101 protein-coding genes and 3 pseudogenes (1 of these 104 running past the window's edge) are annotated in these 112,625 nt (G+C 71.7%); 45 read left to right on the forward strand and 59 right to left on the reverse strand.

Annotated elements, in window-relative coordinates; genetic code table 11:
• Nucleotides 1-90: 90 nt before the first annotated feature.
• The 3 genes from LQ326_RS19345 to LQ326_RS19355 all read right to left on the reverse strand — a co-directional run bounded on the left by LQ326_RS19345 (nt 91) and on the right by LQ326_RS19355 (nt 2,940).
• Nucleotides 91-1,290, reverse strand: a complete 1,200-nt coding sequence (locus LQ326_RS19345; RefSeq protein WP_234538404.1) for a glycoside hydrolase family 64 protein — start codon at nt 1,288-1,290, stop codon at nt 91-93.
• Nucleotides 1,291-1,450: 160 nt separating this feature from the next.
• The gene (locus LQ326_RS19350) at nt 1,451-2,206 is read right to left on the reverse strand and encodes a dienelactone hydrolase family protein (protein ID WP_234538405.1); all 756 of its coding nucleotides are present in this window, start codon (nt 2,204-2,206) and stop codon (nt 1,451-1,453) included.
• Between the two features lie 113 nt (nt 2,207-2,319).
• Nucleotides 2,320-2,940, reverse strand: coding sequence for an L-threonylcarbamoyladenylate synthase (locus tag LQ326_RS19355; protein WP_234538406.1), 621 nt, complete (start codon nt 2,938-2,940; stop codon nt 2,320-2,322).
• A 597-nt stretch (nt 2,941-3,537) separates the two neighbouring features.
• Here LQ326_RS19355 and LQ326_RS19360 point away from each other — a divergent pair.
• The gene (locus LQ326_RS19360) at nt 3,538-5,067 is read left to right on the forward strand and encodes a helix-turn-helix domain-containing protein (protein ID WP_234538407.1); all 1,530 of its coding nucleotides are present in this window, start codon (nt 3,538-3,540) and stop codon (nt 5,065-5,067) included.
• A gap of 122 nt (nt 5,068-5,189) precedes the next feature.
• Here the strand turns inward: LQ326_RS19360 and LQ326_RS19365 are convergent, their stop codons facing one another.
• The 9 genes and pseudogenes from LQ326_RS19365 to LQ326_RS19400 form a co-directional block, all read right to left on the reverse strand.
• The gene (locus tag LQ326_RS19365) at nt 5,190-6,422 is read right to left on the reverse strand and encodes a cytochrome P450 family protein (protein WP_234538408.1); all 1,233 of its coding nucleotides are present in this window, start codon (nt 6,420-6,422) and stop codon (nt 5,190-5,192) included.
• On the reverse strand, nt 6,419-7,645 hold the full coding sequence (locus LQ326_RS19370) for a cytochrome P450 (RefSeq protein ID WP_234538409.1): 1,227 nt from the start codon (nt 7,643-7,645) through the stop codon (nt 6,419-6,421). Before LQ326_RS19370 ends, LQ326_RS19365 begins: the two co-directional genes overlap by 4 nt.
• Nucleotides 7,642-8,265 carry a GTP-binding protein gene (locus LQ326_RS19375; protein ID WP_234538410.1) on the reverse strand — a complete coding sequence of 208 codons (624 nt, stop codon included), beginning with the start codon at nt 8,263-8,265 and terminating at the stop codon, nt 7,642-7,644. Before LQ326_RS19375 ends, LQ326_RS19370 begins: the two co-directional genes overlap by 4 nt.
• Entirely contained in the window at nt 8,237-8,599 is a 363-nt protein-coding gene (locus LQ326_RS19380; RefSeq protein WP_234538411.1) for a DUF742 domain-containing protein, read from the reverse strand. Before LQ326_RS19380 ends, LQ326_RS19375 begins: the two co-directional genes overlap by 29 nt.
• Nucleotides 8,596-9,018, reverse strand: a complete 423-nt coding sequence (locus tag LQ326_RS19385) for a roadblock/LC7 domain-containing protein (protein WP_234538412.1) — start codon at nt 9,016-9,018, stop codon at nt 8,596-8,598. The genes LQ326_RS19380 and LQ326_RS19385 overlap by 4 nt, the downstream gene beginning before the upstream one ends.
• On the reverse strand, nt 9,015-10,595 hold the full coding sequence (locus tag LQ326_RS19390; RefSeq protein WP_234538413.1) for an ATP-binding protein: 1,581 nt from the start codon (nt 10,593-10,595) through the stop codon (nt 9,015-9,017). The genes LQ326_RS19385 and LQ326_RS19390 overlap by 4 nt, the downstream gene beginning before the upstream one ends.
• A 216-nt stretch (nt 10,596-10,811) precedes the next feature.
• Nucleotides 10,812-11,093 carry a hypothetical protein gene (locus LQ326_RS19395; protein ID WP_234538415.1) on the reverse strand — a complete coding sequence of 94 codons (282 nt, stop codon included), beginning with the start codon at nt 11,091-11,093 and terminating at the stop codon, nt 10,812-10,814.
• A gap of 225 nt (nt 11,094-11,318) precedes the next feature.
• Nucleotides 11,319-11,651, reverse strand: a pseudogene (locus LQ326_RS48720) (serine hydrolase); the annotation flags it as partial.
• Between the two features lie 400 nt (nt 11,652-12,051).
• Nucleotides 12,052-12,522, reverse strand: coding sequence for a hypothetical protein (locus tag LQ326_RS19400; protein ID WP_234538416.1), 471 nt, complete (start codon nt 12,520-12,522; stop codon nt 12,052-12,054).
• A gap of 463 nt (nt 12,523-12,985) precedes the next feature.
• Between LQ326_RS19400 and LQ326_RS19405 the strand changes: the two genes are divergently transcribed.
• A complete protein-coding gene (locus LQ326_RS19405; RefSeq protein ID WP_308401970.1) occupies nt 12,986-13,444 on the forward strand; it encodes an Lrp/AsnC family transcriptional regulator in 459 nt (152 codons plus the stop codon).
• A gap of 28 nt (nt 13,445-13,472) precedes the next feature.
• Here the strand turns inward: LQ326_RS19405 and LQ326_RS19410 are convergent, their stop codons facing one another.
• Nucleotides 13,473-14,570, reverse strand: coding sequence for a PP2C family protein-serine/threonine phosphatase (locus tag LQ326_RS19410; protein WP_234538419.1), 1,098 nt, complete (start codon nt 14,568-14,570; stop codon nt 13,473-13,475).
• A 242-nt stretch (nt 14,571-14,812) separates the two neighbouring features.
• On the opposite strand from LQ326_RS19410, the gene LQ326_RS19415 reads away from it, so the two are divergent.
• On the forward strand, nt 14,813-15,721 hold the full coding sequence (locus LQ326_RS19415) for a GNAT family N-acetyltransferase (RefSeq protein WP_234538420.1): 909 nt from the start codon (nt 14,813-14,815) through the stop codon (nt 15,719-15,721).
• 44 nt (nt 15,722-15,765) lie between these two features.
• A complete protein-coding gene (locus tag LQ326_RS19420) occupies nt 15,766-16,086 on the forward strand; it encodes a hypothetical protein (RefSeq protein ID WP_234538421.1) in 321 nt (106 codons plus the stop codon).
• On the opposite strand, the gene LQ326_RS19425 is transcribed toward LQ326_RS19420, so the two are convergent.
• The 4 genes from LQ326_RS19425 to LQ326_RS19440 all read right to left on the reverse strand — a co-directional run bounded on the left by LQ326_RS19425 (nt 16,083) and on the right by LQ326_RS19440 (nt 19,265).
• A complete protein-coding gene (locus tag LQ326_RS19425; RefSeq protein ID WP_234538422.1) occupies nt 16,083-16,994 on the reverse strand; it encodes a Gfo/Idh/MocA family protein in 912 nt (303 codons plus the stop codon). The two genes, LQ326_RS19420 and LQ326_RS19425, sit on opposite strands and share 4 nt — an antisense overlap.
• 47 nt (nt 16,995-17,041) lie before the next feature.
• Nucleotides 17,042-18,025, reverse strand: a complete 984-nt coding sequence (tgmB, locus tag LQ326_RS19430; RefSeq protein WP_234538423.1) for an ATP-grasp ribosomal peptide maturase — start codon at nt 18,023-18,025, stop codon at nt 17,042-17,044.
• Nucleotides 18,026-18,040: 15 nt separating this feature from the next.
• Nucleotides 18,041-18,232 (reverse strand): putative ATP-grasp-modified RiPP, encoded by a 192-nt coding sequence (gene tgmA, locus LQ326_RS19435; RefSeq protein ID WP_089102565.1) that lies wholly within the window; start codon nt 18,230-18,232, stop codon nt 18,041-18,043.
• 166 nt (nt 18,233-18,398) lie between these two features.
• Nucleotides 18,399-19,265 carry a fructosamine kinase family protein gene (locus LQ326_RS19440; protein WP_234538424.1) on the reverse strand — a complete coding sequence of 289 codons (867 nt, stop codon included), beginning with the start codon at nt 19,263-19,265 and terminating at the stop codon, nt 18,399-18,401.
• 385 nt (nt 19,266-19,650) lie between these two features.
• Between LQ326_RS19440 and LQ326_RS19445 the strand changes: the two genes are divergently transcribed.
• The 3 genes from LQ326_RS19445 (at nt 19,651) to LQ326_RS19455 (ending at nt 22,479) form a co-directional block, all read left to right on the forward strand.
• Nucleotides 19,651-21,039 (forward strand): glycoside hydrolase family 43 protein, encoded by a 1,389-nt coding sequence (locus LQ326_RS19445; protein ID WP_234538425.1) that lies wholly within the window; start codon nt 19,651-19,653, stop codon nt 21,037-21,039.
• A 235-nt stretch (nt 21,040-21,274) separates the two neighbouring features.
• Nucleotides 21,275-21,694, forward strand: a complete 420-nt coding sequence (locus tag LQ326_RS19450; protein ID WP_234538426.1) for a hypothetical protein — start codon at nt 21,275-21,277, stop codon at nt 21,692-21,694.
• A 110-nt stretch (nt 21,695-21,804) separates the two neighbouring features.
• On the forward strand, nt 21,805-22,479 hold the full coding sequence (locus LQ326_RS19455) for a class F sortase (protein WP_234538428.1): 675 nt from the start codon (nt 21,805-21,807) through the stop codon (nt 22,477-22,479).
• Nucleotides 22,480-22,500: 21 nt separating this feature from the next.
• Here the strand turns inward: LQ326_RS19455 and LQ326_RS19460 are convergent, their stop codons facing one another.
• From LQ326_RS19460 to LQ326_RS19485, 6 genes are all read right to left on the reverse strand, one after another.
• Nucleotides 22,501-23,508, reverse strand: coding sequence for a LacI family DNA-binding transcriptional regulator (locus tag LQ326_RS19460; protein WP_234538430.1), 1,008 nt, complete (start codon nt 23,506-23,508; stop codon nt 22,501-22,503).
• Nucleotides 23,509-23,510: 2 nt separating this feature from the next.
• Nucleotides 23,511-24,809: an alpha-galactosidase gene (locus LQ326_RS19465; RefSeq protein ID WP_234538431.1), complete on the reverse strand. Its 1,299-nt coding sequence runs from the start codon at nt 24,807-24,809 to the stop codon at nt 23,511-23,513.
• A gap of 17 nt (nt 24,810-24,826) precedes the next feature.
• On the reverse strand, nt 24,827-26,350 hold the full coding sequence (locus LQ326_RS19470) for an alpha-N-arabinofuranosidase (protein WP_234538433.1): 1,524 nt from the start codon (nt 26,348-26,350) through the stop codon (nt 24,827-24,829).
• 188 nt (nt 26,351-26,538) lie between these two features.
• Nucleotides 26,539-27,984 carry a glyceraldehyde-3-phosphate dehydrogenase gene (locus tag LQ326_RS19475; RefSeq protein WP_234538435.1) on the reverse strand — a complete coding sequence of 482 codons (1,446 nt, stop codon included), beginning with the start codon at nt 27,982-27,984 and terminating at the stop codon, nt 26,539-26,541.
• 616 nt (nt 27,985-28,600) lie between these two features.
• Nucleotides 28,601-28,789, reverse strand: coding sequence for a hypothetical protein (locus LQ326_RS19480; RefSeq protein WP_234538437.1), 189 nt, complete (start codon nt 28,787-28,789; stop codon nt 28,601-28,603).
• 50 nt (nt 28,790-28,839) lie between these two features.
• Complete coding sequence (locus LQ326_RS19485) at nt 28,840-29,349, reverse strand: hypothetical protein (RefSeq protein WP_234538439.1); 510 nt, start codon at nt 29,347-29,349, stop codon at nt 28,840-28,842.
• Nucleotides 29,350-29,565: 216 nt separating this feature from the next.
• Here LQ326_RS19485 and LQ326_RS19490 point away from each other — a divergent pair, with 216 nt between their 5' ends.
• The 5 genes from LQ326_RS19490 to LQ326_RS19510 all read left to right on the forward strand — a co-directional run bounded on the left by LQ326_RS19490 (nt 29,566) and on the right by LQ326_RS19510 (nt 33,928).
• Nucleotides 29,566-29,739, forward strand: a complete 174-nt coding sequence (locus tag LQ326_RS19490; RefSeq protein WP_234538441.1) for a hypothetical protein — start codon at nt 29,566-29,568, stop codon at nt 29,737-29,739.
• A gap of 79 nt (nt 29,740-29,818) precedes the next feature.
• Nucleotides 29,819-30,808, forward strand: a complete 990-nt coding sequence (locus tag LQ326_RS19495) for a GNAT family N-acetyltransferase (protein WP_234538442.1) — start codon at nt 29,819-29,821, stop codon at nt 30,806-30,808.
• Nucleotides 30,805-32,106, forward strand: coding sequence for an ABC transporter substrate-binding protein (locus LQ326_RS19500; protein WP_234538444.1), 1,302 nt, complete (start codon nt 30,805-30,807; stop codon nt 32,104-32,106). The genes LQ326_RS19495 and LQ326_RS19500 overlap by 4 nt, the downstream gene beginning before the upstream one ends.
• A complete protein-coding gene (locus LQ326_RS19505) occupies nt 32,100-33,062 on the forward strand; it encodes a carbohydrate ABC transporter permease (RefSeq protein WP_234538446.1) in 963 nt (320 codons plus the stop codon). The genes LQ326_RS19500 and LQ326_RS19505 overlap by 7 nt, the downstream gene beginning before the upstream one ends.
• Complete coding sequence (locus LQ326_RS19510; protein ID WP_234538448.1) at nt 33,059-33,928, forward strand: carbohydrate ABC transporter permease; 870 nt, start codon at nt 33,059-33,061, stop codon at nt 33,926-33,928. Before LQ326_RS19505 ends, LQ326_RS19510 begins: the two co-directional genes overlap by 4 nt.
• Nucleotides 33,929-34,123: 195 nt before the next feature.
• Here the strand turns inward: LQ326_RS19510 and LQ326_RS19515 are convergent, their stop codons facing one another.
• Nucleotides 34,124-34,729 carry a GOLPH3/VPS74 family protein gene (locus LQ326_RS19515; RefSeq protein ID WP_234538449.1) on the reverse strand — a complete coding sequence of 202 codons (606 nt, stop codon included), beginning with the start codon at nt 34,727-34,729 and terminating at the stop codon, nt 34,124-34,126.
• 263 nt (nt 34,730-34,992) lie between these two features.
• Here LQ326_RS19515 and LQ326_RS19520 point away from each other — a divergent pair, with 263 nt between their 5' ends.
• Nucleotides 34,993-35,847 carry a PaaX family transcriptional regulator gene (locus LQ326_RS19520; protein WP_234538450.1) on the forward strand — a complete coding sequence of 285 codons (855 nt, stop codon included), beginning with the start codon at nt 34,993-34,995 and terminating at the stop codon, nt 35,845-35,847.
• 6 nt (nt 35,848-35,853) lie between these two features.
• Here LQ326_RS19520 and LQ326_RS19525 read toward each other — a convergent pair whose 3' ends face one another.
• A complete protein-coding gene (locus tag LQ326_RS19525) occupies nt 35,854-36,267 on the reverse strand; it encodes a RidA family protein (RefSeq protein ID WP_234538451.1) in 414 nt (137 codons plus the stop codon).
• A 139-nt stretch (nt 36,268-36,406) separates the two neighbouring features.
• Here LQ326_RS19525 and LQ326_RS19530 point away from each other — a divergent pair, with 139 nt between their 5' ends.
• The 5 genes from LQ326_RS19530 to LQ326_RS19550 all read left to right on the forward strand — a co-directional run bounded on the left by LQ326_RS19530 (nt 36,407) and on the right by LQ326_RS19550 (nt 42,930).
• Nucleotides 36,407-36,889 carry a cupin domain-containing protein gene (locus LQ326_RS19530; RefSeq protein WP_234538459.1) on the forward strand — a complete coding sequence of 161 codons (483 nt, stop codon included), beginning with the start codon at nt 36,407-36,409 and terminating at the stop codon, nt 36,887-36,889.
• A complete protein-coding gene (locus LQ326_RS19535; protein WP_234538460.1) occupies nt 36,886-37,803 on the forward strand; it encodes an acyl-CoA thioesterase in 918 nt (305 codons plus the stop codon). The genes LQ326_RS19530 and LQ326_RS19535 overlap by 4 nt, the downstream gene beginning before the upstream one ends.
• 45 nt (nt 37,804-37,848) lie before the next feature.
• On the forward strand, nt 37,849-39,501 hold the full coding sequence (locus LQ326_RS19540; RefSeq protein WP_234538461.1) for an AMP-binding protein: 1,653 nt from the start codon (nt 37,849-37,851) through the stop codon (nt 39,499-39,501).
• 11 nt (nt 39,502-39,512) lie between these two features.
• The gene (locus LQ326_RS19545; protein WP_234538462.1) at nt 39,513-41,897 is read left to right on the forward strand and encodes a bifunctional salicylyl-CoA 5-hydroxylase/oxidoreductase; all 2,385 of its coding nucleotides are present in this window, start codon (nt 39,513-39,515) and stop codon (nt 41,895-41,897) included.
• 508 nt (nt 41,898-42,405) lie between these two features.
• The gene (locus tag LQ326_RS19550) at nt 42,406-42,930 is read left to right on the forward strand and encodes a transglycosylase SLT domain-containing protein (protein WP_234538463.1); all 525 of its coding nucleotides are present in this window, start codon (nt 42,406-42,408) and stop codon (nt 42,928-42,930) included.
• A gap of 34 nt (nt 42,931-42,964) precedes the next feature.
• Here LQ326_RS19550 and LQ326_RS19555 read toward each other — a convergent pair whose 3' ends face one another.
• Nucleotides 42,965-44,416, reverse strand: a complete 1,452-nt coding sequence (locus LQ326_RS19555) for a purine-cytosine permease family protein (protein ID WP_234538464.1) — start codon at nt 44,414-44,416, stop codon at nt 42,965-42,967.
• A 262-nt stretch (nt 44,417-44,678) separates the two neighbouring features.
• Between LQ326_RS19555 and LQ326_RS19560 the strand changes: the two genes are divergently transcribed.
• Both LQ326_RS19560 and LQ326_RS19565 read left to right on the forward strand, forming a co-directional pair.
• Nucleotides 44,679-45,482 (forward strand): serine hydrolase, encoded by an 804-nt coding sequence (locus tag LQ326_RS19560; RefSeq protein WP_234538465.1) that lies wholly within the window; start codon nt 44,679-44,681, stop codon nt 45,480-45,482.
• A gap of 51 nt (nt 45,483-45,533) precedes the next feature.
• A complete protein-coding gene (locus tag LQ326_RS19565) occupies nt 45,534-46,748 on the forward strand; it encodes an AI-2E family transporter (protein ID WP_372496895.1) in 1,215 nt (404 codons plus the stop codon).
• Between the two features lie 14 nt (nt 46,749-46,762).
• Here LQ326_RS19565 and LQ326_RS19570 read toward each other — a convergent pair whose 3' ends face one another.
• The 3 genes from LQ326_RS19570 to LQ326_RS19580 all read right to left on the reverse strand — a co-directional run bounded on the left by LQ326_RS19570 (nt 46,763) and on the right by LQ326_RS19580 (nt 52,728).
• Nucleotides 46,763-49,051, reverse strand: coding sequence for a nitrate- and nitrite sensing domain-containing protein (locus LQ326_RS19570; protein ID WP_234538467.1), 2,289 nt, complete (start codon nt 49,049-49,051; stop codon nt 46,763-46,765).
• Nucleotides 49,052-49,592: 541 nt separating this feature from the next.
• Complete coding sequence (locus LQ326_RS19575; protein ID WP_234538468.1) at nt 49,593-50,930, reverse strand: jacalin-like lectin; 1,338 nt, start codon at nt 50,928-50,930, stop codon at nt 49,593-49,595.
• A gap of 841 nt (nt 50,931-51,771) precedes the next feature.
• Complete coding sequence (locus LQ326_RS19580) at nt 51,772-52,728, reverse strand: ScbA/BarX family gamma-butyrolactone biosynthesis protein (RefSeq protein WP_234538469.1); 957 nt, start codon at nt 52,726-52,728, stop codon at nt 51,772-51,774.
• Nucleotides 52,729-53,123: 395 nt separating this feature from the next.
• Between LQ326_RS19580 and LQ326_RS19585 the strand changes: the two genes are divergently transcribed.
• The 5 genes from LQ326_RS19585 to LQ326_RS19605 all read left to right on the forward strand — a co-directional run bounded on the left by LQ326_RS19585 (nt 53,124) and on the right by LQ326_RS19605 (nt 57,235).
• On the forward strand, nt 53,124-53,855 hold the full coding sequence (locus LQ326_RS19585) for an HAD family hydrolase (RefSeq protein WP_234538470.1): 732 nt from the start codon (nt 53,124-53,126) through the stop codon (nt 53,853-53,855).
• Nucleotides 53,852-54,625 (forward strand): SDR family NAD(P)-dependent oxidoreductase, encoded by a 774-nt coding sequence (locus LQ326_RS19590; RefSeq protein WP_234538471.1) that lies wholly within the window; start codon nt 53,852-53,854, stop codon nt 54,623-54,625. Before LQ326_RS19585 ends, LQ326_RS19590 begins: the two co-directional genes overlap by 4 nt.
• A 162-nt stretch (nt 54,626-54,787) precedes the next feature.
• Complete coding sequence (locus tag LQ326_RS19595; protein WP_234538472.1) at nt 54,788-55,453, forward strand: ScbR family autoregulator-binding transcription factor; 666 nt, start codon at nt 54,788-54,790, stop codon at nt 55,451-55,453.
• A gap of 223 nt (nt 55,454-55,676) precedes the next feature.
• The gene (locus LQ326_RS19600; RefSeq protein WP_234538473.1) at nt 55,677-56,330 is read left to right on the forward strand and encodes a ScbR family autoregulator-binding transcription factor; all 654 of its coding nucleotides are present in this window, start codon (nt 55,677-55,679) and stop codon (nt 56,328-56,330) included.
• Nucleotides 56,331-56,410: 80 nt separating this feature from the next.
• Nucleotides 56,411-57,235: an AfsR/SARP family transcriptional regulator gene (locus LQ326_RS19605; protein WP_234538474.1), complete on the forward strand. Its 825-nt coding sequence runs from the start codon at nt 56,411-56,413 to the stop codon at nt 57,233-57,235.
• Nucleotides 57,236-57,582: 347 nt separating this feature from the next.
• On the opposite strand, the gene LQ326_RS19615 is transcribed toward LQ326_RS19605, so the two are convergent.
• Nucleotides 57,583-57,876: a hypothetical protein gene (locus tag LQ326_RS19615; protein WP_234538475.1), complete on the reverse strand. Its 294-nt coding sequence runs from the start codon at nt 57,874-57,876 to the stop codon at nt 57,583-57,585.
• A gap of 389 nt (nt 57,877-58,265) precedes the next feature.
• Here LQ326_RS19615 and LQ326_RS19620 point away from each other — a divergent pair, with 389 nt between their 5' ends.
• Nucleotides 58,266-59,117, forward strand: a complete 852-nt coding sequence (locus tag LQ326_RS19620) for an AfsR/SARP family transcriptional regulator (protein ID WP_234538476.1) — start codon at nt 58,266-58,268, stop codon at nt 59,115-59,117.
• A gap of 13 nt (nt 59,118-59,130) precedes the next feature.
• Here the strand turns inward: LQ326_RS19620 and LQ326_RS19625 are convergent, their stop codons facing one another.
• Nucleotides 59,131-61,056 carry a glycoside hydrolase family 5 protein gene (locus tag LQ326_RS19625; protein WP_234538477.1) on the reverse strand — a complete coding sequence of 642 codons (1,926 nt, stop codon included), beginning with the start codon at nt 61,054-61,056 and terminating at the stop codon, nt 59,131-59,133.
• A gap of 56 nt (nt 61,057-61,112) precedes the next feature.
• Nucleotides 61,113-61,817: an alpha/beta fold hydrolase gene (locus LQ326_RS19630; RefSeq protein ID WP_234538478.1), complete on the reverse strand. Its 705-nt coding sequence runs from the start codon at nt 61,815-61,817 to the stop codon at nt 61,113-61,115.
• Between the two features lie 158 nt (nt 61,818-61,975).
• On the opposite strand from LQ326_RS19630, the gene LQ326_RS19635 reads away from it, so the two are divergent.
• On the forward strand, nt 61,976-62,665 hold the full coding sequence (locus LQ326_RS19635; RefSeq protein ID WP_234538479.1) for a DUF6215 domain-containing protein: 690 nt from the start codon (nt 61,976-61,978) through the stop codon (nt 62,663-62,665).
• 92 nt (nt 62,666-62,757) lie between these two features.
• Here the strand turns inward: LQ326_RS19635 and LQ326_RS19640 are convergent, their stop codons facing one another.
• Nucleotides 62,758-63,360 (reverse strand): hypothetical protein, encoded by a 603-nt coding sequence (locus tag LQ326_RS19640; RefSeq protein ID WP_234538480.1) that lies wholly within the window; start codon nt 63,358-63,360, stop codon nt 62,758-62,760.
• Nucleotides 63,361-63,804: 444 nt separating this feature from the next.
• Here LQ326_RS19640 and LQ326_RS19645 point away from each other — a divergent pair, with 444 nt between their 5' ends.
• The gene (locus LQ326_RS19645) at nt 63,805-64,311 is read left to right on the forward strand and encodes a hypothetical protein (protein ID WP_234538481.1); all 507 of its coding nucleotides are present in this window, start codon (nt 63,805-63,807) and stop codon (nt 64,309-64,311) included.
• A 126-nt stretch (nt 64,312-64,437) separates the two neighbouring features.
• On the opposite strand, the gene LQ326_RS19650 is transcribed toward LQ326_RS19645, so the two are convergent.
• Both LQ326_RS19650 and LQ326_RS19655 read right to left on the reverse strand, forming a co-directional pair.
• Nucleotides 64,438-66,468 (reverse strand): NAD(+) synthase, encoded by a 2,031-nt coding sequence (locus tag LQ326_RS19650; protein WP_234538482.1) that lies wholly within the window; start codon nt 66,466-66,468, stop codon nt 64,438-64,440.
• A 452-nt stretch (nt 66,469-66,920) separates the two neighbouring features.
• The gene (locus tag LQ326_RS19655; protein ID WP_234538483.1) at nt 66,921-67,913 is read right to left on the reverse strand and encodes a phospholipase D-like domain-containing protein; all 993 of its coding nucleotides are present in this window, start codon (nt 67,911-67,913) and stop codon (nt 66,921-66,923) included.
• Nucleotides 67,914-68,235: 322 nt separating this feature from the next.
• Between LQ326_RS19655 and LQ326_RS19660 the strand changes: the two genes are divergently transcribed.
• Nucleotides 68,236-70,620 carry an ATP-binding cassette domain-containing protein gene (locus LQ326_RS19660; RefSeq protein WP_234538622.1) on the forward strand — a complete coding sequence of 795 codons (2,385 nt, stop codon included), beginning with the start codon at nt 68,236-68,238 and terminating at the stop codon, nt 70,618-70,620.
• 137 nt (nt 70,621-70,757) lie between these two features.
• Nucleotides 70,758-71,171: a DUF6069 family protein gene (locus LQ326_RS19665; protein WP_234538484.1), complete on the forward strand. Its 414-nt coding sequence runs from the start codon at nt 70,758-70,760 to the stop codon at nt 71,169-71,171.
• Between the two features lie 130 nt (nt 71,172-71,301).
• On the opposite strand, the gene LQ326_RS19670 is transcribed toward LQ326_RS19665, so the two are convergent.
• Both LQ326_RS19670 and LQ326_RS19675 read right to left on the reverse strand, forming a co-directional pair.
• Nucleotides 71,302-71,733 (reverse strand): universal stress protein, encoded by a 432-nt coding sequence (locus LQ326_RS19670; RefSeq protein ID WP_234538623.1) that lies wholly within the window; start codon nt 71,731-71,733, stop codon nt 71,302-71,304.
• A 364-nt stretch (nt 71,734-72,097) separates the two neighbouring features.
• Entirely contained in the window at nt 72,098-73,105 is a 1,008-nt protein-coding gene (locus tag LQ326_RS19675; protein WP_234538485.1) for a sigma-70 family RNA polymerase sigma factor, read from the reverse strand.
• 154 nt (nt 73,106-73,259) lie between these two features.
• On the opposite strand from LQ326_RS19675, the gene LQ326_RS19680 reads away from it, so the two are divergent.
• Nucleotides 73,260-73,829 carry a dihydrofolate reductase family protein gene (locus LQ326_RS19680; RefSeq protein ID WP_234538486.1) on the forward strand — a complete coding sequence of 190 codons (570 nt, stop codon included), beginning with the start codon at nt 73,260-73,262 and terminating at the stop codon, nt 73,827-73,829.
• Between the two features lie 27 nt (nt 73,830-73,856).
• Here the strand turns inward: LQ326_RS19680 and LQ326_RS19685 are convergent, their stop codons facing one another.
• The 4 genes from LQ326_RS19685 to LQ326_RS19700 all read right to left on the reverse strand — a co-directional run bounded on the left by LQ326_RS19685 (nt 73,857) and on the right by LQ326_RS19700 (nt 76,985).
• On the reverse strand, nt 73,857-74,009 hold the full coding sequence (locus LQ326_RS19685; RefSeq protein WP_308401963.1) for a hypothetical protein: 153 nt from the start codon (nt 74,007-74,009) through the stop codon (nt 73,857-73,859).
• A gap of 78 nt (nt 74,010-74,087) precedes the next feature.
• On the reverse strand, nt 74,088-74,945 hold the full coding sequence (locus LQ326_RS19690) for a DMT family transporter (RefSeq protein ID WP_234538487.1): 858 nt from the start codon (nt 74,943-74,945) through the stop codon (nt 74,088-74,090).
• A gap of 101 nt (nt 74,946-75,046) precedes the next feature.
• Complete coding sequence (locus LQ326_RS19695) at nt 75,047-75,964, reverse strand: NADP-dependent oxidoreductase (protein ID WP_234538488.1); 918 nt, start codon at nt 75,962-75,964, stop codon at nt 75,047-75,049.
• Between the two features lie 451 nt (nt 75,965-76,415).
• On the reverse strand, nt 76,416-76,985 hold the full coding sequence (locus tag LQ326_RS19700; protein WP_234538489.1) for a TIGR03086 family metal-binding protein: 570 nt from the start codon (nt 76,983-76,985) through the stop codon (nt 76,416-76,418).
• 575 nt (nt 76,986-77,560) lie between these two features.
• On the opposite strand from LQ326_RS19700, the gene LQ326_RS19705 reads away from it, so the two are divergent.
• Complete coding sequence (locus LQ326_RS19705) at nt 77,561-78,724, forward strand: pentapeptide repeat-containing protein (RefSeq protein ID WP_234538490.1); 1,164 nt, start codon at nt 77,561-77,563, stop codon at nt 78,722-78,724.
• A 50-nt stretch (nt 78,725-78,774) separates the two neighbouring features.
• Here LQ326_RS19705 and LQ326_RS48725 read toward each other — a convergent pair whose 3' ends face one another.
• From LQ326_RS48725 to LQ326_RS19715, 3 genes and pseudogenes are all read right to left on the reverse strand, one after another.
• Complete coding sequence (locus tag LQ326_RS48725; protein ID WP_372496896.1) at nt 78,775-79,167, reverse strand: DUF6082 family protein; 393 nt, start codon at nt 79,165-79,167, stop codon at nt 78,775-78,777.
• Nucleotides 79,168-79,178: 11 nt separating this feature from the next.
• A pseudogene (locus LQ326_RS19710) lies at nt 79,179-79,262 on the reverse strand (IS5/IS1182 family transposase); the annotation flags it as partial.
• A 54-nt stretch (nt 79,263-79,316) separates the two neighbouring features.
• Nucleotides 79,317-79,778 carry a MarR family winged helix-turn-helix transcriptional regulator gene (locus LQ326_RS19715; RefSeq protein WP_234538491.1) on the reverse strand — a complete coding sequence of 154 codons (462 nt, stop codon included), beginning with the start codon at nt 79,776-79,778 and terminating at the stop codon, nt 79,317-79,319.
• A gap of 56 nt (nt 79,779-79,834) precedes the next feature.
• Here LQ326_RS19715 and LQ326_RS19720 point away from each other — a divergent pair, with 56 nt between their 5' ends.
• Entirely contained in the window at nt 79,835-80,851 is a 1,017-nt protein-coding gene (locus LQ326_RS19720) for an NAD-dependent epimerase/dehydratase family protein (RefSeq protein ID WP_234538493.1), read from the forward strand.
• 80 nt (nt 80,852-80,931) lie between these two features.
• Here LQ326_RS19720 and LQ326_RS19725 read toward each other — a convergent pair whose 3' ends face one another.
• Nucleotides 80,932-82,272 (reverse strand): MFS transporter, encoded by a 1,341-nt coding sequence (locus tag LQ326_RS19725; protein WP_234538494.1) that lies wholly within the window; start codon nt 82,270-82,272, stop codon nt 80,932-80,934.
• Between the two features lie 3 nt (nt 82,273-82,275).
• Nucleotides 82,276-83,043, reverse strand: a complete 768-nt coding sequence (locus LQ326_RS19730) for an SDR family NAD(P)-dependent oxidoreductase (protein WP_234538624.1) — start codon at nt 83,041-83,043, stop codon at nt 82,276-82,278.
• 56 nt (nt 83,044-83,099) lie between these two features.
• Here LQ326_RS19730 and LQ326_RS19735 point away from each other — a divergent pair, with 56 nt between their 5' ends.
• Both LQ326_RS19735 and LQ326_RS48730 read left to right on the forward strand, forming a co-directional pair.
• Nucleotides 83,100-84,107 (forward strand): ArsR/SmtB family transcription factor, encoded by a 1,008-nt coding sequence (locus LQ326_RS19735; protein WP_234538495.1) that lies wholly within the window; start codon nt 83,100-83,102, stop codon nt 84,105-84,107.
• Between the two features lie 201 nt (nt 84,108-84,308).
• A complete protein-coding gene (locus LQ326_RS48730) occupies nt 84,309-84,497 on the forward strand; it encodes a RapZ C-terminal domain-containing protein (RefSeq protein WP_372496897.1) in 189 nt (62 codons plus the stop codon).
• Between the two features lie 218 nt (nt 84,498-84,715).
• Here the strand turns inward: LQ326_RS48730 and LQ326_RS19740 are convergent, their stop codons facing one another.
• From LQ326_RS19740 to LQ326_RS19770, 7 genes are all read right to left on the reverse strand, one after another.
• A complete protein-coding gene (locus LQ326_RS19740; protein ID WP_234538496.1) occupies nt 84,716-85,531 on the reverse strand; it encodes a nucleotidyltransferase domain-containing protein in 816 nt (271 codons plus the stop codon).
• A gap of 92 nt (nt 85,532-85,623) precedes the next feature.
• A complete protein-coding gene (locus LQ326_RS19745; protein WP_234538497.1) occupies nt 85,624-87,165 on the reverse strand; it encodes a site-specific integrase in 1,542 nt (513 codons plus the stop codon).
• Nucleotides 87,162-87,497, reverse strand: coding sequence for a helix-turn-helix domain-containing protein (locus LQ326_RS19750; protein ID WP_234538498.1), 336 nt, complete (start codon nt 87,495-87,497; stop codon nt 87,162-87,164). Before LQ326_RS19750 ends, LQ326_RS19745 begins: the two co-directional genes overlap by 4 nt.
• On the reverse strand, nt 87,494-88,621 hold the full coding sequence (locus LQ326_RS19755) for a tyrosine-type recombinase/integrase (RefSeq protein ID WP_234538499.1): 1,128 nt from the start codon (nt 88,619-88,621) through the stop codon (nt 87,494-87,496). Before LQ326_RS19755 ends, LQ326_RS19750 begins: the two co-directional genes overlap by 4 nt.
• Before the next feature lie 459 nt (nt 88,622-89,080).
• Entirely contained in the window at nt 89,081-89,287 is a 207-nt protein-coding gene (locus LQ326_RS19760) for a hypothetical protein (protein WP_234538500.1), read from the reverse strand.
• 138 nt (nt 89,288-89,425) lie between these two features.
• Entirely contained in the window at nt 89,426-89,887 is a 462-nt protein-coding gene (locus LQ326_RS19765) for a hypothetical protein (RefSeq protein WP_234538629.1), read from the reverse strand.
• Nucleotides 89,888-90,074: 187 nt separating this feature from the next.
• On the reverse strand, nt 90,075-90,344 hold the full coding sequence (locus tag LQ326_RS19770) for a hypothetical protein (protein WP_234538501.1): 270 nt from the start codon (nt 90,342-90,344) through the stop codon (nt 90,075-90,077).
• Between the two features lie 757 nt (nt 90,345-91,101).
• Here LQ326_RS19770 and LQ326_RS19775 point away from each other — a divergent pair.
• The 3 genes from LQ326_RS19775 to LQ326_RS19785 all read left to right on the forward strand — a co-directional run bounded on the left by LQ326_RS19775 (nt 91,102) and on the right by LQ326_RS19785 (nt 94,459).
• Nucleotides 91,102-91,815: an alpha/beta hydrolase gene (locus LQ326_RS19775; protein ID WP_234538503.1), complete on the forward strand. Its 714-nt coding sequence runs from the start codon at nt 91,102-91,104 to the stop codon at nt 91,813-91,815.
• Between the two features lie 121 nt (nt 91,816-91,936).
• On the forward strand, nt 91,937-92,767 hold the full coding sequence (locus LQ326_RS19780; RefSeq protein WP_181803710.1) for an alpha/beta fold hydrolase: 831 nt from the start codon (nt 91,937-91,939) through the stop codon (nt 92,765-92,767).
• 462 nt (nt 92,768-93,229) lie between these two features.
• A complete protein-coding gene (locus LQ326_RS19785) occupies nt 93,230-94,459 on the forward strand; it encodes an MFS transporter (protein ID WP_234538504.1) in 1,230 nt (409 codons plus the stop codon).
• 178 nt (nt 94,460-94,637) lie between these two features.
• Here LQ326_RS19785 and LQ326_RS19790 read toward each other — a convergent pair whose 3' ends face one another.
• On the reverse strand, nt 94,638-95,552 hold the full coding sequence (locus LQ326_RS19790; RefSeq protein ID WP_234538505.1) for an SDR family oxidoreductase: 915 nt from the start codon (nt 95,550-95,552) through the stop codon (nt 94,638-94,640).
• A gap of 84 nt (nt 95,553-95,636) precedes the next feature.
• Between LQ326_RS19790 and LQ326_RS19795 the strand changes: the two genes are divergently transcribed.
• A complete protein-coding gene (locus tag LQ326_RS19795) occupies nt 95,637-96,200 on the forward strand; it encodes a TetR/AcrR family transcriptional regulator (RefSeq protein WP_234538506.1) in 564 nt (187 codons plus the stop codon).
• A 325-nt stretch (nt 96,201-96,525) separates the two neighbouring features.
• Here the strand turns inward: LQ326_RS19795 and LQ326_RS19800 are convergent.
• The 3 genes and pseudogenes from LQ326_RS19800 to LQ326_RS19810 form a co-directional block, all read right to left on the reverse strand.
• Nucleotides 96,526-96,766 (reverse strand): annotated as a pseudogene (locus tag LQ326_RS19800) (IS630 family transposase); the annotation flags it as partial.
• 57 nt (nt 96,767-96,823) lie between these two features.
• Nucleotides 96,824-97,780 (reverse strand): ornithine cyclodeaminase family protein, encoded by a 957-nt coding sequence (locus LQ326_RS19805; protein ID WP_234538507.1) that lies wholly within the window; start codon nt 97,778-97,780, stop codon nt 96,824-96,826.
• Nucleotides 97,777-98,538, reverse strand: a complete 762-nt coding sequence (locus LQ326_RS19810) for an IclR family transcriptional regulator (RefSeq protein ID WP_234538508.1) — start codon at nt 98,536-98,538, stop codon at nt 97,777-97,779. Before LQ326_RS19810 ends, LQ326_RS19805 begins: the two co-directional genes overlap by 4 nt.
• A gap of 173 nt (nt 98,539-98,711) precedes the next feature.
• Between LQ326_RS19810 and LQ326_RS19815 the strand changes: the two genes are divergently transcribed.
• The 3 genes from LQ326_RS19815 to LQ326_RS19825 all read left to right on the forward strand — a co-directional run bounded on the left by LQ326_RS19815 (nt 98,712) and on the right by LQ326_RS19825 (nt 102,162).
• Nucleotides 98,712-100,025 carry an amidohydrolase family protein gene (locus tag LQ326_RS19815; RefSeq protein ID WP_234538509.1) on the forward strand — a complete coding sequence of 438 codons (1,314 nt, stop codon included), beginning with the start codon at nt 98,712-98,714 and terminating at the stop codon, nt 100,023-100,025.
• Nucleotides 100,022-101,113, forward strand: a complete 1,092-nt coding sequence (locus LQ326_RS19820; RefSeq protein ID WP_308401965.1) for a dipeptidase — start codon at nt 100,022-100,024, stop codon at nt 101,111-101,113. Before LQ326_RS19815 ends, LQ326_RS19820 begins: the two co-directional genes overlap by 4 nt.
• Before the next feature lie 380 nt (nt 101,114-101,493).
• Nucleotides 101,494-102,162, forward strand: a complete 669-nt coding sequence (locus LQ326_RS19825; protein WP_234538510.1) for a Type 1 glutamine amidotransferase-like domain-containing protein — start codon at nt 101,494-101,496, stop codon at nt 102,160-102,162.
• A gap of 120 nt (nt 102,163-102,282) precedes the next feature.
• On the opposite strand, the gene LQ326_RS19830 is transcribed toward LQ326_RS19825, so the two are convergent.
• Nucleotides 102,283-103,479 (reverse strand): MFS transporter, encoded by a 1,197-nt coding sequence (locus tag LQ326_RS19830; protein ID WP_234538511.1) that lies wholly within the window; start codon nt 103,477-103,479, stop codon nt 102,283-102,285.
• A gap of 106 nt (nt 103,480-103,585) precedes the next feature.
• On the opposite strand from LQ326_RS19830, the gene LQ326_RS19835 reads away from it, so the two are divergent.
• The 3 genes from LQ326_RS19835 to LQ326_RS19845 all read left to right on the forward strand — a co-directional run bounded on the left by LQ326_RS19835 (nt 103,586) and on the right by LQ326_RS19845 (nt 110,378).
• The gene (locus tag LQ326_RS19835) at nt 103,586-104,167 is read left to right on the forward strand and encodes a TetR/AcrR family transcriptional regulator (protein WP_234538512.1); all 582 of its coding nucleotides are present in this window, start codon (nt 103,586-103,588) and stop codon (nt 104,165-104,167) included.
• 478 nt (nt 104,168-104,645) lie between these two features.
• On the forward strand, nt 104,646-108,062 hold the full coding sequence (locus LQ326_RS19840) for a glycosyl hydrolase (protein WP_234538513.1): 3,417 nt from the start codon (nt 104,646-104,648) through the stop codon (nt 108,060-108,062).
• A 315-nt stretch (nt 108,063-108,377) separates the two neighbouring features.
• Nucleotides 108,378-110,378, forward strand: coding sequence for a CASTOR/POLLUX-related putative ion channel (locus LQ326_RS19845; RefSeq protein WP_234538515.1), 2,001 nt, complete (start codon nt 108,378-108,380; stop codon nt 110,376-110,378).
• 365 nt (nt 110,379-110,743) lie between these two features.
• Here LQ326_RS19845 and LQ326_RS19850 read toward each other — a convergent pair whose 3' ends face one another.
• On the reverse strand, nt 110,744-112,625 hold the 3' portion of the coding sequence (locus tag LQ326_RS19850; RefSeq protein WP_234538517.1) for a glycosyl hydrolase. 1,139 nt of this gene lie beyond the right edge of the window; 1,882 of the gene's 3,021 nt are visible here — the last part of the coding sequence; its start codon lies off the right edge, out of view — the gene reads right to left on this strand; its stop codon occupies nt 110,744-110,746.

A 112,625-nucleotide genomic window follows, 5' to 3' on the forward strand; every position in this document is an offset into this window, starting at 1 on the left:
TGTCGTCGACGACACCGCCGTCACGACCGGCTGACGCAGGACAGCCGGGCGTCCCGCACCCGGATTCCGGGTGCGGGACGCCCGCGTGGGTCAGCTCAGCGGGTCCAGCGTCAGGTACGCCTGCCGCGGATTGCCGTCGTTGACCAGCGACTCCTGGTTGCCGACGTCGTCGAAGGCGAAGGCGTACGCCTTGCCGTCGGCCATCTGGGCGTGGATGGCGCGCGCGTACTGGTTGGTGACCGGGTCCTGGTAGAAGTCCGCCGGGTCGGTGTCCGGCTGGTTGGAACTGGTCAGCAGCGTCGACCGGTTGAAGCCCGCGCAGAGGGTGCGCGAAATCGGTCCGCGCACCTGGTCGTTGGGCGCGTCGAGCAGGTTGTGGCAGCCGAAGACGCTGTTCGCGTCGGGCTTCTGGAAGCTCGTCACCACCGCTCCGGCGGAGTCGGTGAAGTTCATGACGTTCCCCGACACCCGGCCGTAGTACTTCGTGTTCGGCTGGCCGGCGAACGGCGTGACGGTGAGGGTCGACGCCGAGTACTTCGACCAGACCCGGTTGACGTAGTCGTCCATGACGGTCGACGGCAGCGCCCCGGTCTCCACCCCGTACAGCGGGGAGAGCGCGCGCAGCACGGTGCCGTCGGAGCGGGTCTGGACCAGGTTCGGCCAGCCGCCGCCCTGTCCGCGCAGGGCGCTGAAGAACCCGTTGTAGCCACCCGGCTTGAGGTGCCCGGTGTCGGCCGTGCTGCCGTCGGAGCGCTGCACCCCGACCGCGTACGGCACCGAGAACATGTCCACCTGGGTGCTGTTGATCCACAGCCCCGAGTCGTTGAGCGTGTACTCGGACCAGTTGAAGAGGATGTCGCGGTTCGGGTCGCTCGGGTTCTGCACCGCGGGCTGCACCAGGCCACCGGTGGTCAGCCTGAAGTCGAGCTTCCGGCCGTAGGAGAAGTAGATCCGGCCGGAGAACTTCGGGATCTGGATCGTCGTCGACTGGCCTGCCGCCGGGCCGGTGATCGAGGCGTCCGGTGCCGGGGTCGGCGGGGTGCCGCCGGCCGGCCAGGCGTGGAAGGTGCCGCCGGCGTCGGCCCAGCCCTGCTGTCCCGAGGAGAGCTGGGTGCCGAGGTCGTAGATGTACACCTGGTCGCCGCGGCCGGAGTTGTTGGTGATCTTCAGCGGGATCGTGGCCGGTACCGCCGCGTCGGCCGGGTGCGGGGTGCCCAGGGTGAGCACCCCGCCGATCAGTGCCGCCGCGGCCGTCAGGGGCAGTGCCCGGCGTGCGAGTCCTGTGCGCACTCTCCACCTCCGTGTGGGGTCGGGGTTGGACGGAAAGTGGTCCGTACCAATTCTGAGAGCGCTCTCAGACTGGGCCGTGGGTCGGGTGCATGTCAACAAGGAGGACGGAATCGGGGCCCGTCGGATCGACGGGCCCCGGGAATCCGCTGGAGCGGCCGGCTCAGAAGGCGCGCTTCAACAGGTCGAGCAGGGCGGCCCAGTGGCGCTCGTCGGCCGCGGCGGAGTAGGACGTCGTGTCGGCCTGCGTGTAGCCGTGCGCGGCGCCCCGGTAGATCTCGCACGTGTTGCGGACTCCGGCGGCGTCGAGCGCCTCCTGGAAGATGCGGATCTGGTCCTCGGTCATCGACTGGTCCTGGTCCGCGAAGCCGAAGTACAGCTCAGCGGTGACCCGGCCGGCGAGCAGGTGCGGGCTGTCGGCGTCGTCGGTGACCATCCGGCCGCCGTGGAAGCCGCCCGCGGCCGCGACCCGGTCCGGGAACGCGGCGGCGGTCCGCATCGCCAGCCGGGCGCCCATGCAGTAGCCGGTGATCCCGACCGGCCCGTCGGCCACCAGCGGGCTCTCGGCCAGCCAGTCCAGGTAGGCGCCCGAGTCGCGGTCGCTGAGCTCGGGCGTCAGCGACATCATGATCGGCATGAGCCGCTGCCAGATCGTCGGGTCCGCCGACGGATCGATGAACTCCGGGAGTTCGACGACCGGCGTGCGGCCGCTGCGGTAGAAGACGTTGGGGAGCAGGACCGTGTAACCGGCGCCGGCGAGCCGGTCCGCCATCGACTTCAGGTGCGGACGGATCCCGAAGGCGTCCTGGTACAGCAGCACGCCCGGGTGCGGGAGTCCGTCGGCGGGGTGGGCCAGATAGGCGTCGGCGGTACCGTCCTCGGTGGTGATGTCGACGGCGGTTCCCTGTACGGCGGTCATGGCTCAAGTGCCTCTCTGCGGAGTCGGCGTCGGGGTGGGGGACACCCGGCGCGGCGTGTCCCGGTCATCGTGGCACGCCGGGGCGGAGAGCCGTGGACGGGGGAGCGCCGAGTTCACTCGAAGCGCGAGGTGTCGCCGGCGCCCCGGCGGACGATCTCCGCCTCGCCGCCCGAGAAGTCGATGACCGTGGTCGGTTCGGTGCCGCACTCCCCGGAGTCCACCACCGCGTCCACCTGGTGGTCCAGCCGGTCCTTGATCTCCCAGCCCTGGGTCAGCGGCTCCTCCTCGTCCGGCAGCAGCAGGGTGCTGGAGAGCAGGGGCTCGCCCAGCTCGGCCAGCAGCGCCTGGGTGACCACGTGGTCGGGGATACGGACGCCGACGGTCTTCTTCTTCGGGTGCAGCAGCTTGCGCGGCACCTCGCGGGTCGCGGGCAGGATGAAGGTGTAGCTGCCGGGCGTCGACGCCTTCACGGCCCGGAACACGTCGTTGTCCACGCGCACGAACTGGCCGAGTTGCGCGAAGTCGCGGCACATCAGGGTGAAATGGTGCCGGTCGTCCAGATGCCGGATGGTGCGGATCCGTTCCATGCCGTCGCGGCTGCCGAGCTGACAGCCCAGCGCGTAGCAGGAGTCGGTCGGGTATGCGATGAGCGCCCCCGAGCGGACCGCGTCGGCGATCTGCGAGATGCTGCGCGGCTGCGGGTTGTCGGGGTGCACGTCGAAGTACTTCGCCATCCGCCGAGCTTATGCCGTACGGCGGGCATCGGCCGAGCGGGCCGGGCACGCGCCGGACGGGCGAGGGGGCTGTGCCGTCCCTGTCCGGCACGGCTGTGGCCGCACGCCGCTGTCCGGGGCGTGACCGGATCCGGCACTCCCCGGCGGCGAGGCGGCGCCCGCGATGCCGCCGGCCCCACCCGCCTGCGCGGGCCACCACGTCCGTCTCGTCGTTCTCGGTGACGATCCGGGCGAACCGCTCCGCACGGTCGTGCGTCCGGTTCGCCACGACGATCTCCGTGACGCCCGCCCGTGCCGGCGTCGCGGCGCCGTGGCCGCCCCTGCCGGACCGGCGGGCCGCTCCGCCCCTCCGCATCCGAGCGGCGCCCGCTCTGCCCGCCGTCCGGCTGCGTGGTCGGTCCGGATATCCGGACCGATTCCTGGGCACCAGAGGAGTGAGCCACCCCAGGGCCCGTCCCCCCGGCCCGGGTGAGGCTTCTCCGTCGGCGGTCCTTCCCCCGGGGCCGTCGGCGGAGCCGGGCCCGGTGGTGGGACCAGGCCTCGTCCCATCGGGTAACGTCCGTTGACCGAGGCTGACGCGAGGGACGAGGGACACAGATGGCAGGCCGAGCGGACCAGGGCCCGCAGCACCCGGCACGCAGCGGCGACGAATGGGCCGCGCGACTCCTCGACCATCTGCGTCCCGGTGCCCGCGACCCGCGCCGGGTCGTCGCCTGGCTCGCCGGCGCCGTGCAGGCGACCGCCTGCCTTCAGGCCGCCGACGGCACCCTGCTCGCCGGGACCGGGATCCCCCTCGACGACCGCCTCGTGGCCGACGTGGTCGCCGGGCGGATCTCCGCGGCCGCCGTCCAGGACGGCGACCGCCACCTGCGGCTGGTCGCGGTCCGTGCCCCCGACCCCCGTCAGGCCGCCGCCGGCCTGCTCGCCGTGGCCCGCGCGACCCCCTTCGACCGGCGCGCCGCCGAGATGGTCAGCCACACCGCGGGAGTCGTCGAGCTCCTGCTGCGTGAGCGGGAACTGACGGCGGCCGGGCACCGGCTCCGGCGGGCCACCGCCGACCTGCGCCTCGCCATCCTGCAACTTCTCATGGTCGAGGACACCGTCTCCGCGCGCCGCGTCGCCGCGGGCCTGTGGCCCGGCCTGCTCGACACCGACAGCGCCTGCGTGTACATCGTCGAGGGACATCCGGCGGAGCGCGACGGCCTCGCCGAGGACTGCCTCGACATGACCCGCGGCCAGGCCCTCGTCGTGCGCTGCCCCGCCATGGACGGCCACGTCATCATCCTCAGCCCGGCCCCCACGACGGCCGAGCGGCTGCGCTCCCTCGTCGACGGCCGCCCCGGCACCTTCCTCGGCGGCAGCGGCCGGCAGAGCCTGGCCCAGACGGCCGTCGCCTACGGCCAGGCCGTCAGCGCCCTCGCCGTCGCCCGCTTCCGCCCCGACCAGGCCGCCGTCTACGCCGAACGCACCCACCCGGAACGGCTGATGGACCCCGCCGCGCTGTACGCCTGGTCCACCGACGTGCTGCGGCCGCTGGACACCCTGCCCCACCACACCCGCGCGGAACTCCTCGCCACCACCCGCCTCGGCCTGGAGTTCACCGCCGTCAGCGCCGCCAAGGTGCTCGGGGTCAGCCGCAACACCGTGCGCGCCCGCATGGACCGGGTCGAGGCGCTGCTGGGCGCCGACTTCTCCGATCTCACCGTGCGCGCCACCGCCCACCTGGCCCTCAACACCCAGGCGGCCCTCGCGGATGACCTCGCCGGTACGGCGCCGCGGCCCTCCGGTGTCCGCCTGGGCGACCTCCTGGCGAGTCCGGCGCTGCGGGCCTGGGCGCACGACCTCCTCGACCGTCTGGTCCGGGACGGCCGCGACCTGCGCGGCACCCTGCGCGCCTGGATCGCCGCCGGAGGCAACGCCGAACGCGCCGCGCAGGATCTGGGGGTGCACGCCCAGACCGTCCGCGAACACGTGCGGGGCGCCGAGCCCGTCCTGGAACGCCAGCTGCTGGCCGCCGGCACCGACCTGTACGAGGTCGTCCTCGCCCACCTCGCCCTAGGAGACCTCGCCGCCCCCGTCCTGATCCGGGCGTACCAGGGCCAACCGGACTCACCTGTGCACGGGTGAGCCCTCGGTGTACGCGAATGGGCATCGGCGCGATACCCAACGACGTGGTACGGACGTATGTTCACGTTGCGCGGGGGCACGACCGGAACGGGGGACTGGTCGCGGCCCCCGCGACCCCCGGTTCACGCCTCCAGGCGCACCGGGATCTCCTGCCAGCCACAGGCGATGAACGACGGCACCTGGCGCAGTTCGTCCTCCCCGACCGCGAGCCGCAGGTCCGGGAACCGGTCGAACAGGGCGGGCAGCGCGGCCAGCGCCTCCGCCCGGGCGAGCGGGGCGCCGATGCAGCGGTGCACCCCGATCCCGAACGCCAGGTGGTCGTCGGCGCCCCGAGCGGCGTCGAACGCGGCCGCGTCCGGCCCGTAGTGCGCCGGGTCCAGACCCGCCGCCGCGTACGTCGTGATGATCGCGTCCCCGGCCGGAACGGTCACGTCCCCGACCTTCAGGTCGCTCACCGCGAACCGCAGCGGCAGCGAGGCGATCGACGGATGCGCCCGCAGCGTCTCGTCGATCACCGCGTCCCAGCCGACCGTCCCGGCGCGCACCGCCGCCAGTTGCGCCGGATCCGTCAGCAGCGCCACGACCGCGTTGCCGATCAGGTTGACCGTGGTCTCGAAACCTGCGCCGATCACCAGCAGCAGCGTGTACAGCAGCTCCTCGTCGCTGAGCCGGTCGCCGTCCTCGTCACGGACCCGGATCAGCTCCGTCGTCATGTCGTCGCCCGGATGCTCCACCTTGTACGCGACAAGACCGCCGAGGACCGTACCGATCCGCTCCTGCACGAACGCCGCGTGCTCGGGTGTCGGGTCGGAGGTGTCCATGATGGCCGCGATCAGCGCACCGGTGTCCTCGCGCATCTCGTCGGGCACCCCGAACAGCTCGCAGATCATCCGCATGGGCAGCGGCTGTGCCAGCCCGGCCCGCAGCTCCACCACCGCCCCGCCGGCACCCGCGGCCGCCACCTCGTCCAGCAGCTCCGCGGCGATCGCCGTGACGCGCGGCCGCATCACCTCGGTGCGCCGGTGCGTGAAGCTCGGCGCCACCAGCTTGCGCAGCCGGGTGTGGTCGGGACCGTACGCGGAGAGCATGTTGACCACGCCGATCCAGCCCAGCACCCAGCCCCAGGAGGGATGTTCGCCGATCTCCGGCCAGAGCCGCCAGTGCTTGCGCGGGTCCTTGCTGACCTGGGGATCGAGGATGAGCTCCTTGAGGACGTCGTACCCGGTGGGCGCCCAGGCGGGTATGCCGCCGGGCAGTTCGACGGGCACCACGGGGCCGAGGGCGCGCAACCGCGCGCTCTCCGCCGCGATGTCGGAGCCGAACGGGTCGAGAGCGATGCGGTCGGTGACGGTCACGACGACTCTCCAGGCTGGTCGGGGGAGCGGGGACTGAACCGGACGGGCAGCGAGGTCAGCGAGCGGTGGAACGGGCCGGGCCGCCAGTCGAGCTTCTCGCGGGGCAGGACCGGGTCGAGGTCGGGCAGCCACTGGGTCAGCTGCTCGATCGCCTCGGTCGCGATGAGCAGCGCGTGGTGCCGGACCGGGCACGCGTGCGGGCCCGCGCCCCACGACAGGTGCGAGGCGTCCCCGGCGCGCCGGCCGCCGGTGGCCTCCCGCTCCGCGAAGAGCCCCACGGCGCCGAAGGAGACCACCACCGGGACCGCCGGCCTGACCCACGCCCCGTGGAACGAGACCGGCCGACGGGCGTAGTAGATGCCGTAGTTGGCCAGCGGGGTCTCGTGATGCAGCACCTCGACCACCGCGTCCATGACCGGGCGGGCGCCGCTGGTGAGCGTGGAGTAGTAGAGCGGGTTGCCGAGGATGCGGGAGAGCGCGTTGGAGACGAGGTTGGTGGTCGGCTCGTAGCCGGCGCCGAGGGTGAGGAACACCTGCCAGGTGACCTCCTCCGGGGTCAGCCCGGCGGGGTGGTCCAGGAGCATGCTCGGCAGGTCCTCGCCGCGCTCCTCGACCTTGGCGGCGACCAGTCGCAGCACGTACTCGGCGTACTCCGCCTCGCCCTCGGCGGCCTGCGCGCCGCCCTCCATCATCTTCAGGAGGCCCTCGTTGAGCCGGTCGCCCTGACTGTCCGGCAGCCCGAAGAGGTTGTTGAACACCAGGGCCATCAGCGGCCGGGTGAAGTCGGTGACGAGATCCGCCTCGCCCCTGGGCCCGAACCGGTCGACCAGCAGCCGTACCGCCCGGTGCACCAGGTGGCGCAGATCGTGCGGCTCGATCAGGTCGAACACGTCGATGAGGGTGGCCCGGTAGCGGATGTGCGCGTCGGCGTCCGAGAACAGGGCGTTGGGCCGCCAGCGCATCATGCCGAGCAGCGGGGAGTCCTCGGGGACGGTCGCCTCCCAGGCCCGCGGGTCGTGCGAGAAGGTCTCGACGTCCCGGAGCACGTCCAGGGCGGCGCGCCGCTCGGTGACGACGTACGCGGGGGTGCCCGGCGCGAGTTCCGCCCAGCCCACCGGGCCCTGGGCGCGCAGGGCCGCGTAGTAGCCGTGCGGGTTGCGGGCGAAGCCGTCCTCCCACAGCCGTACCGGACCCGAGACGGTGAAGGACTGCCGCGCGCTCATCGGGCCTCCGCCGGCCGGTCGTCGATCAGATGCTGGACCAGGGCGAGCAGCGCGTCGACCGAGGAGTGCCCGTCCCGGGCGTCGCAGGTCACCATCGGGGTGCCCGGCTGAAGGTCCAGGGCGGTGCGCAACTGCTCGCCCGTGTAGTGGCTCGGCGCGTCGGGGAACGCGTTGAAGGCGACCGCGTACGGCAGCCCCGTCTCCTCGACCAGGCCGAGCACGTCGAAGGAGGCGTCGATGCGGCGGCTGTCCACGAGGACCAGAGCACCCAGCGCCCCGTAGGAGATGTCGTCCCACAGCGTCCGGAACCGCTCCTGCCCCGGCGTCCCGAACAGGTACAGCACGATCCCGCCGGGCAGGCTGATCCGCCCGAAGTCGATGGCGACGGTCGTCGTCTCCTTCTCCCGTACCCCGTCGAGATCGTCGACGGGCACGGAGGCCTCGGTGAGATGCTCCTCGGTGTGCAGAGGGCGGATCTCCGACACCGAGTCGATCAGGGTCGTCTTGCCCACCCCGAACGGCCCGGTCACCAGGATCTTCACCAGGTCGCGGGCGTCGTCGGGGAGATGGGTGCCGCCCGCGCGGGGCAGCTCACTGGTGCTTGAGGGCGCGGAGGCCATCGGCCACTCTCTTCAGCAGGTCGGGGTCGAACCGTTCGGCGGGCGGGATCGGCGCGCGGGCCTGGACCAGGTCCCGGTCGACCAGGTCGGCGGCCAGCACCCGCACGGCGGAGAACGGCAGCCGCAGCAGCGCCGCCGCCTCCACCACCGTCAGGGCACCGCCGGACAGCAGCTCCAGCAGGGCCAGTTCGGCGGCCGGGAGACCGGCGGGCAGGGGGGTCCCGTCACGGGCGAGCACCGTCAGCCGTTCCACGTGGGGGCGGCTGGGGCGGGCCACCCCGCCGGTCGACAGGTACGCGGGTACCAGGGGGCGGCCGCCACGGCGGCCGGTCATGCCGGCGCGCCGCCGTCGGAGCCTCTGGGCGCGGCCGCCATCGCCTTCTCGCCCAGCCGGGCGACCTGTGAGTGCACCCGGTGCGCCAGCAGGTCCAGGCGCACCTCGGGGTCGCCGTAGGCCGCCACGCAGGTGCCGTGGTCCGTCGGCACGATCAGCACGTACCCGTGGTCCGACTCGATGACCACCTGCCGCACCTCGGCCCGGTCCCGGTCCGCGAACGCGGCCGCCGCGGCCCGGCAGGCGCCCTGCACGGTGCTGGTGATCGCGGCCACCCGCTCGGCACTCGCCCGGGACAGTCCGTCGGTGTAGCCGGTCGCGAGGCCGTCCCGGGTGAGCAGGACGGCGGCCAGTACATGCGGCACCTGCAGGACGGGGTCCAGCACCCATGCCGTCTCGCCCGCATCGCGGCTGTTCATCCGGCCGCTCCTCCTTCTTCGTCGGTCCGGTGGGGTTCGGGCGTGCTCGCCCGCTTGGGAGCCCGCGCCGCCGCGGTGCCGTACTGCAGGGCCGCGAGCGCGGCGGCGGCCTCGTCGGGACGGCGCGCGGCCGACTGCGGCCGCGGCACACCGGGGCTGCCGGGCGCGGCGGCGGGGGGACGACGGCGCCGCTGCGGCAGACCGCCGAGGTCACCCGGCTCCTCGCGGCCGGGAGCGGGGGCCGGGGCGGGGACGTGCTCGTGCTCGCGCTCGTCCTCAGGCCCGGAACGATCCGGCGCGGCGGGCGCGGCGGGCACCGGAGGGGCAGGCGCCGCGGACTCGGCCGACGCGGTCTCGGGTGCGGGCGTCTCGGATACGGGCGTCTCCGGCACGGCTGTCTCACGCGCGCCCGTCTCACGCAGGGGGGCCTCGCGAACCGTCGCCTCACGCCCGGCCGTCTCGTGCCGGTTCCTCTCACGCACCGGGTCCGTGCGCGCCGCGCGTTCCCGGGTCGAGCGCGGTGCGCTGGCCGACGGGGGCCGTTCGTCCGGGTCGATCCGGGCGAGCAGGTGGGTGTCGACCCGCAGCACCGCGCGCACCCCGCCGTAGGGCGAGGGGGAGGAGACATCGACGCTCAGGTCGAACTGGCGGGTGAGCTGGCCGATCGCGGCCAGGCCCATACGCGGCGGGTCGCCGAGGTCGGTCAGCAGGATCGGGTCGGTGCCCGCCACCAGCCGCTGGGCGCGGGCCCGTTCGTCCTGCGTCATGCCGAGGCCCGCGTCGTCGACGGTCACGCACACCCCGTGGTGGACGTGCTCCAGATTGACCACGACGTCGGTGTCCGGTGCCGAGTGGCGCAGCGCGTTGTCGAGGAGTTCGGCGACGATGATGGCGACCGGCTCGACCGCGTGGGACACCAGGGCGGTGCCCGGCTCCAGGTGGTTGTTGACCTGGACCCGGTGGTAGCCGGAGAGCCGGGCCTGGCCGCCGGTGACGGCGTCCACCACGTGGGACTCCTCGCGGGCCAGCCCCACCCAGGCCCCGCACACCACGGCCGCGACCTGCGCCCGCCGCAGCGACTGCTCGTTCTCGTGGTCAAGGGCGAACAGCGTCTGCGCCAACTCCGGGTCGTCGTAGAGCTGTTGGAGCCCACGCAGGGCGTCCTGCAGCCGGTACAGGGCGGCCTGGATCTCCCGGGTGGCGCCCCGGAGGCCGGCCTGCGCGGCCGCGTCGATGCGGGTGCGCTGCGCGGTCAGCTCCTCGCGCAGCGCGGTCAGCACGTACTCCAGCGCCATCCCGGTGGGGGTCCCGGGCGTCTGCTGCCGGACGGGCCCCGGCACCAGCAGGTGCGGATGGGCGAGCTGGGCGGCGGCCGCGGGCATCCGGCGGGCGGCGAGATGCTCGACCTCGGCGACGAACGCGCCCTCGGCGCCCTCCAGTTCGGCGCGCAACTCCGCCACCTCGGCCATCAGCGCCGCCCGCCGGCGCCGGGACCTGAGCAGGCTGCCGCCGAGGGCGAGCGCGGAGAGTGTTCCGGCGGCGAGACCACCGGCCACCAGTTCCGGCAATTCGATCATGGAATCGGTTTCCAGGGGAGTAGGGCAGCAGTGGGCAGGGGGGAGCCCGGGCCCCTCCCGTGTGGCGCTCGCAGCACAGTACACACCGTCATCGACCGGCCCCGCACGGTGAATCGTTACATCGCTTCGAATCCGCTCGGCGACTGTTCGCTTCTGTGTCAAGTGTCGGAAATGCCATGCGGCGATGGTGAGTTGAGGCTCCGCGCGGCCGTGCCGTCATCGTGTGGCGTAGGCCGGCTCCGGCAGGCCGAAGACGTGGCCGGGGAGATGACCCGGGTGATCGCCTGGCCGAACAGGGCCCGGCAGTGAGCCGTTGTGCCCGATCCAGCCCTGGACGTCGAGGACGCCGCGACTGTACGCGACGCCCGGGATGCCGGTCGAAGGGGTGGTCAGCCGCTGCTTCTGCGCGGCGGTGCCCACCCTGGTCGTGCCGTCGGGGAAGGCACCGGTGGGCACGGTGCGGTCCCGGGTGCGCGGATCGCCCAGGTTCGAGATCACCGCGCCGGCGCCCCCAGCCCCAGGACGGGCTCCAGCCGGCGGTCTCCTCGGCCTTCCCGGTCGCCGTCTGGCGCGTGCGGGGCGGGGAACCCGTTCCCGGTCGGGAACAGGGTGTGGCTCATGCCTGCCGGTGGAGTGGGCGTTCAACTGCCGCGGGGCTGAAGGCGCGCTGCGGATCCGAGGTCGGCGCCTCGAAGAAGCCGTCGTCCTCGGGGTGGTCGAACGGCCGCTGCGCATCCCGGTCAGGTCCCGCACGGTGATCCGGTCGCCGTCGGGTACACCGTCGAGGCGCCTTCCGACAGGGTCGACCAGACCGACCGTGTCCTGGCCGGCCGACTGCGGCACCGCGGTCATGGTGAACGCCTTGGTCTCGCTGCCGATCCGCGGGTACAGACCGGGGGGCATCTGCCGCCCGGTGGCCTTGTTCGCGACCCCGAACGAGCGAACGCGGTCGCTGCGCCCGGCGTCCACACTCCGACGTTTCACACCAGGCACGTCCGCCTCGCGCATGACGTGGTGCACGACCGCGTCGAGGCGGCGGGCCGACGCCGGGGTCATGCCGCGGACGTCCGGGCCGCCGGAGGAGGACGGGACGGGGGTCCGGCGAACGCGGCCGGTACGACGGCGGGCGCGGCGATGAGACGAGGGGCGCGGCGAATGTCCCCGGCGCGACGGTGACCGCGGCCCCGGCGCAGCAAGGCGGACGTGTACGGCAGGGGCGGCCCCGGCCGGGGGTGCGTTCACCAGGCTCGGTGAGCGCACCCGACGGCTCGTACCACCGGCGCATGCCGGGCGTCCCGTCGGCCATGAACGGAATCTCACGCACGCCCTGGCGCACGGATCAGCAGCCGCGTGCCCTGGTGCACGGCCCAGAGGCTGCACGCCCTGTGCTCCCGTGAGCTGATCCACACCCGACTCGTGGGGGAACGGTTCTCGTCCTCCTGCCCCACCGCTGACCTCACCGCTCCTCGCACACCGGCCGCAGCACCGCCAGCGTGCCGTTGGCCTCCCGCAGTGCCAGCTCCAGGAGAGCCGGCGCGTGCAACGCGCCACTGCCGTCGGGCGGCACCAGCCACTCGAGGAAGCGCGCGGGCCGGTACGGCGGCGGTACGGCGACCCACGCCCCCTTGCCCGTGTACCGCAGCCCGGCCCCGATCCAGCCGCCGGAGGGGTCGGGCGGCAGGAAGAACCCGACCCGGCGCGCCGCGGTGTCCACCAGGGTCGGCCCGGGCACCGGCAGGGAGGGCCGCCACAGCAGATCCAGCGTGAGCAGACCGAGCCGGTCCGGCACGCTCAGCACATCCCAGAAGCGGCCCGCCTCCAGCAGCGAAACGCCCTCCCCGTGGTCCCACTCCCACTTGCACGTCCGGGGGTCCGCCGAGGCCGCCGCGAGCCATTCCACACCCTGCATCCACATCGTGTTCGTCATGCACCGCTCCGGGATATCTCCGCTCACCTGTTTCAGGCGCAGGGAGCGACCGACACCGGGCATTCTGCGCGACCGCACGCCAACCCGGCATATGCATGCTGGTAGATATTTCTAACTGGCGGAAGGGGTGGCGGACCCTGGCGTTTGAGAGCGGACGTTCGAACCCTGGGCACCGGTACGGGCGTTGTGCGGAACAGCGGACTTTCCGCGGCTCGTCCGCGTCGAGAGGGATGCTCGAATCAGTCGTCACGGCAATCGATCCGAGCGTCAGACCTGGAGGTGAGAGCGATATCGGTCGTACGCTCCCGTCGTTCCGTCGTCATCCGCTCCCGACCAGCGGTACTCCATGGACCGCACCCGACTGCACGCCCTCCTGGCCCGCGAGAGCGCCGAGGCCGAACGGGGCAACCCCCGCTCCCGAGCCGCGTACGCCGGCGCGGGTCATCTCTTCGGCCGGGTCCCGATGACCTTGGATGGACAAGACCGCCGGAGCCTTCCCCCGCTACCTGGTGCGCGCGGGGCCGAGCTCCAGGCCGACGGCCGTATCGCCTACGCCGACCTGGGTCCGAAGGCGGGTCTCTCCGCCTCCGCGGCCCGGCAGCGCCTGCAGCGGCTGCTGGACTCCCGGGCCGTGCAGGTCGTCGGCGTCACCGACCCGGTGGCCATGGGCGGCCAGGCGATGGCCCTGCTCGGCATCGGCGTGGACGGCGGCCCCAGGGAGGTCGCCGACGCGCTCGCCGGACAGCCCGAGGTGGTGTACTCCGTGTTCACCTCGGGCGGCTTCGGCCTGTTCGCCGAGGTGGCCAGGCCCGGTCCGAAGGACCTGCTCGACTTCGTGGGCGACGTGGTCCGGCCGATCGAGGGGGTGCGCGAGGTCCGGTCCTTCCCGTACTCCCACCGCTTCCTGTGGGAGGTGGGCTGAGCGGCCGGCCGGCGGCGGGGCCGCGAACTCAGCCGATGGCCGGTGTCAGGACGAGCATGGTGGCATCGTCACGCACCTCGTAATGCCCGGCCAGGTCCGCCCACACCAGTTCGGTGAGGGCGCCCGCGTCCACCCCGGCGAACCCGGCGAGCCGCTCCGGGAGCGGATAGAAGCCCCCGGCCCCGTCGCGCGCCTCCCAGACCCCGTCGGAGGCGACGAACAGCCGGTCGCGCGGCCCCAGCTCGGCCGTGACCTCCTTCGCCCGATCCACCCCCGCCAGCCCGAGGCCCAGCGGAGCCCCGGGGGCGACGGCCAGCTCCTGGGCCCGGCCGTTCCGCAGCAGCACGGGCGCCGGATGACCGCAGGCCACGATCCGTACCGACCGCAGATCGGCGGAGAACTCCATCAGCAGAGCGGTGGCGAACAGCTCGGTGTGCGGTTTGCCGGCCGAGTCCACCGTCAGTCTGCGGTCCATCCGCGCCGCCACCGACTCCAGGTCCTCCAGGTCGAGGACCGCCTCCCGGAAAGCCCCCAGCAGCGACACCACCGTGGCGACGGCGGCCAGCCCGTGCCCCCGTACGTCCCCCATCACCGCCCGGACCCCGTAGGGGCCGTCGCTCACGTCGTAGAAGTCCCCGCCGACCAGAGTCCCGTGCTGCGCGGCCCGGTACAGCCCCACGCACCCGACCCCGCCGACCCGCTCCGGCAGCGGCGGCAGCACGGCCCGCTGAACCGCCTCGCCCACCGCCCGCTCGGTGACCAGCTGGGCGTCCCGGTGACTGCGCACATAGGACACGAACACACTCAGCAGCGCCACGAACGTGACCGTGAGGAGGTCGGTGTCGCCGGGATGGTTCAGGTGGGTGGCGGGCACGTTGAGCAGGAGCACCACCAGGCAGCTGAGCACGGCCGTGGCGAGCGGGCCGTAGGAGAGGACGGCGAGCGGCGGGATCGCCCCGAGGAGGAAGCCGAAGTCGTGGCCGTCGGGGCTGACCAGCGTCGCCACCGTCACGATCGCGAGCAGGGCGACGGGAAGCACCCTGACCCAGCGTGGCGGCGGCGCACCCTGCAACCAGCCACGACCGTCCCGGTAACCACGCGACGTCCAGCCGCGTACCGAAGTCACACCTCCAACGTACGCCAGTGCCCGGTCACCGGCCCCGTCTCGATCTTGAGGAGCCGCGCGGGGAAAACCGGTGGACGTCTCCGGCGCGGGCCCCTAACGTATGAGCGCACGCCCGAGACCGGACGGAAGGAGGCGAGTGCCATGCACGTCACACCCATCCCGCGCTCCCTCCCCGTTTCCCGGGCGTGACAGGTCAGAGCTGACCCGGGAGCGCTTCCTGAGCACGCATCCCGGAGGAATCCGTGACCGATCTGGTCATTCGTACGCTCGACGACAGCACCGCCCATGTCTTCGACACCCTGCCCGACCCGCTGCGCCTGCGGGAGAAGCACCGGCGCACCCGGTTCCGTGCCGACTGGCAGCGGGTCGCCCTGCGCGACGGACGCGTTGTCGCCCGGGCGGCCTGGTGGGGCGCTCCCGAGGCCACCGAGCCGGATTTCATCAACTGGTTCGACGTGGCCGAGGGCGAGGAGGAGGCCGGCGCCGAACTGCTGCGCGGGGCGCCCTGGCAGGTCGAGGAACTGGAACTCGACCTGCCGACGGGCTGGCACGACGTCCCCGCCCTGCGCTCCGCCGCCGAGGCCCGCTTCACCGCCGCCCGCAAGGCAGGCTTCGAACTGCTGGTGGAGCGCTACCTCTACCGCTGGACCCCCGAGTGCGGCCTGCCCGAACGGCCCGGCCGCCTCGTCTTCACCGCCGAACCCGACGACCGGGTGTTCTTCGACGCCCTGCGCCGCATCCACTCCGTCACCCTGGACGCCCACGCCCGCCGCGCCATCGAGCAGGGCGGAGTGGACCGGGCCGCCCAGCAGGAGATGGACTTCTTCCACTGGATGCCCTCACCCCGCCAGTGGTGGCAGATCGCCCGCACCCCCGACGGCGAGCCCGTCGGCATCCACATCCCCGGCCGCAACCCCGGCGGACCCTGCATCGGGTTCATCGGCGTCCTGCCCGAGCGGCGCGGGCACGGGTACGCCTATGACCTGCTCGTGGAGTGCACGCGCTTCCTCGTCGAACAGGGCGCCGAGTTCATCGCCGCCGCCACCGACCAGGGCAACACCCCCATGGCCGCGCACTTCGCCAGGGCCGGATACCCGGTCGTCCGGGAGCGGGTGAACTTCTGGACGGCGGCCGCTGTCAGTGCCGGGTGACATGCTGACGGCGCGGTGACCGGCAGCCGACGGGAGTAGCAGGCATGGGGTTCGAGGGTGCTGTCTGGCAGGTGCGCGGCGGGCGGGAGCCGGTCGGCGAGATCGTCGTCGACGAGACCGGCTTCCCCTGGCTGCACGGCACCTTCACCCCGGGCCCCGGCTTCCCGGGCGTCCGGGACCTGTTCGCCCGGGAACTGGTCCTGGCTGAGGACGAGGACTGGGAGACCTGGGAAGAGGTGCACGACGAGATCCGCCGCCAGGTGTCCCTGGTCGCACCGGACGGCCCGGTCCCCGAGTTCCTGCTGCACATCGAGGGGGACCGGGCCTGGTTCAGATGGAGCAACGAGCCGTTCGGCGAGGACTAGCGGACCAGCCGGGCAGCCGACCGGGCGACGTCCTTGGCCAGCAGGGTCTCCGCCTCCGCGAGGATCTCGGTGACCCGCAGGCCGAACGCCGCGTCGCAGGGATGCGCCCGGCCCGTGCGCGCGGCCGTGAGCAGGGCGTCGGCGGCCCGGGTCAGGGCCGGCACCGCTCCTTCCGTGCTCCTCGGAAGGAGCGTGACCCCTGCCTCGCCCCGCAGCTCCACCTCGGCCCCGGCCGCCGCCGCGGGCGCGGTGAGGCTGAGTGTCACCGCGCTCGACGCCCCGCCGGCGTGGTCGAGGACGAGATGGACGGTGTCCGCGGGGCCGTGTACGGCGGCCGCCACCCGCCGGACGTCGCCCAGGACCGGCAGCAGCACGGACAGGGCGTGCGGACCCACGTCCCACAGCGCGCCCTTCTCCCGCCGCCACGGCGAGTCGGCGAACGGGCTCTCACCGGTGAACACGGAACCCAGCCAGTGCGCCCGGGCTGTGAACCACCCCGCCGTCGCCGCCTGTGCACCGATCCACGCCTCCGGTTCCTGCTGGAACCGGGTGGTGAAGAACACCACGGAGGCGACCTCGGCCCGTTCGGCCGCCTCCGCCACCGCCCGCCCCTCGGCGACGCCGAGCGCGAGCGGCTTGTCCAGCAGCAGATGCCGGCCGGCCGCCGCGGCCCGCACCGCCAGTTCCGCCTGGACGACCGGCGGCAGCGCCACGGCCACCGCGTCCACATCGCCGAACAGCGCGTCCACGTCGTCGTAGGTCCGGACGCCGTGCTCCCCGGCCAGTTCCGCGGCGGCCTCGGGGCGGCGGCCCCACACCCCGACGAAGTCCAGCGAACCGTGCCCCGCCAGCGCGGGGGCGTACGCCGCCCGTGCCCAGGGCCCGGTGCCCAGCAGTCCGATGCGCATCTCCCGTTCCTTTCTCCCCGCCCGGCTCCACCTCGTCGCCCGGCCCCTCACGACGTCGCACTCCGCCCGCCGCCGGCATAGGACCGGCACCGGTCGGTGCCGTGCGCCAGCCATCCGGCGATGGCCTCGGCGATCGGCTGACCGGTGTCCATCTCGACGAACCCGAACTGGCCCGACTGGTTGCACTCCAGGAACCACCAGATGCCGTCCGCGTCCTCCGCGAAGTCGAAGGCACCGTAAGCCAGTCCGGCATCCTTCAGGTACGTGCGGACCGCCTCGGCCACGCGCGGCGGCACCTCCGCCTCCCGCCAGGGAGAGTCGGACGGCGCGAACCGGACGTCCACGTCGTCGGGGTGGGCGTCCGGGCGCACCGGCTTGCGGGCCGCCAGCAGCCGCTCGCCGACCACCGTCAGCCGGATGTCGGACCGTTTGGCGACCCGCCGCTGCAAGAGCGTCGGGCCGAACGCCACCGCCGCGAAGTCGGTGTCCGGCGCCACCCGGCTGGTGGGCACCGCCCGCGGCGGCTCCTGCGGATGCGCGCCCGACACCGGCTTGACCACGAGGTCCGGGAACCGCTCCGCGAACTCCCGGGCCGCCTGCGGAAACGTGGTGATCAGCGTCGCGGGCACGGCGAGCCCGCTGCGCTGGGCCAGCCGCAGCTGCCACGGCTTGTGGCGGGCCTGGCGGGCCGCGTCCGGATGGTTCATCCAGCGCGCCTCGGTCCCGCGCAGCATGCCGTACAGCGCCTGCGCGGACTCCTCGGTCAGCCAGGCCGACGGCTGCGCGGCCCGGGCGGCTGCCACCCCCGGCCTGCGCACCCAGATGGAGCGCAGGCCGTCGACGCTCACCAGGCGACCGTTCACGGACAGATGCCCGCGGCTGACTCCCTGCACATACTCGCCCGACAGGGCCACACCGCTGGTCAGATCGGCAGGATCGAGGCGGACGACGGGCACTCCGGCCTCGTGCAGCCGGAGGACCACCATGTCCGCCGTCACGTCCTCGTCACTGGTCAGGATGAGCACGGTCATCGTGAAGGTCCGCGATCAGTCGTCGAAGTGCGTCTTGGAGCCCGCCGTGGACGTCGTGGTCCCCAGGGCTCTGAGCGTTGCGTGATCGGTGGCTGCGATCCGGCCATCGTGGAGAACGTTCAACTGCAGTCCGGAGTCATACGCGTACGGAGTGGTGACGTCCAACTGCACTGCAGGGCGTGCGTAGTTGAGCGCGAACGGTTGCATGGTCTCTCCCTGTTTCGTTCTTCCATGCACTTATACGATTCGAACGCGTGGTTGGTTTCCTTACTCTGCGTAATCTCAGCCCGAATTAAGGGCTTGTTAAGGGAGAAACGGCGAATCGCTCCCGCACGTGGCCGATTTCACATTCCCAGCCCGGCGGGTGGTCGCATCACTTGTCCGTGTAATTCCGGGATGTCGCCAAAGCCTGTTCGGCATAACTCCGTCCGAAGAGCGCGGCATGCACCAGCAGCGGGAACAACTGATGCAGGCCGATCCGTTCCGTCCAGCCGTCGGCCAGCGGGGCCGCCTCCTGATAACTCCCCACGATCCGGTCGAGATATGGGCAGCCGAAGAGGCGGAGCATCGCGAGGTCGGTCTCCCGGTGCCCGCCGTGCGCGGCCGGGTCGATCAGCCGGACCCTGCCGTCGGCGCCCCACAGGACATTGCCGCTCCACAGGTCGCCGTGCAGCCGGGCGGGCGGCTCGGGCGGCCCCGCGAGCTCCGGCAGCCGCTCGCAGACCCGCTCGACCACGGCGGCCTCGCCCGGCCGCAGACACCCCTGGTCGACGGCCTCGCGCAGATAGGGCAGTACCCGGTGCTCGGCGTACCAGTGCGGCCAGTCGGTGCCGGGTTCGTTGCGCATCGGGGCGAGACCGATCCAGGCGTCGCGCGGACCGTCCGGCGGGGCGGCCCCGAAAGCCGGGGCGCCGGCCGCGTGCAGGGCGGCCAGCGCGCGCCCGAAGCGCGTCGCCGCCTCGGGGTCCGGGCGCCCGGTGGGGACCAGCTCGGTCACCATCCACCGCTCGTCGTGCCCGAGCACCTGCGGCACCGGCACCGCCCGGGCAGCGGCCAGCCAGCGCAGCCCGGCCACCTCGGCCCGCACCGCCCCGGGACCGTCGCCGCGCTTGACCATGACCGCGGGGCCGCCCGCGAGAGTCACCTCCGTCAGAGCGCCCGACCGCGCCCGCTCACCGGAAACCGGCCGCCCGGTGAGCCGGGCGGCCACCGCACCCGGACCCTCGCCGCGGCCGATCACGCCCACCAGGGTACGTGCGGACGCGATCCGGGCCCCGGCCGCAGCACGGCCCGCACCGCGTCCCGGAACGGCGGCGCGGCCCGGCGGTACCCGGCGGGGCGTGACGGTGACCGCACCGGTCATCACGCCGACGGGGAGGGCGAGCCGGCGGCGGGGGAGGCGGCCGGGCGTGTTCTCCGCCCGCCGGATCGCCGGCCCGCCGCCCGCTCGCCGCCGCGGCTCCCGGCCGGCGTCGGCGGCCCTCGCTCTCCCGGCGCACACAGTGAATTCTCAGTAACTCCCTTGTCACTCAAGCATTGACGCGCACCACGCGCCCCCCTAGTTTCTGATCGGTTTTCCGAACCACGTCCGAAATCCCGGACATTCCCCCTCGTCTGGAGCGCGCATGACCGGTACCCCCCTGTCCCGCCGTCACTTCCTCGGTGCGGCCATGACCGTCCCCCTCGCCGCCTCCGGTGCCCTCGCCCTCGGCGCCGGACCCGCGCACGCGGCCGCCAACTCGGCCTACGTGATGTGCTACTTCACCGAGTCCCCCGACATGCTCGCCGCCAACTACGGCCTGCACCTGGCCGTCAGCACCGACGGCCTCCAGTGGACCCCGCTCAACCAGAACAACCCCGTCGCCACCCCCACCGCGGGCTCCCTCGGCCTGCGCGACCCCTTCATCCTGCGCAAGCAGGACGGCACCTTCGTGGTGCTCGCCACCGACCTGTACGGCACCGACTGGAGCTACGTCAGCCAGTACGTCCACGTCTGGGACTCCACCGACCTGCGCACCTTCACCGGCTACCGGCGGATGAAGCTGCACGACATGGACACCCACGCCTGGGCGCCCGAGGCCTTCTGGGACGCCGGACGCGGCACGTACGGCGTCATCTACTCCGCCGTCAACAGCAGCGGCCACAACGTCATCATGATCAACTACACCGGCGACTTCGTCACCGCCGGCGAGCCCCAGGTCTTCTTCGACCCCGGCTACGACGTCATCGACGGTGACCTCGCGGTCGGCGTCAACGGCGTCAACTACCTGTACTTCAAGAAGAACTCGACGCTCGTCGGCGCCCGCTCCGCCGCACTGGACCCAGGCAGTTTCAAGGAGTTCAGCACGGCCGTCTCACACAACGGCACCGAGGCCCCGGAACTGGTCAAGTCCCTCACCTCCAGCTCCACCTGGTACCTCTGGGGCGACACCTGGGACCCCAACGGCGTCTTCTACGCCTGGCAGACCAGCGACCTGTCCGCCGGCACCTGGACCGCCCTCGACCAGAAGACCTACACCCAGCCGCTCAACTCCAAGCACTGCGGCATCCAGCCCATCACCTCGACCGAGTACGACAACCTCGTCGCCCAGTGGGGCACCCCCGCCTGGAACCGGCTGAAGTCCTACAACTACCCGGCCAGATACGTCCGGCACAGCGACTACATCGGCCGGATCGACCCGTACGCCTTCGACCCGTACACCGACGGCATGTGGAAGCTGGTCCCCGGCCTCGCCGACAGCGGGGGCGTGTCCTTCCAGTCGGTGAACTACCCGACCCGCTACCTGCGCCACTACGACTACCAGCTGCGACTCGACGAGAACGACAGCACCACCACGTTCGCCCAGGACGCCACGTTCTACCGGACGGCCGGTCTCGCCGACTCCTCGTGGTCCTCGTTCCGCTCGTACAACTACCCGACGCGCTACATCCGCCACTCCGACTACGTCCTGCGCATCGACCCCGTCTCGACGAGCACGGACCAGGCTGACGCCACCTTCCACGTCGGCTACTGACACCCCGGCGGGCCCCTCGTGCGGCGACACGCCGACGGCGGGCCCACGACCGTCCGAATGGCGGCGCGCCCGCGTACCGGATTGACCCAGCCGGGCGGTGTTGGGCGTGTCGGCGCCACGGATGGGCGGTCTGGATGGTGCGCGTCGCGGCGCTGGCTGACGGTGGTTCATGTCGGGGCCGGGTCGTTACAGCTGATGGAGTATCGGCGCCCGGCCGCGGCGGAAGGACATCGAGATGCGTTCTGCCCGCATGATCCTCGCGACGACGGCGGCCACCGCGGTCCTCGCGTTCTCGGCCCCCGTGGCCCAGGCCGCGGTCGCGGCGGACGGAGGCCGTGACGACTCTTCCTACAACAGCAACACAAACAGCAACAGCAACAGCAAGTTCGACCCGGAGACCTACAAGGGCCAGGACGACCAGGGAGGCAAGGGAGACCAGGGAGGCAAGCAGGACCAGGGAGGCAAGGGGAAGGACGAGGGCGGCTCGTCCTGGGGCGACGACGAGGAGAGCGACCGGCCGCACGGCGGCATGCACACCGGTGGCGGCGGCCTCGCCACGCCCGGCGTCACCGCCGGCGGGCTGGCCGTCCTCGGCGTGGCGGCCACCGGTGCCTACGCGCTGCGGCGCAGGAGAGTCACCGGGCCCGTGTCCTGATGGGCCTGTGCATACGGAGGCCGCAGTGCCGTCGGCGCTCCACACGCCGCCGGTACCGCGGCCCCTGTGTACCGCCCTCCCGCCGCCGTGCTCCAGAAAGGTGACCTCCGATGGCAGCTGGTCCCACCCCGAACCCCGACGGACCGGACGGCCGAAACGGCCCCGGCAGCCCCCGGCGCGGCGGAACGCTGCCCGTGTGGGGCATTGCCGTCCTGCTCCTGGCCGTGGCGCTGATCGCCGGACGCCCGGGCGGCTCCGACGCCACCGGCACCAGCCCTCCCGTGGGTACGGACGCCGCCCCCTCGGCCGACCCGCGCCGGTCCGGCGCGGCGCTGCCGCGGTCCGCGCCGACCCGCCTGCTCATCCCGAAGATCGCCGTCGACGCCCCCTTCACCGTCCTCACCATGGGCTCCACCGGCGAGCTCGACCCCCCGCCGGCCGACAACACCAACCTCGTCGGCTGGTACTCCGGGGGCGCGGCGCCCGGCGAGGAGGGCACCGCGATCATCGCCGGCCACGTCGACACCACGACGGCGGCGGCGGTCTTCGCCAGGCTGGACCGACTGGAGCGCGGCGACCGCTTCACGGTGAGCCGGGCCGACGGCACGGACGCGGCCTTCGTGGTCGACGACACCGACACCTTCGCCAAGGACGACTTCCCCAGCGACCGCGTCTACGCGGACACCCGCCGCCCCGAGGTACGCCTGATCACCTGCGCCGGCGACTACGACCACGACGCCAAGGACTACACCGAGAACCTGGTGGTCTTCGCCCACCTGGTCTGACAGCGCACCGGTGCCGCCGGGTCAGCCACCCGTGGACTCCCGCACCACCAGCCGGAACGGACCGGCGAACTCCTCCCGCTCCCGCTCCGGCCCGCCCCCGTCGATACGGGCCGCCAGCAGGCCGACCGCGCGGTCGGCCATCAGGTCGTGGTCCGGGTCGACGGTGGACAGGGAGGGGACGAGGTACGCGCTCTCGTCGACGTTGTCGAAGCCGATCACCTTGACCTGGTCCGGCACCCGGACCCCGGCGTCGGCGAGCGCGCGCAGCACACCCATGGCCACGGTGTCCGTCACACAGAACACCCCGTCGAAGCCGGGGCCGTCCGCCATCCGCTGCCGGACGGCGCGGGCGGCCTCCCGCATGGTGAGGGACTCGGCGGTCACCACCAGCTCCGGGTCCGCAGGCAGCCCCGCTGCCGCGAGCGCCCGCAGATACCCGGCGTGCCGCAGGCTGGACACGTCGGCCTCACCGCCCAGCCGCCCGCACACGATGGCGATCCGCCGGCAGTGCCGCTCGACGAGATGGCGAGTCGCGGCCTGGGAGGCGGCCTCGTTCGGCATGGCGACATGGTCGACGGGCCCGCCGAAGATCCGCTCGCCGAGGATCACCACCGGATGGTCGACGTCGAGCGCGCCGACATCGGCCGGCCCCATGCCGACCGTGCTGAGGATGAGGCCGTCGTAGAGCCGGTTGCGGGACAGGGACAGGGCCGCCAGCTCGTTCTCACGGCGGGCGCCGGTCTGCTCGATGCTCACCCGCAGGCCGTGCCGGGCGGCCGCTGCGATGATCGAGGCGGCCAGCCGGCCGTAGTAGGGGCGGTTGATCTCGGGGACGGCCAGGCCGATGGTCCCGGTCCGGCCCTTGCGCAGGTTGCGGGCGGCCACGTTGACCCGGTAGCCGAGCCGGTCCATCGCCTCCAGGACGCGGTCCCGGGTGGCCGGGCGGACGTTGGGGTGTCCGTTGATCACGTTGGAGACGGTCATCGCCGACACCCCGGCGGCCTTCGCCACGTCCTGGATCGTCGCCATACTCACTCCCGCCGGCTGTCGGCAAGACGATAGAGGGCGGCGCCGTGGGCGGGCAGCACGGGGGCCAGCCGCCGGCCGTCGTGGGCGGTGTCGGCGTGGGTCCACAGCTCCCGGACCCGGTCGCGGGAGGTGGCTCCGACGGACCCCAGCGGCACCTCGAAGCGCCGCTCCTCGTCGGCCAGTGAGAACACCGCCGCGTACCGGGTGTGCCCGTCGGTGTCCCGGGCGGTCCACAGCACCAGGTCCCGCTCCCGCAGCACCTCCCGGTTGCCGGTGCCGTGCCACAGGACGTCGAGGGCCTCGTCGTTGGTGAGCAGCGCGATGGTCTCCGGCGCGGAGGTGGGCAGGTCGCCGCCCATCATCAGCGGGGAGCGGGAGATCAGCCAGAGGGTGAGGAGGCTGACCTGCTCGGGGCGGGTGAGGGCGCACTGGCGGTCCGCGCCGCGCTCGGCGCGGATCCCGATGCGACCGAGCGGCAGCATGTCGGCGTCCGCCCAGCCCTGCTCGCCCTGCCACGGTGCCCAGCGGGCCATCCGCGCGAACTGCGCCTCGACGTCCTCCCAGCGGTCCCACAGGTCGTCGCAGACCCGCCACATGGCCGCGTGCTCCCGCAGATGGTCCAGGCGGGCGAGGGACATGTCGGTGCCGGGGGACAGGCTCAGCTCGATGGCCTGCCCGCTGCGTCCGACGGCCCGCGCGTAGGCGGCGATGTCCCGCTCGTGGTACGGGAAGAGCATGTCGTCGGCCTTGACGAAGTCCACGCCCCAGGCGGCGAACTGGGCGACCTGGGCGTCGTAGTAGGCCTGGGCGCCGGGATGGTCGTGGTCCAGGCCGTAGTTGTCGGAGTTCCAGGGGCACACGGAGCCGGTGTCGGCCACGTCGGCGGCCGTGAACCGTGTCCCGAGCACGGGCAGCCGGGCCTCGACCGCGCGCCGCGGGATGCCCCGCATGATGTGCAGCCCGAACCGCAGGCCCATGGCGTGCACCCGGGCGGCCAGCGGCCCGAACCCCGCCCCGCCCGCGGCGGAGGGGAACCTGTTGGGTGCGGGGAGCTGCCGGCCGTGGCCGTCGATGACGAGCGGGGCATCGGGGTTGTAGCCGTGGGCGCGGGCGGTCGGCTCGTACCACTGGATGTCGACGACGACGGTGTCCCAGCCGTGCGGGAGCAGGTGCTCGCGCATGAACTCCGCGTTGGCGAGGACCTCCTCCTCGGTGACGGTCGTGCCGTAGCAGTCCCAGCTGTTCCAGCCCATCGGCGGACGCAGGTGGCGGGCGGGCAGCGGACGCGCGGGTCGGGTCATGTGCGCACTCCTGCGGGTCAGCGCGGGCCCAGGGGGGCCTGGACCGTGACGAACGAGTGGGGCGGGAGGGTGAGCCGCAGTCCGCCGCCGGTCACGGACACGCCGTCGAACGCCCGGGGGGAGACGGCCGTCGGCGCCTCTGGGGTGTTGTGGTCCTGGAGCCTGTCGGCCGTGAGGATGCGGGCGGCCGGCTCACCGAGGGTGCCGCCCCGCAGGTCGAGGGCGACCTCGGCCGGTTCCTCGGCGTCCAGGTTGCTCAGCGAGATCAGGACGGTGCCGTCCTTGACACTGGCCGAGGCGGAGACCGTCTCCAGCTCCGCGTCCCCGACCCGGCGCCGGAGGTCGTCGCCGCGCAGGTGCACGGTGAGTGAGGCGGCGTCCTGGTGGCCCTTGTTCATCTCGAAGACGTGGTAGGTCGGGGTCAGGACCAGGGCGTCGCCGTCGGTGAGGAGCATGGCCTGGAGGACGTTGACGGTCTGGGCGATGTTGGCCATGTGCAGGCGGGCGGCGTGCTTGTGGAAGATGTCGAAGTGGGTGCTCGCGACGAGGGCGTCGCGCAGGGTGTTCTGCTGGAAGAGGAAGCCGGGGTCGGTGCCGGGTTCCACGTCCCACCAGGTGCCCCACTCGTCCAGGACCAGGCCGACGGTGCGCCCCGGGTCGTAGACGTCCATGACGGTGGAGTGGCCGGTGAGTATGCGGTCGATGCGGCGGGCCGACAGCATCGTGCGGTAGTGGTCGTCGGTGGTGAAGCCGGTGGCGCTGCCCTTGGCCTCCCAGGGGCCGGAGAGCGTGTAGTAGTGGACGGAGAGGCCCTGGAAGAAGGTCTTCGGGGCGGCCTCGCAGCCGAAGCAGCTGATCTGCTGCATCAGGGTCTCGGTCCACTTGTAGTCGGCGTCGGAGGCGCCCGAGGCGATCCGGTAGAGCTTGTTGTCGCCGTGGTCGCGGCAGTAGGTGGCGTACTGACGGGCCAGGTCGGCGGAGTACTCGGCGCGCATGTTGCCGCCGCAGCCCCAGGTCTCGTTGCCGATGCCCCAGTACGTCACCCGCCAGGGCTGCTCGCGGCCGTTGGCCTTGCGCAGCCGCACCATCGGGCTGTCGCCGTCCCGGGTGAGGTACTCCACCCACTCGCTCATCTCACGGACGGTGCCCGAGCCGACGTTGCCGCTGATGTAGGGCTCGGCGCCCAGGAGTTCGCACAGGGCCATGAACTCGTGGGTGCCGAAGTGGTTGTTCTCCTCGACGTTGCCCCAGTGCGTGTTGACCATCCGGGGGCGCTGGTCGCGCGGGCCGATGCCGTCCCGCCAGTGGTACTCGTCGGCGAAGCAGCCGCCCGGCCAGCGCAGGTTGGGGATGTTCAGCGCGCGCAGGGCCGCCACCACGTCGAGGCGGATGCCGCCCTCGTTCGGGACCGGGGAGTCCTCACCGACCCAGAAACCGCCGTAGACGCAGCGGCCGAGGTGCTCGGCGAAGTGGCCGTAGAGATGACGGCTGATCATCGGGCCCTCGATGTCGAGGTTGATGATCGCGGTGGCGGTGGGCACGCGGGAGCTCCTGTCCGGAAGTGGTGTTCGAAATAGCGAACATCGTTCGCAAGTTCGGTCACGGCGGGGCATGTGGCTGCCGTTTGTATCGATAAAAAGCTGCCATCGGGCCGTGCTCGCGTCAAGAGCGCGGACAGCCCGGTCCCCTGCGGGCACAGGGGACCGGGCTGCCTGGAGGCCGGGGGGTGTCAGACCGCCGTGGCCGGGTACGTCGGGTACTCGACGCCGGAGACGTACTGGACGACCCGGACCACCTGGCAGGAGTAGCCGAACTCGTTGTCGTACCAGAGGTAGAGGATTGCGTTGTCGCCCTCCACCTTCAGCGCGCCGGCGTCGACGATCGACGCGTGGCGCGAGCCGATGAAGTCGCTGGAGACCGCGTCCGGGGCGGTGATGAAGTCGATCTGCCGCCGCAGCGGCGAGGTCAGCGACACCTCGCGGAGGTAGTCGAGGACCTCCTCGCGGGAGGCCTCGCGGGCCAGCTGGAGGTTGAGGATCGCGATCGACACGTCCGGCACCGGAACCCGGATCGAACTGCCGGTGATCCGGGCCTTCAGGTCCGGCAGCGCCTTCGCCACGGCGGAGGCGGCGCCCGTCTCGGTGATGACCATGTTGAGCGGCGCGGACCGGCCCCGGCGCTCGGACTTGTGGTAGTTGTCCAGCAGGTTCTGGTCGTTGGTGAACGAGTGCACGGTCTCCACGTGCCCGCGCAGCACCCCGTACTCGTCGGCCATCGCCTTCAGCGGCGGCACGATCGCGTTGGTGGTGCAGGATGCGCAGGACAGGATCTGCTCGTCCGGCTTGACGGTGTCGTGGTTGACGCCGTGCACGATGTTCGGGACGTCACCCTTGCCCGGCGCGGTCAGGACGACCTTCTCGATACCGGGGCGCAGGTGCTTCGACAGGCCCTCGCGGTCCCGCCACTTGCCCGTGTTGTCGATGAGGATGGCGTTGCGGATGCCGTACTCCGTGTAGTCCACGGCGCTCGGGTCGTCGGCGTAGATCACCTTGATCTCGTTGCCGTTGGCGAGGATCGTGCTGGTCTCCTCGTCCACGGTGATCGTGCCCTGGAACTGGCCGTGGATGGAGTCGCGGCGCAGCAGCGAGGCGCGCTTGACGATGTCCTCGCCGCCCGCGCCCCGCACCACGATGGCCCGCAGCCGCAGACCGTTGCCCGAGCCGGCCTTCTCGATGAGCAGCCGGGCGACCAGGCGGCCGATGCGGCCGAAGCCGTACAGGACGACGTCCCGCGGCTCCCGGCGGTCGATCTTGTTGGCGCCGGTGGCCCCGGCGACCGCCTCCGCGGTGAACGCCGTCACGCTCAGGCCCCGGTCGTCGGCCTTGTAGGTCGCGGCGAGCATGCCGATGTCGATCTGGGAGGGACCGAGGTCGAGCGTGGTGAGCGCCTGCAGGAACGGCATCGTCTCGGTGACCGACAGCTCGGCACCGTCGATCTGGCGGGCGAAGCGGTGCGTCTTGAGGATGCTGACCACCGACTTGTTCACCAGGGAGCGGCTGTGGAGGAGGACCGTCACGTCCCGCTCCCGGTGCAGCTTCCCGATGAGCGGGATCATCGACTCAGCGATCTCCTCACGGTTCTTCCAGTTGATGAACGAGTCGTCGTTGGCAGTCACAGACCTGAATCTCTCGATCGAGCTGAGTGGCGCTCATATGGTAAACCGGCAGGTGAATGATCGATCAAGGGGGTCAGGGTGTGATGCGGGTCGCGAAGTTCTGAACCGGGGGAGAGGACTGTGAGAACCCTCCGTGTCGTGGCGCGCCGCCGCGGGTCACTGCCGAAGGGCGGAGCGTGAGCACCTGCACCGCGCCCTCCGGGGGCGCCGGCCGCGGTGGGCCGGCTGCCTGGCAGCGCCGGCCGGGCTGTCCCGCCGGGCGGCTTCGCGATCGCGGCAGTCGCCCCGGCCGCGGGCACGCACGAGGCGATACGCCGCGGCCGCGGCCCGCCCGCCCTGTGGCCGGGTGCCCGCTCGGCCGGTCCGGCCGCGTCCTGCGGGCGGGGCGGCCCACCGGCAATCCGGTGCACGGCCACTTCGAGGCGCGGCGCGCCGGGAACTCCCGCAATGCCGTGCGGCTCGACGGCGATCCTGTGACCCGCTCCCAAGTCGGCGTAGCGGCCGAGCAGTCGAGCGAGCCCTGCTCTGGGCGTCCGGGCGGCCGACGCCCTCGGCATCGCTTCGGCTTCGGCGCGGGCCCGGCGCGGCGACGCCCGGTCCGGCCGGTGGCCGGGGCTCACACGAGCGCCACCACCAGCGCGACCGCGACGGTGAGCGCGGAGAGCCCGACCATCGCGGTCCGCCACGCGAAGCACGGCGGCGGACCCGGCGGAGCCGGACCGGGGTCGTGTTCACCCAGGTGGGGGCTGTCCAGCCAGTAGGCGTCGGACAGCTGGGCGAAGGAAGAGGTGTCGCTGAGGCCCATGCCTGTTCCAACGCCCCTGACGCGCACGGGAGTCGGTGTGACGGGCCTCGTCACACCATCGGGGCAACCCGGTTCGCTGGGGGCGGGGGACGGCGCGCGCCAGGACCCGGCCGGCCCACGCCCTTCTGCGACCAGGTGCCCCCGGTCAGGACGGCGCCTGCGAGGCGCGTGCCCTGGTTGTGGACGTTGGCGTCCTCGGTCCACACCGCGGCGACCGTCCCGTCGGTCCGTGCCGTCAGTCGTGCCCCGACGGCGTACCCGGTGTCGAGGGCGACCGGTGCGCTCCAGATGCCGGTGCCCGGTGCGCGTGTGGCGGCGTACAGGACATTCATGCTTCCCGAGATCCAGGCGGCGACCGCGGTGCCGTCGGCCCTGACGGCGACGTCCTGCACCTTGCCGTGGTCGCTGCTCAGCGTGGTGGGCGCGGTCCACGGCGGGACCGTGTCCAGGTCGGCGGCCGAGGCCGTCGGCAGCCCTGTGCCCCCGAGGGCCGGCGAGACGGCGGCCAGTGCGGTGGCCGTGGCGCGCAGGCGTCCCGACGGCATGGCTGATCTGCCCATGTGTGTGTTTCCTCCCGTGGGAGGCCTTGCTTCCCGGTGCGCAGCCTGGGCGGCAAGTGAGCGAAAAGCGACGGCAGTTGATCGCATGGTGGGCATGCGTGAGCGGGTGACGCCAGGGGCGCGTGGCCGTCGGCGATTCACTGCCGGAATTACGAGACATAAGAGTAAATTCCTGACCACTGCTTGGAGAGGTGTCACCGGCGGACGGGGCAAGGGATGAGCACGGACGGCGGCGCCGAGGGCACCGGCCACCGGTCCTTCGTCGACCTGCTGTGGGGGTCCGACCGGCCGCCGCGCGCCGTCGACGCGGGCGACGCCCCGCTGCCCCGGTGCGAGCCGCCGTCCCCGCCCGGCCGCCGGGCCGGTGACGACGCGCTGCTCCACCCCTGAGAGCCCCGCCGGGCACCGCCTCCCACACCCGCCGCCTCCCCGATCCCCGCCGCACCGCTCGGAAGGACACCCCCCGTCGATGATCGATCCCACGACTCTCCCGACGACGACCCGGGCCGGGATCCGCAGGTTTCGCGCGGGTGACGGACCGCAGGTCGTGGCGGCGTGGCGGCGAAGCGTGCCGGCCGACCCCATCACCCCCGACCGCTTCCGCACCCTGGTGCTGCTCGACCCGAACTTCGACCCGGAGGGACTGCGGGTCGCCGTGGACGGCGACCGGGTCGTCGGCGCCGCCTACGCGGTGCGCCGGCTGACCCCGATGGCCGGCACCGACCTGGAACCGGAGCAGGGCTGGATCCCGTTCTTCTTCGTCCACCCGGACGCCCGCGGGCGCGGCCTGGGCCGCCGGCTGCTGACCGAGGCCCTCGACTGGCTGCACGGCCACGGCCGTACCCGGGTGGACTTCTCCTCCTACACACCGAACTACGTCTTCCCCGGCCTGGACGCCGAGGCCTACCCGCAGGCCGCGGGCCTTCTCGACGCCCTCGGTTTCCGCACCCTGTACGAGGCCGCGGCGATGGACCGCGTCCTGGTCGGCTACCGCCTCCCGGACGACATCGCCCTCCGGGTGGACCGGCTCACCGGACGGGGCTACCGGTTCGGCACCCCGGCCGACGACGATCTGGTGGACCTGTTCGCGCTCGCCGGGGGCCACTTCGGGCCCGACTGGGCCTGCACGATCCGGGCGTGTCTGACCGCGGGCACACCGCTCGACCGGATCGTCGTGGCCCGCGACCCTGGGGGCCGCATGGTCGGCTGGGCGATGCACGGCGCGTTCGACTCGGTGGACGAGCGGTTCGGCCCGATCGGCGTCCTGGAGGAGATGCGCGGCACCGGCCTCGGCGAAGTCCTGCTGCACCTCGTCCTGGAGCGGATGCGGGCGCTGCGGGCGCACTCCGCGTGGTTCCTGTGGACCGGCGCGCAGTCCCCGGCGGGCCACCTCTACCGCAAGAGCGGCTTCACCACGACCAGGGTGTTCCGGGTGCTGCGCCGGGAGGCCGCCCGGTGACACCGTCACTGAGCCGGCGTCACTTCGCGCTCGGGCTCTCCTCGGCGCTGCTCACCGCCGGCTGCGCCGCCCCGCACCGAGGCACCGGACGGCCCGGCGACCCGATCGTGCTCACCCTGCTCTCCCACTACGCGAGCGGCGAGCTCAAGAAGGCTCTCCAGGGGCCGGTGGACGAGTGGAACGCCCTGCACGACCGGGTCAAGGTACGGACGAAGGCCGTCGAGTTCACCGACCTGCTGACCACCTTCATGGTCCGGCAGGCCGCGGGCCAGGGCACGGACATCCTGCACCCGTACTGCCTGTGGAACGGCCAGTTGGTGCGGGCCGGAGTGCTGCGGCCGGCGCCGCCCGAGCACGCCGAGGAGATCAGCCGCGGTTACGGCGCCGCCGCCGTCGGCGCCGCCTCGGTCGCGGGCAGGGTCTACGGCTACCCCACCGAGATGCAGACGTACGCCCTCTACTACAACAGGCGGCTGCTGCGCGACGCAGGCGTCGACGGCCCGCCGCGCACGTGGCCGGAGCTGGAGGAGGCCGCGTACCGCACCGCCCGCCGGGACCGGTACGGCAACACTCTGGTCCAGGGGTTCGGCCTGTCGGCCTTCGACGACTCCACGACCGTCGGCCAGACCCTCGCCCTGCTCAACGCCGCCGGCGGGCGGTTCGTCTCGGTGGACGGCAGGCGCACCGCCATCGACTCGCCGGCCGGCCGCGCCGTGTTCGACCTCGAACGCCGCCTCGTCGACAAGGGCGCCAGCGCCCCCGGCGTCAACGTCTACCAGGCCTTCGCCTCCGGGCAGGTGGCCATGGTGATCAGCGCCGGCTGGTGGACCGCGAACCTGAAGGCGCTGATGGGCACGGCCTACCGGGACGTCGGCGTCGCTCCGGTGCCCCTCCCCGAGGCGGACGGCAGGCGCGCCACGCTCTCCACCGGCTTCCTGCTCGGCGTCAACACCGCCAGCGAACACCCGCGCGAGGCCTGGGAGTTCCTGCGCTGGCTCAACGCCGAGAAGGTGCGCGGCACGAGCCGGATGAGCGCCCTGCAGACGTCGGTCGGCTCCCTCACCGGCCGCGCCGACGACATGCGCACGCTCCTCGGCGCGGGCGGCGACCCCAACCTGCGCCCGTTCCTGGACGCGCTGGCGTACGCCGTACCCGAACCGAACGTGCCGGGCGCACAGCAGGCCAAGTCGCTGCTGCGCAAGAACATCGAGGCCCTGTGGACCGGACAGCAGACGGTCGACGAAGCCCTGCGGTCCACCCGCCGCCAGGTCGATCAGGAGATGTCACGGTCATGGTGAACGCCACCCTTGCGCCGGAGCCGGCCGAACGAGCGGCGCGCGACGGCTGCGCCGCTCCCCAAGTCCGCGTCCGCGCCCGCCGCCGGCGCCGCCAGGCACTCGTCGCCTACCTCTTCCTGGCGCCCACGCTGCTGTTCTACGCCGTCTTCCTCGCCCTGCCGCTCGGCTTCGCGGTACTGCTGTCGACGTCCCGCTGGGCCGGGTTCGACCTCGGCGACATCGACCCCGTCGGCCTGGACAACTTCGCCGGCCTGTTCGCCGCCGGCTCGGGGTTCCTGACGCCGGTCCTCACCAACACGCTGCTCTTCGCCCTGGGCACCGTGGCGCTCGCGCTCGCCGGATCGGTGCTCGTCGCCACCTGCATCGACAAGCTGCGGTTCCAGGGCCTGTGGCGCACCCTGTACTTCCTGCCGATCGTCACGACCGTCGTCGCCGTCGGCAACGTCTGGAAGTACATGTACCAGCCGGGCGGCCTCGTCAACGGCGTCCTCAACGCCGCCGGGCTCGGTTCGGTGGCGTTCCTCCAGGACCCGGACACCGCGCTGCCCGCGGTGGTGGTCGTCCAGGCCTGGGCCTCCGTCGGCTCGGCGATCCTCGTCCTGACCGCCGGGCTGAAGTCCATCCCCGGGTCGTACTACGAGGCCGCCGCGCTCGACGGCGCCGGGTCCGCGACCGTCTTCTGGCGGATCACGCTGCCGCTGCTGCGGCCGTCCCTGCTGTTCGTGTGCGTCACCCAGTTCCTCACCGGTCTGCAGTCCTTCGCCCTGATCATCGTGATGACCAAGGGCGGACCCGGCGACGCGACGGACGTGGCCGCCCTCGAGATGTACCGGCAGGCCTTCTCCTACGGCGACTGGGGCACCGCGAGCGCGGCCGCCTTCGTGCTGTTCGCGGTGGTCCTCGCGGTCACGCTGGCGCAGTTGTGGCTCTTCAGACGCAAGGGGGAGGACGCGTGATCCGCCGCCGTTTCCCGTGGCTGTCGTATCTGCTGGTCGGCACCGGCGCGGTGCTCACCGTGGTGCCGTTCGCCGACATGCTGATGACGTCCTTCAAGGGGCCGGACGAGGCCGGCACGCTGCCCTACCGGTTCCTGCCCAGGGCCTTCGACCTGTCCAACTACCGGGCGGCGATCCACCAGCTCGATCTGCCGGTGCTCTTCCGCAACAGCGTCCTCGCCACGGGCATGATCACCGGTTCGGTGCTGCTCACGTCGTCGCTCGCGGGCTACGCGCTCGCCAAACTCCGGTTCCCCGGCCGGGACCTCGTCTTCCGGCTCGTGCTGTCGACGATGATGTTCCCGCCGTTCCTCTTCTTCATCCCGCACTTCCTGATCCTGGTGCACTGGCCGCTGGCGGGCGGCAACGACCTGCTCGGGCGCGGCGGGGCGGGACTGACCGTGAGCATCCTGGCGCTCGCCGTGCCGTTCCTCGTCAGCAGCTTCGGGATCTTCCTGACCCGCCAGTTCATGGTCTCGATCCCGGACGAGGTCCTGGAGGCCGCGCGCATCGACGGCTGCGGCGAGTTCGCCGTGTGGTGGCGGATCGTCGTCCCGCAGACCAAGCCGGTCCTGGTCACCCTCGGCCTGCTCACCTTCGTCGACGCCTGGAACGAGTACATCTGGGCCCTGCTCGTCTCGACCGCCAACCCGGCCGTGATGACCCTGCCCGTCGGCATCCAGTTCCTGCAGGACTACGTCGACCCGACCCGGACGCTGCCCATCGTCATGGCCGGCCTGGTGCTGAGCGTCCTGCCGGTGCTGGTTCTCTTCCTGCTGCTGCAGAAGCACTACATCAGGGGCGTGCTGCTCAGCGGCCTCAAGTGAGGGACGGCACCCGTCGTCCGGCAGGGTCCGGGCCCCGGTGCGCGCGCCGACGGCGGGCAGGGCCGTGAGGAGGGTGCATACCGGTCCCGCCGGGCGCGCGGCGCCGGGCCGGCGCCGCGCGCGCAGGCGGCTCCCGTCGCCGGACGCGAACCGGCCGGCGACGGGAGCGGGCGGGTCAGTCGCGGGCGGCGGCCGTCACAGGCCGCGCCACACGTTGTCGAAGGCCGCGTTCTCGATCTCGCGGCGCTGCCGTACCGCGGCGAGTTCCGTGACGGCGTCGTTGACCGCGGTCACCACCGTCACGGTCGCGTCCGGGACCGCACCCGTGAGGTCCTTCGCCGCCTCGTCAGGGATTCCGACGGCGGCCGCGAGGGCGGCGAGCACGGGCTCGCCGGACGTCCAGCGTTCGTGTGCCCCGACGCGCTCGGGCGAGTCGGCCGGCTCGGTCCGCCCGGTGGGCAGCGGCAGCCAGCGCCGCCGCTGCCGGGCGACCGTCCCGTCCGCCTCCAGGGCGTCGAGATAGGCCGCGCCCAGGCCGCGCCCCCGCCGCCACAGCCAGTCCTCGACCGACTCGTACGGCGTCTGGCGCCGCAGTGCCGCCACCGCCTCGTCGAGGAGCCGGTCACCCGCCCCGCCCGCCGGGGCGGGCACGATGAGGTCGCCGTCGAGCGTGGCCGCCCCGGCGTCGATGAGATCGACCAGCTCGGCTCCCGCGAGCGCCAGCGAGAGGTCGCCCTGTGCGACGGGCCGGGCGGCGGCGCCGTACACGGTGACGAGGAACAGGTCCCGGGGTGTGGTCATGTCGGACTCCCCAACAGAGACGACGGAGGCGCCAGAGGTATCTGGGGCACCAGAGGCAACAGACCTATCAGAGGTACCAGAGAGAACCGGCGGCGCAGGTGAATACGATGCCCGGGTCGGGCGCCTCGCAGTCTCCCGCTTCCCTGGCCGGACCGCTTCTTCCGTGCCGCCCCGGCGCGGCGGCCGCACCGCCGGTAGCGGCTTTCGCGCGCGATAGGCTGCTACGCGATCAGAAGGGTGACATCGGCCGGAGGTGGGTGAGCATGACAGCGCACGTCGAGCCGCCGTCCGCCGTCGGCGCGGGCGGCCGGGACAGCCGGCTGGGCCCGCTGATCATCACCCTCTTCGCGCTGTACGCGCGCGGTGAGCACAACTGGCTCTCGGTCGCCTCCGTGATACGCCTGATGGCCGACCTCGGTGTGGAGGGACAGGCCGTACGCTCGGCGATCTCCCGGCTGAAGCGGCGCGGGGTGCTGCGCGGCGAGCGCCACGGGCGCGCCGCCGGGTACGCCGTCTGCGACAGCACGCTGGAGGTGCTCGAAGACGGCGACACGCGCATCTTCGAGCGGAACCGGGCCACCGCGGGCGACGGCTGGCTCGTCGTCGTGTTCTCCGTGCCCGAGTCCGAACGCGACAAGCGCCACGCCCTGCGCACCGCCCTGACCCGCCTCGGCTTCGGCACCGCGGCCCCCGGCGTGTGGGTGGCGCCCGGCATCCTGGCCGACGAGACCCGCCGCACGCTGCAGCGCCTCGGACTGACGCCGTACGTGGACATCTTCACCGGTGACCACTTCGCTTACGGCGACCTGTCGGCGAAGGTCCGCGCATGGTGGGACCTCGATGAACTCACCGCGCTCTACGCGGGCTTCCTGGAGCGGTACCGGCCGGTGAGCGAGCGTGCGGCGGCGGGCGCGATACCTGCCCGGGAGGCGTTCGGGATCTACCTGCCGATGCTCACCGAGTGGCGCCGGCTCCCGTACCGCGACCCCGGGCTGCCGCTGTCCCTGCTGCCGCCGGGCTGGATGGGCGAAACCGCGGGCGCGCTCTTCGAGGAGCTCGACAGGACACTCCGCGAGCCCGCCCGCGCCCACGCCCTGGCGGTCATGCACGCCCTTTAGGGCACCTCAGGGCCTGATCAGCCGCTCCTGCGGGATCACGGCCACGCCGAGGATCTCGATCATCGCCTCCGGCTGCCAGAGCGCGGTGCAGCCGATGCCCGCCATCGCCGGGTACACCGGCCCCGCCAGCTCCCGCCACACCCTGCCGATCTCCTTGCCGTGGGCCTGGTAGTCGGGAATGTCGGTGAGGTAGATCGTCACGCTCACCAGATCCCGCGGCTCACCGCCGGCCGCCCGCAGCGTGGTCAGCAGATTGCCGAACGCCTGGCGGAACTGCTCGACGATGCCCCCCGGAACGATCTTCATGTCGGCGTCGAGCGCGGTCTGGCCGCCCAGGTGGAGCGTGTTCCCTGCGAGCGTGCCGTGCGAGTAGCCGCTCGGGGCGGGCAGAGCGGGCGGGTTCACGGCGACGGGAGTCATGAGGCCTCCGGTTCGGTGGGGTCCGGCGCCGGCCGCACGGCCGGGCATATTGACAATAAATGACGGCCGTGAAAAATACGAGATAGCGCGCGCGGTCCGGTCCGGACCCGGGCGAGCCCACGGAAACGGAGTCGATTCCATGGAGCCTGACCTCGGCAAGTACCGGCTTGAGGGCGACAACGCCGTGTACCGGCTGCCCAGCGGCCTCGTCGCCCCGGTCGTGACACGGGCCGGCCAGGAAGACGTCAACACCGCGGACTCCGGCGGCGCCGTCCGCGTGTCGGGCGTCAGCGCCCGGCACACCCCGGCGCGCCGCCTGTGGTACGGCAAGGTGAGCAACGAGCCCGGCTACCGGTCGGTCTCCCACCACCACGGCGAGGCCGAGACCGGCGGCTACGTCCTGTCGGGCCGGGCCCGGATCTACTTCGGCGAGAAGTTCGAGGACTACCTCGACATGGAGGAGGGCGACTGGGTCTTCGTGCCGCCCTTCATGCCGCACGTCGAGTGCAACCTCTCCCGGACCGAACCGCTGGTGTGGATGACCACCCGGACCCCGGAGAACATCGTGGTGAACCTGCCCGACGTGGCCGACACCGAACTGCGCGACTGGCTGAACCGATGACCGCCGCCGCGACCGGCCCGGCCGCCCCGACCTCCGCGATCGTCACCGCGGCCCTCACCCTGAAGCCCGCCCCTCCCGGCCACTTCGACCTAGCCTTCACCGCCACCACCCAGCCCTGTCCCTGGCCCAAGGCCTACGGCGGCGACCTGGTTGCCCAGGCCGCCGCCGCGGCGATGCGCTCGGTGACCGACGGGAAGACGCTGCACTCCATGCACAGCTACTTCCTGCGCCCGGCCGACATCGGTGCCGAGGTCCGCTACGAGGTGGAGGTGCTGCGCGACGGCCGCGGTTACAGCACCCGCCAGGTGCGCGGCTACCAGAACGGCAAGGTGCTCTACGCATGCCTCGCCAACTTCGCCGCGGGGGAGCCCGGTGCGGCCTTCCACGCCGAGTTCGCCGCCGACGTACCCGACCCCGAGACCCTGCCCGGTGCGGCGCGGTACCTCGCCGACCGCACCGGCGGCACCATGACCGCCGAGTCCAAGGCCTACTGGAGCGGCGGCCGCGGTTTCGACATGCGCCACGTACCCGGCCCCGTCTACCTCACCGTCGACGGTGACCGGGTGCCCCACCAGGCCGTCTGGCTGCGGCCGTTCGACCCGCTGCGCCCCGTCGAGGGGCTCACGGACGCCCAGCGCGACCTCGCCGCCCTCGCCTACGTCTGCGACTACACCATCCTCGAACCCGTCCTGCGCGTCCTCGGCCTCGCCTGGGCCGACCCCGGCCTGGTCACCGCCAGCCTCGACCACGCGATGTGGTTCCACCGCCTGGCACCGGTCGGCGACTGGCTCCTCTACGCCCAGGAGGCGGTGGCCGCCGACGCGGGCCGTGGACTGGGCAGCGGCCGCTTCTTCACCCGCGACCACCGCCACCTGGCCACCGTGGTCCAGGAGGGCATGATCCGCCCCGCCTGAACCGCCCGACGCACGCCACCGGCGGGCTCCCGGAAGGAACGTCAGTTGGCTCTTCCGCTCTCACCCACCTCGCACCTGGACACCTTCGCCCGGGATCACCTCCCGCCCGCCGGACTGTGGCCGGCCATCGAGTTCACCACTCCCGAACTGGCCTACCCGGACCGCCTCAACGCGGGCGGCGACCTCATCGACACGGCCGTCGAGCGCCACGGCCCCGGCCGCCCCGCCCTGCGCACCCCGGCCGGAGAGCTGTGGACCTACGACGAACTGCGCACCCGTGCCAACCAGATCGCCCAGGTCCTCACCGCGGACCTGGACCTGGTGCCGGGACAGCGTGTGCTGCTGCGCGCGCCCAACACCCCCTGGACGGTGGCCTGCTGGCTCGGTGTCCTGAAGGCCGGCGGGGTGGTGGTCACCACCATGGCCGCACTGCGCGCCCGGGAGCTCGTCCCGATCGCCGAACGCACCCGGCCCGCGCTCGCCCTCGTGGACCACCGCTTCACCGACGAGCTCCGCAGCGCACTGCCCGGCCTGCGGGTGGTCGAGTACGGCGGGACCGGCGAGGCCGACCTGCTGGCCCGCTGCGCCGTGAAATCAGGCGAGTTCACGAACGTCGAAACCGCCGCCGACGACGTTGCGCTCCTGTGCCCGACCTCCGGCAGCACCGGGGTCCCGAAGATCACCATGCACTTCCACCGGGACATCCTGTCCATCGACAACACCTTCGGGCGGCACGTCCTGCGGCTGCGGCCCGACGACGTGGTCGCCTGCACCGCGCCGTTCGCCTTCACCTTCGGCCTCGGCATGCTCGTCGTCTTCCCGCTGCGGGCCGGCGCCTGCGCCCTGCTCACGGAGACGGCGACACCGCCGCAGCTCGCCGACCTCGTCGAGGAACACGGCGTCACGGTCCTCGCCACCGCGCCCACCGCCTACCGGGCGATCGTGCGCGACGGCAAGGAACACCGGCTGGGCGGTCTGCGCGTCGGGGTGTCGGCCGGAGAACACATACCGCTCTCCACGTGGGAGGAGCTGCGCGACCGGACAGGGCTGAAGGTGATCGACGGCATCGGCGCGACCGAACTGCTGCACATCTTCATCTCGGCCGCCGGCGACGACATCAGGCCCGGTGCCACCGGCCGCCCGGTGCCCGGCTACCGGGCCGCGATACTCGGTCCCGACGGCGAGGAACTCGGCCCGGGGGAACCCGGACGGCTCGGCGTCATCGGCCCGGTGGGCTGCCGCTATCTCGACGACAAGCGGCAGCAGGACTACGTCGTGGGCGGCTGGAACGTCACCGGAGACATCTTCCACCGGGACGAGGACGGCTACTTCCACTACCACGCGCGCGGCGACCACATGATCGTCTCCTCCGGGTACAACATCGGCGGTCCCGAAGTGGAGGCCGCCGTCGACACCCACCCGGACGTCGTCGAATCGGCGGTCGTGGCCCGGCCCGACGCGGACCGCGGCTCGGTCGTGTGCGCCTTCGTCGTGCTGCGCGAGGGCGTCACCGGGGACGCGGCGAAGGCCAGGGAGATCCAGGACCACGTCAAACAGGTCCTGGCGCCCTACAAGTACCCGCGCGACGTGCGCTTCTGTGACGCCCTGCCGCGCAACACGAGCGGCAAGCTCCAGCGCTTCGCCCTCCGCAGGATCATCGAACAGGAGCAGGCCGCCGAGCCGGTCGCCGAGCAGTGAGAGGAACTCCGGTGAAAATCGCGATCATCGGCGGTGGCCCGGGCGGCCTCTACCTCGCGGCGTTGCTGAAGCAGCTGGACCCCGCCCACGAGATCACCGTGTGGGAGCGCAACGCCCCCGACGACACGTTCGGCTTCGGCGTGGTCTTCTCCGACGAGACGCTCGGCGGCATCGAGAACGCCGACACCGTGCTCGCCGAGGCCATGGCCCGCCGCTTCGCCCGCTGGACGGATATCGACATCCACTACCGGGGCGAGAGCCACACCGTCGGCGGCCAGGGCTTCGCCGCGATGGGCCGCAGGGAACTCCTGCGCCTCCTGCAGGAGCGCTGCCGTGAACTGGGCGTCACCCTGCACTTCTCCACCCCCGCGCCCGAGGCGGCCGCGCTGCGCGCCTCGTACGACCTCGTCGTCGGCGCGGACGGCGTCAACTCCGGTGTGCGCACGGGGTGCGCGGACGTGTTCGGCCCGTCGCTGGACCGGCGGCACAGCAAGTACATGTGGCTGGGTACGGACCGGGTCTTCGAGGCCTTCCAGTTCTTCGTCAAGGAGACCCAGTGGGGGGTGGTACAGGTCCACGGCTACCCCTACTCCGACGCCGGCTCCACGTTCATCGTGGAGATGCACGAGGACGTCTGGCGCCGCGCGGGCTTCGACGCCACCGAGGACGCGGTGTTCGCGCCGGGCGCCTCCGACGAGCAGGCCGTGGCCCGGATCCGTGAGCTGTTCGCCGCCGAACTCGACGGGCACCAGGTGTTCGCCAACAACTCCAGGTGGCTGAACTTCACCACCGTGCGCAACCAGCGGTGGCATCACGAGAACCTCGTGCTGATCGGCGACGCCGCGCACACCGCCCACTTCTCCATCGGCTCCGGGACCAAACTGGCCATGGAGGACGCCCTCGCCCTGGCCGCCTGCCTGCACGAACACCCGGACTACGAAAGCGCGTTGAGCGCGTACGAGAGCGAGCGGCGCCCGGTGGTGGAGTCCGCCCAGCGGGCGGCGCAGGCCTCACTGGAGTGGTTCGAGAACATCGGCATGTACGCCCGCCAGGAACCCACCCAGTTCTGCTTCAACCTCCTCACCCGCTCCCGCCGCATCACCTACGACAACCTGCGCACCCGCGACGCCGAGTTCGCCGACCGGGTCGACACCGCCTTCGCCACCGCGCAGGGGCTGAGCGGCACCGCCCCCGCCATGTTCCAGCCGTTCCGCCTCGGCGCACTGGAACTGAAGAACCGGGTGGTCGTCTCCCCGATGGACATGTACTCCGCCGTCGACGGCGTCCCCGGCGACTTCCACCTCGTCCACCTGGGCTCCAGGGCCCTGGGCGGGGCGGGCCTGGTGATGACGGAGATGGTCTGCGTCTCGCCCGAGGGCCGGATCACCCCTGGCTGCACCGGCCTGTGGAACGACGCGCAGCGCGACTCCTGGACGCGGGTCGTGGACTTCGTGCACACGAACAGCACCGCCCGCATCGGCCTCCAGCTCGGCCACTCCGGCCGCAAGGGCTCCACCCGCCTGATGTGGGAGGGCATGGACGATCCGCTGCCGGACGGGAACTGGGAGACCGTCGGCCCCTCCCCGCTGCCCTACGGCCCCGGCTCACCCGTACCGCGCGAACTCACCCGCGCCGGCCTGGACCGGATCACGGCCGAGTTCGTGGCGGCGGCCCGGCGCGGCGCGGACGCCGGCTTCGACCTGCTCGAACTCCACTGCGCCCACGGCTATCTGCTCTCCTCGTTCCTCTCACCGGTCTCCAACCACCGCACCGACGCATACGGCGGATCGCTGGAGAACCGGCTGCGCTACCCCCTGGAGGTCTTCGACGCCGTCCGCGCGGTCTGGCCGGAGGACCGACCCGTGATCGTGCGGATCTCCGCCACCGACTGGATGCCGGACGGCAACACCGATCACGACGCCGTCGAGATCGCCCGTGCCTTCGCCGCCCACGGCGCGGCCGGCATCGACGTCTCCACCGGCCAGGTCACCAAGGACGAGCGCCCCGCCTACGGCCGCTCCTACCAGACCCCCTTCGCCGACCGCATCCGGCACGAGGTCGCCGTCGCCACCGGCACGGCCGTCATCGCCGTCGGCGCCATCGCCTCCTACGACGACGTCAACTCCATCCTCCTCGCCGGCCGCGCCGACCTGTGCGCCCTGGGCCGTACCCACCTGTACGACCCGCACTGGACCCTGCACGCGGCAGCCGAGCAGGAGTACGCGGGAGCGGCCGCCGAGTGGCCCGCGCCGTTCCGGGCCGGCCGCCGCAAGCCGCCCACCGCCCGCACCGACGCGGTCCGCCCCCGCCTGTCGCTGCTGCGGGCCGAAGAGGCGCAGGCAAGCGTCCATCTGCGGTGGAAGCCGGCGGCGGAGGACCTGCCGGCGGTGCGCTGAGGCCGGACCGTACAGGCGGACCGGCCAGGAGACCCGCAGAAGGGCTTGCTCACGTGGTCGTCGGAGCCGGTGGCGAGCCCGCCGAGCCGGTGCTCCGGCGCGTTCGGGGCGGTCGGCATCCGGACGCTCTCGCGGTGCGCCGTGGGCGGGCCGTGCAACGCGCCGATCTTGTGGTGCGGGCCCCGCGAAGGGGCCCGGATGCGTGACACCCCCCATAGGAGCCACGTCACATCCTACCGGGCTTCGTAGGAACGGAGCGCCCTGAAGTGGGCGTAAGAGTTATATATCGGGCATTGCGGCTATTTAATCCTAAGTTGGGTAGTACGTCACATCGTTGCGGTCCGCTCCCGGCGCCGCTAACCATTGCTGTCGTCGCCGGGAGACGGGTGACGGGCCGAGCGGATCCCCGCCGGGCCCGCCCACTCCCGCCGGCAGTACGGGGCTCCGCCCCACGCCGCCGCGCACCGCGGCCGGCGCCGATGCCGTCCCACCGGAGAGTTTCTTTCACATGACCATGACCACCCGCACCCGCATCGCCCGCCTGCGCACCCTCGGCCTCGCCGGTCTCGCCACCACCGGTGCCGCGGCCGCCGCCCTCACCCTGATGCCGGCCAGCGCGCAGGCCGCCGAAATGACGCAGGCGCACACCTCGGCCGCGGTCACGCACTCCTCTGGCGACAGCAGCCGCACCGCCTCCCGGCACACCGGCTCCGCCAACAACCTGGACGGCTGGATCAGGCAGTCCCTGCAGATCATGAAGTCCAAGGGCATCCCGGGCAGCTACGACGGCCTCAAGCGCAACATCATGCGCGAGTCCGGCGGCAACCCGTCCGCGCAGAACAACTGGGACATCAACGCCCAGAAGGGCACCCCCTCCAAGGGCCTGCTCCAGGTGATCGACCCCACGTTCAACACGTACCACGTCTCCGGCACCGCCCACAGCGTCACCGACCCGGTGGCCAACATCACCGCGGCCGCCAACTACGCCGCCCACCGGTACGGTTCCATCGACAACGTCAACTCCGCGTACTGACGCCCATGGCGACTCGTCCGACCGGAGTCAGGCCCTACGGCTCACGGTGTTCGTGGGCCGCCTGCTCCAGGGCGGCGGCCTCCGCCTCGGCGACACGGGTCTCCGCCTCGACGTCGATCGAGCGGGTCAGCCACCAGTACAGCAGCGCCGACACGGGAAGCCCGACGAACAGGGAGATGTCCGCCCCGTCCAGCGCCTTGGCGACCGGGCCGACGAAGAGCGTGCCGACCGAGAAGAACGGGATCATCACCGCGAACCCGACCAGGTACGAGACGATCCCCTGCCAGCCCCAGCGGCCGTAGATGCCGTCCGGCTTGAAGATCTCGGCGATGGCGTAGTGGCCCCGGCGCACCACGTAGTAGTCCATCAGGTTCACGGACGTCCACGGGATGAACAGGTACAGCACCAGCAGCAGGAAGTTGTTGAAGTTCGTCAGGAAGTCGGACGTCGCCGCCAGCGCGCCGATCAGGGAGAGCGCCGCGGTCACCCCGAGGGTGACCAGGCGCACGCCCAGGGTCGGCCGTACCCGCTTGAACGAGTCGATGGCACTGATCAGGGTCAGCGAACCGCCGTACATGTTCAGCGCGGTGACCGAGATCAGGCCCAGCGCGGAGAAGAGCAGGACGATCGCGCCGAAGCCGTCGAAGACCTTGTCGCCGGCGGCGTTGATCGACGGGATCGTGTCGAAGCTGTCGCCCGCCCAGGCGGCCAGCAGCGTCCCGAGCACCATCAGCCAGATGCCGCCGAGCGCCGAGCCGAAGTAGGTCCAGTAGAACGTCTTGCGGACCGTCACGTCCGGCGGCAGATAGCGCGAGTAGTCCGAGACGTAGATGGCCCAGCTGATCTGGTAGCCGGCGACCACGCCGAACTGCGCCAGGAACGGGGTGACCTTGAAGGCGCCCAGGTCGAAGGAGCCCGCCGGGTAGTGCAGGGTGACCAGCACGCCGACGGTGAAGATCCCGAACACGACCAGGAACGTGTAGGTCAGGAACCGTTCGGCCCTGTGGATGACGTCGTACCCCACCAGGGCCACGACCAGCGCGATGGCGGTGACCACGACCACCCAGAGTTTCACACCGCCGTGGATCGTGGTGTCCAGGGCCTGACCGGCCAGGACGGTGTTGAACACGTTGAAGCCCGCGTACTGCACGTAGGCGAACAGCCACACCAGCAGCGCCCCGACGTAGCCGAACTGCGGGCGGGACTGGATCATCTGCGGCAGTCCCAGCTGCGGCCCCTGCGCCGAGTGGAACGCCATGAAGAACGTGCCGATCAGGGTGCCCGCGACGATCGCCAGCAGCGACCAGATCAGGTTGCCGCCCTCCGTGATGCTGATCAGCCCCACGGCCAGGGTGGCGATCTGCGCGTTGGACATGAACCACAGCGGTCCCAGATGCCACAGCTTGCCGTGCCGCTCGTCCAGCGGCACATAGTCGATGGACCGGATCTCCAGGCCGCTCACCCGTGGTTCCGCGTCTGTGCTCATGGCGCCTCCAGGGCCCGGCCCGTCACTTTGACCACATTCTTCCCCCGTGCGGCTGCGGATAAGGCATGCGGAACCCGAGTTCCGCAGCGGAAAGCCCGCCGCCCGCACGACTTGGCCGCTCCGGCCCCAGGTGACCACCTGTTGCCCTGCTCACAATCGGTCCCGAACCGGGTCCCGGCGTGGCGGCGGTCATGTCGCGAGCGGCACGTTTTGTCTACGTTCGCAGTTCTGTGTCCCTCCCGCCCGGACTGAGAAGGCCCCCATGCTCAACCGAACCCTGTCCGTCGTGGCCACGGTGGTGGCCCTGTTCGCCGGCGCCGCGCCGGCGGCCATGGCAGCCGACGCCACGTCCGGACCCGCAGACTTCCGCACCGCCGTCCAGGCGCAGGGCAACGCCCGGGTGACCGCCGCCGTCCTCGATCTGGACGGCACCGGCCGGGAACCCGCCGTCTACGGCGACGACACGCCGTACGACACGGCGAGCATCGTCAAGGTCGACCTCCTCGCCGCCATGCTGCTGCACGCCCGGGACCACCGGCGCGACCTCACCGCCCGGGAGAACGCGCAGGCCGAGGTGATGATCCGGAACAGCGACAACACCGCGGCCAATGCCCTGTGGCGGGCCGTCGGCGCGGGCCCCGGTCTTGATTCGGCCAACAGGCGGCTCGGACTGACCTCGACGCAGGGCGGCCCCGGCGGCCTGTGGGGGCTCACCCGGACCACCGCGGCCGATCAGATACGACTGCTGCGCGCGATCTTCGGCACCGGTCCCACGCCCCTCGACGCGGCGTCCCGCGGCCGGATCGCCACCCTGATGACCGAGATCGCCGACGGCCAGTCCTGGGGTGTCTCGGCCGCCGCCGACGCCGGGTGGGCGCTGAAGAACGGCTGGCTCATGCGCACCACGACCGGTCTGTGGGACATCAACAGCATCGGACGCGTCACGGTCGGCGGGCACCGCTACCTCGTGTCGGTCCTCTCCGACGGCAACGTGTCCATGCCGGACGGCGTGAAACTGGTGGAGCGAGCCGTCCGCACCGCCGTCTCCCGGTCGGCGGCCCGCTGACCCCCTTGGCCCACTGCCGCCCGCCCGTCGCGCCGAATGCCCCTAACGTGCATGAGAGGGCGACGTCGGCGGGCAACGGGAGGCACGGTGGTGGGTGCGGGCGGGCCTCGGGCCGGGCGGGGCCGCGCGCGGCGGGCCAGGGGCACGGCACCGGGCAGCCGGACCGCACGCGCGGTCCGGATTCCGAAGCGGGCCCGCGACCCGCGGGCCTCCGCCTCCGTCAGCGCGGTCGTCGTGCCCGCCCTGCGGGTCGCCGCCGCCTATGCCTGGCGGCTCCTGGTGGTCGGCGTCGCCGTCTACGGCGTCTTCGTCGTCCTCGGCCGCTTCCAGCTGATCGCCGCCGCCGTGTTCCTGGCCCTGGTCATCACCTCGGTGCTGCGTCCGCCCGCCGACCTGCTGGCCCGATGGCTTCCCCGGCCGCTGTCCGTGGCGGTGAGCCTGGTCGGCAGCATCTGCCTGTTCCTCGGCCTGCTGGCCCTGGTGGGCAACGCCGTCGCGCAGGAGTCGGCGACGCTGACCGACGAGTTCCGCGGCGGCGTCCACCGCATCGAGATCTGGCTGCAGCGGCCGCCCTTCCGGCTCGGCCCGGGCGCCCTGTCACACCTCCAGCAGCAGCTCCTCACCTACATCCAGACCCACCGCTCCAACCTGGCGAGCAGAGCGCTCAGCGGCGTCGGCACCGTGGTCGAACTGGTCACCGGCGGCGTGCTCGCGCTCTTCACCTCGGTCTTCTTCATCCACTCCGGCGAACGGCTGTGGACCTGGACGAGCCTCGAACTGCTGCCCGCCGGTGCCCGCAGCGCCTGGGACCGGGCCGGGCGCGCGGCCTGGCGGACGTTCGCCGGATACACCCGGGGCATCATCATCGTGGCCGCCACCAACGCCCTTCTCGTCGGCATCGCCCTGCTCGTGCTGCGGGTGCCGCTCGCGCTGCCGCTCACCCTGCTGGAGTTCTTCGCCACTTTCATCCCGCTGGTGGGCTCACCGGTCGCGCTCGGCGTGGCCACGGTGGTGGCGCTGGCCGGGCGCGGTCCGCTCACGGCCGCCGCCGTCCTCGTGCTCATCGTCGTCGTCGGCCAGCTGGAGGGGCATGTGCTCCATCCGCTGGTGATGAGCTGGGCGGTGCGGCTGCACCCCCTCGTCGTCGCGGTGTCCGTCATCGCGGGCAGCATCGTCGCGGGGGTGATCGGCGCCGTCGTGGCCGTCCCGTTCATCTCCGTCGTCTGGTCGGTGGTGCGGGCCCTGCGCCCGGTGCCGCCGCCCTGACCGCGGGCCGGGGCTCAGCCGTCCTTGGCGGGGCGACGGCCGCGCTTCGACGTGCGACGGGGACGGCCGGACGACGGGGGCGACGCGGCCGCACCGGAGGACGCGGGGACGCCGGATGCCGCAGGAGCGGGGGAGGCGGCGGGGGTGCCGGACGGTGTCGCGGGGCCGGGTGCCGGGATGCCGTCGTCCCACGCCTCGTGCGCGCCGAACGGGTCGGCGGGCCCGTCCGCGTCCGCGAGCAGGAGGGCCGCCGAACGGGACGTGGCGCGAGCCCTGAAGGCCGCCAGGGCCAGCGTGTCGGCATCCGACTCGGTGCCACTGCGCCAGGTGATGGTGCCCGGCAGCATGACCAGGGAGGTCGTACCGGACCCCCCGGCGGCGGGCCGCAACTGGACCCGGATGCCGTGCCGGTCGGCGAGCCTGCCCACCACGAACAGGCCCATGTGCTGGTAGACGTCGGCGTCGGCGGTCGGCGGATTCGCCAGCTTGTGGTTGATCAGCGCGAAGTCCTCGGGCCGCAGACCGATGCCCTCGTCATGGATCTCGACCATGATCCGGGTGTCCGGCAGCCGGGCCGCCGTGACCCGGACCGTCGAGCGCGGCGAGGAGAACGAGGTGGCGTTCTCCAGGAGTTCGGCGAGCAGATGCACCAGGTCGGTGACGGCACGGCCGTGGATCTCGGTCTCCGGGATGCCCGTCAGCTCGATCCGCTCGTACTGCTCCACCTCGGAGGCCGCCGCCCGGATGACGTCGACCAGGGGGAGCGGGTGGTCCCACTGCTGGGTGGGGCGTTCGCCGCCGAGCACCAGCAGGTTCTCGCCGTTGCGGCGCACCCGCGTGGCCAGGTGGTCCAGCCGGAACAGGTTCGACAGCTGCTCGGGGTCGGCCTCGCGCTCCTCCAGCTGGGTGATCAGGGCGAGCTGGCGCTCGATCAGGGACTGGTTGCGGCGGGAGAGGTTGGTGAAGATCGCGTTGACGTTGCCGCGCAACGCGGCCTGTTCGGCGGCGAGCCGGACCGCCTCCCGGTGCACATGGTCGAAGGCGCGGGCGACCTCGCCGATCTCGTCGGTGGTGGTGATCGGGATCGGCGTGACCTTGGTGTCCACCTGACCGGGCACGGCCTGGGAGAGCTGGGTGATCACCGCCGGCAGCCGCTGCTCGGCGATCTGGATGGCCGAGGCGCTGAGCCGGCGCATGCCCCGGCTCATGGAGCGGGCCACCCACGCGGCGAGCAGGAGGGCGACGAGTACGGCGCCGAGCGCGAAGGAGCCGTTGACGATCGCGTCCCGTTCGGCGTCCGCGGCGATGCCGCGGGCATTGGCGAGGGCCGTGTCGGTGAGATGGACCTCGATGCCGCGGTAGGCGTCGAAGGCGAGCGCGGACGCCGCGAAGAACGACTCGGGCGTGATGCCCTGGGCGGCCAGCTGCCCGGCCGGTGTCCCGGCGGCGATTTCCTTGATCATCTCCGGCAGGGCCGGCGGTGTCACGAAGGTCCGCCCGGCCGCCTTGGCCTCTTCGGCGGCCTGGGCCGTCTGCTGCGCGCCCTTCTTCTCCGCGTCCGCCAGGGCCGTCCGCAGCCGGGTCATGTCCCCGGGGGTACCGGCGCCCGCGTATTCCTGGAGGCCGACCTGCTCCAGGTAGGCGTAGGAGCTGAACGAGCCGAGCTGGTTCTGCAGTTCGCCGTCGGCGAGCGCGTCGCGGTTCTCGACCAGCAGATGGGTGCCGATGGAGCGCACCAGGGACTCGGCCGCCTGGGTCAGGGAGATGGCGTAGAGGGTGCGGCCGAAGCTCGCCTGGTTGTTGCTGCCGAAGCCCAGCTCGTTCGAGATCTCCATCAGCGGGTGCTGGACGGCGTGGTAGCTCTCCTCCGTCTGCACCCCGGACGACCTGCCCGTGAACGCGTCGGCCCGCACTGCCGGCAGCAGCTTCTCGCCCGCCCGCACCAGTGCGATGCGCCGGAGCAGGCCCGCGGTCCTCGGTGCCCGGGCCACCGACGCGTCGAACGCCTTCGCGTCGGCGTCGGTGACCTTGCGCGCCGCCACCACGGCGGGTGCGTTCCGTTCGCCCTGCAGGAGGGGGATGACCGACACGTCGCGCTCGTTGATCGCGTCACTGGCGTAGGCGTTCGCCGCCTGCACCAGTTCCGCCACATGGACCGCGTCGTTGGCGTCCCGCAGCGTGTCGATCGAGTTCTTCACCCGGAGGCCGCCGAGGCCGAGGGCGACGAGCACGGGGATGAGCAGAATGGCCTGGAGGCGTCTTGCGACGCGCCAGTTGCCGGTCACGGGTCTGGACTTGGACAAGAGCGTCCCTTTTCACAACAGGGATGGTGTGCAGGGCTGCGCACAGCCCGACGTTCTGTGGCCAATTTCTAACACCCGGCGATCAGGGTCGGCTGGCGTTTGGGTGAAGCGGTTTCCTAGGAATGGTGCAAATCGCAATCAAAGCCATCGGTGGTTCATGCACGGATATTGCGCCAGGTGGCCCGATCCCCCCGGCGGATCTCCCCAGCCGTGTGCCGGCACGCCGAGAACCGCGTGATGCGGGTGTGCGCGGCAGCGGCCGAGGGATTCGTCCGGGACGCGTTCGCGAGCGACTTCGCGTTGCCCGGCGACCGGACGCGGCGGTTGCGGCCTCCTGCGGCGACACGAACGCCGCCGTAGGGGGGGGGCAGGCCGCTGGCCGTGGGCGCCGGGCAGGAGCGTCCGGGCGGGCCGGTGGCGTCGACGCGGAGGCCCGGGCGGCCGCCGTCGCCGGTGTGCCGATGCCGGTGCCGATGCGTGGGTCCCCTCGTCCGGTCGGCCGGCGGACCGCTCGTGACATCCGCCGGACGGCCGGGCGCGGTCAGCGCTTGGTGTAGATGAAGCCGACCTTGTCGAGTTCGTCACCGGAGCGGCCGTGGAAGCCGGCGATCTGCCAGCCCGACGGGGCGGTGCGGGTCACGCAGTCCGAGGTCGTCGCACCACCGGCGAGGGTGTGGCCCAGGTTGGTGGTGAACTTGGCGTAGAAGATGCGGGTGGTGCTGTTGTACTTGCCCTCGCACAAATACGCCGTCGTCACGTACTCGTTGCCGGCCAGCGTCAGCGAGGACGCCGTGCCGCCGGTGCCGCCGTGGGTCAGCGTCGTGCCGTCGGCGAGCGTGATGCCGACCTGGTCGACCCGGGAGCCGGAGCGCAGCGAGATGCTGGTGGCGCGGGCGCCGGCGGCCACCTTGTCGATGTCCTGGTAGTAGTCGCCGTGCGGACCGCCGAACTGGTCGCTCAGCTGGAAGTCCGGGTTCTGGGACCAGGAGAAGCCGACCGTGACCGGGTCGTGGTCGGAGAGCATCAGCCCGTCGGCCGTGAGGAACTTGGCGTGCTCGTTGTTGTACGAGGTCGCGTTGAGGTTGACGAGCTTGCTGCTGCGGTACAGCACCTTGTCGACGACCTCGCAGGTGTTGGGCACGGTCGCCCCGGACTGGTCGCAGACCAGCGCGTCGCTGCCCTTGGCCGGCGCGCTGCCGCCGCGGATCAGCTGCACCCAGGCGTCGGTGAGCCCGTTGGCCGAGGCGAACTCGGCGATGGTGTCGGCGGTGCGGGTGTAGCGGGTGTTGGTGTCACCCATCACCACGACGGCGTTGCCGGCCGAGTGGGTGCTGATGAAGTCGGTCAGCTGGCTGAGGTTGTCGGCCCGGGAGGCCTCGTCGCCGTCGTTCGTGCCCGCGTTGGTGTGCAGGTTGTAGAAGTCGACGTAGACGCCCTCGGCGAGCCGCTCGCGCATGAAGGTGAACCCCTTCGGCGTGAGGCAGTCGCCCGAGTCGATCTGGCAGGAGTTCCAGCCGACACGCTGGAAGTCGTCCTCGTCCCAGTCGTAGCCGGAGACGGTGTTCAGGCCGCTGCCGATGCCCGCGCCGCCGCTGGTCGCGGTGCGGTAGGGGTGGGTGTCCGTGGAGTAGAGGTAGGCGTGGTAGTTGAAGTCCTCCTGGACGTTGACGATGTCGTACGGCGCGATGCGCCTGCCGATCTCCGTGGTGCTCGTGTCGCGCGGCGTGGACGCGCTCGACAGGCCTGACGGAAGCCCGGCGACGTTGTACGTGAGCACGCTGAACGTGCCCGAGCCGGCCGCCGCGGCCGGGGTGGCCGTGGCCGTGAGCCCGCCGAGAGCGGCGACCGCGGCCGCCAGACAGGCAACGAGTCTGCGCATGGGGGTGTCTCCTACGGGAGTTGTGCGCTGAGGGATGTGGGCATGCCAATGAGGCATGGGAAAACGTAGCGGCAAACGCTTTCTTCCGACCCCCCCTTGTTACTAACCAGTTTGGAAATTCCCCGTGACGCCCAGAAGATCGACTTCTGTCCCGGCGGGCCGTTCGGGCGATGACGGTGACTCAGTTTCGAGTGCATTGACCCCTGTTGAGTGAGTGTCCGGTGAGGCGGAAGGAGCGCCCCAGGCCCATTCCGGCGGCCCTGCGGGGCCCGCTATGGCATCAAACGAGCCCATTCACCGAATAAATGGACGTTGCGGCCGAGAGTCATGGGAAAGCGAAGGATCCGTAATGGGCGCCGTGTGCGTCGCGATGGCCGCGCGGTCGGGTGCGGGGTGTGGATGCGCGGCCGCCGCCTCGCCCCACACCTCTCGTGGCCTGCGGCCTCGAACCGCATGGCTGCCGGAGTGTGTCCGAATCCCGTGCAGGGGGACCACGTGTCCGTCTCTGGGGCACCCTGAGGGACCTGTACCAGGACCGCCGTACCTCCGTGGAACCACGACGCCGACACCGCCATCCTCCGCGAGGACCGCGGCCGCTACGTCGACTCCGCCTCCTGGGGCCTGCGCCACCGGCGCGCCATGGATGATCGGCGCGCCATGGATGATCGGCGCGCCAAGGACGACCGGCGCGCCATGGATGATCGGCGCGCCATGGATGATCGGCGCGCCCCGGGGCATCGTGCCGCCGACGGCCGGCACGCCTTCGGCCCCTGTCGCTGTGACAGGTCATACATCCGCCGCCGGGCCCGTTCGCGGGGAGCCTGGCGGCAGATGCCCCGTATCAGCCCTGGACGACCGGCCCGCTCACGGTGGACGTGAAGACGACCTCGCCGTCCTGCACACCGACGACGTCGACGGTCGCCGTGCCGTCGCCCCGTGCCGTCACGCCTGTGACGTCGATCCAGCAGGGACTGTCGAGTTCGACGTAGCGGTTGAACGACGTGGACGTGCTCGCCGGGAGCAGCGCGCGGGGTGCCAGCCGGGCGCAGGCGGCCTGCCGGGCGCCCTCCATCAGGACCATGCCGGGCAGGTGGTCGCCGCCGTGGTCGAACAGGATCGGGTGGTCCAGGTCCGGGGTGAGCAGCCAGCGGTCGGGTGCGTCCGTGGCCGTCAGCACCACGTCGGCGGAAGAGGTGCGGCCCACGGCCGCCGGTGGCATCGGGTCGGCCGCGACGGCGGGGCCAGCGGAAGCCGCCTGCCTACCGGGCCGGTTGGCGCGCAGCCGGGCGTAGACCGGCGGTGTGACGACGGAGTACCGCCCCTCCCCGTGGGCCACCGTCAGCCCGTCCCGGCGCAGGACGAACCCGATGCTCATCCGGCGCGCGGAGGACCGGCCGCGCGGCGCGGAGTCCGGGCAGGCCACGTCGAGTTCGAAGTCGGTGGGGCGGGAGGCAATCCGCAGCCGGTCCAGATCGGTGTGGCAGCTGAGCGACCACAGCACGAAGTGATGACCGAGCGGAACGCCGTGTTCCGCGTGCGTCACGAACATGCCGGCCTGCCGAAACGTCTCTGCGGCCTGGAGCGGGTCATGACTCGAACCGTCGGCGCTGTTGAAGAACGTGTGGGCGCGGGGCCACTGCCCGGTGAGGGAGAACCGCAGTCCGTCGGCCTGGGCGGTGCAGCCGGTGAGGAACACCTCGGCGAGGGACGCGCGATGGACGTACTCCTTGGGGACCGTGGTGGTCAGCCGAGGCAGTACGGGCAGACCGACTCCGATCTCGCTGGCGGACAGACTCATCGGTGACCCCCCGTCGGAAAGCTCTTCGTTGGCCTGAAGCTCTGTTCGACGCCTATAAGATACGGACCTACCGGTTTTCTCGGGTCGGCCACCAGGTAAAGGATTCACCAAGTGTGGTTCGACTCGATCCATGCATGACTCCGCTCGGTAGTGGTCTGGCCAAATATTTTTGCGCTCAAGCACGCCGAAGGCACGGCGAAAAACGGACTAAGTGGCAGATGTCGACGGCTTGTTGCCGACGCATCCGACGTCTGGAGCACCGGTACGGAAACCTGTCCGACGGTCTTTTTTGGCCAAGTTCCCAGCCGCCCGGCCCGCCTGACGTGGTGCCTGGGCCCGCCTCGCCCCGACAGCCCCTGCATGATGGTCGAACGGCCTGCGAGAGGGAGACCCCGATGGAACCACTGCGCACCCTGCGCCTCGCCGCCGTCAACATCGACGGCGTCCTGCTCAACGACAGCTTCAGTCCCGTCCTGTACCGCCTCGTCCTCAAGTACGGCGGCACGTACACCCGGGAGCTGGAGCAGCGGCTCTTCTCTCAGTCCCGGCTCGCGGCCGCGAAGGTGCTGCTGGAGGAGACCGGCGCCGAGGTGAGCGAGCAGGAGGCCGTCGCCGACTACTTCGCCGAGCGCGAGCACCACCTGCGCGACCACCCCGTCCACACCCTCGACGGCGCCGAGGAACTCCTGCACCGGCTGCGCGACCTGGGCCTGGACGTCATCTGCTACGGCGGTCTCGACGAGGACCACTTCCGCCGCCATCTCGGCGCCTGGGAGCACCTGTTCACCGCCCCGCACTACATCTGCACCAACGACATCCGCCCCGGCATCCGGGAGATCGTCCGGGACCGCTTCGGCCTCGACTACCACCAGGCCCTCTTCATCGACGACGTCGCCCGCTTCGCCGGCCACGCCAAGGAACTGGACGTGCCCTTCGTCGGCCACCCCAGCACCTTCGAACACGGCTTCCAGTGCGAGCTGATGCGCGAACTCGGGGTCAGGCACCTGGTCGGCGGCCTCGCCGAGATCGACGAGGAGCGCCTGCGCACCCTCGACCGCGAGGCCGGGCTCGGCACCGTCTGGCAGGACGCCGACGCCCTCACCGGTACGCGTGGGGCCACCAGGTGACCGCGGAGGAGGGGGCCGCACTGGCGGGCCGGGTCGTGCTCATCACCGGCGCCAGCAGCGGCATCGGCGCCGCCGCGGCCCGGGTGTTCGCCCGGCAGGGCGCCACCGTCGTCCTCGCCGCCCGCCGCGAGGACAAGCTGCGCGAACTCGCCGGCGAACTGCGGGCCCGGGGCACCGAGGCGAACTATCGCACCCTGGACGTGCGCGACACCGAAGAGGTGCGGCGGACCGTCGAGTTCACCGTCGGGCGGTACGGCCGCCTCGACGCCGCCTTCAACAACGCGGGCGTCGCCCTCGCGAAGACCCCGATGCACCTCATCGACGACACCGACTACGACCGGGTCACCGAGACCAACGTGCGGGGGGTCTGGAACTGCCTGCGGCACGAGATCGCCGCCATGCTGGCGAACGGGGGCGGCTCGATCGTCAACACCAGCAGCGTGGGCGGTCTGGTCGCCTCCTCCACGGCCGCTCCCTACATCGCCTCCAAGCACGCGGTGATCGGACTCACCAAGGCCGCCGCCGTCGAGTACGCCCCGCACCACATCCGCGTGAACGCCATCGCCCCCGGCCTGACCCGCTCCGAGATGATCGACGACTGGTTCGCCAGGTCGCCCGAGAACGAGGCACGCGCCTACCGCTCCGCCCCGCAGGCCCGCGCCGCCGACCCGGAGGAGGTCGCGGAGGCCGCCGCCTGGCTGTGCAGTGACAAGGCGAGCTTCGTCACGGGTGCCACACTTACCGTGGACGGCGGACGCACCGCCTGGTGAACTGCCCGCAGGTCCCGGACCGGAGCCGGAGCGCCGGCGCGGGACCCGCCGGGCGCCGGCGCGGGAGCGACCGGGAATCGGCGCTGTGCGGCCGAAATACCGACCCCCGATTGGGGTAAGGTACGTCACGTCCGGTTTTGTTTTGACCGAGGAGGGGTCCCCATGGCGCGTCAGGAGCGTGCGATTCGGACCCGACGCGCTGTTGTCGAGGCCGCCGCGGCGGTCTTCGCCGAGCGCGGATACACGGCGGCGACGATCGCTGAGATCCTTGAGCGGGCCGGCGTCACCAAGGGCGCTCTGTACTTCCACTTCGACTCCAAGGAAGCCCTCGCGCGGGGCGTCATCAACGCCCAGATCAGCGACGACTACTGGGTGCCGCGCGAACTGAAGCTCCAGGAGTGGGTGGACATCGGCATGACGCTGGCCCACCGGATCCCCAAGGAGGTCATTCTCCTCGCCGGCATACGGCTCTCCGCCGACCTCCAGGGGCGCTCCCTGTTCGGCAGTGCCTGGCCCGCCTGGACCCAACTGGTGACGGACAAGCTCGTGGAGGCCAAGGAGCGTGGCGAGGTGCTGCCGCACGTCACGCCGCGCGAGACCGCCGAGTGCTTCCTCGGGGCCTGGATCGGGACCCAGTTCATGTCCGAGGTGGTCTCCGACTGGACCGACCTCAACGACCGGATCTCGGTCCTCTACAACCACGTACTGCCGGCCATAGCCACTCCCGCGGCGCTGATCCTTCTGGACACCGCGCCCGACCGGGGTGCCCGGGTCGTGGAGGAAGCCGAGCGTCACCGGCAGGAAGCGCTCGTGGCCGCCGAGGCCTGACCAGCCTCGTACCAAACCGCCTGCCTGGTTTGTCACCCGCACGCACCGCGGACCGTGCTCTCGCGCGGCGCGCGAGTGCCCGCCCGCGCCGCGCGGCCGGGCACGGTCGGCGGCAAACCTACCAATCGTGCTGTTTGTTAAGGTTCTCGGATCAAAATATTGCAGGCCCAGGGGGAATCGGACCGTCCAATTCCGGATTCGCCCGGATCGACAGGGGGACGCGATGGTCAAGCAGCTCCGGGCGGCCCGAACCCGGCAGGCCCTCGTTCTCGCCGCCGCCGAGATCTTCGCCGCCGACGGATACGCGCTGTCCTCGCTGCCCGCGATCAGCAGACGGGCGGGTGTGAGCGCCGGAGCGCTGCACTTCCACTTTCCCAGCAAGGACGCCCTCGCGATCGAGGTGGAGAGCGCGGCCCGGCGGTCCGTCGAACAACTGGTCGCCGCCCGGCGGCCGTCGGCTGCTTCCGCACTGCACCTGCTGGTCATGGTCACCCGGGAGGTCCTGGTCGCGATCGCCGCCGACGCCGTGGTCCGCGCCGGCTTCAAACTGAGCGTCGATCCCTCCCGCAAGAACGGCATGGGTTTCGGCTGGTGGCGTGCATGGGTGTGCGAAGAACTGCTGCGGGCGCAGCATGCGGGGGAACTGGCCGACGGGGTGTCACCGGACCGGGTGGCCGCGGTGATAGTCGCCGCGACGGTCGGCTTCGAGGTGCTCGGCGCCCAGGACCGCGACCGGATCGCCCCCTGGCACGTCGAGGAGTTCTGGTCCCTGGTGCTTCCCCGACTCGCGGCGCGCGGGGACCTGTTCGCGGGAATGGCGCTCTCCGAATCCTGGCCCCGGGCCAAGGGTGCCCACAACGACCGGAGTTCGGTTTGACAAACCGTCCGTGCCGTTTTTGACTCGGGGCCCGGAGACCGCCCCGCACCACCCGCGGCGGCGGACGACAGGGGGACGACATGGACATCGGCGTACTCGGCGCTCTCGACGTGCGGGAGAACGGGGTCCCCAGCATCCCGACCGCGCCCAAGCCGCGTCGGGTACTCGCCGTGCTCGCGCTCCACGCCGACCAGGCGGTGAGCGTCGCCACGCTGACCGAGGAACTCTGGGGGCGACGGCCACCGCGCAGCGCGCTCCCCACCCTGCAGACGTACATCATGCACCTGCGCGCCCTCATCGCCCCGGCAGCGCGAGAGGCCGGTGACGGCGCGGGGGCGCGCACCGCCAAGCAGGTGCTGCGGACCGTACCCGGCGGCTATCTGCTCGACAGCGGCCAAGGTACGAGCGACGTAAGGGAGTTCGAGCGACTCGCCGACACCGGATACCGCACCAGGGAGGCGGGGGACCAGCGTGCGGCCGCCCGGCTGCTGCGTGCCGCGCTCGGCCTGTGGCGGGGGCCGGCCCTGGCCGACGTCCCCGCGGGAGAGTATCTGCGGACCCGGATCCGGGGTCTGGAGGAGAGTCGGCTGTGTGCGCTGGACCAGCGCATCGAGGCCGATCTGGCGCTCGGCCGGCACCGCGAGCTGATCCCCGAGCTCACCGCGCTGACCGCCCGGCATCCCACCCACGAGAGCCTGTGCGGCCAGCTGATGCTCGCCCTGCACCGCTCGGGCCGCCGGAGCGACGCCCTGGACGCCTACCGGCGACTGCGCACCACCCTGGTGCGCGACCAGGGCCTGGAACCCTCGGCCGCGCTGGGCAGAATAAGGCAGTCGGTGCTGGCGGCCCCCGCCGACGACTTCCCGGCGCCGGACGCGGCGGACCCGCTCGCCGGGGTCGGCTGACGGGCCCGCCGCACCGGCCGGCGGGATTCTCAGGCCGCCACGAGGCGCCGGGCGATGCGGAGGGCGGCGAACTCGGTGCCCGCCACGAACCGCATCATCGGCCCGAACACCGTCGCCGCGAGCGAACCGGTGAACTGCAGACCGGGCACCGACGACTCCAACGTCCCCCGCGGCGCCGGCGCCTTCGAACCGGGCCCGCCACCCACGCGATGCTGCACTGGGCGAGCAGGCAGGTGGGGCCGACGCTGTTTCGGGAGGTCACGCCTCGGGAGCGACTACGGATCACCACACGCCGACCCGCCCAGGACGCTCGGCCATCGAAACCCGACCAGCGTCTTACCGCGCCATTAGGAAGGGCAGGGCGTCCAGATCCAGCCGGTAGCCGGTAGCCGGTAGCCGGTAGCCGGTAGCCGGTAGCCGGTGGCCGCCGGCACCTGGTCGACGGCGACGGACTCGTGCTCGCCTCCGGGAGCGGTGACGTCCAGCCGAGCCTCCGGCCCGCGGACCACGGCACCCGTGACCCGGCGCGAGGTGTGCACCGGTACGACACCCTCCACCCGGTCCCGCGGCCACCAGCCGCCAGAGGGGCCGAGCGCCCGCCGGAACAGCAGCAGCCGGGCCGCCGCCGGCAGCCGGCGCACACTGCCGGGTCATGCGCAGACACCGGCCGGGACCAGCCCGTGCCGAGCGGCGAGGCCGGCTTGGCCGCCCGCTGCGTCCAGGGCCGGGCCGGGTCAAGCAACGGTAAAGTAACCGACCGGATGGTTTGTTTTGGGCGGCTTCCCGGAGTGGGAAACCGTCGGATTCGCTGACCGATTCCAGTGGACGGGAAGACTGTGAACCACTCGCCGGTCGCCGAAATATCATGCCTGTACTGCTATTTCGGTGACCGGTGGGGGTGGGGTGCGGCCCCTCGGCCGTTCTCCGGCGGCTCGTCGGCGCCACTCCGGTCGGCGGTCTGTTGACAGACCGGTTGTGCTGTTTTCTACTGTCTGGCGGAGTGTCAGATGAGAGGATCAGGGAGACGCGTGTGGACATCGGGCTGCTGGGCGCACTGAACGTGAGCGAGAACGGGGTCTCCATCGCCCCGACCGCACCGAAACCCCGCCAGGTGCTGGCCCTGCTGGCGCTGCGCGCCGACCAGGTCGTGTCCGTCCCGACCCTGATCGAGGAACTCTGGGCGGGCACTCCACCGCGCAGTGCCCGCACCACCCTGCAGACCTATGTGCTCCAGCTCAGGGAACTCATCGCGACGGCGCTGCGCCGGGGCGCGGGTCCGGGACCCGGGGACGCCCGGTCCGCGAAGGACGTGCTGGCGACCCTGCCGGGTGGTTATCTTCTCGCCGCCCAGGGCGGCGGCAGCGACATCCGGGAGTTCGAGCGGCTGAACGAACAGGGCTGCCGCGCCATGGACGACGGGAACTTCGCGGGCGCCTCCGACGCCCTGCGCCAGGCGCTGGACCTGTGGAGCGGGCCGCCCTTCGCCGACGTACCCACCGGGGCCCACCTGGGCATGGAGGCGCGACGGCTGGAGGAGAGCCGGCTCTGCGCCCTGGACATGCGCGTCGAGGCCGACCTCCGGCTCGGGCGGCACCGCGAACTGCTCCCCGAACTCACCGTCCTGACCAGCCGCTACCGCTCCCACGAGAACCTGCACGCGCAGTTCATGCTCGCCCTCTACCGCTCGGGCCGGCGCGGCGAGGCACTCCACGTCTACCAGCGGCTGCGCACCCTCCTCGTCAGGGACCTGGGACTGGAACCGTCGGCGCGCCTGCGCCGCCTGCAGCAGTCCATCCTCACCGCCACCGCCGAGGACCCCGGCACACCACCGCACCACGACGACCTGGCCGCACCGGTGGTGACCGCGACGGCGGGCCGGTGACCGGCGGACCCGCTCAGGACGGCAACGGGACACACAGCACGGCGTCGGGCCCCTGCGCGCTGCCCACGCGGGTGGTGAAGGCGATGCCCGCGATGTACTCGCCGGCGGCACACTGGCCCTTGTAGGCGCCGTACGCGAAGTCGTCCCCCGCTCCGTCGGCGGGCCGGTTGTCCGACCGGTCGAACCACACCGTACGGCCACCGGCGTTCGACGCGGCGCGCGCCGACGGCGCGCACAGCGCCGCCGACACCCGTTCCCCGCGACGGCTGTAGCCGATGACGAACTGGCCCGCCGGGCACTGCAGTTTGGTGTACCCGGAGGCCCAGTCACCGCCCGCCGGGACGTACCGCTCGTCCGTGACCACCGTCTGGGCGTCGCCCGTGGCGCGCAGGTCGCCGGCGGTCGCGTCGGTGCACAGACCGCGTCCGCCGGAGTGCGCGAGACCGATCAGCCGCAGCCCGTCCGGGCAGACCGCCTTGTACGCGCCCGCGTCCCAGTCGCCACCCGACCGCGCCCGCCGGGACTCGACCTGGTCGCCGTGGTCGGTGGCCAGCATGCGCCAGGTCGTCCCCGGCTCGACATACCCGGTGAGGCTGGGAGAGGTCATCAGGTGATTCCAGGCGGTGGCCCGCCAGTCGCCCGTGTCGAGGATCCCGGACCGGTGCCCGGCGGTGTCGTAGCGCAGCAGCGCCCAGTCGTCGTGGCCCTCCCAGCCGACCAGCGGCCAGTAGGCGAAGTCGGTGTCGTGGTCGGCGAAGTAGTCGGTGATGTTCCCGAACCAGGTGCGGGCCGCGGTGCCCGTCTCGTTCGCGCCGATGCCGAACTCGCTGACCCACACGGGCGCGGTGTAGTGCCTGCCCTCGGCGGTGACGAAGAACGCCTCGTCGGCCAGGGCCTGGTAGAGCTCGTCGCGGGTCAGGTCCTGGTAGCGGGGGTCACTGGTCTCGCCGATGCCGGTGGCGCCGCTGTGCCTGGGGCCGGTGTAGCCGTAGAAGTGGGCCGAGTAGACCAGTTTGTGGGCGTCGACGAGGGTGTTCGAGAGGGTGCGGACGGGGGTGAGCACGGGGCGGCCGTGGGGGAGTCCGTCGACCGGCAGGCCGGTCCAGTTGATGCCCTCGATGACGATGAGGAGGTCCGGGTTCGCTTCGGTGAGGATGCGGTCGGCGGCGAGCTGGGCCGCCGCGTACCAGTCGTGGCCGTCACCCAGGCCCCAGTTGGGGTCGTCGAGCACGTCCCGGCGCACCTCGTTGTAGAGGTCGGCGCCCACGACACGGGAGTTCGCGGCGTAGCGGCGGGCCATGAAGACCCAGTCGTCGGCCCACTGCTGGGTCGACTGGCCGCTGTTCCAGCGCTCGTTGCCGTCGACGCCGCAGCACCAACGGGAGGTGTTGGTGTGGTTGTTGAGGATGACGGCGAAGCCCGCGCCGGTGAGGGCGGTCACGACGGCGTCGTAGACCTCCAGAGGTGTCTCTCCGCGCAACTGCGGATTGGCGGTGACCGCGGCGTCCGGCACCGGAGTCGTCGCATGGATCATCTCGTTCGAGAACGGCAGGCGGACGCTGTTGATGCCCAGTGCCCGGAAGTCCGAGAGGAGCTGGGCGAGGGGCGCGCGGTCCAGGCCCAGGGGGATGCCGTAGGAGTCCTGGCCCGCGTGGTGGTTCGCGGGGTCGGTGATGCTGCCGCTGCCCGTCCAGGAGCCCTGTGCGCCGTCCCAGTTGGCGGCCTTGAGGCGGAAGCGGTTGCCGGCGGCGTCGACGATGTAGCGGCCGCGGGTGGACAGCGGAGGCTGCCAGGTACCGGTGCCCGGCGTGGTCGGTGCCGGCGTGGCGGACTGCGCGGACTGCGGACCGGCGGTGGCCGGGGCGGTGCCGAACAGAGCGAGAACCAGGAGGGTCGCTGTCAGGTACGTGACAATCCGGAACGATCGTACGATCGGCATCGGCAGTCCTCTGGGTGGGTGTCCCGTGGGGGCGAGGCACCTTATCAGGGCGCGGGTCAGCGCAGAAGTGGCTCCGGCGACGCGCAGGCCTCGGCCGTCCACCCGTCGAGGTCGCGTTCGGGGCTCAGCAACCGCCTGATGGCGGCGGCGGAGGCGCGGTGCCAGTCGCGGCTGCGCCGGAGCATCGCGTGATCGCCGCCCCGGAGCAGCACCATCCCGGCCTCCGCGCCTGCCCTGCGGGCCTGCCGTACATACGTGGCCGAGTCGGCGGGCCCGGTGATCCGGTCGCGGTCCCCGTGCAGGACGAGGATCCGCGTCGTGGCGAGACCGTCCACGGGGTCGCCCGGCGGGCACCACGGAGCCAGCGCGAGCACACCGCACACCGAGGGATCGGCCGCCGCGCGCAACGCCGCCCGGCCGCCCATCGAGTGGCCCACCAGCACCACCGGCACGTCGCCGGCCAGGCCGCGCAGCTCGTCGAGGGCGCGCAGGGTGTCCTGGAGCGGGTCGGCCGCGTCGTTCCAGCCCTGGTAGCGGTAGCGCACCTGGCCGATCAGCACGTCGCGGGGCGAGGAGACCGAGGCCGCGGCGCTGAGGAAGGGGCGCATGCGCAGCGCGGCCGGCTGCCAGGCGCGCGTCGGACGGTGTCCGTTCTCCTGCCCGCCGTGCAGGACGAGCACCGCCGCGCGGGTCCGCTCCCGCGCCCTGCGACGCACCACCAGGGCACCCCCGTCCGACACGACGACCCGTCCGTCGACCACCGCGTCCCCCTCTCCTCGCCGGTGTCCAGTCTGCTCTCGTCATCAAACACTCCCGGAGGAATCCCCTGCCGCCAAGGGGCGTCTGCGGCGTGTGCCTTCCGCGTGCACATCGGTTAGGCTCCACCGCGCACAGGGGACGCACAGCGGGGGTGGGGGACATGACGGAGGGCTTCGGCGAGCCCGAGAAGGACGGCAGACCGGGGCTTCAGGCGGTCGCGGCGGTAGCGTTGTTCGCGGTCGTCGTGGGCGTTCTGTGGGCGCAGAAGGAATTCGTCGGCCAGAAGGACACGTCCGCTGAACCGGCGGCCTGCTCGAAGCCGGACGACCACCTGCCGGCCCGTTACGTCTCCGGCGCCAAGCTGTGCGCCGCACTCGACCGCCCGGACCTGCCCGCCCTGCTGGGGACGTCGAGCGAGCGGGCCGAGACCGCCGACGGCAGTGGTCAGTGGCTCACCCTCGCCGGTGGCAGGAAGATCGCCGAACCCGAGGCGACGGTCACCCTGAAGACATACTCCGTGAAACTGACGGCGTCGTACGACGACATGACCGTCTCCGAGGCGGGCGGCCTGCTGGGCGACGCCCGCAGGACGACCGTCCTCGGGCACTCCGCCGTCGTCTACTCCAGCCCGACCATCTCCATCGGCTTCGATCTCGGCGGCGGCAAGGCGACCACGGGCCCCGGCGGCACCGCGCGCTGCGTCCTGGTCGCCAGGCACGGGAAGGACGACGGCAAGGGCACGTTCGAAGTCGCGCTCTGGCGGCAGGACGACGTACCGCCGGACGACACGGCTCTGATGCGGGTCGCGGAGCAGGTACTGCCGACCGTCCCGGGCTGGAACGAGGACTGACCCCCCGGGGCAGGACCGGGTACGCGGTTGGGCCGCCCGGATCTCCGTGCGGCCCGGCCGCGGGGTAACCGCCCCGGCGCTGCGTCAGTTCCTCACGGCGCGACGGTCGTCGTGGTGGCGAGGCTGTCCGCGGAGGGGAGCGCGGGGACGCCACCGAAGACTCCCGTGACCGCGTCGAGAACCGGGTCCAGCAGGCCGGTGACGGCACTCAGCACACCCCCGAGGTCGAGCGAGGCCAGCGAGGTCAGCAGGCTGTCGGTGGCGGACCCGATGTCGTCCGGCAGGTCCGAGACGGGGTCGGCGGCGCGCGGCGCGGCCCGGCGCGCACGGTCGGCCGAGCCGGAGTCCAGATGCCGCAGCCGCTCCTGGAGCCTGTTGCTCCAGGCCCGCACCGCCTTGGCGTAGGTGGCGGCCCGCGCCGGGTCGATCCGGGTGCCCTGCCCCGTGGTGAGGTCGGGCAGCGTGTCCAGGAGAGGCGCGAGGGCGCGGTCGTGCCGCGTCGTGTCCGTCGCGTGGGCGCGGTCGAGGAGCGTGGCGAGGCCGGTGCCGGACCGCAGAGCCGGCTGCGCGGCACGGGGTCCCGCCGCGTCTCGGCCGGGCGCGGCGGCTGCAGCGGAGGCGGCCGCCGGGCCGACGACCAGGGCGGCACAGACCAGGGGGGAGACGAGGAGACCGCGGGAGACCAGGGCGCGCATGGGTTTCCTTTCGAGAACTGCTGTCTTGCGCCCACCGTGGGAAACGGCGAGAGGTCCCGCAACCGGGCAGCGGCCGAGCGAGGCGCCGGCCGCGCCGGCGAGAAAGCCCTGACCAGGTGGTTCGCCCCGTCGTCCGGCTCCGTCCGAGTGCCGGGCGCACGGTCGCCCGTCAGGGTGCGCCCGGCCGCCGGTACGGGCCACGGACGCGAAGGGGCCCCGCCCCTGACGGATCAGGATCCTGTCGGCTGATTCGGGGCCGGCTCTTCTGGGCTCCGCCGAGCTTCGGCTCGGCGGGGCCGAGTGCTGCGAGCGGACACGCTCCTGGTACCGGGCGACTCGGCACCCTCGGCAGAAGCAGCACAGGGGACGTGGTAGGAAAAACACCGCACAGAGCCCGGGACGCGCAGGCGCTCTGGGCGGAGGGGGTGGGGGGAGCGGTGGCCGGTGGCGCTGTCGCTGTGTTCTCCGGCAGCTCTGCCCACCACGCCGTCACCGGCATCGCCCGTTGGTTCGGAGCTGATTTCGGAGTTGATTGTGGTGGGGATCTTTCTTCTGGTCTTCTGGGGTGGCAGCGCCTGCTTCTCCGTCTGGCGTGCCCAGCGGTTGTGGAAGGATCCCGATTACTACCGGCACGTCGTGGGCCAAGGGGTGTTCCGGTTCAGGGACGACATCAACCATGGACTGGTTCGCGGCTGGGCGCCCTTCTCGGCCGGCGGGGTGGCGTTGACGGCGGCGATGACGATGCTCGTCGTCGGCGGTGTCGGCCAGCGCCCGCACGAGGGGTCCGTCGCAGCACTCGTCGTGGCCGCTGTGCTGATCGTCGTCTTCCTGGCCGGCGTCGTTCTCCAGCTCTCGGTGGCCTGGTTCAACCGGCCGCGCTGGTGTGTCCCCGGCTACCTCCGGGACGAGAGCGGCGCATGGGCGCAGCGGCACCCGCGCAAGGCCCGCTGACCGCGTGCCCGGGGACCAGAGGGGGCCGCCTCGTCACCGGCCCCGATCCAGTGACGCTCTTTCCGTTGCCTCGTCATGCGTCCAGCCGGCGACTGACGGCCGGCCGGGACGCACGCGGCCGGGCGGCTACTGCGGGACGCGGGCCAGATCGTGCAGCCAGGCCCGCGCCGAACTGTCCGACGGAGCACGCCAGTCACCGCGCGGCGAGAGCGAGCCGCCCGCCGAGACCTTCGGCCCGTTCGGCATCGCCGAGCGCTTGAACTGGGCGAAGGCGAAGAAGCGGCGGCAGAAGTAGTCGAGCCAGTGCCGGATCTGAGCCAGGTCGTACGCCTTGCGTTCGGCCTCGGGAAAGCCGGGCGGCCAGGCGCCCGCGTCCCGGTCGTGCCAGGCGTGCCAGGCCAGGAAGGCGATCTTCGACGGCCGGAACCCGTGCCGCAGCACCTGGTACAGGGTGAAGTCGTGCAGCGCGTACGGGCCGATCTTGGACTCGGTGGACTGCAGCTCCTCACCCGGCACCAGCTCCGGGCTGATCTCCGTGTCGAGGATGGCCGCAAGGGTCCGGCCGGTCTCCGCGTCGAACTGCTCGCTGCTGATGACCCAGCGGATCAGGTGCTGGATCAGCGTCTTCGGCACCCCGGAGTTGACGTTGTAGTGGCTCATCTGGTCGCCGACGCCGTACGTCGACCAGCCCAGCGCCAGCTCCGACAGGTCCCCGGTGCCGAGGACGATGCCACCGCGCTGGTTGGCCAGCCGGAACAGGTAGTCGGTGCGCAGACCGGCCTGGACGTTCTCGAAGGTGACGTCGTAGACCGGCTCGCCGGCGGCGAACGGGTGGCCCATCTCCTGGAGCATCAGCCGCGCGGTCGGCGTGATGTCCAGCTCGGCGGCGGTCACGCCGAGCGAGTCCATCAGGCGGTGCGCGTTGCCCTTGGTGTGCTCACCGGTGGCGAAGCCCGGCAGGGTGAAGGCCAGGATGTCGCTGCGCGGGCGGCCCGCGCGGTCCATGGCACGGGCGGCGACGATCAGCGCGTGCGTGGAGTCGAGGCCGCCGGACACCCCGATGACCACCTTCGGGCCGCCGATCGCGGCCAGCCGCTGCTGGAGCGCGGCGACCTGGATGTTGTACGCCTCGTAGCAGTCCTGGGCGAGCCGCTGCGGGTCGGCCGGGACGAAGGGGAAGCGCTCGACACGGCGGCGCAGGCCGAGGTCGGCCGTCGGCGGGTCGAGCCGGAAGGGGACGGTCCGGAAGTCACCGGTGCGGGCCGCGTGGGTACGGCGGTTGTCGTCGAACGAACCCGTCCGGGCCCGTTCCTGCCGCAGCAGGTCCAGGTCCACGTCGGCCACCGCGTACTGGTCGCCCAGCGGGAACCGGTCCGTCTCGGCGAGCAGGGCGCCGTTCTCGTAGATCATGGTCTGGCCGTCCCAGGACAGGTCCGTCGACGACTCGCCGAGCCCGGCCGCCGCGTAGACGTACGCGGCGAGACAGCGCTGCGACGCGGAGCGGCACAGCAGCCTGCGGTCCTCCGCCCGGCCGACCGTGATCGGGCTGCCCGACAGGTTGGCCAGCACGGTCGCGCCCGCCAGCGCCGCCTCCGCGCTGGGCGGCACCGGCACCCACATGTCCTCGCAGATCTCGGCGTGCAGCACGAGTCCGGGGATGTCTTCCGCCTCGAACAGCAGGTCCACCCCGAACGGCACGCTCTCACCGCCGATCCGGATGGTGCCGCCCCGTTCGTCGTCGCCCGCGGCGATCTGGCGGCGCTCGTAGAACTCCCGGTAGTTCGGCGGGTACGACTTGGGCACGACCCCCAGGATCCGGCCGCGGTGCACCACCACCGCGCAGTTGTAGACCCGGTTGCGATGCCGCAGCGGCGCGCCGACGACGAGGACCGGCAGCAGCCCGGCCGAGTCGGCCACCACCGTCGCCACGGCCTCCACCACCTGGTCCAGCACCGCGTCCTGGAGCAGCAGGTCCTCGATCGAGTAACCGGTCAGGCCGAGTTCCGGGAAGACCGCCACCGCGACGCCCTCCTCGGCGCAGCGACGGGCCTGCCGCAGAACCGCCTCGGCGTTGGCGCGCGGGTCGGCGATGACGGTGTGGCCCGTGCACGAGGCGATGCGCGCGAAGCCATGCTCATAGATCGACCAGAAGTTCAACGGGGTTCCTCGGGAGAGACGGACACGGTGGATGCCGGACAGGGAGCGTCGCCGTACACGGGTACCCTCTCCTGCGGCGATCTGGCGAGCCTCCTGCCCCAAGCAGCATAGATCGCCCGCTGATCTCGGCTGACCAGGGATTCCGGGCCGCCCGCGCGGCAACCCGGTCCGGCCGGAGGCGGGCGGAGCGATCAGCTCGGTCAGCCCGCTCGGCGGCCCTGATCTGGAAGAGACGCGTCAGCAGAGCTCCCGCGACGGCGACCACACTGGTGATGATGGCGTCCACAGCCACTCAGGACACCACGCCGCAGCCCCGCACCAGCTGCCTTTCCGGGAAGAGATGACCGACGGCTTTCAGGGACCTTCGGAGACACGCGCCGGTGCGACGACGGGAACCCACCCGCCCCGGCCGTGCCGAAGCGCGTCCGGGGCGGGCCGGTGAACGCGGATCGCTACGCTGCGGTGCCCCCCGAGTAGTCGCTGTCGAAGGTGGTCTCGACGGTCGTGGCCACCGGCTGCGCGACCCCCGTGCCCGTGAGGATGATGCCCAGCTCACGGTTGTTGGAGAGGGAGTTGCTGCTGATGTTCATGGAGCCGGCCTCCACCTCCTGGGTGGACAGGCCGTAGTCGGCGACCATGGCCTTGGCGTGGATGTAGAAGCCGCTGGGGTCGGAGTAGCCGACGACCGTCCCGCCGGCGGCCTTGACCGCGGAGACCTCGCTGGAGTAGCTGCCCGGTGTCTCCAGGACGACCCGCACCTTCACGCCCGCCTTGGCCCTGGCGACGATGGCGTTGACCACCGTGCTGTCGCTGAACTCCAGTTCCTCGACGTCGAGCGTCTTGGTGGCGGCGTTGATCACGGTCAGCAGGCGGCTGCGCGAGTCGGTGGGGGACCAGAGCAGGTGGTCGCCGTCGGTGGGGGTGATCGAGGTGCCGGCGTAGTCGGCGTTGAAGACCTTCTCGATCGCCGCGACGTCCCGGGTGTCGTCGGTGAAGACGCCGTAGTCCCGGCCGGTCGCATAGTACTGGGAGGTCAGATTGCCCGTCAGGACCAGCGACTTGGTGCCGTCGACCGTGATGGTCTTCTGGTGTGTGTAGACGAAGCTGGACGGTGACCACGCCACGCCCACACCCGCGTTGGTGAGGGAGGTGTAGGCGGAGTTGTTGGCGCTCTTGTGCGCCTGGTCCAGGACGACCCGCACCGTGACGCCCTTGTTCTCCAGGGCTATGAGATCGTTGACGGCCGTGGTGTCCTCCAGCTCGTACATCGTCATGTCGAGCGAGCTGGTGGCCGAGTTGATGAAGTCGTAGATCGTGGGCTCGCTGCTGCTGAGCGAGAAGGCGAACGCGGAGTAGCTCGCGGCGTTCGCGGGGACCGCGGTGGCGACCACGGCCGTGCCGGCCGCCAGGGCGACACCCGCGCGAACGAGAAGCTTCGACAGCATGTGCGTGACTCCTAGTCGAGTAGACGCTCACGTGGGGGGTGGGTGAGCGTGAGCATGACACCACGCGCGTAGACTGCCGAGGAAGAGGAGCCGGGTGAACTCACCGTTACCTGCCAGGCCCCCCGGCGGACAAAGCGGACTCAGCGCAGGTGGGGGCCCGTTCATGGGCATCCCGCGAGAACGCAAAATCTTCGTAGCCGGGCGCCTGGGAGCAGGCGGGCGGCCGGACCGGTCAGGAATGGAGAAGCGTCACTCCTTCTCCCCGGCTAGCGTGGCGGCGATCGACACGGACCTCGCGCAGCAGACGGAGACGGGCTTGAGCATGGCCGAAGAGACCGGGACGACGACGCCCACGCCGCACGTGGCAGACAGCCACGGCCTGATTCGCGTGCACGGCGCACGGGAGAACAACCTCAAGGACGTGAGCATCGAGATCCCGAAACGGCGGCTGACGGTCTTCACCGGAGTCTCCGGCTCGGGCAAGAGCTCGCTGGTGTTCGACACCATCGCCGCCGAGTCGCAGCGGCTGATCAACGAGACCTACCCCGCCTTCGTCCAGGGCTTCATGCCCAACCTGGCCCGCCCCGATGTCGACGTCCTCGACGGACTGACCACCGCGATCATCGTCGACCAGCACCGGATGGGCGGCGACCCGCGCTCCACCGTCGGCACCGCCACCGACGCCGACGCCGTGCTGCGCATCCTCTTCAGCCGCCTCGGCAAGCCGTACATCGGCTCGCCCAAGGCGTTCTCCTTCAACATCGCCTCGATCAGCGGGGCGGGCGCCGTCACCGTCGAACGCGCGGGCCAGAAGGTGAAGGAGCGCCGCAGCTTCAGCATCACCGGCGGCATGTGCCCGCGCTGCGAGGGCCGCGGCGCCGTCACCGACCTCGACCTCGCGCAGCTCTACGACGAGACCCTGTCCCTCAACGAGGGCGCGATCACCGTCCCCGGCTACAAGGGCGGCGGCTGGAACTCCCGCCTCTACATCGAGTCCGGCTTCTTCGACCCGGACAAACCGATCAGCAAGTTCACCGAGAAGGAACTGCGGGACTTCCTGCACCGGGAGCCGACCCGGATGAAGATCGCGGGCATCAACATGACCTACGAAGGTCTGATCCCGCGCATCCAGAAGTCGATGCTCTCCAAGGACAAGGAGTCGATGCAGCCGCACATCCGCGAGTTCGTGGAGCGTGCGGTCACCTTCGCCACCTGCCCCGACTGCGACGGCACCCGGCTGAACGAGGGCGCCCGCTCCTCGAAGATCGACGGGATCAGCATCGCCGACGCCTGCGCGATGCAGATCAGCGACCTGGCCGCCTGGGTCAAGGGCCTCGACGAACCCTCCGTCGCCCCGCTCCTCACCTCGCTCGGGCGCACCCTGGACTCGTTCGTGGAGATCGGCCTCGGCTATCTCTCGCTCGGCCGGCCGGCCGGCACCCTGTCCGGCGGCGAGGCGCAGCGCACCAAGATGATCCGCCACCTCGGCTCCTCGCTCACCGACGTCACCTATGTCTTCGACGAGCCCACCACGGGCCTGCACCCGCACGACATCCAGCGGATGAACGGCCTGCTGCTGCGGCTGCGCGACAAGGGCAACACCGTGCTCGTCGTGGAGCACAAGCCGGAGGTCATCGCCATCGCCGACCATGTCGTCGACCTGGGCCCCGGCGCCGGGGCGGGCGGCGGCACGGTCTGCTTCCAGGGCACCGTCGAGGGCCTGCGCACCGGCGGCACCATCACCGGCCGCCACTTCGGCGACCGGGCCGCCCTCAAGGACACCGTCCGCAAGCCCACCGGCACGCTTCAGATCCGGGGCGCGTCCACCCACAACCTGCGGGATGTCGACGTCGACATCCCGCTCGGCGTCCTCGCCGTCGTGACCGGTGTCGCGGGCTCCGGCAAGAGCTCTCTGGTGCAGGGCTCGATCCCGGCCGGCGCCGGGGTGATCTCCGTGGACCAGGGCGCCATCCGCGGCTCCCGGCGCAGCAACCCGGCGACGTACACCGGACTTCTCGACCCGATCCGCAAGGCCTTCGCCAAGCAGAACGGCGTCAAGCCCACCCTGTTCAGCCCCAACTCCGAAGGCGCCTGCCCCACCTGCAACGGCGCCGGCGTGATCTACACCGACCTGGCGATGATGGCGGGCGTCGCCACCACCTGTGAGGAGTGCGACGGGAAGCGGTTCGAGGCGTCGGTCCTCGGCTACCACCTCGGCGGCCGTGACATCAGCGAGGTGCTGGCGATGCCGGTGACCGAGGCCGAGGAGTTCTTCGCCGCGGGCGAGGCACACACGCCGGCGGCCCATCGCATCCTCCAGCGGCTCAAGGACGTCGGCCTCGGCTACCTCACCATCGGGCAGCCGCTCACCACCCTGTCCGGCGGCGAGCGCCAGCGTCTCAAGCTGGCCACGCACATGGCCGACAAGGGCGGTGTCTACGTCCTCGACGAGCCGACCGCGGGCCTGCACCTCGCCGACGTCGAGCAACTGCTCGGTCTACTGGACCGACTGGTCGACTCCGGCAAGTCGGTCATCGTCGTCGAGCACCACCAGGCGGTCATGGCCCACGCCGACTGGATCATCGACCTCGGCCCCGGCGCCGGCCACGACGGCGGCCGGATCGTCTTCGAGGGCACCCCGGCCGACCTCGTCGCCGCCCGTGCCACCCTCACCGCCGAGCACCTCGCGGAGTACGTCGGCGCCTGAGGGCCCGGCACCCGGCGGGTGACTGACAGGATCCAGAGCTTGAATCCTCAAATGGGTCGGACGACACTGCATCTGCTTGATCCTTCAAGCACACTTCCTTCCTGAGTGTCTCGGCTGTCGTCCACCCTGGAGTTGTCGTGTCCGTTACCTCTGAGCCGGTCGCCGTCCGCCGTGGTCCGCTCGTCGTGGTGGGAGGCGTCCTGGCCGCGATCGTGGTGGCCTCGACCGCCGACACGGTGATCTCTCTGATCGCCCTGGCCGCCGGCGCGCCGGACGACTTCCAGCCGCTGAAGCCCAGGTCGTACATCTTCCTGACGGCGGTCGGGACCGTGGCCGGTGCCCTGGGCTGGGCCTTCCTGCGCAAGGTGTCCCAGGACCCCGAGATACTGACGCGCTGGCTGGTACCCGCGGTCGTGGTGCTGTCGTTCGTCCCCGACATCCTGCTTGTCCGCGCCGGCGGCGCGATCGGCGTCGGCGCGCTGCTGCTGATGCATGTCGCCGTCGCGGTGATCGCGGTGTTCGCCTTCCGCAAGGTGATGCCCCTGGCGTAGCCCGGGGGCCGGCACCGACGGCCGGACGGGACGGACAGGAGGTGCTGCCCTGGCGGCGGCGACAGCACGCCGTCGGGCCCGCCGCGGACGGGAGTGCCGGCGGCGGGCCCGGCGGCGACGACCCTGCCGGTCAGGCCTTGGTGCGGTCCTCGGGGGCGAGCAGGACCGCCGTGTTGGTGTGGTGCGCGACGGCGTCGCTGACCCGCGGGTCGAACAGCGCCTCGACAGCGCCGCGGTGGTGCGGGCTCAGCACGATGAGATCGGCGCCGAACTCCGCCGCCGTCTCCGAGATGGCCTCCGCGACCTGCGTCGTGAGCCCCCGGACAAGCGTTCCCTCGGCCTTGATCCCCCGGTCGCGCAGATCCGCCAGCGCCTCGTCCAGAACGGCCTTCGCCTCGGTGTCGTCCTCCAGCGCGACGATCGCTGCCACGGAGACGGCGGACGTGATGACGTGTACGACGCGGACCTCGGCGTTGGTCAACTGCGCCAGCTCGCCGGCCAGCCGCACGGCGGAGCGGCGGGCGGGGCTGGGATCGACGGCTACCAGGATGCGCTGAAACACGGACACGGTTGTTCCCCTTCCGGGGGAGTGGAAGGGCTACTCGGTGATCAGGGACGCCGGATCACGGCGTGTCGGGTCGGCGCGTCCGGCGCCGAACGAGTTCTTCCACCCCACCCCGTGATCATCTCACCATCCCCCGGCCCGGGGCGCGGCGGGTCCGTGTAACGCCCACTGAACTGCTGGAAACCGGACGGTATCGGCCTTGGGGCGGCTTTGCCGCTTTGACGTGCACCTCAGAGCGGACGTTTCTGCTGCTCGAAGTGCTGGCGGACAATCGCCGGCGGCAACGCAAGGTGCGGAGAAGCAGAAGGGCGACGACCTTGATGCCGGTTCAGGCCACTGAAGCGGCCGGCTGAGTGGTCAGCTATCGGCTCGGGAGCGAGCGTGGCAGCCCGAACCAGGGCAGCACGCCGTTGTCGAATCGGGTCATGGCGCTGATGCGGTGGTCGGCGAGGGTGAGGACGTAGAGGCCGGTCCCGTGGCTGATGCCGTTGGGGGCGCGCAGATACGCGCCGAACGCCGGCTGACCGTTGGCGCGCGTCGGCACCAGGTCGAACCTCCGGCCGGCACGGAAGATGCCGGCGCAGAAGCGGGCAGCGAGGTCCTTGCCCTCGTACTCGAAGGGCACTGGCGGCATCGAGACGAAGACGTCGTCGGTGAGAAGATCCACCAGCGCGTCGAGATCGGCGGACTCCCACGCGCGGACGAACTTCGCCACGATCGCGTCCTCGGAGGCTGAGCCGGGGGCGGGAGGTTGGCGGTGGGCGGCCGGCGGCCGGCGGCGTTGCAGGGCGGCGCGGGCTCGTTTGAGGGCGCTGTTGACCGAATCGACGGTCGAGTCGAGCATGTCGGCCACTTCGCCGGCGTGGAATCCGAGGACATCACGCAGGACGAGAACGGCGAGTTGGCGCGGGGGCAGAACCTGCAGAGCGGTGACGAACGCCAGGGAGATCGATTCGGTCTGCTCGTAGCGGGCTTCCGGCCCGAGCGGCGCGTCGATCACGGCCTCGAGCAGGGTGTCGGGATACGGTTGCAGCCAGCTGACCTCGCCGAGCCGGGTCGGCTCGGGCGGTTCGACATGGGGCACGTTCCACTCCTTGGCCTGGCGCCGACTCGCCGAACGACGCACGTTGAGGCACCGGTTGGTGGCGATCCGGTACAGCCAGGTGCGCATCGAGGCGCGCTGCTCGAACCCCTCGATGCCCTGCCAGGCGGCCAGTAGCGTGTCCTGCAGGGCATCCTCGGCGTCCTGCAACGATCCGAGCATCCGGTAGCAGTGCGCCCGCAACTCCTCTCGGTACGGCTGGACCAATGCGCGGAACGCGTCACCGTCGCCGGCCCGCGCCTTCGACATCAGATCGCCGGTCGCCATCCTCGTGTCACCCTCTCCCTCAGCACATGGCACTTCCCTCGGGTATGGACACCGGCTGACCGGCGAACTGGGCGGCCGGCGCGCGCCCAGTTCTGCCGATGCCGCGGTGTCTGCATCAGTGGTAGTCCGACCACCCGAACATGGGAGCATCGACATGGGATCGATCGTCGTCTTCGAGAACGTCTCGCTCGACGGAGTCACTCAGGACCCGACCGGCGAGGAGGGCTTCAGCCGTTACGACTGGCGCGCCGGGCTCGCCCCGGCCGACCGCGAGGCATGGGACAAGCTCATCCTCGACGACGCGCTGGGCGCGCAGGTCCTGCTGCTGGGCCGACGCAGCTACGAGTTCTTCGCCGCACGGTACCCGTCCCGCACCGGCCGGCTGGCGGACAGGATGAACAGCCTGCCCAAATACGTCGCCTCCACCACGCTCGAAGATCCCGGCTGGAACAACTCGACGGTGCTCGACGGTGACATCGTGGATGAGGTTGCGAGGCTGAAACACACGGTCAACGGCGAGATCCGCGTCTACGCCAGCTCCCGGCTCGTGCACACGCTGATCGGGCACGACCTGGTCGATGAGCTGCGGCTGACGATTTTCCCGCTCGTGATGGGCGCAGGCAACCGCCTCTTCGACTGGACCGGCACCCCAAAACCCCTGCGCCTTGCCGGCACCCGCACCGTCGGTGACAGCCTTGCCCACCTCACCTACCAGGCAGGGTGACGTCGTTCAGGGTTCTGCCGGGTTTGCTCACGTGCTGCCGAGGGGGGCCAGCGGCCGTGCGGAGTCTCGGCCGTGCTTGCGCAGGCCGGCGGCGATGTTGTCGCAGCCGGCCAGGCGGAGAGCGCCGATGGCGGGGTTGCGCAGTGCCGCCATGGGCCGGGGCGCGGTCCCGGTCCGCACAGCGCGGTGAAGCAGGATGCCCCCGGAAGGTCAGCTGACCCCGGGCCGGAACCCCTGGACCTTGGGCCAGGGAGCACGTCAACCCGTGATGTCCTTGAGGTGCGGTACGACCCGGGTCAACCGGACCACGCCCCACAGGATCAAGGCGGCCCCGATCGCCTCCGGCAGCAGCCACCAGCCGGTGCGGACCGACTCATCGAACAGGATGACGCCCAGCGTCAGACTCACCGCCGCGTCGCCGATCGTCAGCGCCGGCTGGGAGGCGACCAGCGGTCCGGCCTGCAGCGCGTTCTCCAGGAACATCAGGGCCGCGATCCCGCTGAGCGCACATCCGTAGGTCTGCCAGGTGGTGAGGAAGGCGACCAGACCCGCGTCGGCGAGGCGGCCGGTGGCCGACTTCATGAACGCGGCGGCCAGCGCGTTGCCGATCGCGGCGCCGGTGGCCAGGGCGGCCGCGCGGAACAACGCTGACGACGAGGACCGTGCGAGCAGCACGGTGACCGCGATGGCGCCCAGGGTGAAGACGAGGACCGGGATCCAGCGCGTCATCGCGGCCTGCTGTCGGCCGCCGTGCGGCGCGGCCGAGGCCAGCAGCAGGGCGAGACCGGCCACCACGCCCGAGACCGCCCACCAGCCCGCCGGATTCGGCCGGCGGTGCAGCAACGGCATGGCGATCAGCAGGGCGAACGGCAGCTCCAGCATGAACAGGGGCTGCACCAGCGCCATCGGGCCGTTGAGCAGGGCGAGTGCCTGGAAGACCGCGGCTCCCGTGACTCCGGCGATCCCGATGGCCCAGGCGGGCCGCCGTACCAGCGCGAGCAGCAGGCGCAGTCCGGTGCGGCCCGGCACGGCGGATGCCGCCTTGCGCTGGAAGGCCGTGCCCGCCGCATTGCTGACGGCGCCGAGGGCGGCGAAGAGCACGGCGAGCACCATCATGGACCCAGCATGCCCGGAGCATCCCGCCCGCTGCGCCGTGACGCCCGCTGCCACCGGGTGAATGCGCAGTTCACCGCCGCTCCCGGCGCCGTGCCGACCGCCTACGGCCTGAGGACTATCTTGCCTTGGACGTGCCGCCCTTCGAGGTCACGGAACGCGTCCTGCACGCGTTCCAGCGGATAGGTACCGGCGATCGGCACGTCCAGTTCCCCGCGTGCGGCGAGCCGGGCGAGCTCGCCGAGTACGACCGCGCACGCCGCCGAGCCCTCCCCGTAGGTCCGCGCTCCCACTTCGCCCGCGGCCGACCAGTCGCGGATGGTGTTGATCCGCTCCGGCCGTACCCCGAGTTCCACGGCCATCTCCACATAGCCGTCCCCGAAGGTGTCGATGAACGCGTCGACGGTTCCGCCCGCGGCCTGCCGGACCCGCTCGGCCGCGCCGGCCCCGTAGGCGACCGGCATGATGCCGTGGTCCGCGAGCCAGGCGTGGTTCCGCTCGCCCGCCAGCCCGATGACGGTGGCGCCGCGCCGCCGCGCGAGCTGTACGGCGAGCGACCCGACCCCGCCGGCCGCGCCGGACACCACGAGGGTGTCGCCCGGCTGGGGGTCCACCGCGAACACCGTGGCATAGGCGGTGGTGCCGGCCACGTACAGCGACCCCGCCACGTCCCAGGCGAGCCCCTTCGGGCGGGAGACCAGGTTCACGTCCTCCACCACGACGAGTTCCGCATGGCTCGCCCGGTTGTGGGTGAAGCCGAGGACCTCGTCCCCCACCGCGAAACCACGTACCTCGGGACCGGTCTCGACCACGACACCGGCCAGATCGCTCCCCTGCCCGGAGGGGAACGCCGCCGGCCACCGCCTGTGCCGGGCCCCCTCGCGGATCATCACCTCACCGGGCTGGATCCCGGCGGCCCGGACCTCGACCAGCACCTGCCCGGGGCCCGGTGTCGGCCGTGCCACCTCCTCGACCCGCAGCACCTCGATCCCGCCGTAGCGATGGAACCGGACCGCTCTCATCGGGCCATCACCGTCCCGGGGACGGGACGGCCGTGTGATGTTGTCGTCATGCGCTCATGCTGGCAGGTCTGATGCGGGGGGTGGTGGTCCTTTTCTGGCGGGGGTGGGTCCGCTCCGCCTGGGGAGGCGGGATCGGCAGGATGACGACCTCCTCCTCATATGGCGGTGCGTCAGAAATACACCGGTCCCCTGGGCGGCGACCGCGAACTGGGCTCGCCCGGTCGTCACGAAGTCGTCGGCTCGGCCCGCTCGGAGGTGGCCGCCGCGGGACGGCCGCCGGTGCCGTGGCTCACCGCGGCGCTTCCGACGACCTCGACGGTCCGCGAAACCCTCGTGCCGGGACCTGTCTTGGAACCTGATGGCCGAGCACCCCGCCGGGCCTGCCTTTCACCCATGTCCGGAGAACATCAGCGGGCGTGGCTTCGGGGCGGTCAGTCGCGCTCGGTCGGTCTCACAGCTGTGGCGGGACCGGGCGGCCGAGAAACGCGGCAAGGCGATCGATGGCCGGAGCGGTCTCCTCTACGGGGCGCGGCTCGGCGAATCGTCCCGTTCGGGACTGGGTGGAGAGTTGGGCCCGAGCGAACGCCAGGGCCCGCTCGGCCACGTCCTCGGGCAGCCGGGCAGGGATTCGGGTGGCCTGGGCGAGGTCCCATCCGTGAGCGAGCAGATCGTAGAGGCGGATCTGCAAGCGCTCGGCGCCCGTGGCACTGCCCAAAGGTCCGTGATAACTCCGCTCCAGCACCCCAGGGCCGGAGAAAGCTGCCAGCAGCGCAGCGCTGGAGGACCGGTAGGCTCCGACCGGGTCGTCACCGAGGCGGTCTGCTCCGCGTTCGGGCATCGGGCCGCCCTGGATCATGGCTGCGAACACCAGGTCCATGCCGACCAAGTGGGCCACCACCTCACGCACGTTCCATTCCGTGCACGGCGTCGGCTCCTTCCACTGCTCGGGGCGTACCTCGGCGAGAAGGTCGCCGACCGATGCGCAGGCACGTGCGAGATCTTCGACGGAAGCGGTAGTCATCCGGGGAGACTACGGCGCCAACTGCCAGGCTGCCCAAGGGATTTGCGTTGGTGTGGAGAAAACCAGGTCGAATCGGGCGGCCGTGCGATCGCTGTGTCGACGGGCGGCAGCGGTCGCAGCTACCTGCCCCGCTCACCGAACTCAGCGACGACCAGCCCACGGTACTTCCGGGCACGCCTGCGGAAGACGCCGTGGGTTCCCGGCGTCTCTCAGGGGTCGTCCCCGGCCAACCGCGTCGGCCCCCGGCATGCCGCGGCGCGGTCACCGACTTCCCGGCCTTGCGTCGGGTAACCCGGCGCACGGAACGGCCCGAGACCAGCCCAGCGATGGCGAGATGGGTCTCGCCATGGGGCTCGCGCCGCCCGGTGAACCGCAGGGCGGCCGCCGCTGCTTGAACTCGCCGGTGGCGTGCTCGACGCGGATCCGGGCCGAGGACTGGCGGCGGCGCTGCTCGCGTCAGGCGTGGTGATCGCCCGGCGCAGCGTCGAACTTCCGCTTGTCGTTCTTATGCCACGGGCGAGTCCGCAATCGGCTCTCTTGATCGCTTTTTGGGCGGCGCCTAGGCTCTCGTGCCCATGGGGATGGGGGAACCGGACCACGGGCGGCGGGCATGGCGCGACCGGCTGGTCAGGCATCGTGCAGCCGCAGCTCTGCTGGCCGGGGCGGTGGGGCTGATCATGCTGGGCACGGTGTTCGTCGTACTGCCGGGCATGGTGGTCGACCACGATCTCGCCGGGGCGAGTGTCGCCGCGCAGGACCGGCTGAGCGCGGTGAACGATGTCCGTACGACACTTCTGCAGGTGGTCGGCGGCCTGGTCGTGCTCTTCGGCGCCTACGCCACGTGGCGGCAACTGCGGGTGAGTCAGGACGGTCTGCGCGCCACCCAGGAGGGATACGTCACCGACCGGTTCAGCCGGGCGGTCGACCAGCTCGGCAGTGACAAGCTGGACGTGCGCATCGGCGGGCTGCACGCGCTGTGGCGGATCGCGGAGCAATCCGCCCGCGACCGGGAGGCCATCATCTCCATCCAGGCCGCGTACCTGCGGACCCACCTGCCCTGGCCACCCGCCGGGCCGGAATCACCAGCGGCGGACGTGCCCATCAACGACATCGCACCCCTGGAGACTCGCGCCGCCGACGCCCAGGTGGCGCTGACCGGGCTCGGCGTGCTGTGCCGGCACCGGGAACAGTCCTGGGTCAATCTCAGCGTCACCGACTTGCGGCGGGCCGACTGTGACGGACTGTGGTTCCCCGAGGTCAACTTCGACCGGGCTTGCATGGAGGCGGCGGGCCTGTACCACGCCAATCTGACCCAGGCATCCCTGGTCTCGGTCAACCTGCGGCACGCCGACCTCACGACTGCGGTCCTTCGCCGGGCTCGCTGCACTCTGGCCGACCTGCGGGGCGCGAAGCTGGTCGAAACCGACTTGCGTGACGCCGACTTCACCGAGACCGACCTGCGCGAGGCAAACCTGCGCAAGGCCGACGCCCACGGCGCGGGCTTCCATCGTGCCGACCTCCGGATGGCTGACCTGCGCGGCACCGACCTGAGCACCGCCGACCTTGTCGAAGCACGCCTGACCGGCGCCCTGGCCAGCGAGCACACCCGCTGGCCCGCCGGCTTCGACCACTCGGCCGCCGGGGTCGTCGACACCGATGACCCCGGCCCCGAGCCTTCGCCCCTGCTCCAGCCGCCGGGGATGACGTGGCAGGCCCCGCCTCTGCGGTCCACACCGTGACCGACACGCCCCGGCCAGGACTGCGACGACCTCGATCCGCCTGACCGGCGTCAATGCTCCTCAGCCGCGTCGTGATCGAGCAGGCGCCGCATGACCAGCCGCAAGCCACCACGCAGGCGCTGGAGTTGATATCGCTGCCAAGGGCGTTCACGCCGACTGCGCAGGCGATCCGAACGCCAAGCGGGCACCCAGGCCGATCGGGGCGTCGACGCCGTCCGCCATGCGGGCGCCGCTCCTGCGGCACGCACATCAGGCGGACTGGGGGCGGCGGCCGAGCGTGTCGGCGGTCCGGCGGCGATAGCGCGAGCGTGCTCCCCGCCCACGAAGGCCAGGAAGCGACGACCGATACGGCTTGCGGACGAACCGACGGTCCATGAGGTTCGGGCCCTGCTCCAGTAGTGCCGCTCAGCTTCTCCGGTGAACATCCCGGCCAGCATGCTCATGAGGTCGGCATTTTGCGGAACCGCCGCCGGGGCTGAAATGCGCGCCGCGGCCCGAGGTGGTCGATGATGCGGTCCGCCGCCGACTTCGCCCCCCCCGAAGAGTGCAGACCGCCTCTGACCAGTGAACATGCTTGAGTCCCGCTGGAACTCTAGTGCCGCGACCGCATTTTCGTAAGCAGCGCGAGCAGGGTGCGCTGTTCCTCCGCGTCGAGATCGGCGAAGAGGCCGGAGGCGTGAAGTCGTGTCCTGAGCGCCTCCCATAGTTCGTGCCCGCGGTCCGTCAGGGCCAGGGTCCGCTTGCGGCCGTCGGAGGGGTGAGGGCGGCGGGCGATGAGTCCCGCGCTCTGGAGCTTGTCGGCGGCGAGGCTGACCGTCGAAGGATCGCAGCGGAGGCGGGCCGCCACGTCCCGCATTGTCGGCGGCTCGGTTCCCGGCGCAAGCGCCCACAGCGTGCCGACGACGGAGGCCGGTACCCGGAACTCCCCGAGCACCTCGGCCACGACGGCGTCCGCGGAGTGTCCCACTTCCACGAGAGCACGGACGATCTCGGCTTTCCGCTCGGCGTCCGCGCGGTGAGTCGTCGGTGTCGTCGCATCACGGTCGGCAGTCATGGATCCATGTTACGTTCAGAATATCAATGAGAAACTCAATGAGTATGGAGGCGTAAATGACTCGCGGCAACGGTGGTGAGACGGTGCTCGTTACAGGTGGAACGGGCTACCTGGCAGGCTGGGTGATCGCGGGCTTGCTTCAGCGCGGCTACCGGGTGCGCACCACCGTGCGCAGCCTCGCCAAGGCGGAGCAGGTGCGTGAAGCCGTCAGCGGGCGCGCAGGTCAGGAGGCGGCCCGGGGTATCGAGTTCGCTGTCGCTGATCTCCTCAGCGACGAGGGCTGGGACGGGGCCTTCGAGGGCGTCCATTACGTGATTCACACCGCGTCGCCGATGCCCTTCGGCTCAGGCGTCGATCTCGTCAAGACCGCCCGAGAGGGCACTCGCCGTGTCCTGGGCGCCGCCGCCCGCGCCGGGGTGAAGCGTGCCGTGCTCACCTCTTCCGGCATCACGGCCGGTGCGGGCGACTCGGGCACGCCCGCGACCGAGACGACATACGCCGAACCGTCCGGCACCCCACAGCGCGCGTACCCGGACTCGAAGATCCTCGCCGAGCGCGACGCATGGGAGCTCGCCGGAGCCGCCGGGCTAGAACTGTCCGCCGTCCTGCCGACATTCATGCAAGGCCCCCCGCTGGGCGCGCGGAACGGGGCAGGAACGACCGACGTCATCCGCCGCCTGCTCGCCCGCGAAATCCCCGCCGTCCCAAACATCGGCTGGAACGTCGTCGACGTCCGTGACGTCGCCGAACTGCACATTCTCGCCATGACGAGTCCCGCCGCCGCGGGGCAGCGTTTCCTCGCTTCGGGCAGCTTCCTGTGGTATCGGGACATCGCCCGCATCCTGCGCGACAAGCTCCCGGACGAAGCCGCCAAGGTACCCACGCGCACCATGCCGGACATCATCGTCAAACTGCTGGCCCGAGTGAACCCGCAGATGGCGATGGTGCGCTCCGAACTCGGTCGCAAGAGGCTCGTCGACAGCAGCAAAGCACGCACGCTCGGCTGGCAGCCCCGCCCCACCGAGCAGACGATCCTCGACACCGCCACCGCGCTCACGGCCAAAGACTCATAGGACGCCCTTCGCGCCTGTCGTCATTCGTTCGTTCGACGACAGGCGGGTGGACCACATCAAATTCCTCGGCCGCTATGCCTTCACCCGGCCCGCGGCGCCTGGGCTGCGCCCGTTGCGTGACCCCCATGCCCACGACGAGTCAGACGACGGCGAGGCCGAGTAACGGAGGCGCCGTACGAGGCCTGATCACTTCCACCGGCATCGGGGCGGTGACCACGGCCATCCGCATTCGCGACGCGGGTTCTGGCCGGGCTTCCCTCGAACTTGTACAGCGCCCGTAGGTGGCGGGCCAGGGCGAGTGCGGCGAGCAGCGCGACGAGCACGCACACTCCCCACCAGCCGGCCTTGCTCCAGACGTGTATCCCGAGCCAGGAACCTGCGCTGCCGCCGAGGTAGGCGCAGGTCATGTAGGCGGTGTTGAGCCTGCTGCGGGCGTCGGTGCGCAGGGCGTAGACGCGGACTTGATTGGCGACCATGCCGGACTGCATCGCGGTGTCGAGGAGCAGCGTGCCGAGTGTCAGGGCGGCCAGACCCAATGTGCCGCCCCGGGCACCAATGGTGAGGATCGCGGCGGAGACGAGGACGCCGAGCATGCAGACCAGGTTCACGGGATCGGGGCCGTAGCGGTCCACCAGACGGCCGGCGAGCGGGGTGCAGACCATGGTCACTGCCCCGACCAGGGCGATCATTCCTACCGCCTGGGCACCCAGCCCGTAGGCCGGACCGGCGAGCAGGAGCGCCAGGCAGGTCCAGATCGCGGAGAACCCGGCGAAGACGGTTGCCTGGTAGAAGCACGAGCGGCGCAGGTCTGGCTCGGTGCGCAGCAGGCGCAGCGGCTCGGCCAGGAGTGCTGTGTACGGCTGGCGGGAGGACGGGGGTGTGGTCGGCACCGCGAACGCCAGGACGGTGGCGAGGAGCAGGGCCAGGACCGCGGCGACCAGGTAGGGGGCCCTCCAGCCCAGCCACTCACCGAGCGTGCCGCTGAAGGTCCGGGCCAGCAGCATGCCGCCGGTCGATCCGCTCAACAGGGTGCCGATCACCGCTCCTTGGCGGTCGGCAGCCACGAGACCAGCCGCCAGGGGGCCGACGATCTGCGCGCCCACGGTGGTCAGGCCGACAAGGGTGCTGGCGGCAATGAGGGCCGGCAGAGCCGGTGCGCAACCCGCCGCGAGCAGTGCCAGACCGGTCAGGGAGAGGAGGACGACGAGGAACGAGCGGTGCGGGAGCCGGTCGCCAAGCGGTACCAGCAAGACCATCCCGGCCGTGTAGCCGGCCTGTGTGGCGGTCACCACCGCAGCGGCTGAATCGGGTGACACATGCAGCCCGGCGGCGACCAGTGGACCGATGGCCTGCGGAAAGTAGATGTTGCCCACCGCCACGGCGCACGTGACAGCCAGGATCAGGACCATCCGGCGGCTCATCCTTCAGTCCACCGGCCCGCCCGCTACGCAGATGACCTGGCCGGAGACGAACCCGGCCCCGGGACTTACGAGGAAGGAGGCGGTATGCGCAATGTCGTCAGGCAGTCCCACCCGGCCGACCGGGATGGACTGCTCCGCCCTGTGCCGGAACTCCTCGAAGCTCAGGCCGAGCCGCCGGGCTGAGGCCCTGGTCATGTCGCTCACGACGAATCCCGGCGCGATGGCGTTCGCGGTCACGCCATGCGGTCCGAGCTGGAGAGCGAGGGACTTGGTGAATCCGATCAAGCCCGCCTTCGCGCTGGCGTAGTCGACACGGCCGGCATCACCGACCGCGGAGATACTCGACATGTTGACGATGCGTCCCCAACCGGCCGTCATCATGTGCGGGCAGACGGCCCGGGCGGCGAAGAACGGGCCACTGAGGTTGATCCCCAAGACCGTGTCCCACTGCTGCGTGGTCATGTCCACAAGGTCGGCACGGGGTCCGATGCCGGCGTTGTTGACCAGCACCGTCGGCGGCCCGAACGCGGCGGCGATCCGGGCGACGGCCGCAGTGACCGCGGCCTCGTCGGCGACATCAGCGGCGACGGCCAGCGCTGCCCCGCCGACACTTGTGATGGCCTCCACGGTATCCGCGCAGTCCGCCTCGTCCAGATCGATCACGCCGACCGCCAAGCCGTCGCCCGCCAGGCGCCTGGCCACAGCGGCGCCGATGCCGCGGGCAGCACCGGTGACAACCGCCGTCCGCTGCATATGAGTTGTGGGTGTCATGGGAGGAAGTCCACGGCATCGACGTTGCGTCGCCAATCGATGTAGCGTATGGCTTAATGATCAGCTTCGTGCTCGGCGTCGAGGACCTCGCGGACACCCGCTTCGCCCTCTCCCCCCTGCACGAAACCCTGTTCAGCCTGCGAGTGCTCCAGGATCCGGGCCTGTCCGCGCTGCACCTGCCCTGGCGCAGGTCCGTACTCGGCAGACTCGGCACGCTCGACACCGGTCTACTGATGTCCCTGGTCGCCCAGCGGCGTACCCTCCCCGACTTCCTGACCCCGAATCCCACGAGTTTCGCGCCGGCCTTCGAGGAAGAACTCTCCGTTGTCCGCCAGGCGTCCTGCGCTCGGGTCCGCCACGACCTGCTGCTTGCGCACGCACCCGACCCTGTTCCCGAAGCGCTCCGCGACGCCACCGCCGCCGAAGACGCGCCTGTCGCCAGACTCCGCGACGACATCTGCGATCTCCTGCGGCAGTACTGGGAGGTGGCCATCGAGCCGGTGTGGCCGCAGATGCGACTGGTACTGGAAGCCGACATGACCTACCGCGCCCGCCAGCTCGCCCTGGGGGGCGCCCGACTGCTGTTCGCCGACATGCACCCGAACCTGCGCTGGCAAGGCGGAGAACTGTATATCCGCAAGATGATCAGCAGGCATCGGGTTGCGGCATCCGGCCGGGGGCTGTTGCTCCTGCCGTCTGTGTTCGCACACAAACCCGCGCCTCCCGTCAGCCCGGACGAGCCGCCGAGCCTCGTGTATCCCAGCCGGGGAGCAGCCACCCTGTGGGGCTCGGAGATACCGACCGTCGGCACAACCGCCCTGGTGTCTCTCCTCGGTTCATCCCGAGCGAGACTGCTCAGCCTCCTGGACGAGCCGCTGCCCACCGTAGAACTCGCCCGCCGTCTCAGGGTCACCCCAAGCGCGGTCTCCCAACACCTGCGCGTCCTGCACTCCACAGGACTGGTCACCCGGACACGTGACGGACGGCATGTGCTGTACCGGAGAAGCACACTCGGCGACCAACTCACGACCACCGCCACCAGACCGCGAACCCACGACAGCTGACGTTCGGCATTCCGCCTCCGCCCAACCCCGCCTGGCCGGGCGACTACCCACCAGGCCGCTGACTGGTTCCTCATCCGTCCACTGACCGACTCACCCGGTCGGCAAACGCTCGAATGACGACAGGCGCCGCACGCGTCCGGTGAACCCAGGCATTTCGGGGTTCCGGGGTGGCTCTCATCCGGCTGCCGCGCATGGCTTTTGGTGCTTGGCCGCCCGGCTCCCCACGACGACTCGGCCGCCGATTGGGAACTGCGAATAGGTCGCTGTGTAGAGCAATACGGCGGCCGCCACCGTTCTGTGGCCATCGCCGAGGAGATCGCCGCATACCTGAGGGCTGGCGGCGTCGAGGTCGAACACCGGCACATCGACCGGCCTGTCCTTCCCCACTGACGTGTCCGGGACCGTCGATACCGCCCCCCGGACACAGAGCCGGCAGACCACACGACCGAGCCTCGCCCAACTCCCGGGCGGGGCTCGCCTCACGTCCGGCGGGGTGGCGCTCCGCCCTCCGGTGCGGTTTCCCTACTTCTGCGAAGCACGACGAAGGGGTGGATACTGGTGTGATCGCGTATTCAACTGTCGCGAGTTCTCCGTCAGGGTGGGCTGGTCTATGACCTTGCGTGATCTCCAGTGGGTGCAGGGTTGTCGGTTGTTGGCCAACGCTTCCCGTCAGGGGAAGCGGGTGTCGTGATCTGCTCGATCGCGGGCTTGAGAAAGGTGAGTGTCAGCTCCGCCCGGCGGGCGGTCCACTGCTCCGTGGCTGGACCGGGGTCGCCGTAGCGGCGCTGCCTGATGTCGTCCACGACCTCCGGCGGGGCTCCCATTTCGGTGAGGACGTCGAGAGCCTCGGCCTTGGTGATCAGCTTGCCGTCCCGCAACGTCACCGTTGCTCTGGCCAGAGTCAGCAGGCCGAGGTCGACCCAGATGTCGCGGGTCCACCGTTCAGGGTGTTCCAGGGACGGTCGCCAGAAGCTTTCCAGGTCGTTGATGATGAAGTCAGCGAGCTGTCCGTCGGTCACCGGTGGCAGCAGGGCTGCTGGCGCTTGGCCGTATAGGACGAGCCCGAAGTCGTGCAGCTCACGCCTGGTCACCGGCGTGACTGCCCGGCGCATGAGTTCCTCGTGGGCCCAGGTGAGGTGCGAGCGTGCAGGATCATCCAGCTCCGTGGCTGTGGGATAGCTGCAATGCAGCTTCAGCGCGAGGGGAATGAAACTCCCCAGACTCTCGTGCACCTCCCCGAGTCGTTGTTCCTCCAGTGCAGTGCACGGTCGGTTGAGGACGGCGATCAGGTCGAGGTCGCTGCGGCCCGGCTGGTAGTCACCTCCGGCGAGTGACCCGTGCGCCCACACCGAGACCAGAGGCAAGATTGGCCGGACGGCGCTGACGAAGCGGTCGAGGAGCTGGCTGGTGGCCTCATCTGTCATACGGAAAGTCTGTGTCACATGGTCGGGACGGTGGTCGTGAAACGGTTGGGTGGACTGGCCTCCTTTGGGAGTGTGCTGGTGAGCTCGCGTATTCAACTGTCGCTGGCTCCCCGAGGAAGCCGGCCTGTTGGTGACCTTGCGTGATCTCCTGGGGCGTATCGGCTCCATGTCCCGCCCGTCTCTCTGATGAGACGGCTGGTGGTCTTGTCGTGGTAGCCGAGGGCGTCCGCGACGACGGGGCCGGGCAACTCGAGGAGTCGCTGCCGGATGGCGGCGCCGCGGGCAGCGGCGGCCGGGACCCCGACCTCGTTCAGGAGCGCGGACAGATGATCCGGGCGGGACGGCTGGCCGGCTCGGCGGCCCGGGAAGAGCCAGCGCGACGCCGGGTTGGTGGCGGTGTTCATGTTGTCGCGGTTCGCGATGTGCTCCAGCAGCAAGTCAGCGACCGGTGCGGGAACGGGCGAGGCTGGATCCCCGAGCCTCAGCAGCACGGTCTCGCCGACGCGGATCACGTCGTCGACGCTGAGTCGGACGATGCGGCTCACGGGCTGCGCGTAGAGGAGCACGATGACTCCTGCGACACGCAGACGCATCGGAATCTCCGCGTCGGTCAGCAGCCGACCGAGGGCATCGAGGAGCTCGTCCTCGCTCAGTGCGGCCCGCCGGGAGACCTTCATAGCGGGGATGGAAAGAGAGCGTCGGCAGTGGCGGCCCTGCACGGCCCAGTTGAGGAAGGCTCGCAGGCAGGTGCGGCCGTGTTCGGTGTTCTCGGCGTACCAGGCGTCGATGTCGATCTGGCCGCAGGACGCGAGGGTGCTGTTGCGCTCACCGAGCCATTGCAGGAAGGCGGTAGCGTACTTGATCTGCTCGGCGGCGAACCGCCGGACGCTGGGTGTGATGTGGCTCCGCTCGGCACGGGCCCGCAGCCGAGGAAGGACGCGCCAGGTCGCGAAGAGCCTGACCGTCTTGGCGTGCTCGGGGTCGGCGATGTCGGCCAGGTGCCCGGGAAGCCAGCGCTGGAAGGAACAGAGGTACTTGTCGGCCGCGGGCAGGACTCCGCACGTCATCAGGAGTTCTTCCAGGTGAGCGGCGGCCCGCCAGGGCTGGAGCTCGTGGAAGGCGTCGTGGGTCAGTGGGATCTCGCCGAGGCCGAGCCGCCGCAGCAGCTGTGAGGCATTCCCCGGCTGGCCGCGGCGCATCTCCAGCCAGGCCAGCCCGCTCCTGGGTTTGTCCATCGCCACCAGCAGGTCGAACAGCGGGACTAGCGCGGGGCGGATGCGGCCGGTGCCGTCGTCCAGGAGCGCGGTGAGGCGGTCCGTGAGTGTGCAGCGTTCGCAGAGCCTCCCGTGCAGGAGCTTGCCCTCGAAGTCGCAGCGTGAGCAGTCGAAGGTCTGGGAGAAGCCGGCGCAGGTGGTACAGATCGCTGCCCCGTCACCGGGGCGGAGCCCGGGAAGGGCCCGGTCCTGGCCGCATCCCGGGCAGGTGCCGCGTGTCCGGACGGCGTGGTCCGAGCAGGTCCGGCAGACGTATCCGTCCGGCCAGGTGCCGGCCTTGTGTCGGCGGCGGCCGCAGCGGCAGCACTCGGTCATGTACCAGCGCTCGTACTGTTCGTCGGTGGCGTAGGGGCGGGTCATGCGTCGGGCAGGATGCGGGCGGCGCGGGGGCGGAGCTTCGCGACGTTCGCGGGCGGGGCGGGCAGGTCGCCGGTGGCGGTCTTGCGGACGCCGGCGTTCTCGGCGGTGGTGGCCACCAGGGCAGTCGGGGTGCAGGAGAGGATGTCGCAGAGCGCGGCCATGACCTGCAACGACAGGCGTTCCGGGGTGCCGGAGACCAGGCGGTGGACCTGGGAGGCGGACAGGTCGATGCCGCGCTCGCGCAGCAGTGGCACCAGCTCGGTCGCGGTGAAGATTTGGTGCTGGGCCATGACTTCGCGCAGCCGCCAGGTGTAGCCGACCTTGCGCTTCATGCGTGGCTCCCGATCTGGGTCTCAAGGGCCGCGGCGATGGTGGAGTCCAGGTGCCGCCGCAGAGTGCGGGTGCGGAAGTCCGAGGACACGCAGGTGTAGAGCGAGGTGGTGCTGGCGTGCTCGTGACCGACCTGCTCCTGGACGAAGCGCGGGTCCCAGCCGTCCTCGATCAGGTGGGTGACGTAGGACCTGCGGAGGGAGTGGAAGTCGAGTCCGTCGTCCAGGCCGAGGGCCTTGCGGTAGGCGATGAAGCGGGAGTTGAGTCGCTGGCATCCGATCCGCAGGCCCCGTTCGGAAGGCCAGGCTGCCGGGTTGTTGTCAGTGCCGAACAGCGGGCGGACCTCGGTGAACCACTCGTCCAGGACGTCCGGAGTCCAGTCGAACACGGTCAGCACCCCGCGGCGTTTGGGCGGCGAGCCCTTCTTGGCCTTGCCGAACCGGACCTGGCAGCGGCCGTACTGGCCGAACTCGCCACCGTGCGGGTTGCGGCCGAAGTCAGCGGCGTCGAGCATGCGCGTCTCGTTGCGCCGCGTCCCATAGGCGTAGGCGGTCTTGAACAGGGTCGCGTCGCGGAAGGCGGGCAGCCAGTCCTTGCGGCCGAAGGCCCGGATCCGGGCGACCTCGTCGTCGCAGTGCGCGAAGAAGGCGTGCAGCTCAGCCTTGGTGAACGCTCGCTTCTTCGCGTCCGCCTCGTTGTCCTGGACGTGCACCGCGGTGTTCCACTCGTGCACCACCTGCACCGGATGAGTGCCGAACCGCTCCTCGCAGGTCGCCGTCCACTCGTAGAGCGGATCGGTAATGAAGGGGCAGAAGGCCCGCACGGCCTCGGAGTACGAGCGGATCGTCGAGCGCTTCAGATCCCGCAGGGAGCGCAGGTCACCGAGCCACTCGTCGACCATCGCCGGCGTCCACAGCCACGGGTAGGCGTTCACGTAGGCCGCGAATGCCTTCACCGTGTTCTCCCGGCCCTCCACGGTTGTCCGGGCCAGATTTCGGGCGAGCTGCTGGTTGGCGAAGCCGGTCAGTATCGCCGGGAAGACCTGTTCCTCCGGCCGCAGCAGAGGCACTCCGTCGACCAGATGCAGCCCCGCCGCCCCCGGCACCGGCCCGCTGAACCCCACCATTCCGCCACCCTCCGTCACTTGCATCAGGTGCGAGAAAACCGCTTCCGATGCGAGAGGGCGGCAAATCCGGAGGCCAGCCATCCATACGAGTGACATAGCTGGCAACCACGAGCTGAGCCCCGGTAGCGTCAGGTGCTGCTTCAGGACCACAATCACCCTGGTCACGGCGATAAATCCGGCATCCTGCCAGGTCGCATCACAGACCATCGCGAGTTCGCATCCGATGCGATTGGCGGCGCTCGGAACATCGGAACGAAAACCGGCACTAAGCCCCTCGTGAGCCTGAGAGTGCTTTGACCTGGTCCTCTGTGGGGGCGGGAGCGGCGGGCCGCGGCCTTGCACTTCCGGGAGCAGAACACCGCGTCACGGTGGGCCGTCGCCCGCAGCGGCTCCCAGCGACGCCTGCACCGGCGTACCCGTCCGGCCATACCTCCACCGGACGCCTGGAACACCGCGCCTTCAAGACCCCGGCGGGGGCAGGACGTCGTCCGGGCCCTCACCCTCGCCGTCGGTCCGCTTCAGGGCCCAGTGGTTGTACCCGGCCAGACATGGGCCGTCCGGTCCTGCGCACAGGGCACCGCAGCCGGTGCAGTTGGTCTCGATCGCGTTGACGTCGATCGTGCAGTCGAAGTCCTCGAACGCGGTGGGCCTGTTGTCGGTGATCACGGCGAGGGCGCCGGGCGCGATCGAGGCCGTCTGGCGCCTCGTTCAGGCGCCGGCCGGCACGACGGCGGATTGACCCTGCGAAGACGCCGAACGCCCCGCTCCTCCTGGCGGTGGAGGGCGGGGTGCTGGCACGGCAGGTCAGGTCTGGCACTGGGAGGTGGCGGCGCTGGACCAGTTGCTCCAGGCGCCTGCCGCCGGCCGGACGTGGACGCGGACCGTGATCTTCGCGTTGACGACGAAGCAGACGCGGCTGGAGCTGGCGATTTCGATGGGGCCGACGGTCGAGCGGCGCTGGACGAGGGTGCGGCCGCTGCCCATCTTCATCCAGTCGTCGCCGTCGCCGGCGACGTGGAGGAAGGCCTCGTACTCCACGTAGGAGGCGTGGGCGCGGGTGTTGGTGATGACGGTGTGGGCCTTGATGTCGCGGAAGAAGACCTTTCCTTCCTTGAACTTCTCGGCGCTGATGCAGCCGTTGGCGGTGATGCCCTGGGTGGAGACGGAGCCGCCGCAGGAGATGGCGGCGGCGTGGGCGTCGGCGGTGGGGATGAGGACGGCGAGGGCGGTGGCGGCGGTGAGGGCTGCGGTCTGTCGCAGGCGCATGGAATGTCCTTGTCTTTCGGGGTTCTGGGGCTGTCCAGGAGCGGGGTGTTTTCGTTCCGATCTGTGCTACATGTCCGTTCGCTGTAGCTATACCAGAACAGGGCCGGGACGAAGGGCCGCGAGAGCCCCGCTCCTCTCGGCTTCCGGGCCTCGGACACGAGTTGTCCGAGGCCCAGGGGTTCATTGCTCAGCGGTGGGATAAGTGCCCGCTGCTGCTGATGGGAGACGTCGGATGTTGACTGGGAGTGCTCTTGGCCCCCGAGCCGCCACCTCCCAGGAGGTCGAGCATCAGGAGGATGAACAGGACGACGCCACCTCCGCCGGCCGCCACGGCGACGGGCGGGCTGATCCGCCGGTGGTGACTGCGGACATACGTACCGTCGGCGCGGTAGTAGCCCCGGACCCGGGTCGTCGGGCCGACCGGAGCCGACTGCGGCCGGACAGTGGCCGTGTTCACGCGGCGAGGGGTGCGGACTGAAGCAGGGCGGACGGTAGCTGGGCGAGTGCGACGGAGGTGCCGTCCGCGCGGTAATGACCACGAACACCTGTCATCAGGATGCCCTCGGATGAGTCGGGAGAGTGAAGCCGATTCGGGCGTATCTATGAAAGTAAGCCGCGGCACTGACAGCCTGTTCTCCATCAACTCCGATCGCACTGCGTGGAGTTGCTTCACCAGGCAGTGTCTCCATCGTTCCTCCCAGCTGCGCAGCAGGGCGCACACCAGCGGCAGCGGAGCCTCCGCACCCCACCCGCGACCGGGAACGCCAGGGCGGCCGCTGCTGACCCGGCCAACGAGCCGCCAACCCAGCTGGGCACGAACAAGCCAGGGATCGTCACCAGGCGCAAACGCCGGACCTGGCGGGTGGGCAGCGCCGGTGTGCTGGCACTCGGCCCTGGGCGCCCCCCCCGCCTCCGTGACATCTGCGGGCCAGGGGACCCCGAGGTCGGCAGTCGGCGGGACCACGGACGGCCCGGCCCCGCCTCACACGCGGCCTTCCGCGGCCGGGCGGCGGCGGCCCGCGGGTGGACCGACGCCCACCGCGCTGACCGCGGCGATTGCGGCTACGGTCGATGACGCGATGTTTTCGCGCATGCCGCGCGAGCGCTCTCGTGTCAGTCGTCGTGCGCTCAGAGGCAAGACGCCGCGACATGAATCCGTATTTTCGAATTGACGAAAGGGGCTCACCGCCCACAGCTCACCCGAGGACCCCGCCATGACCCAGCCGACCGTCGTTCTCGTCCATGGAGCGTTCGCCGACGCCTCCTCGTACGCCCCCGTCACCAGCCGGTTGCTGAAGCGGGGGTTCAAGGTCGTCGTTCCTGGCGTGCCCAACCGCAGCCTGCTGGGCGACGCCGCCTACGTGGCGTCCCTCGTGCGCGGCGTCGGCGGCCCGGTGGTCCTCGTCGGTCACTCCTACGGCGGTGCCGTGATCACGGTGGCCGGGACCGAGGAGAACGTGAAGGCCCTGGTGTACCTCTCGGGGTACGTGCTGGAGGAGGGCGAGAGCCTCGGTGAACTCCAGGGCGGCTTCCCCGGCTCGAAGCTGGGCGCCGCCCTCGTCTTCACGCCGTCGCCACTGGCGGACTACGACGAGAAGAACCCCGACGTCACCGTCGACGTGGAGAAGTTCCCCGAGGTCGTGGCCGCCGACGTGGACCCGGATCTCGCCGCCGTGCTGGCGTCGTCACAGCGCCCGCTGGCGGGTCTGGCGTTCGCCGAGAAGGCAACCGCCGCGGCCTGGAGGACCAAGCCCGCGTGGGCGGTCGTCTCCAGCTCCGACACCACCATCAACCCCGACGTGGAACGCTTCGGTTACCGCCGCGCCGGAATCGACTTCGTGGAGATCGACGCCTCGCACATGGTCATGCTCTCTCGCCCCGACGAGGTCGTGGACATCATCCTGCAGGCCGTCGAAGCAACCAAGTAAAGCTCCAGGCGGCTCGAGCGGGGGCCACCCGGGAGCCGTCTGACGGGCGAGAACGTTCTCGCACAGGCCCGACAACGGGTCGACGCACAACCGAACATCCGAACAAGCAGAGGAACCAGCGATGAGCACAGTCACCACGCCGGACGGCACCGTCATCTTCTACAAGGACTGGGGCCCGCGGGACGCCCAGCCGATCGTCTTCCACCACGGCTGGCCGCTCAGCTCGGACGACTGGGACGCACAGTTGCTGTTCTTCCTCTCCAAGGGCTACCGCGTCATCGCCCACGACCGCCGCGGGCACGGGCGCTCCAGCCAGCCCGCGACCGGCCACGAGATGGACACCTACGTCGCCGACGTCAACGTGCTGACCGACGCCCTGGACCTCCAGGGCGCGGTGCACGTCGGGCACTCCACCGGCGGTGGTGAGGTCGCGCGCTACGTGGCGCAGGCCAAGCCCGGCCGGGTCGCCAAGGCGGTACTCGTCGCGGCCGTCCCCCCGGTCATGGTGAAGAAGGACAGCAACCCCGAAGGCACCCCGATCGAGGTCTTCGACGGCTTCCGTGCGGCGGTCGCCGCCAACCGGGCCCAGTTCTTCATCGATGTCCCGGCCGGACCTTTCTACGGCTTCAACCGGCCCGGCGCCGAGGTGTCCCAGGGACTCATCGACCGGTGGTGGTGGCAGGGCATGATGGGCGCGACGAACGCCCACTACGAATGCATCAAGGCTTTCTCGGAGACCGACTTCACCGAGGACCTGAAGAAGATCGACGTCCCCGTCCTCGTGATGCACGGGACCGACGACCAGGTCGTGCCGTACGCCGACTCGGCCCCGAAGTCCGTCGAGCTGCTCAAGAACGGCACGCTCAAGAGCTACGAGGGCTACCCCCACGGCATGCTGTCGACGCACCCGGAGGTCCTCAACGCCGACATCCTCGCCTTCGTGGAGGGTTAAGGCGACCGCCCGTCTCTGCCGGGCGACAGCGACAACCTGATCAGCCACACGCCGTCCCCCGGTGACGCCCATGCGGGCCGTTGCCGGGGGACAGCGGCGTTCGCGGTGGCGGCCGGTCACAGGCAGCGGTCGGTTCCCGTCCTGTCCGGCGTGCGGCCGGGCTGCTACGGCTCACCGTGCACGCCGCCGTCCCCGGCCCACCTCACCCGGCGTCCTGGTCCTCGGTCCCGGCCGCTCAAGGCCTCGTGCACCTCGTGAAACCGGTCCGGGTGACACACGTCACCGCGTGGTGAGCGGTGATCCAGGAATGCGCGCCCGCGTCATCCCGCTGCAACGTTCTTGGGGTGTGCTGGGCAAGGGTGCTCGGCGCGGCCGGCCCCGGAGGCGGAAGAGCCCCCGGAGCCCGTCCCGCTCCCCGCTCCCCGTCCCCGGACCACCGTCCTCGAAAGGCACCCGCTCACCATGCCCCTGGCTCTGCTGGCCCTCGCCGTCGTCACGTTCGGCATCGGCACCACCGAGTTCGCCACCATGGGGCTGCTGCCTCAGATCGCGGACGGCGTCGGGGTGTCGGTGCCGCACGCCGGCAACCTCGTGTCGGCCTACGCCCTCGGCGTCGTCGTGGGCGCCCCCGTACTGACCGGCATCGGCGCGCGGGTACCCCACAAACGGCTGCTGCTCCTGCTGACCGGGTTGTTCGTGGTCGGCAACACGGCGTCCGCGCTCGCCCCGGACTTCGGCCTGCTCTTCGCCGCCCGCTTCCTGGCCGGACTGCCTCACGGCGCACTCTTCGGCGTGGGCGCGGTCGTCGCCTCCAGGCTGGTCGCCCCGGACCGCGCCGCACGCGCCGTCTCCCGGGTCTTCCTGGGCCTGACCGTCGCGAACATCGTCGGAGTCCCCGCGGGTACGGCCCTCGGCCAGCATCTGGGCTGGCGGTACGCCTACTGCGCGGTCGCCGTCATCGGCCTGGTCGCGCTCGCCGCGCTCGCCCTTCTCGTGCCCCACCAGCCGCGCGGCCCGCAGGCGGGCATCCGCCAGGAGTTGCGGGCGATGGGAAACCGGCAGGTCTTCATCGGACTGGCCACCGCGGTCGTCGGTTTCGGCGGCTTCTTCGCCGTCTACAGCTACCTCGTCCCCATGCTGACCCACCTGACCGGCATCTCCGACTCCTCCACCACCCTGGTCCTCGCCCTCTACGGCGTCGGCATGACAGCCGGCACCCTGGCGGCCGGCCCCCTCACCGACCGCGCTCTGCGCCCGACGCTCTACGCCGGGATCGTCCTGCTGGCGGCCGCGCTGGTCACCTTCTACTTCACTGTGCACAGCACGATCCCGGCCCTGGTGACGGTCACCTTCATCGGCGCGGTGGGCGCGCTCATCACCACGCCCGTCCAGATGCTGCTGATGATCAACGCGAAGGACGCCCCCACGATGGCGGCGGCCTCCAACCACTCCGCGTTCAACCTGGCCAACGCGGCCGGCGCCTGGCTCGGCGGCCTGGTCGTCGCGGCCGGCTGGGGCTGGGCCGCCCCCAGCCTGGTCGGCGCGGCGCTCGCCCTGGCCGGTCTCGCCCTGGCCGTCACCGGCGGCGTCCTGGACCGGGGCGACCGCCCCTCGAAGGTGGTCGCCTCCCAGGGCGCCCCGGTCCCCGCACCGGCGCCCGCGACAGGGACGAGCGACCGGAACCACGGCTGAGGCCGGCCGGCGGCGAAGCGGAACGCGGGGAACTCAGTGCGGGACGTCCGCAAGTCCCGCACGTCGGGCGGTCCGCTTCGCCCCGTCGCTCGCCGGCACCCGCGAAGGGACCGGCCCCGGAGACCGGATCCGGATGCCCGCGGGCGCCCGGCGCCGGGCACCGGTTCGGCCCCGTCGGTCAGGCGGCCGGGCCGAAGTAGTGGCCCTTGTCCAGGTCCTCCAACAGGCCCGGGTGCGACGGACGCCAGTCCAGCAGCTCACGGGTGGCCGTGCTGGAGGCCGGGCCGTCCAGGTTGACGATGCCGCCGAGCCAGCTGAAGTGCCCGGCCGCGTCAGCGGGCGCCACGGAGACGACCGGCAGCCCCAGGTGACGGCCGATCACCTCGGCGACGTCCCGGATCGCTACGCCCTCCTCGCCCGCTCCGTGCAGTACCGAGCCGGCCGGAGCCTTCTCCACGGCCAGCCGGAACAACCGTCCGACGTCGAGCCGGTGCGCGGCGGGCCAGCGGTTGGCGCCGTCGCTGACGTACCCGGAGACACCCCGCTCCCGGGCGATGCCGACCAGCGCCGCCATGAACCCCTGGTCCCCCTCGCCGTGACAGGTGGGGGCGAGCCGCACCACGGAGGAGCGCACGTCGCGCGAGGCCAGTTGCAGCGCGGCCAGGGCGGTGGCGTGGCGCAGCGAGAACACCGAGTCGTCGACCGCGGGCATGTCCCGCTCGGTGGCCGTCCGCCCGGGGGCGATGCCGAGGAGGCCGGAGGCGAGCACGAAGGGCCGGCCGGAACCGGCCAGCACCTCGCCGAACGCGTCCACGGCACGGCGGTCCGCCTCGGCGGCCCCGCGGAAGTCACCGCTGAAGGCGATGTCGTGCTTGAAGGCGAGGTGGATCACACCGTCCGACGAGGCGGCTGCCTCGCGCAGGACGTCCAGGTCGTCGACGGTGCCGCGCACCACGTCCGCCCCCGCTGTGGTGAGCGCGGCGGCGGAGGCGTCCGACCGGGCCAGGCCGACCACCTGATGGCCGGCGTCGAGAAGTTCGGGAACGACGGCGGAGCCGAGCCAGCCGGACGCGCCGGTCACGAAAACACGCATGGGAGAACCCCTGACTGTTGATGACAGTGACTGACATCGACCGTAGCACTGATGTCGCTCACTGTCATCGCGTAGGATTCCGCCATGGGCAGATGGGAGCCGAACGCGCGCAAGCGCTTGGCGGAAGCGGCGTTGCAGCTCTACAGCGAGCAGGGGTACGAGCAGACGACCGTGGCGCAGATCGCCCGGCAGGCGGGCCTCACCGAACGCACGTTCTTCCGGCACTACGCGGACAAGCGCGAGGTCCTCTTCGCGGGCTCCCCGCTCCAGGAGCTGTTCGTCACAGCCGTCGCGACGGCCCCGCCGTCGGCGCCGCTGGTCGACGTGCTCGGCGCCGGACTCGACGCGGCCTCCGCGATGTTCGCCGGCCGTCGCGAGCAGGTCCTGCTCCGGCAGTCGGTGGTGGCCGCCCACCCGGAACTCCGGGAGCGCGAGCTGATCAAGCTCGCCTCGCTCGCGAGCGCCCTCGCGGACGCCCTCCGCGACCGCGGCGTGCCGGAGCCGACCGCGGCTCTGGCCGCCGAGACGGTGATGGCCGTGTTCAAGGTCGGCTTCGACCGGTGGATCACGGCGGCGGAGGAGACCGACATGGCACCGCTGATGCGTGATCTGCTGGACGAACTCGGCAAGGTGACAGCCAGGGGCTGACAGCTGGCCGGGCCGACGGACCGACGGCGCCGACGGGAGCCCCCGGTTCCTCATGGCCCGTGGCTGATGTGCGGTCACTCCCGTGGCCCGCGTCGCCGCCGCGTCGGCCCGCGTGTGCGACGAGCCGCCGGTTCCTGGCGAAGGCGGTCAAGTGCGGCATGGCGTTGATCCGACGTCAAGCCGCCTGGTCGCGGTGGGCGGCTGCCCCGAGGGGCGAGGGGCGGTCGCCCGGAAGGTTCTTCGTCTGCCGGCGGTACAGCGGGATGTGGGGCGGGGGCATCGCCGAACCGCACGACCGCCGGATCCTGCTGCCGCGGACCCAGGAGCCGCGGCGGGCGAGCAGGCACCGTAATGCCTCGCGGCCGATCCGGATCACACAGCCGTGCGCTTCCGCAGGGTGGCCGTCTGGACGACGAAGTCCTCGCCGTCAGGACTGAGAAGGCGGGGACGGCCTCCCGTCCAGCGAGGGCCCAGGCAGACCAGGCCGTTTGAGGTGAACCGTGCATCGCGTCGCGGACGGTGCCGTCGTCTGCCTGGACCCGCTTCGCGATCACCGGAACCCGGTTTTCCCGGGTCGGCCCGGACGGCCGTGGCGGGACCGCGCCGATCGTCTTCGGCGGCCGTCACAGATCCACGCGCATCCCCAACCCCCGCGCCCGTGCCGTGTCGTAGGCGACCCGGACCGCCGCGACGTCCAGGGCGGCGTGCCCGGTGGACTTGAAGACCGTGAGGGCCTCGGTGTCACCGCCCCGCCCCGGATGGTCGCCGGCGAGGACGGAGCCGAGGAGGGTGACGGGCCGTCCCGGGGCCAGGTCCTGGAGTTCGTGGGCGCCCGCCGGCGGCGGCGAGGCGGCCGCGCCGGCCCACTCGGCGAACAGCGCCGCGTCCCGGACCGTGCCGGGATCCAGCTCGGGCCCCTGCGAGCCGCCGACCGAGGAGACATGGACACCGGGGGAGAGCCACTCCCGGCGGATCACGGGAGCGTCGGCGCCGGTGCAGCAGAACACCACGTCGGCCGCGCGTACCGCGGCCTCGACGCCTGTGACGGCCCGTGCGCCCGGGAACAGCGCGGCGGCCTCGCCCGCCCGCACCGGGTCACGGCCGGCCACGGTGACCTCCGCCGTCGGCCGGACGGCGGCGAGCAGCGCCAACTGTGCCCGCGCCTGGGTCCCCGTCCCCACCACCGCCACCCTTCCGAGACCGGGCCGGGTGGCCAGGGCCAACGCGCTGTGGGTGGCGGACGCCGCCGTCCGGACCCCGGTCAGCGACTCGGCGTCCACCAGCGCGAGAGCCCTCCCGTCGTGCTCGTCGAACAGCACCACGAGCCCCCGGTGGAAACTCCGTCCCGGGTGCTGCGGATCGGCGGTCACGGTCACCAGCTTCGCGGCCGGCCCGAACCCGGCGACGTACCCGGGCATCGCGCCGAGCAGGCCCGCCGGTGTCAGGGCGGCGATCCGCGGGGGGACGGAGACCTCGCCACGGGCGACGGCGACGAGCGCCCGGCCCACTGCGTCGAGCACGGTGGCCGGCTCCAGCGCGGCGGCCGTCTGCCGGCGGTCCAGGATCAGAACGCCGCTCACCGGCCCGCCTCCGCCCCGTCGGCGGTCAGCGCGGCCACCAGTTCGTCGGCCGCCGCGCACAACTCCCTTTCCACCGCGGCCAGTTTCGGGCCGTCGAGCTCGGTCTTCGGCCCCACGACGGTCAGTGCGCACACCGGCGCCCCCGGCGCCGGCACCACCGCCCGGCTGACGGAGGCCACCAGCTTGTCGTTACGGCCGTGCTCCACGGCGACACCGGTCCGTGCCACCTCGGCCAGCTCCCGCGTGATTCCGGCGTCGTCCTCGGACAGCCTGCCCAACCACCGCGTCCGTGCCTCCGGTTCGAGTGCGGCGACCAGGGCCAGCGGCCCGGCGAACCGTCGTACCGGCAGCAGCTCGCCCCGCAAGTGACTGATCATGGCGAGCCGTTCGGGTCGGACCACGTCGATCACCCTGCCGCCGCCCTCCTCCAGGACCTGGAGGTTGACCATCATCGACGTCGCGGCGGACAACCGCTCCAACACCGGACGGGCCAGCGCGGTCAGCGAGTTGCCCGCGGCCGACGCGGACATCCGCAGCACGGCGGCGCCGGGCAGATAGCGGTCACCGGCCCGCAGCACCCAGCCCCGGCGGACCAGGTCCAGCAGGATTCGGTACGCGGTGGCACGGTGCAGTCCGACCTCGGCGGCGAGATCGGTCAGCCGCACGGGGTGCGGCGCGCGCGAGACGGCCTCGACCAGGTCGAGGGCCTTGTCCACGGCCGACCGGGGCGGCCCCGGGGCGACGGGTGCGTCGGGCATGACGGCAGCTCTTCCCTCTCGGCCCGGTGCCGTCAACGACCGCGGCCCGGTGCGTCCTTGCCGGTACGGGCCCTTGCGGCGGTCCACCGGGTGCAGAGTACAGTTACATGGATTTTCAACACACGATACAACTGTTACGTAGTGCGTAACAAACCAGTGGACCGAAGGTGACCATGACCGACCTGCCCCCAGGCGCCCCGACCCCCTGGGCCGCTCCGCCCGCCGGAACCGTCACGGTCTACCGCGGCGCCACGCTCTTCGACGGCACCGGCGCCCCGCTCCGGCCGAACACCACGATCGTCACCGACGGCGCCCGCCTGCACACCGTCGTCGGCGACGGCGACCCGCTGCCCCCGCACGCCGCCGACGCACCCCGCGTCGACCTCGCCGGCCGCTTCGTCGTCCCCGGCCTCATCGACACCCACCAGCACCTGGCCACCCCGCCCGACCGTCCCGTCGCCGAGGCCGTGCTCCGCCGGCTGGTGCACAGCGGGGTCACCGCCGTCCGTGACATGGCCGACGACCTGCGCCACATCGGCGACCTCGCCAGGGCCACCCTGGTCGGCGAGATCCCGGGACCCGACATCCGCTACGCCGCCCTCATGGCCGGGCCCTCCTTCTTCGACGACCCCCGTACCCACGAGGTCTCCCGCGGCGCCGTCCCCGGCGCCGTCCCCTGGATGCAGGCCGTCACCCCCGACACCGACCTGCCGATCGCCGTCGCCCTCGCCCGCGGCACCCACGCCGCCGCGATCAAGGTCTACGCCGACCTGGACGCCGCGACCGTCGCCGCCGTCACCGCCGAGGCACACCGCCAGGGCATCGCCGTCTGGGCGCACGCCACCGTCTTCCCGGCCGCGCCCGGCGAGGTCGTCGCGGCGGGCGTCGACAGCGTCTCCCACGTCACCCTGCTCGCCTTCGAGGACCCCACCGAGCCGCTGAGCAGCTACAAGACCAAACCACGAGTCGACTACGACCGTTTCGCCGCCGGCGACGCCCCGGAACTGGCCGCCCTCTTCGCCGAGATGCGCCGCCGCGGCACGGTCCTGGACGCCACCGCGTCCATGTGGACCAGCGGCGAACTCCGGGGCGACACCGCCGAGTCCGCCGAACGGGCCGCCCGCAACGCCGACTTGGCCGCCGTACTCACCGCCCAGGCGCACCGCGCCGGAGTCGACGTGTGCACCGGCACCGACCACGAGACCGACCCCGACGACCCCTTCCCCGCCCTCTACGGCGAACTCGCCTTCCTCGCCGACCGCTGCGGCATCCCCGCCGCCGAGGTCCTGCGCTCGGCCACCCTCGTCGGTGCCCGCGCCGCCGGTACCGAGGCGGACATGGGCAGCGTCGAACCCGGCAAGCTCGCCGACTTCGCCGTCCTGGACGAGAACCCCCTCCACGACATCGGCAACCTGCGCACCATCGCGTTCACCGTCAGACGCGGACGCCGATTCGACCGCGCCGAGTTCGAGAAGGACACCCAGTGACCGACACCGCCGCCGCCCGCCCCGTGATCGTCAACGCCCTGGGCCAGCTCGACAACCCCAACGCCCCGGCCGCCCGGGCCGCCGCCACCCAGCTCAACCCGTCCAGCGACCAACTCGCCGTCGACGCCCGCGCGATCGCCGACGCCCACGCCTGCGGCCTGACCGCCGTGAACATCACCCTCGGCTACACCATGGGCGACCTGCCGCCGTACGAGCACACGCTTGCGGAGATCGCCGTCTGGGACCGGATCATCGAGGCGCACTCCGCCGACCTCCTCAAGGTCCGCACCACCGCCGACATCCACCGCGCCCACCGGGAGGGGCGGATCGGGGTCGTCTACGGCTTCCAGAACGCCGTCGCCGTCGGCGCGGACCCCGCCCTCGTCGACACCCGGGTCGCGACCTTCGCGGACGCCGGCGTCCGCGTCGTACAGCTCACCTACAACCAGGCCAACCACCTCGGCGACGGCTCCATGGCCCCCGCCAACCGCGGCCTGACCCCCTTCGGCAGGCAGGCCGTCGAGGCTCTCAACGACCACCGCCTGATGGTCGACCTCTCCCACAGCGGTGAGCGCACCTGCCTGGAGGCGGCCCGGCACTCCCGGCAGCCCGTCTCCGTCAACCACACCGGCTGCCGTGCCCTGGCCGATCTGCCGCGCAACAAGACCGACGAGGAACTCCGCCTGGTCGCGGACCGCGGCGGGTTCGTCGGCATCTACTTCATGCCCTTCCTCAGCCTCACCGGGCAGGCCACCGCCGCCGACGTCGTGGAGCACATCGCGCACGCGGTCGACGTCTGCGGGGAGGACCACGTCGGCATCGGCACCGACGGCACCGTCACCGCCGTCGACGACCTCGACGCCTACCGCGCCGCCCTCGCCGAACACGTGGCCGCGCGCCAGGCGGCCGGTGTGGGCGCGGCCGGTGAACGGGCCGACACCTACCCCTTCGTCGTCGACCTGCGCGGCGTCGACCAGTTCCGCGACCTGATCCGCCTCCTGGAGAAGCGCGGCTACCGCTCCGAGCGCATCGAGAAGATCCTCGGCCGCAACTTCCTCGACTACGCCGACCGGGTCTGGGCGGCCTGAGCTCGGCGTTCAACCTCTGGGGCGGTCCGGTCGGCGGATTCGACGCGTGGGCTTGACGACATGCCCCAGGGCCCCTGCTCCCCGGCGTCTCGGTTGCCGCACTCGTTGGTTCGGTGCCGGCCTCGTGGCGGGCAGGGCAGGTGTATGCCGCTCCGGTAGCGAGGACTCTGCGCACCTCATGGCGGGTGGCGGCAAGACGGTTCTTCGAACCCGGCGGCGGCCGGGCCCGGGACGGCTTCGGTGCACCTGCCGGGGAGCCGGTCTTCGCGCGCAGGTTTCCTGAACCCACCGCGGATGTTCCTGCTGCGGCCACGCCATGACGGTGTTGGCGGATCCTGGGTTCGTTGCGCCGGCCTCGTGAGTCGTGCTTGGCTCGCCCGATGAACTTTCTGCTGACGGCGAGTGGCCTGCGCAACGAGACGCTGCGGGACGCGCTGCGGGACATGCTGGGCAGGCCGTTCGGATCGGCGAACGTCGTGTACGTTCCCACGGCATCGGTCGCCGAGTCCGGGGACCACGGGTGGTTCGTCGCGGACATGAACCGGCTGTACGGCCTCGGTTGGCGGGAGTTCGACGTCCTGGAGCTGAACGGGCTGCCCCGGCAGATCGTGCTCGACCGGCTGCTGCACGCCGACGTCATCTATGCCGGGGGCGGCAGCCATTACCACCTCGCGCGCAGCATCACCGGCAACGGCCTGGCCGACGGCTTCCTGAAGGCGCTGGAGAGCCGGGTCTATGTGGGCTTCAGCGCCGGATCAATGATCTTCAGCCGTCATCTCACCGGGCACTCCGCCGACGTCATCGGGGACACCGCGGACCTCCACGTACTCGGCGCGACGACCGTGGAACCGCCGTTCGCCCTCTTCGACTGGTATCTCAAGCCTCACCTGTACTCACCGGACTTCCCCGAGCGGGACGACGCCTGGGCCGATCGCATCGCTGCGCGGGCGGACTTCCCGGTCTACTTCATCGACGACGAGACCGCCGTTCGCGTCAGGGACGGCAAGGTGGATGTCATTTCCGAAGGCCGGTGGCGGTTCCATCCGTGACTCGGTACACGCGAGGGGAGCTCCGGACCGGGCAGCGCGGCGCCCAGGGGCGCGTTGACGCGGAGTTGCTGCGTCCGGTCACATCGTGGTTCCCGTTCGGCGGACCGACGGTCACCGGTCTCAGGTGCCCGCCGGTTCCGGGTCGGCCGTCTTCCGGGGTGAGCGGGCGGCGGGTGCGGCGAAGACGGCCGCCACCACCAGCACGAGCACCAGGATCAGGGCGTTCCGCAGCCCGAAGCGCTCGCCGAGGTAACCGAGGGAGGGCGGGCCCACCAGGAAGGCGACATAGCCGACGGTCGCGGCGATCGCGACGCGGGCGGCGGAGTCGGCACCGGAATCGCCCGCTGCGGAGAGCGCGACGGGAAACCCGAGCGACGCGCCGAGTCCCCACAGGACGGCGGCCGCGGCCGCGACCACCTGGTCGTCGACGAAAATCACGAGGGCCAGTCCGGCGGCCCCGACGAGCGCGCTGCCGCACAGCGCCGCCGCCCGCCCGAACCGGTCGACGAATCGTCCGCCGACGAAGCGCCCCACGGTCATCGCGGCGGCGAACACCGCGTACACGGCCGAGCCCAGCGTCGCGTCGAAACCGTGACCGTCCACCATGACCAGCGGCAGCCAGTCGTTCGCGGTGCCCTCGGCCATGGCGAGCGCGAGGATGACGCAGCCGATGAGGAGCAGCGCGGGATCCTTCCACACCGCGGCGCGCGGCGCGCCCGCCGCACGGCGCCCGGCGGCGGGCTGCCGGCCGACCTCGGTGGGGACACGCCGGATGACCAGGGCGAGCGCGCCCAGCACCACCGCGGCGACGACGAGCAGATGGACGAGGACCGGGAACCCGACAGCCGTCAGGCACATGCCGGCCACCGCCCCGAGTACGGTGCCCAGACTGAAGAAACCGTGCATGGCGGGCAGCGTGGAGCGGCCGAGCAGCCGTTCCACTTCGGCGCCCTCGACGTTCAGGGCCACCTCGCCGCCGCCCATGCCGAGACCGAACAGCCCGAGGCCCAGCGCCACACAGGCCCCCGAACCGACAGCGGCACCCACCCCGACCACCGCGGCACCGGCGGCGACGGCAGAGGTGCCGGCGAGGATGACGAGCCGGGCGCCCCAGCGTGCCACGACCGTGCCCGAGCACAGGATGCCGAGCATCGAGCCGACCGAGAGCCCGAAGAGGATCAGTCCCATCTGCGCCGTGGAGGCGCCGAGCAGGTCGCGCACGTCCGGGGTCCGGGTGACCCAGGAGGAGATGGTCAGCCCGGGCGCGAAGAAGAGCACGAAGACGGCGGTGCGACGCCGGGCGAGGTCAAGGGGCATGGGCGGTGGCTCCAGCTGGGTCCGTTCACGAGTCTGTACGACCGTACACACTGACCTGTACGTCTGTACACACTCGGGAGTGGGCAACCCGTGGCACATTGAGGGCGTGAGCGGCACACGACGCGAGATCCCGAACGATCCCGGACGCAAGGAGCGGATCCTCGATGCCGCCCTGGACGTGATCTCCGAGAGTGGCGTGCACAGAACCACCCACCGGAAGATCGCGGCCCGGGCGGACGTTCCGCTGGGCTCGCTCACCTACTACTTCGACGGTATGGCGGACCTGCTCGCCCAGGCCTTCGCCCGGCTGTCGGACACCATGTCCGGGCTCTACCGGCAAAAGCTGCAGTCCGCCGCCTCCACGGCCGAGGCCGAGGCGGCCGTCGTCGAGCTGATCTGCGGTCCGGCCTACGCCACGGAGCGCGACATGACCCTCATCTTCGAGATGTACGCCTACGCCAACCACAACGAGGCCGTCTCCGCCACGACCCGCACCTGGCTGGAACGCAGCAGGGACAGCCTCGCCCTGCACTTCACGCCCGGGGTGTCACGCGCCCTGGACGCGCTGATCGAGGGCTGGCCGATGCATCGGGCCTTCGCCGACGCGCCCCTGGACCGCCGGCTGGTCACCGAGACGGTCCGCGCGATCGTCGCCGCCGGGCCGCGCCTGTCCACGGACGTCACCTGATCTTCGGCGACGGCGGCGATCGCAGCGGCGCGGTCACGCCTGGTGGCTCCTCGACCTGAAATGAATTGAACGTTTCAATTCTCCTTTTCGAACCCGTGTCATCGCTCCCTCTCGCCCAAGTGTGCCCGGGCGGCACGGTACTCGCCCTCCCTGCCTGGCAGTTCATGGTCTCCCGGCAAGGCGCATCGATCAACACCCGTGAGAAGTCTTGACGCTTGCCGTGGGCGACCCTAGCGTCAGCGCCTGCACTGTAAAACGATTCAATTCAATTGCCGCCGAAGGGAGTCCCGTACGTTGCGACCGGTACCCGCCGCCCACGCGGCCGGCTCGCCAGCAGGCCCCGATTCCGGCGCTGGCCCCGCTCTCGCCGCCTTCGACCACAAACGGGCCCTCACGGCCGCCGAAGCGGCCCGCCTCGCCGTGGCCTGAGCCCCCGGCCCGTCTGCCACCCACACCCTGCCTCTCCAGGAGTACCCGCATGTCCGAAACCACCCCCGAAGTCCCGCTGTCCAGACGCGGTTTCGTCGCAGCCGCCGGTGTCGGCACCGCCCTCGCCACCGGCCTCACCGGACTCGGCCTGGCCGCAGCGCCGACCGCCTCCGCCGCGTCAGGACGGCCCGGTACGGCCCCGGCCCCCGCCGCCTTCACCACCCGCCGCTTCACCGATCCGCCCAAGGACAGCCGCCCCACCGTCTACTGGTACTGGAACGGACCCGTCACCCCCGACCTGGTCGACCGGCAACTGGCCGACCTGCGCGACAAGGGGATGTACGAGGTGGTCCTCTTCTCCTTCGACAACGACGCCATGCGGCCCGTCTTCTTCACCGAGGAATGGTTCGGCATCGTCGAGCACGTGCTGCGCACGGCCGAGGCCACCGGTATGCGCGTGTGGCTGTTCAACGACGACCACTTCCCGAGCGGCCGAGCCGGCGAGTTCATCGTGAAAGGCGGCACGGTCGGCTCCCGGACCTATGAACCACGCCCCGACCTGCGGCTGAAGGCGCTGTGGCGGTCCTCCACGGTCGTCGAGGGCCCCGCCGTCACCGACCTGCGCCGCAGCACCGGCGTGGGGGTGGAGGCGGGACACCTGGTCGCCGACGCGGCCGTGCTGGACGGGGCGGCCGTGCTGCGCGGCGGCGAAGACTGGACCGACCTGACCGTCACCGCGAGCGCCAAGGCCGACCGCACCGCCGCAGGGCTCGTCGTCCGTGCCTCCGCCGACGGGCTCGACGGCTACGCCGTCTCCTTCGACCAGACCGGGGTGGTCACCGTGGAGCGGCTGACCCGCGGCACGGACCCCGTCGAACTGCTGCGCAGCACCCGCACCGACGGCTTCAACAAGACGAAGTACCACACACTCGTGGTGACCGTGAGCGGCGCGTCCCTGACCGTCACGCTCGACGGCCGTGCCAAGGGCACGGTCACGGACGGCGGCCGGCCGTCCGGCGGCGTCGGCGTGCGCGCGGTCGGCGCCGCGCGCGGCCTGTGGGACAGCCTCGCCGTCACCGCGCCCGACGGCACCACGCTGTACGCGACGGCGTTCGACGACGCGGCCGTCGCGGGCGACTTCCCCGCACGGGCGTCGCTCCCCGTCGAGGCCGCGGCCGCCGCCGCGCGCCCGGTGGGGGCCACGGACGCGGCCGAGGTCGTCGACCTGACCGACCGGCTCACGGCGGACGGCAACTGGCAGGTGCCCGCCGGCCGTTGGCAGATCGACCTGTTCGGCGGCATCCCGCTGGTCGACGACACCCAGGGATACAGCCGCAGTTACGTCGATCTCCTCGACGACGAACCCGTGCGGCTCTTCCTCGACATCGTCCCCGGCGAGTACCACCGCCGCTTCCACCGCTGGTTCGGGACCGTGATCCCCGGCTTCTGGGACGACGAGCCGTTCTTCGCCTCCGCCGAGGCCCACTTCAAGCGGTTGCCGTGGTCACCGACGCTGGACCGGGCACTGCGTGACGCCGGGGTCGCGCCCGGCGTCGCCTACGCCGCCGCCTTCGACGACCTCGGCCGGGGCGGCCGGGTCGCGCGCGGCCTCTTCTGGCAGGCCGTCTCCAACCGCTTCGCCCGCTACTTCCGCGCCCAGGGCGAGTGGTGCGAGCAGCGCGGTGTCGCCCTCATCACCAATCCGCTGTACGACGAGACCGCCCCCGCCAAGCGCATCCCCAGCACCGGCGACCTGCACAAGGCCAACCAGTGGGCACAGGTGCCCGGCGGTGACATCATCACCGCCGAGTACGTGGCCGGCCAGCAGACCATGCTGCCGCGCAACCCGGTCTCGGTCGCCCACCAGATGGGCCGGGAACGGACCCTGATGGAGATGTTCGGGAACATGGGCTGGCAGGTCACCCCCGGCTTCGTGCACGCCACCATCGGCGCCCAGGCCGCCCGTGGCGTCAACCTGACGGTCCTGCACGCCCTGTGGACCGACGAGACCGTGGTCTACTTCCCGCCGCCCTTCGGTCCCCGCGCCCCCTGGTGGTGGTCGATGCGCCCACTCGCCGAGTGGATCGGCCGGGTCATGGAGGCCTGCCGCGGCACCTCCGCCGCGCGCACCGCGCTGCTCCAGCCGCAGCGGGCCGCCGAGCAGTGGACCGGCACGGACAAGCAGGGCACGGTCGACGGCGCGCTGAGCGACGCCGCCTACGCCCTGGAGCGCGCCCAGGTCGACTTCGACCTCCTCCACGAGGGCGCCCTCACCGGCGACCCCGAGCTGCTGGCCCACGCCCGGGTGCGCGCCGGACGGCTCGCCGTCGGCGAGGCCCGCTACGACCTCGTCGTCCTGCCCGAGACGCCGACCCTGGACACCGCGACCGTCCGCGCCCTGAACGCGTTCGCCAGGGCGGGCGGCACCGTGGTGGCCGTCGGCACCCTGCCCACCGACGAGGCCGACACCGACGACCGCTCCCTCACCCGCGCCCTGAACGACCTGTTCCCCGACACCGCTCCCGGCCGCCGCACCCTCGGCGGGGGCCGTGCCGTACGCGTCGCCGACGCCGGGGATCTGGGCGCCGCCGCGCAGGACGCCGGAGCGGCGGCGGCCGTCCTCGAACCCGCCCAGGACTCGATCCGCGCCCTGCGCGTCACCCGGGGCGACGACACCGCCTTCCTCTTCAACAACGAGAGCGGTACGGCGGTAGCGACCACCGCGGTCCTGCCCGCCGACGGCGTCCCGGAGCTCTGGGACCCGGCGACCGGCCGGACCGGTCCCGCCCCGCTCTACCGGACCGGCCCCCGGGGCCTGCTGGTGCCGCTGGCCTTCGCACCGTACGAGACCCGGATCGTCGTCGTACGGGCCCGCGGGGAGGTCCCGCCGCACCTCACGGACTCGCCGGTCGACGTGCTGGCCGTCGAGCGGCACGGCCGTTCGCTGCGTGCCACGGTCGAGCTGGGGGAGCCCGGCAGCCACCCGCTCGGCGGGACCGACGCGGGCCGTACCTACCGGGGCACGGTCCACGCCGACGACCCGCTCACCCCGGTCCCGGTGACCGGCGACTGGACGCTCGCCCTGGAACGCGACGGCGACACCCCCGTCACCGGACCGCTCGGCAGCTGGACGGCCCACGCTCCGCTCTTCTCCGGCAGCGGCACCTACACCACGGATCTCGCCGTGGACGCGGCCACCCTCGACGGGCGGCGCGTCCTGCTGGACCTCGGGGACGTCCGGGACGTGGCCGCGGTGACCGTCAACGGCACCGCCCTCGGCCCACTGCTGTGGGCACCCTTCGTCACCGACGTCACCGGCCTGCTCGTCCCCGGCCGCAACCAGGTCTCCGTACGGGTCGCCAACACCCTCTCCAACGAACGCAACAAGCCGCTGCCCTCGGGTCTGCTCGGCCCGGTCACCCTGCGCTTCAAGCGCCGGGTGACGGTCGACCTCGACCGCGTCTGACGTTCCGCCCAGTCCGCTCCGCCAGCCCCGTCACCGCCACCGAGGCCGGGTACCGGGCCGGTTCCGGAGCCTGGACCTTCCGCTCGTCCCTGCCGCCCGGCGGCCCGTCCTGAGGACACGGCCGCCGCACCGTCCCGGCCGGCCCCGTACGGTGCGAACGGCCGCAACGCCTCCGCGTGTCATCCGCAGCCGCCCGGGGTTTCAGCTCCCCGACGCTGCCCGAAAGGATGAAGGTCCCGGTCGGACGGCGTGTCGCGCCCCGGGCACCCGGCACTCTTCACCTCGCCGGGGCAGGTGCGGGAGCAGGGGGCTGACATGGGACGAGCGCAGGAGCGGACTCCGTTACGGCACCGCGCGCGCTATCTGTTCGACAGGACACTCGCCCGCAGCACGGGGACACTGCTGGGCTGGCTGGCCCTGTGCTGTCTGGCGGTCGTCGTACCCGTCAGCACCCTGCTGGTGTGGACGGACCCCGACGCGCCGCACAGCCTCGCCGGCCGGCTCACCCAGGTGTGGCGCACCAGCGCGGAGACCCTCCGGCTCGGCGCGGTCGCGGGAACCCCGGCACGGATGCTCCTGTCCGTCCTGCTCGGCCTCATCGCCCTGCTGTGCGTGTCGACGGTCGTCGGCGTCGTCACCACCGGCCTCGGCGACCGGCTCACCGAACTGCGGCGCGGCCGTTCGCAGGTGCTGGAGCGCGATCACGACGTGGTGCTCGGCTGGACCGACCAGATCTTCACGGTGGTCTCGGAACTGATCGCCGGGCGGTCCCGCGGGGCACGGCACGTCATCACCGTGCTCGCCGACCGGGACCCCGCGCAGATGGACAGCGCGCTCACCGCCGCCCTGGGCGTCACCGACGGCGTCCGGCTGGTCTGCCGCACCGGCGCGCCCACCGACCCGGACGCGCTGGCCCTGGTCACGCCCGGGGCGGCCAGGGCGGTGGTGGTGCTGCCCGCGGACGACCTGGACGGCGATCTCACGGTCGTACGGACCCTGTTGGCGCTGCGGACCCTGCTCGGGGCCGACGACGCACGGCCCGCTCCGCGGGTGGTCGCCGCCGTGCACGACGGACGCTACGTACCCGCCGCGCGGCTGGCCGCCGGACCGCGTGGCACCGTCCTGGAGACCGACCGGACCGCGGCCCGGCTGCTCGTCCAGGCGGCACGGCGCCCGGGGATACCGAGGGCCCTGCGCGACCTGCTGGACTTCTCCGGTGCCGAGTTCCATGTGACCGAGGTTCCGGACGCGGTGGGACTGTCCTTCGAGGAGGTGGCCCTGCGCCTGGAGACGTCCTGCGCCGTGGGACTGCTGCGCCCGGACGGCCGCCCGCTGCTCACCCCCGCGCCGCACACCGTGCTCGGGCCGGGGGACCGGCTGGTCACCGTCGCCCACGACGACCGCCGCGCCCCCCTCACGGAGCGCTGGGCCAGGATCGACACCTCGGCACTCGCACCGCCCGCGCCCCTGCCGGACCAGCCCACCCGCCTGCTGTTGCTGGGATGGAACCGCAGGGCGCCGATGATCGTGGACGCCCTGCGCGCGTCCGCACGGCCGGGTTCGGTCCTCGACGTGGTCACCGCCTCCCCGGAGCCCGCACACCTCGGCGACCCGTCCTCCCCGGACGGCTCCGCGGCGCTCACCCTGACCCACCGCACCCGCGACCTGTCCGCCCCCGAGGCCCTGGACGGCCTCGATCTCGCCGCCTACGACAGTGTCGTCGCCCTGGGCCCGGATTGGGAGAGCGGATCCGAACGGGCTGACGAGCGCACCCTGCTGGCGCTGCTGACCCTGCGGTCGTGGGAGGAACGGACCGGCCGCACCCTGCCCGTGGTGGCCGAACTGCGCGACCACCGAAGCCGTACGGTCGCCCCGCTCGGCCCGGCCTCCGACGTCGTGGTCCGCGGCCAGCTCACCGCCCTGCTCATGGCCCAGATTGTGCAGAACCCCGAACTGGCCGACGTGTTCGAGGAGATCTTCGCCACCCGGGGCGGAGCACTCGCCCTGCACCCCGCCGCCCACTACGTGAGGCCCGGCCACGAGGCCGCGTTCGCCACGGTCGTCGCGGCGGCGCTGGAACGCGACGAGTGCGCGATCGGCTACCTCGCGCCCGACCCGCACGCCACCCGGCCGTACGACGGCGTCCTGCTCTGCCCTCGCAAGTCCGAACGGCGCGTGTGGAGCGGCGCGGACCAGGTCCTGGTGCTGACGACGGGTCAGCGCGCCGGCCCCGGCACCGACGCCGGCGCTTCCCGTGCCCTGCCCGCCCAGCGACCGGAACGGGGAAGCCCGACACGGCGCGGCGGCCCGGCATGAAGTGATGAGCGGATGCGCTATCCTTGATCAAGAGCTGGTCGCCGTGAAGTCCCGGTGGCCGGTGTCGCGTTGGTGGTCCAAGGAAAGACGCCCCGCTTCCTGCGGGGAGATGCAGGTGCAAGGCCTGCCCGGCGCTCGACGAAAGGGCCCGTCCGGTTGCGGACGGGCCCTTCGCGTTGTCCGCGGGGGAGCCGGCCATGTCGCGGCCGGCTCCCCCGCGGGGTTCGGAGCGCTGCCGGTCAGGCAGCGCTCTCGTCAGGGCGGGCGAAGCGGAGGGTACCGAGTGGCGCGAAGCGGGGATCGCGGGGACGCCGACCGGTCTCCTCGTCCCCCTGCGGCACCCCGTCCCGGTACGCCGGAGTGGTTCAGACGACCGTCCGCTGGCCGTAGGGGACGAGCCGGACCGGGCCGACGAGCCCGTACGCCTGGCGCGTCGCCGTCCCGAACACGGCGGGGTTGCTGACCCGCAGCCGGTTGAACAGCGGGGTGGCGACCTCCACCTCGACCGTGTTGGAGCCGGGCCGGAGAAGACCGCCCAGGTCCACCACGGGGTTGAGGCGGTCGACGGGATCGAGCCGGGTGCCGTTGACGCTGACCCGGCAGGTGTCGCTGACGCTGCCGAGCCGCAGCACGGCGCCCGTCGAGGAGGTCCAGGTCTCCGGCAGCGTCACGGTCGTGCGGTAGCGGCCGACACCGCCGACGTCGGCCAGTTCCGGGATCTGGGACCAGGGCAGCAGCGCGTCGAGGGTGAGGGTGTGCCCGACGATCTCGGTGCTGGTGGCGTCGGCGCCGGGCCGCCAGTCGTCGACGGTGAGGGTCCACTGGTCGAGCGTGAGCGGCACGGGCACCTCGGGGATCTGCGTGGTGACCGTGCGGCCGTCGGACAGGGTGGTGGTGTAGGTGCCGCCTGCCGCCGCGCGCAGGGCCGGCGAACCGTCCGCGAACAGCACGCTGTCCGCGTCGGTGGCCACCACGTGCGGACGGGCCCCGGTGCGGTCCCCGAAAGCCGCGGGCCGCGCCAGCGCGACGACGAGCGTCTCGCCGGGCTGGAGCGCCACCCGGAACGTGAACGCGTCCCCGTCCTGGGTGTACTCGGCGAGCCGGGTGACCCGGCCCGTCCAGGGATCCAGCAGGTAGGGGACCGTCCCGGACCCCGCGCGCCGGGTGCTGTGCACCGTGACGGCGTGGTCGATGGTGGCGACCGCCGGCTTGACGGTCTCGGCGTGCTTGCCGTTGCAGAAGTAGTAGAAGTCGGCGTCGTCGGTCGCGCGGTGCGCGTTGAGGAGGGTGGAGGAGGCGGCGTAGGACACGTCGGGGGTCACCCCGAGGTCCGCGAAGGCCGCGCCGACCAGGGTTTTGTCCGTGACCCGCCGGACGTTCGGCAGGGCCAGCAACTGGGTTGTGAGAGCACGGAGTTCGTCGGTCTCGCCGTCGTCCGGGAGGCCCGGGGTGAGGGCCTGGTCGAAGGCGCCGAACAGTACGGTGGGCAGCCCGGCTCGGGCGAACGTGAGCAGCCTGCGGGCGTCGGCGACGGCCAGTGTCGGGCTGGAGCCGTAGAAGAAGTCGCCTTCGAGGAACAGCGCCTTGTAGGCGGGGCCGTCCGGTGCGAGCCGCTTGCCGGACACCGTGGCCGAGGGCAGGTCGAGCAGCGGCCCGCTGAGGAACTGGTGGGTCCAGCCGAGCGGGACGCCGGTCGAGGTGAGCCAGGACGCGCCGATGCCGGTCGCGCTGTAGCCGGTCTGCCGGAAGACGGCGATGTCGGCGCGGACGGTGCCGGACTGGAGCACCTGGTGCACGCGGCCGAGGTAGCCGGCGATGTCCGGGACATGCTGCCAGGTGGGCTGGCGCGGGCCCCACGACTCGCCGTACCCCACCGCGCCGTTGTAGGGGCTGAACGCGGCGAACCCGGGCCAGGCGACGCCCGGTGCGGTGGCGTAGGAGAAACCGTGGATCACGGTCTGGTTGACACCCGCCGCGTACGCGCCGCCCATGGTGCGCAGGAACCTGTCCCAGGTGGTGTTGTAGGCACCGCCCGAGTACGCGCCCGCCTCACAGGACAGGATGCGGTGGCCGGCCATGTCACGGCCGCCGGCGAGGCAGCGGTAGTCGTCGAGGTTCTTGAAGCCGAGCGACTCGCCCTCGGGGATGTCGAGGACGGCCGCCGAGGCGATGGCGTCGGTCTGGAGCCCGTACGGCTGCGAGCGCAGCTTCATGCCGTGGCCGTGCGCCCACTCCCGCAGCGCGCCG

The sequence above is a fragment of the Streptomyces shenzhenensis genome (genome assembly GCF_021462265.1).
GTDB lineage: Bacteria > Actinomycetota > Actinomycetes > Streptomycetales > Streptomycetaceae > Streptomyces > Streptomyces shenzhenensis.

Excerpts from the sequence above, each read along its gene's own strand:
- LQ326_RS19375 (WP_234538410.1), bottom strand. The coding sequence starts at position 8,265 with ATGGCCTCCGCGCCCTCAAGCACCAGTGAGCTGCCCCGCGCGGGCGGC.
- LQ326_RS19480 (WP_234538437.1), bottom strand. The coding sequence starts at position 28,789 with ATGGGCCTCAGCGACACCTCTTCCTTCGCCCAGCTGTCCGACGCCTAC.
- LQ326_RS48725 (WP_372496896.1), bottom strand. The coding sequence starts at position 79,167 with ATGAGCATGCTGGCCGGGATGTTCACCGGAGAAGCTGAGCGGCACTAC.
- LQ326_RS19680 (WP_234538486.1), top strand. The coding sequence starts at position 73,260 with ATGGGATCGATCGTCGTCTTCGAGAACGTCTCGCTCGACGGAGTCACT.
- LQ326_RS19765 (WP_234538629.1), bottom strand. The coding sequence starts at position 89,887 with ATGCGCCTGCGACAGACCGCAGCCCTCACCGCCGCCACCGCCCTCGCC.
- LQ326_RS19555 (WP_234538464.1), bottom strand. The coding sequence starts at position 44,416 with ATGAGCACAGACGCGGAACCACGGGTGAGCGGCCTGGAGATCCGGTCC.
- LQ326_RS19745 (WP_234538497.1), bottom strand. The coding sequence starts at position 87,165 with ATGACCCGCCCCTACGCCACCGACGAACAGTACGAGCGCTGGTACATG.
- LQ326_RS19520 (WP_234538450.1), top strand. The coding sequence starts at position 34,993 with ATGACAGCGCACGTCGAGCCGCCGTCCGCCGTCGGCGCGGGCGGCCGG.
- LQ326_RS19445 (WP_234538425.1), top strand. The coding sequence starts at position 19,651 with ATGACCGGTACCCCCCTGTCCCGCCGTCACTTCCTCGGTGCGGCCATG.
- LQ326_RS19825 (WP_234538510.1), top strand. The coding sequence starts at position 101,494 with ATGAACTTTCTGCTGACGGCGAGTGGCCTGCGCAACGAGACGCTGCGG.
- LQ326_RS19605 (WP_234538474.1), top strand. The coding sequence starts at position 56,411 with ATGGACATCGGCGTACTCGGCGCTCTCGACGTGCGGGAGAACGGGGTC.
- LQ326_RS19495 (WP_234538442.1), top strand. The coding sequence starts at position 29,819 with ATGATCGATCCCACGACTCTCCCGACGACGACCCGGGCCGGGATCCGC.
- LQ326_RS19550 (WP_234538463.1), top strand. The coding sequence starts at position 42,406 with ATGACCATGACCACCCGCACCCGCATCGCCCGCCTGCGCACCCTCGGC.
- LQ326_RS19640 (WP_234538480.1), bottom strand. The coding sequence starts at position 63,360 with ATGCGCGCCCTGGTCTCCCGCGGTCTCCTCGTCTCCCCCCTGGTCTGT.
- LQ326_RS19785 (WP_234538504.1), top strand. The coding sequence starts at position 93,230 with ATGCCCCTGGCTCTGCTGGCCCTCGCCGTCGTCACGTTCGGCATCGGC.
- LQ326_RS19655 (WP_234538483.1), bottom strand. The coding sequence starts at position 67,913 with ATGCTGTCGAAGCTTCTCGTTCGCGCGGGTGTCGCCCTGGCGGCCGGC.
- LQ326_RS19845 (WP_234538515.1), top strand. The coding sequence starts at position 108,378 with ATGGGACGAGCGCAGGAGCGGACTCCGTTACGGCACCGCGCGCGCTAT.
- LQ326_RS19360 (WP_234538407.1), top strand. The coding sequence starts at position 3,538 with ATGGCAGGCCGAGCGGACCAGGGCCCGCAGCACCCGGCACGCAGCGGC.
- LQ326_RS19755 (WP_234538499.1), bottom strand. The coding sequence starts at position 88,621 with ATGGTGGGGTTCAGCGGGCCGGTGCCGGGGGCGGCGGGGCTGCATCTG.
- LQ326_RS19740 (WP_234538496.1), bottom strand. The coding sequence starts at position 85,531 with ATGACAGATGAGGCCACCAGCCAGCTCCTCGACCGCTTCGTCAGCGCC.
- LQ326_RS19790 (WP_234538505.1), bottom strand. The coding sequence starts at position 95,552 with ATGCGTGTTTTCGTGACCGGCGCGTCCGGCTGGCTCGGCTCCGCCGTC.
- LQ326_RS19735 (WP_234538495.1), top strand. The coding sequence starts at position 83,100 with ATGATCAGCTTCGTGCTCGGCGTCGAGGACCTCGCGGACACCCGCTTC.
- tgmB (WP_234538423.1), bottom strand. The coding sequence starts at position 18,025 with ATGACCGTGCTCATCCTGACCAGTGACGAGGACGTGACGGCGGACATG.
- LQ326_RS19350 (WP_234538405.1), bottom strand. The coding sequence starts at position 2,206 with ATGACCGCCGTACAGGGAACCGCCGTCGACATCACCACCGAGGACGGT.
- LQ326_RS19635 (WP_234538479.1), top strand. The coding sequence starts at position 61,976 with ATGACGGAGGGCTTCGGCGAGCCCGAGAAGGACGGCAGACCGGGGCTT.
- LQ326_RS19725 (WP_234538494.1), bottom strand. The coding sequence starts at position 82,272 with ATGAGCCGCCGGATGGTCCTGATCCTGGCTGTCACGTGCGCCGTGGCG.
- LQ326_RS19515 (WP_234538449.1), bottom strand. The coding sequence starts at position 34,729 with ATGACCACACCCCGGGACCTGTTCCTCGTCACCGTGTACGGCGCCGCC.
- LQ326_RS19400 (WP_234538416.1), bottom strand. The coding sequence starts at position 12,522 with ATGACGAACACGATGTGGATGCAGGGTGTGGAATGGCTCGCGGCGGCC.
- LQ326_RS19810 (WP_234538508.1), bottom strand. The coding sequence starts at position 98,538 with ATGCCCGACGCACCCGTCGCCCCGGGGCCGCCCCGGTCGGCCGTGGAC.
- LQ326_RS19750 (WP_234538498.1), bottom strand. The coding sequence starts at position 87,497 with ATGAAGCGCAAGGTCGGCTACACCTGGCGGCTGCGCGAAGTCATGGCC.
- LQ326_RS19560 (WP_234538465.1), top strand. The coding sequence starts at position 44,679 with ATGCTCAACCGAACCCTGTCCGTCGTGGCCACGGTGGTGGCCCTGTTC.
- LQ326_RS19585 (WP_234538470.1), top strand. The coding sequence starts at position 53,124 with ATGGAACCACTGCGCACCCTGCGCCTCGCCGCCGTCAACATCGACGGC.
- LQ326_RS19595 (WP_234538472.1), top strand. The coding sequence starts at position 54,788 with ATGGCGCGTCAGGAGCGTGCGATTCGGACCCGACGCGCTGTTGTCGAG.
- tgmA (WP_089102565.1), bottom strand. The coding sequence starts at position 18,232 with ATGCAACCGTTCGCGCTCAACTACGCACGCCCTGCAGTGCAGTTGGAC.
- LQ326_RS19840 (WP_234538513.1), top strand. The coding sequence starts at position 104,646 with ATGTCCGAAACCACCCCCGAAGTCCCGCTGTCCAGACGCGGTTTCGTC.
- LQ326_RS19575 (WP_234538468.1), bottom strand. The coding sequence starts at position 50,930 with ATGCGCAGACTCGTTGCCTGTCTGGCGGCCGCGGTCGCCGCTCTCGGC.
- LQ326_RS19405 (WP_308401970.1), top strand. The coding sequence starts at position 12,986 with ATGACCTTGGATGGACAAGACCGCCGGAGCCTTCCCCCGCTACCTGGT.
- LQ326_RS19715 (WP_234538491.1), bottom strand. The coding sequence starts at position 79,778 with ATGACTGCCGACCGTGATGCGACGACACCGACGACTCACCGCGCGGAC.
- LQ326_RS19455 (WP_234538428.1), top strand. The coding sequence starts at position 21,805 with ATGGCAGCTGGTCCCACCCCGAACCCCGACGGACCGGACGGCCGAAAC.
- LQ326_RS19690 (WP_234538487.1), bottom strand. The coding sequence starts at position 74,945 with ATGATGGTGCTCGCCGTGCTCTTCGCCGCCCTCGGCGCCGTCAGCAAT.
- LQ326_RS19565 (WP_372496895.1), top strand. The coding sequence starts at position 45,534 with ATGAGAGGGCGACGTCGGCGGGCAACGGGAGGCACGGTGGTGGGTGCG.
- LQ326_RS19580 (WP_234538469.1), bottom strand. The coding sequence starts at position 52,728 with ATGAGTCTGTCCGCCAGCGAGATCGGAGTCGGTCTGCCCGTACTGCCT.
- LQ326_RS19675 (WP_234538485.1), bottom strand. The coding sequence starts at position 73,105 with ATGGCGACCGGCGATCTGATGTCGAAGGCGCGGGCCGGCGACGGTGAC.
- LQ326_RS19390 (WP_234538413.1), bottom strand. The coding sequence starts at position 10,595 with ATGATCGAATTGCCGGAACTGGTGGCCGGTGGTCTCGCCGCCGGAACA.
- LQ326_RS19700 (WP_234538489.1), bottom strand. The coding sequence starts at position 76,985 with ATGACTACCGCTTCCGTCGAAGATCTCGCACGTGCCTGCGCATCGGTC.
- LQ326_RS19420 (WP_234538421.1), top strand. The coding sequence starts at position 15,766 with ATGGGGTTCGAGGGTGCTGTCTGGCAGGTGCGCGGCGGGCGGGAGCCG.
- LQ326_RS19460 (WP_234538430.1), bottom strand. The coding sequence starts at position 23,508 with ATGGCGACGATCCAGGACGTGGCGAAGGCCGCCGGGGTGTCGGCGATG.
- LQ326_RS19505 (WP_234538446.1), top strand. The coding sequence starts at position 32,100 with ATGGTGAACGCCACCCTTGCGCCGGAGCCGGCCGAACGAGCGGCGCGC.
- LQ326_RS19380 (WP_234538411.1), bottom strand. The coding sequence starts at position 8,599 with ATGACCGGCCGCCGTGGCGGCCGCCCCCTGGTACCCGCGTACCTGTCG.
- LQ326_RS19490 (WP_234538441.1), top strand. The coding sequence starts at position 29,566 with ATGAGCACGGACGGCGGCGCCGAGGGCACCGGCCACCGGTCCTTCGTC.
- LQ326_RS19385 (WP_234538412.1), bottom strand. The coding sequence starts at position 9,018 with ATGAACAGCCGCGATGCGGGCGAGACGGCATGGGTGCTGGACCCCGTC.
- LQ326_RS19780 (WP_181803710.1), top strand. The coding sequence starts at position 91,937 with ATGAGCACAGTCACCACGCCGGACGGCACCGTCATCTTCTACAAGGAC.
- LQ326_RS19465 (WP_234538431.1), bottom strand. The coding sequence starts at position 24,809 with ATGACCCGACCCGCGCGTCCGCTGCCCGCCCGCCACCTGCGTCCGCCG.
- LQ326_RS19830 (WP_234538511.1), bottom strand. The coding sequence starts at position 103,479 with ATGCCCCTTGACCTCGCCCGGCGTCGCACCGCCGTCTTCGTGCTCTTC.
- LQ326_RS19525 (WP_234538451.1), bottom strand. The coding sequence starts at position 36,267 with ATGACTCCCGTCGCCGTGAACCCGCCCGCTCTGCCCGCCCCGAGCGGC.
- LQ326_RS19355 (WP_234538406.1), bottom strand. The coding sequence starts at position 2,940 with ATGGCGAAGTACTTCGACGTGCACCCCGACAACCCGCAGCCGCGCAGC.
- LQ326_RS19530 (WP_234538459.1), top strand. The coding sequence starts at position 36,407 with ATGGAGCCTGACCTCGGCAAGTACCGGCTTGAGGGCGACAACGCCGTG.
- LQ326_RS19425 (WP_234538422.1), bottom strand. The coding sequence starts at position 16,994 with ATGCGCATCGGACTGCTGGGCACCGGGCCCTGGGCACGGGCGGCGTAC.
- LQ326_RS19370 (WP_234538409.1), bottom strand. The coding sequence starts at position 7,645 with ATGAGCGCGCGGCAGTCCTTCACCGTCTCGGGTCCGGTACGGCTGTGG.
- LQ326_RS19450 (WP_234538426.1), top strand. The coding sequence starts at position 21,275 with ATGCGTTCTGCCCGCATGATCCTCGCGACGACGGCGGCCACCGCGGTC.
- LQ326_RS19795 (WP_234538506.1), top strand. The coding sequence starts at position 95,637 with ATGGGCAGATGGGAGCCGAACGCGCGCAAGCGCTTGGCGGAAGCGGCG.
- LQ326_RS19660 (WP_234538622.1), top strand. The coding sequence starts at position 68,236 with ATGGCCGAAGAGACCGGGACGACGACGCCCACGCCGCACGTGGCAGAC.
- LQ326_RS19730 (WP_234538624.1), bottom strand. The coding sequence starts at position 83,043 with ATGACACCCACAACTCATATGCAGCGGACGGCGGTTGTCACCGGTGCT.
- LQ326_RS19815 (WP_234538509.1), top strand. The coding sequence starts at position 98,712 with ATGACCGACCTGCCCCCAGGCGCCCCGACCCCCTGGGCCGCTCCGCCC.
- LQ326_RS19625 (WP_234538477.1), bottom strand. The coding sequence starts at position 61,056 with ATGCCGATCGTACGATCGTTCCGGATTGTCACGTACCTGACAGCGACC.
- LQ326_RS19775 (WP_234538503.1), top strand. The coding sequence starts at position 91,102 with ATGACCCAGCCGACCGTCGTTCTCGTCCATGGAGCGTTCGCCGACGCC.
- LQ326_RS19600 (WP_234538473.1), top strand. The coding sequence starts at position 55,677 with ATGGTCAAGCAGCTCCGGGCGGCCCGAACCCGGCAGGCCCTCGTTCTC.
- LQ326_RS19705 (WP_234538490.1), top strand. The coding sequence starts at position 77,561 with ATGGGGATGGGGGAACCGGACCACGGGCGGCGGGCATGGCGCGACCGG.
- LQ326_RS19535 (WP_234538460.1), top strand. The coding sequence starts at position 36,886 with ATGACCGCCGCCGCGACCGGCCCGGCCGCCCCGACCTCCGCGATCGTC.
- LQ326_RS19720 (WP_234538493.1), top strand. The coding sequence starts at position 79,835 with ATGACTCGCGGCAACGGTGGTGAGACGGTGCTCGTTACAGGTGGAACG.
- LQ326_RS19695 (WP_234538488.1), bottom strand. The coding sequence starts at position 75,964 with ATGAGAGCGGTCCGGTTCCATCGCTACGGCGGGATCGAGGTGCTGCGG.
- LQ326_RS19485 (WP_234538439.1), bottom strand. The coding sequence starts at position 29,349 with ATGGGCAGATCAGCCATGCCGTCGGGACGCCTGCGCGCCACGGCCACC.